Origin of the sequence: Glycomyces artemisiae (assembly GCF_003002955.1) — a bacterium.
Classification (GTDB): domain Bacteria; phylum Actinomycetota; class Actinomycetes; order Mycobacteriales; family Micromonosporaceae; genus Glycomyces; species Glycomyces artemisiae.
This window is the reverse complement of sequence record NZ_PVTJ01000001.1, coordinates 56,353-169,907: the sequence shown is the minus strand read 5'-3', so window position 1 is coordinate 169,907 and position 113,555 is coordinate 56,353. Positions and strand designations below refer to the sequence as shown.

Here is a 113,555-nt window from a genome sequence, read left to right as displayed (position 1 = left end):
AGGCCCCGCCGGGGCTGCCGAGGTCGTCGAAGAAGTCGACGTTGGCCTTGGTGTACGGCGCCCACTCGTCGGGGACGTCGTCCTCGTAGAAGATCGCCTCGACCGGGCACACCGGCTCGCATGCACCGCAGTCGACGCACTCGTCCGGGTGGATGTAGAGCATCCGGTTGCCTTCGTAGATGCAGTCGACCGGGCACTCTTCGATGCACGCCTTGTCGAGGACATCCACACACGGCTCGGCGATAACGTAAGTCACGAGTCGTCCTTCCTACGGGGCGCTGTCGGGCGGACTGCGCTGTGATGAGCCTAAAGCTTATTTCGGCATGCGGCTCGCAAGGATAGGGGTGCCCCCAGATGTTGGGACCGGAACACGTCGGCCGCCGGGTGGTGGTCCGGGTCGGCCTCGCCGACCCCGCGCCGGGGCGCCGCTACAGGGACGTGACCGGGGAACTCGTCGCCGCTGGGGACGTCTGGCGGGTGCGCACGAGGACCGGCGACGTCGATGTGTCCCCGGGCACGGTGGTGGCCGCGCGGGTCGTGCCGCCGAAGCCCGTCCCGTTCTCGGAGATCGTCGCCACTGAGCGGCTCCTGGCCCAGACGTGGCCCGCGACCGAGACCGCCGCGCTCGGCGGCTGGCTGCTGCGGGCCGCCAGCGGGTTCACCAACCGCGCGAACTCGGTCCTGGCGCTCACCGCGCCCGAAGGCGGCGTCGACGCGGCCGTCGCGGCGGTCGTCGACTGGTACGAAGCGCGCGGCCTGGTCCCGAAGTTCTCCATGGCCGGGCCCGTGACGCGGCGCCTCGACGACGAGCTGGCCGCGCGCGGCTGGACGTACGAGATGGAGACCGTCGTGATGGTCAAGGCGCTCAAGGACACCCGCTACGACGGCGAAGCGGTGGTCACCGACGCGCCGAGCGCGGCGTTCCTCGCGCAGACCGACCGCGGCGCGGCCTCGACGGCGCCGCGGGTCTTCGGGTCGGGGCTCGGCCGCGCCTACGCCGAGATCTGGAGGGACGGCGCGCTCGCGGCCCGCGGGCGCGGGGCCGTCGCCGGGGACCTCCTCGCGGTGACGAGCATCGGCACGGTCCCGGAGTACCGCCGCCGGGGCCTCGGCACCGAGATCCTCGCCGCCCTCGAAGCGTGGGGCGCGGAGGCGGACGCGGCGCGCGCCGCCCTCCAGGTGGAGGCTGACAACGCGCCGGCGATCGCGATGTACGAGCGGCTCGGGTACGCCGAGCGCTACCGGTACGGGTATCGCGTTATGCCTTAGCTGCGGCGGCCTTCTTCGAGGGGCTCGCCTTGCGCTCGAACGCGATCTTCGTGGCCTTCAGCTCGCGGCCGTAGCGGTCGACGCCGAGGGCCATCACGATGAGGAACCCCACCCAGCCCGACAGGGCCAGCAGTGCGAAGTAGATCGGGATCTGCGAGAACACGCCCTGGAGGTTCGGGTAGTCCACGCGCGCGATCAGCGGGTTGACGAGGACGGCGAACAGGGTCGCGACCAGGAAGATCACGAGCAGCTCACCGGTGATCTCCTGGCGGCGGCGCCGCACGCCCCACCAGATCCCCGCCGCGATCGCGACGGCGGACATCGCGCCGAACGTGTACAGGCCCACGAGGTCGCCGATCGCCGTGCCCTCGCCCCACACGTTCGAGGCGATCCGGCCCGCGAGGTTCGCGGCGATCAGGCCCAGCGCGAAGCCGTAGATCGACGGCCAGTGCGGCATCAGGAGGCGGCTGAGGAGGGTCACGGTCGGGACTCCTTCGGGGCAGAGGGGGCTTTGCTCGGTCTGGGACGAAAATACCGCCACAGCGCGACGGCGATCCCGGCGGTACCGGCCAGGAGCAGCGCGTAGCCGTTGAAGCCGCTGGTGATGACGAGCGACCCCGCCGACGTCGGCATCGAGGCGGTCAGGACCACTGCGAACCACGCGAGCGCCGTGAGCAGCGCGCCCCACCGCGTCCCCGTCCACCACACCGCCAGCGCGGCGAGCGCCCAGTTCCCGGCGAACGCGAGCGCCCCGGCGAGCGGGACGGCGATCCCGTCCCAGTAGGTCGGGACGAGGAACGATTCGATCAGGGCGGCGAGGGCCGCCGCGGCCGCTGCGACGACCGCGCCGCCGACCCGCACCGCGGTCTCCAGACCTCTCTCACGCACGGTCGCGATCCTACGGCAGCAAGCGAAGCGGGCGCCGCCCCGGCGCGTTGGAGGCGTCCTCCCGTACCACCGGACGGGACAATACGCTCATGACCACGATACGAGAGACAACTGCCACGAAACGCCGACGATTCCGACAGCTGTTTCCCGAACGGTCCGACTTCCAGCACCTCGGCCGCCACTGGCACACCGACCTCCTCGCCGGGCTCACCGTCGCGGTCGTCGCCCTGCCGCTCGCGCTGGGGTTCGGGATCGCCTCGGGTCTGGGGGCCTTCGCGGGCCTCATCACCTCCATCATCGCCGGGGTCGTCGCCGCGCTCCTCGGCGGCTCGAACCTCCAGGTCACCGGCCCGACTGGGACGATGGCGGTCGTGCTCGTGCCGCTCGCGGCCACCCACTCGCACACCGGCGTCATGCTCGTGGGGGTCATGGCCGGGCTCATGCTCGTGGCGCTCGCGCTGACCGGCGCGGGCCGGTACGCGCGGTACGTGCCCGTCCCCGTGGTCGAGGGCTTCACCGCCGGGGTCGCGATCGTCATCGCCGTCCAGCAGTTGCCTTCAGCGCTGGGGATGCCGCCGCAGAACGAGCACATGCTCACGGGCGCATGGGATTCGCTCCACGCGTTCGCGGTGCGCCCGGACTGGGCGCCGGTCGGCGTCGCCGCCGGGGTGGTCGCCGCGATCCTCCTCGGCTCGCGCCTGCACTCGCAGATCCCCACGCCGCTGCTCGCGGTCGTCGCCGCGACCGCCGCGGTCTGGTTCGCGGACCTGGACGTGGCCGTCATCGGCTCGCTGCCGCGCACGATCCCGGCCCCGGAGGCCGGGTTCCTCGCGTTCGCCGCGGAGGCGCCGCAGCTCGTGGCCGCCGCGGTCGCGATCTGCGCCCTGTGCGCGCTCGAATCGCTCCTGTCTGCCACGGTCGCCGACAACATGACCGTCGGCAGGCACCACAATCCGGACCGGGAGCTCCTCGGGCAGGGCGTGGCGAACCTGGTGACGCCGTTCTTCGGCGGCATGCCGTCCTCGGGGGCGCTCGCGCGGACCGCGGTGAACGTCAGGTCCGGCGCGGCCGGGCGCCTCGCGTCGCTCTCGCACGCGCTGGTGCTGGCGGTCATGATGCTGGCGCTGGCGCCGCTGGTCGCGCACATCCCGCTCGCGGCGCTCGCGGGCGTGCTCATCGCGACGTCGATCCGGATGATCGAGGTCGGGTCGATGCTGGCGCTGGCGCGGTCGACGCGCGCCGACGCGGCGGTCATGTGGCTCACCCTCGGCGCGACGGTGGTGCTCAACCTGGTGTGGGCGGTGGCGATAGGGATCGCGCTGGCGGGGCTGCTGGCGCTGGGCCGGATCTCGCGGTCGGTGTCGGTGGAGGAGGAGCCGATCGACCACGGCGACCACCACGACGAGGAGGCGGCGCTGCTCCACGAGCACATCGTGGCGTACCGGCTCGAAGGGCCGCTGTTCTTCGCGGCGGCGCACCGGTTCCTGCTCCAGCTGCTGGACGTGGCGGACGTGCGGGTGGTCGTGCTCCGCATGAGCCGTGTGTCCACGATGGACGCGTCGGGGGCGACGGTGCTCGCCGACGCGATCAAGCGCCTGGAGCACCGCGGCATCGCCGTGTACCTCTCGGGGCTGGAGCCGGTCCATGCGAAACCTCTTGCGGCCCTGGGGGTCCTGGAGCCGCTGTGGCAGCAGGGGCGGCTGTTCGAGCACACGAAGGAGGCGATCGCGGCCGCGCGCCGGCGCCTCAAGGCCGACGGGCTCCTAGAGCAGCTCGAAGCGGAGGCGCGAGGGCTCGGCGGGGAGGCCGAAGCGGAGCGCCCATAGGCGGTCGGCGACACCGCGGTGGTCGGCGGTGTCGACCGAGTCGACCACCGCGTCCTCGGGGTTGACGCCGTGGAGGATGAGGGTGCCGCGCTCGCCGGTCCAGACGGCGCGGTCGCCTTCGAGCTCGGGCCTGATGCGGCTGACGAACGTCTCCGTGAGCTCGGGTCCGAAGTCGCGCAGCGAGATCCCGTCGTCGGTCCAGGAGAACTTGCGGATGAGCGCGCCGTCGCCGTACGCGTCGACGTACACCTCCAGGCCCTCGGGCCCGTCGACGAGCTCGGCGCGCGAGTCCTCGCCGGGCTGCTGCGCGGCGCCCTCGACGGTGGGCACGGAGTGCCACGCGGCCGAGGGGTGGACCTGCTCGTAGCGCTCGTCGCCGAAGTACGCGGCGGTGTACTCCCCGGCCCCGGCGTCGCACAGGAGCTGCTCGCCGTCGACGGCGATGATGAACGAGCCGAGGTCGAGGTGGTTGTGGGGCTCCTCGTTGTAGCCGCCCTTGACGGCGAGGGCCCACATGCGGCGCCCGAGCCGGCGGCGCTCGACGAACCAGCCGACCTCGGGCAGGAGGGTGCGGGCGGGCGCGATCTCCTCGGGGAGCGGGCGGCCCCATTCGAGGGTGCGGGTGAGCGGGGCCCAGCGCGCGCACTCGTCTTCGGCGAAGGTCTGGGGCCGGTCGGCGGCGGGCAGGTCGGCGCCGAGCCGGTCGTGGAGGCGGGTGAGCAGGCCCGCGGGCAGGAGCGGGTCGGCGTCGGTGTCGCCGAACGTGGCGAACGACCCGGGGTAGAGCTGGGCGCGGGCCGGGAACGCGGCGATGGCCTCGTTGCCTTCGAGGAGGTCCTCGCCGGTGGCCTCGCGCCAGGCCTCCGCGAAGTACGTGAAGTACCCGAAGCCGTAGATCCAGTAGTAGACGCCCTCGACGCAGCCGCCGTCGGGCCCGAAGGAGAACAGGTAGCTCTGGAGCGCGGGCAGGACCCGGCCGCGGATGACGTCGGTGTCGTACCCGAGCGCGAGGGCCGCGAGCCCGGCGGCTCCCGCGCACACGGCGGTCCAGTTGGAGATGCGCAGCTCCCACCAGAACGGGAACTCCGACTCGAAGAACGGGTCGAGCACGCGCTCGCGGATCTCGGCCTCGACCTGCTCGGCGCCCTCGACGTCCTCGCGCAGCCGCAGGATCTCGGCGAGGGTCTGCGCGGTCTCGCACGCGAACAGGTCGACGCAGGTGCGCGGGTCGAAGTCCTCGCCCCAGTGCGCGGGCAGGGCCCAGGACCGCTCCTGGCAGACGTCCTTGACCAGGGAGGAGAGGGCGGCCCCGTCCCCGGTGATGGCGAGCGCGGCGAGGTGGCGGCGGCGCGCGAAGTACTGCACCTCGTAGGGCAGGCGGCGGCCGGTCGCGGCGAAGTCGTCGGCGAGCGCCGGGTCGAACGCGGGCACCGGCCCCGCCGCGATCTCGCGGAGCTCTTCGAGGAGGGCCGTCCGAAGGTCGCTCATGGGACCAACGCCTTTCCGGTGGGGTGGATTCGGGCAGGGGATCCGGCCGCGGCTCAACGGTAACGCGGGCGCGCTTTCCGTCATAGACTCCCTCGTATGCGCATCGGCGAGCTGGCGGAGCGGACGGGCGTCCCGGCCGCGACGATCAAGTACTACCTGCGGGAGCACCTCCTCCAGGCGGGCGCGCACGGCGAGGGCAACACCGTCGAGTACGGGCCCGAGCACGTGCACCGGCTGACGCTGATCCGGGCCCTCTCGGAGACCGCGGGCCTCTCGGTGGCGCAGATCGGCGAGGTGCTCACTGTGCTTGCGCGCCATCCCGAGTCGGCCTTCCAGGCCCTCGGCGCGACGCTTGCGGCGACCCACCGCGACCCGACGTTCTCCCTCGCCAGCGAAGGGACGACGGAGGCCGCGGAGCGCACGGTCGACCAGCTGCTGAACGAGTACGGCTGGGCCGAGGTGGCGCCGCCCATGTACCGCGACGCGTTGGTCACGGCCCTGACCGCGTTCTACCGCTTGGGGAATCCCGACCCGCAGGAGGTGCTGGGGCACTACGCGGACGCGGCGGCGGCCCTCGCCTCGGCCGACATGGAGGCGATCGCGGAGGCCACGAAGATCGAGGGCGTCGACGTCGAGCAGGCGGTCACCGCGACGGTCCTCGGCGAGACGGTGTTCGCGGCCCTGCGGCGGATCGCGCACATCGCCGCGTCGGCGCGCACGCAGGCGAGCCAGGGCCCTTCGGGCACAATCTAGGACGTGCTCCCCGAACCCGAACGGCCCCGCCATGCCTGACGCCCTCCGCTTCGACCGCGACCCCGGCCGCCCGAACCTGCTCCACCTCGTCTACGACGAGGTCGTCCAGGCGACGGTCGACCTCGACGACCCGTCCTACCTGGACGCGGAGTACATGCAGCGCATCGCGTACCTCGTCGACGCCGCCGCCGAGCCGAAGCGGCCGCTGCGGGTCCTCCACCTGGGCGCGGGCGGCCTCGCGATGGCGCGCTACGTGGCCGCGACCCGGCCCGGCTCGTACCAGCAGGCGGTCGAGACGAACGAGGAACTCATCGAACTCGTCCGCGCCGAGGCCCCGCTCCCCCGCGGCGTCAAGGTGAAGATCCGCCGCACCGACGCGCGCGAGGCGATCGAGTCGGCGCCCGACGCGAGCTACGAGCTCATCATCACCGACGTGTACGACGGCGCGCGGGTGCCCGCGCACGTCACGAGCACCGAGTTCCTCCACGGCGCGAACCGGGTCCTGCGCCCGGGCGGGCATTACGCGGTGAACCTCTGCGACGGCGGCCAGATGAAGTTCCTGAAGCCCGCGCTCGCGGCGATGCAGGAGGTGTGGCCGCAGGTGGCGGTCATGGCCGAGCCCGCGGTGCTGCGCGGCCGCCGCTTCGGCAATGTGGTGGCCGCGGCCTCGGGCGCGGAACTCCCGATCGCCCAGCTGCGCCGCCGCTGCGCGGGCGCCGCCTTCCCCTGCCGCGTCGTGGAAGGCACCGAACTGCGGGAGTACATCGCGGGCGCGCCCCCGGCCACCGACGCCACCGCGATCAAATCCCCGCCCCCGCCGAAGTCCCTCCGGAGCTTCTGAACCGTCCGGGCGGACGGTCCAGCCCGAGGTCGGCCGTTCGGACAATAAAGCCGCAGGATAGTGGCCCTGTCTCCCGTCGCGTCACGACTGTCCGGTCTCGATCGGTGAAGACGCTCACACAGGACTTGGCGATGCGGGTCACCCTGGACTAGCGTCGGCGGCTGTTCCGGTCGGGTCCTCAGGGCTCCCCCAGAGACCCACCCGTCCGGACCGCCGAGCCGCGCAGCGCATGACGCCCGTTCCTCCCGGTGCAGGGCGATACACCGCAGCGCGGGCCGGGGACCCAGCCGCGCCGTTCCCCCCGCTGCTCGAACGAGCACAGCGACGGCGCAGGGGTGAATCCCGCCGAGACCCTACGGCGGGTAGGGCACCTTCCCTGCCCGAACCCGACAGCTAACCCGGTAGGCGGCCGAGGAAGAAAGGCCACCCGGTGGCTCAGACCTGCACAGACATCGACCATCGTTCGCGCGCGAGCGCGATCCTCCGCCGCGTCGCCGCCTACACCGGCGTCACCGTCGCCACCGTCGGGCTCGTGACAGCCTTCGCGGGCAGCCGCGCCCACGCGGCCGACGACATCGACTACGACGCCGCGTCCGCCTCCGAGATCCAGGACCACCTGGAGGACCTCGAAACCGAGCGCGACACCACCGCCGCCACCATCACCGGACTCCAGACCGACCTCGCCGCCGCACAAGCCGTCATCGACGCCGCGGCCGCCGACTACGGCTCCTCCGACGTCCAGCTCACCTACGTCACCGCCGCGGTCGAGTCCGCCGACGACGAGCTCGGCGCGAAGGTCTCCTCGCTCGTCGAGTACGCGCAGGAGCAGAGCGACAAGTACGCCGAGGCCCAGGAGGCCACCGAGACCAGCGAGACCCTCACTGCGCAGATCGCCGACCTCACGACCGAGGTCGACGGGCTCGACGCGCAGATCGAGGAGGCCCAGGCCGCCTACGACGAGGCCGCCGCGGCCGAGGCCGAGGCCGCCGCCGCGGAGGCCGAGAGCGAGTCCTCCTCGTCCTCGTCGTCCTCCTCCTCTTCCTCGTCCGGTTCGACGGCCGAGTACAGCGCCGACGCCGCGACCGCCGCCCCCCAGTTCGCGAAGGACCAGCTCGGCGAGTCGTACGTGTTCGGCGCGGCCGGCCCCGACACCTGGGACTGCTCGGGCCTGGTCACGGGCGCCTACGGCGTCTCGGGGATCTCCCTGACCCACTCGACGTGGGCGATCTGGGACGAGACCTCCGCGATCGGCCGCGACGACCTGAAGCCGGGCGACCTGGTCTTCTACAACGGCCAGAACCACATGGCGATCTACATCGGCGACGGCCAGGTCATCCACGCGCCCAAGCCGGGCGACGTCGTGAAGATCTCCGACCTCGACATGGGCATGTCGATCGACGGCTACCGCCGGGTCTGACCCGCCGCGCGAGTGACGCTCGCGTTCGCAGCCGCCCCCGCTTGCAAGCGTGCCGGGCGGGTGCGACACCCGCCGATCGTTCGCGGCGGCGCCGCAGGGCAAGACGGAGGGCCGGGGCTTTCGCCCCGGCCCTCCGCCGTCGTCTCAGCGCTTACGCCTTCAAGCCGCCTCGGCCATGACCTGGTCGTTGGCGAGCTCCTTGAGGCGCGCGAGCGCCTGGATCTCCAGTTGGCGGATGCGTTCGCGCGATAGGTGGAACCGGTGCGCGACCTCGGTGAGCGAGTGCTCGCGGCCGTCTTCGAGGCCGTAGCGGGCCTTGACGATGCCGGCCGAGCGCTCGTCGAGGTGGTTGAGCATCATCTCGATCCGCTGCCGCTCCATCCCGGCGAGGACGACGTCCTCGGGGCTGGGCTCGTCGGAGTCGGCGACCAGGTCGCCGAGGTTGGTGTCGCCGTCGTCGCCGATCGGCGTGTCGAGCGAGACGGTGTCCTGGCTCCAGCGGATGAGCTCGTTGACCCGCTCGACCGTGACGCCGAGCGCGGCGGCCACCTGGTCGGGTTCGGGGTCGCCGCCGAGCTCGCGGGTGAGCTGGCGGGTGACGTTGCGCATCCGGTTGACGTCCTCGACCAGGTGCACGGGCAGGCGCACGGTGCGCTCCTGCTGGGCGATCGCCCGGCTGATGGCCTGGCGGATCCACCACGTGGCGTAGGTCGAGAACTTGAAGCCGCGCGCGTAGTCGAACTTCTCGACCGCGCGGACCAGGCCGGTGTTGCCCTCCTGGATCAGGTCGAGCATGGGCATCCCGGAGCGGACGTACCGGCGGGCGATCGACACGACCAGCCGCAGGTTCGCCTTGATGAACTGCTCCTTCGCGCGCGCGCCGTCCTCGATCAGGCGGCCGAGCTCCTTCTCGGAGGCGCCGCCGAAGGTCTCCCCTTCACCGAGCAGGTGCTTCGCGAACAGACCCGCTTCGACCGCCTTCGCCAAGTCCACCTCGGCGGCGGCGTCGAGCAGTGGCGTCTTCGAGATCTCGTGCAGGTAAACGCCTACAAGGTCTCGTTCCTCAGCGACCTCTTGGGTGGTGAGGGTGGGTGTGTCAGTAGTATCCACGCTCAAGGTCTCCTCCAGCTTCCTCGTCCCCCGACACCGCGTGAACGGTGTACCAGTTACAACGACCGCTTCGTTGCGTGGAATTCCGTGCCCCGGTGTTCGATGCGCCACGGTTACGAAACTGATGCGAACGGGTGCCCTTGCGGGCGTTCGCGCAATCCCGTCGTCCGGTCTCGCGGGCTATGCTCGGTTCACGGCTCCTGTCACTGGGACGGGGGCGGGGATCGTTCATGATGCCTCTGAGACGGAGATCACCTCACCGGCGTCGCGGTGGGGCGATCCGATTCCTGGTCACGGTATCGTCTCCGGCCTGCTTCATCGCAAACCTTCAATCTCTAGGGGTACACGCGCCTTACCTTGAAAAAGTTGAGAGATCATCTCTTTGCGGCCCGAATCACTCGGTTTCCGGCCGGGAAGGCGGCGACGCTCTGATATCCGCACCATAGCGGACGGTAGCGGTGACAAGCAACACCATTCTCAGCTGTTGATGTCGGATTCCAAGCACCCCTCGTTCCTCTCAGTCTGCGCCTCCCCGGGCCGCTGCGGGCCGCTTCCGGGCCCGTGACTCGAAGATCACGCCCGTGACCGGCGGCGCGTAGAGTTGGCCGGGTGACAGAAGAACGCCTTGTGTGGGTCGACTGCGAGATGACCGGTCTCGACCCGGACGCCGAAGCCCTCATCGAAATCGCCGTGCTCGTCACCGGACCGGACCTGACCCCCCTGGACGACGGCATCGACATCGTGATCGCGTGCGACGAGGCCGTGCTGGGGAACATGGGCGCGTTCGTGGCCGACATGCACGCCAAGTCCGGCCTCACCGACGAGGTGCGGGCCTCGCGGATCAGCCTCGCCGAGGCCGAGGACCAGGTCCTGGAGTACGTCAAGCGCTTCGTCCCCGAGGCGCGCACCGCCCCCCTGTGCGGCAACTCCATCGCCACCGACCGCACGTTCATCACCAAGTACATGCCCAAGCTCGACGCGCACCTGCACTACCGCATGATCGACGTGTCCTCCATCAAGGAGCTCTCGCGGCGCTGGTACCCGCGCGTGTACTACAACCAGCCGCCGAAGGGCCTGGCCCACCGCGCGCTCGCCGACATCAAGGAGAGCGTGCAGGAGCTGGAGTACTACCGCCGCACCGTGTTCGTGCCGCTGCCCGGGCCCACGAGCGAGGAGGCGAAGGCCGCCGCCGCGGCCCTGGTCGAGTCGCCCGGTGAGACCGCGGACACCCAACCCCGTTGACATCACGCGCATGCGGGTGGCTATTATTGTCCCCGGCTTCCTTGTTGAAGCCCGATGGTGGTCGTAGTTCAGCTGGTAGAACGCTTGGTTGTGGTCCAGGAGGTCGCGGGTTCAAGTCCCGTCGATCACCCCATCTGAAAAAGCCCCGCGGCTTGCGCTGCGGGGCTTTTCGCTTGCCTGGTCAGCGGTTCCGCTTGCGGCGCAGGCGTTCTTTGCGCTTGCGCTCCTCGGCGGGCCGGATGATGAGGCGCTCGGCGAACGTCAGGGCCGTGCCGATGACGGCCATCGGGACGATGACCCAGATGGGCCAGAAGTAGATCGGGCCGTCCGTGAGGGCCTCCACGACCGCCCACACGCCGACGTTGATGCCGATCGGGATCGAGAACCCGAACCATAGCCACTTGATCCAGTCGGGCGTGCCGAGCTTCTCGGGCTCCTGGGAGTCGAGGATCCGCTGGTACGCGGGCAGGTCCGCGAGGACCGCCTCGGCGTCGCCCACGGTCTGGGCCGCGAGGAGCACGTCGACGCGCTTCTCGTACTCGTCGAGGTCGATGTACCCCTGGTCGACCGCCGCGCGGAGGATCTCCGTCAGGGCGCCGCGCTCGGGGTTGCCGATCCGCATCGTGCGGTCGCCGTACCGTTCGAGGGAGGACATGTGGGGGCTCCTTGGGATGGGTGCTCGCAGGGGCTGCCGGGGGCGTCAGTGGGAGGTGCGGCCGTGGTGGCCGCCGTGGTGGCCGTGGCGGTGGCCCCGGTCGCGGCGGTCCTCGCCGTCGTCCCCGTCTTCGTCGTCGTCGCCGAACCCGAGGTTGACCACCTGGACGACCGTGGCGATGCCGAGGCCCAGGATGGGCCAGATCGGCCAGAAGTAGCCCGGCTCCCCCGAGCCGATCCAGGTCGCGGCCCAGACGGCGGTGCAGATCGCGCCCACGGTGACCAGGCCGCGCAGCGCGGGCACGCGCCTGATCCAGTGCTCGCGGCGCTCGGGCCGGGCCGCGGGCGCGGCGGCGGGCGCCTCGGCGGCCGGGACCACCTCGCCGACCTTCGGGCGGCCGCCGGGGAGGTCCTCGAAGATGAGGTCGAGCTCGGCGTTGGTCTTGGCGCTGTAGGCGGCCAGGGACCGCTCGTCGAACTCCCCGAGGTCGATGCGCCCTTCGTCCAGGGCCGCGCGGAGCTGCGCGATCGCCTCGTCGCGGTCGGCGTTCGAGATGCGCAGCTTGCCGTGGTCTTCGGTCACGAGGCCATTATGGCATCGGAGTCCTATTCACCGCGAGCCGCGCTCGCAGCGAGTTCGCCCAGTTGTTCGACGCCGCCGTCGGGGGCCGTCAGGACCCACACGCCGTCCTCGCACAGCGCGATGGTGTGCTCGGTGTGGGCGGCGACGGAGCCGTCGTCGGTGACGATGGTCCAGCCGTCCTCCAGCTCCGCGGTGTCGGGCGAGCCGAGGGTGACCATCGGCTCGATCGCCAGGGCCATGCCCGGGCGGAGCTTCGGGCCCTCGTTCGGGCGGCCGTAGTTGAGGATGTGCGGGTCCTGGTGCATCTCGGTGCCGATGCCGTGCCCGCCGAAGCCGGTGACGATCCCGTACTCGCCCGAGTGCTCCACGGAGTGCTCGATCGCGTGCGAGATCCCGCCGAGGCGCTTCGACGTCGCCGCGGCCCGGATCCCGGCCCACATGGACGCCTCGCACGCCTCGCGCAGCGCCCGCAGCTCGGGGGCGACCTCGCCGACCTCGATGGTGATCGCCGCGTCCCCGTGCCAGCCGTCGACGATCGCGCCGACGTCGACCGACAGCAGGTCCCCGGCCTTGAGGACGGCGTCCTCGGACGGGATGGCGTGGACGACCTGCTCGTTCACCGACGAGCAGATCGAGGCGGGGTAGGGCCCGAAGCCGATGTCGTAGCCCTTGAACGAGGGGACCGCCCCGGAGGAGCGGATGACCTGCTCGGCGATGCGGTCGAGTTCCGCCGTCGAGACGCCGGGGCCCGCGGACTCGCGCATGGCCTGGTGGACCTCGGCGACGACGAGGCCGGCGGTCCGCATCTTGCGGATCTGCTCCGGGGTCTTGTACTGGATCCGGTCGCGACGGCGGAACACGCGGCTACTCCGCGGCGCCGATGGCGGCGAGGGCCCGCTCGGTCACCTCGGCGACCTCGCCGATCGCGTCGATCCGCACGAGCTTGCCCTGCTCCTCGTAGTAGCCCACGAGCGGCGCGGTCTGCTCCGCGTAGACCTTGAGGCGGTTCTTGATGGTCTCCGGCCGGTCGTCGGACCGCTGGTAGAGGTCGTCGGAGTCCGGGTCCGCGGGCGGGTCGAACTCCAGGTGGTAGACCTTGCCGGTGGACTTGGAGACGCGGCGGCCCGACAGGCGGCGCACGACCTCGTCGTCGCTGGCGACCAGTTCGAGCGCGGTGTCGAGGACGGTCCCGGCGGCCTTGAGGATGCCGTCGAGGACCTTCGCCTGCTCGGTGTTGCGGGGGTAGCCGTCGAGGAGGAAGCCGTCGGCGGCGTCGTCCTGCGCGAGGCGGTCGGCCACCATCTCGTTGGTGACCTCGTCGGGGACGAGGTCCCCTGCGTCCATGTACTCCTTGGCCTTGAGGCCCAGCGGGGTGCCGCCGGAGACGTTGGCGCGGAAGATGTCGCCGGTGGAGATCTTGGGGATGCCGAGGCGTTCGGCGATGATCTCCGCCTGGGTGCCCTTGCCGGCCCCGGGCGGGCCTACGAGTACCAGTCGCAAAGAAGTTCCTCCCGTGTCGTGCTGCCGATCCTCGGCGACCTGGCGTTCGCCGAGCGTGCCGATAGCGCGGCCTGGGCGGCCGCGCTGTGGCACCGAGGTCAGTCCTGCGTCAGCGCAGGAAGCCCTCGTAGTGGCGCTGCATCAGCTGGGACTCGATCTGCTTGACCGACTCCAGGCCGACGCCCACCATGATCAGCACCGAGGTGCCGCCGAACGCGAACTGAGCGAACAGCTGCTGGTTACCGAACGCGATGATGGCCAGATTGGGAAGGATAGCGATCGCGGCCAGATAGAGCGAGCCCGGGAAGGTCAGGCGTGACAGGACTCGCTGCAAGTAGGTCGCGGTCGGGTTGCCGGGCCGCACGCCCGGGATGAACCCGCCGGCCTTCTTCATGTTCTCGGCGACGTCGTCGACCTTGAAGGTGATCGACACGTAGAAGTACGTGAAGAAGATGATGAGGAACGCGTACAGCGTGATGTAGACCCACGAGCCCTGGTTGAGCAGGTACCGGTCGATGAACTGGACCCACGAGGCGTCGCTGTTCTGGTTGAGCTGGCGGAACAGCGTCGGGATGTACAGCAGCGACGAGCCGAAGATGACGGGGACGACGCCGGCCTGGTTGACCTTGAGCGGGATGTACGTGGAGGTGCCGCCGTACATGCGGCGCCCGACCATCTTCTTGGCGTACTGCACCGGGATGCGCCGCTGCGACTGCTCGATGAAGATGACCGCCACCATGATCGCGATGCACAGGCCCACGATGACCGCGAACATGAACCAGCCCTCGGACTCCTGGAGGGACCAGAACTGGCCGGGCATCTGGGCGGCGATCGACGCGAAGATCAGCAGGCTCATGCCGTTGCCGACGCCGCGCTCGGTGATCTGCTCGCCGAACCACATGATCATCGCGGAGCCCGCGACCATGACCGCGACGACGACGATGACGGACATCCAGTAGGGGATGTTCGCGTCGGTGGCCGACAGGTCCGGCAGGATCGGGCTCGGGCACTCGGTCTGGAACAGGATGCCCGAACGCGCCAATGCGATGTACCCGGAGGCCTGGAGCAGGGCGAGGCCGAGCGTCAGGTACCGGGTGTACTGGGTGATCTTGACCTGGCCGGGCTGGCCCTCCTTGCGGAGCTGCTCCAGCCTGGGGATCACGACCGTCAAGAGCTGCATGATGATCGACGCGGTGATGTACGGCATCACGCCGAGTGCGAAGACCGAGAGCTGGAGGAGCGCTCCACCGGTGAACAGGTTCAGGAGGCCGAAGACGCCGGCTTCATCGGTCGGCTGGATGTTCAGGCAGGACTGCACCGCGGCATAGTCGATGCCGGGGCTCGGCATCTGCGCACCCAGTCGGTACAGACCGATGATCATCAGGGTGAACAGGATCTTCTTGCGCAGATCCGGGGTCCGAAACGCGCTGATGAAGGCGGAGAGCAATGCGGTTCCTCCTGAACAAGACCCCCTGGCGGGGCCCATGGTGTTGCGGTGCAACACCTTTCGTTACCAGTGGGCGTGTGAAGTTCGTAGTGGGGAGGGTCACGCGCCCGAGGAAGACGGTGGACCTCGCCAAGGGAGCCTAGCAGGCGCATTCGGACGCAGAGTATTCGGCACTCAGCATGACGAAACGGGCCGGAGTTCCCTCCGGCCCGTTTGCGCAGATCAGTTGTACGTCCGCCCTACTCGGCGAGCGCCTCGCCGGTCTTCTTGTCCACCACGGTGGTCGAGCCGCCGGCGGCGGCGACCTTGGTGGTGGCGGAAGCGGAGAAGGCGTGCGCCGACAGGTCGAACTTGACGCCTTCGAGCTCGCCGGAGCCGAGGACCTTGATGAGCTCCTTCTTGTTGAGGACGCCCACCTCGATCAGCTGCTCGGGGCCGACCTGGCCGCCCTCAGGGAAGAGCTCCACGAGGCGGTCGAGGTTGACGACCTGGTAGACGAGCTTGTTGTGCGGCTTGAAGCCCTTGAGCTTCGGCAGGCGCTTCTGGAGCGGCAGCTGGCCGCCCTCGAACGCGGCCGGCACGGTCTTGCGGGCCTTGGTGCCCTTGGTGCCGCGGCCGGCGGTCTTGCCCTTGGAGCCCTCACCGCGACCCACGCGGGTCTTGGCCTTCTTGGCGCCGGGGGCGGGCTGAAGGTCATGAATGCGGATAGCCATGACTACTCGACCTCCTCGACGTCGACCAGGTGACGGACGCGGTGGACCATGCCGCGGTACTGCGGGAGGTCCTCCTTGTAGACGGTCTGGCCGATCTTGCGAAGGCCGAGCGTCTGGATGGTCGCGCGGGCCTTCGGCTTCTCGCCGATGACCGACTTGTGCTGGGTGATCTTCAAACGTGCCATGTCAGATCCCCTAAGCCTGCGCAGCCTGGGCGGCTTCGGCGCGGGCGCGCAGCAGGCCCTGGGGAGCGATGTCCTCCAGGGGCATGCCGCGGCGGGCCGCGACGGCCTCCGGGGCTTCGAGCTGCTTGAGCGCCTTCACCGTCGCGTGGACGATGTTGATCGCGTTCGAGGAGCCCAGGGACTTCGACAGGACGTCGTGGACGCCGGCGCATTCGAGCACGGCGCGCACGGGGCCGCCTGCGATGACGCCGGTACCGGCGGAGGCGGGCTTCAGGAGCACCTTGCCGGCCGCGTCCTCGCCGAACGTCTCGTGCGGGATGGTGCCGCCGATGCGGGGGACCTCGAAGAAGTTCTTCTTGGCCTCCTCCACACCCTTGGCGATCGCCGCGGGGACTTCCTTGGCCTTGCCGTAGCCGACACCGACGTTGCCCGCGCCGTCGCCGACCACCACGAGGGCGGTGAAGGCGAAGCGCCGGCCGCCCTTGACGACCTTGGCGACGCGGTTGATGGTGACGACGCGCTCGATGTGCGGGGACTTCTCGGCGCGGTCGCGTCCGCGACCGCCCTCGCGTCCTCCGCGGCCGCCGCGACCGCCGCGGCGGTCGCCGCCGCCGTCCCGGCCACCGGCCGCTTGCTGTTGATCAGCCACGAGACTGATTCCTTTCGTTCGCTAAAACGCCAGCCCAGAATTGGACTGACTCGCATAGGTTGTCCGGATTCGGGACCCGGAGACGTCGCACTGAGAGCACAACTTCTCGATTATGCCTGGTCACGGGTCATGCGGCGAACGGCGGGGTGGGGATGAGGCAGGCGACACAGGTCGCCGCGGGACCCCCGGCCCCGCGGCGACCTTATATATGTGGCGCGCGCTAGCGGACGGTGACCGTCCAGCGCTGGTTGGCGGCACCGGTGCAGGTGCTCTGCACGATGGCGGCGCCGTCGGCGGCGGAGGAGCCGGAGACCGAGACGCACAGCCCGGAGTGCTGGGCGACGATCAGGTAGCCGCCTCCGGCGGCGGCGCGGAGCGAGAAGCGCTGGTTGCCCCCGGCCCAGCAGCCCCACTGGCCGACGGGGGCGCCGGAGGCGGTGGACTGGTCGAGGACGTCCCAGCACTTGCCGGTGGCGGTGTTGGCGATGGAGCCGACCTTGGAGCCGGGGTAGACCGGGTCGAAGGTGAAGGCCTGCGGGGCGCCGTTCCAGCAGCCGTACTGGATGAGGGTCGTGCCGTCGGCGCTGGAGCCGGAGGGCACGTCGATGCACTTGCCGGAGCCCGCGTTGACGAACTTGGTGGAGTAGGGGCTCCCGTCGTCGTTGCCGACGACGCCTTGGACCGTGCCCGCGGCGGCGTCGATGTTGAGGGTCGAGTACCAGGTCAGCGACATGCTGGTGCTGCTGGGGAAGCTGATGGGGAGCCACACGTACTCGCTGTCCATGGGCTTGCCGCCCCATTGGGGTCCCCAGCGGTCGCCCATGTAGAGGTAGCTGGTCCCGGCGGTGCCCTGGACCGTGGTGACGAAGGTCGGCTGGGAGCCGTAGGTGGTGGAGTTCCCGGCGTTGGACCAGCCGGACCAGGCGCCTTCGGGGAAGTTCGTGGTGGTGGCGTACTGGGTCTGGTTGGCGTTCCAGCCGGTGGCGCCGGAGGTCACGAGGAAGTAGACGCCGCCCCGCTGGAACACGGCCGGGGCCTCGCGGTGGTAGCCGTCGAAGACGTAGACGAGCTCGTCGATGGCGAGGTAGTCGTCGGTGAGGCGGTAGACGTTGAGGTCGTAGTTGACGTCGGCGGCGGAGATGAGGTAGCCGGTGCCGTCGGTGTCGACGAAGAGGGTCATGTCGCGGGAGTCGTACCCGGCGGGCCGGAACGAGCCCTGGTACTCGTAGTCGCCGTCGACGGTGTCGGAGACCGCCACGGCCACTTCGGCGTCGCCGTAGTCGACGCCGTTCTCCTTGTGGGCCCACAGGACGTACTTGTCCGTGGCCGCGTTGTAGATGACCTTGGGGCGCTCGATGTTCGCGGGCGAGAGGTCGGGGTCGGATTCGGCGCTGAGGATGTCGTTCTCGAACGTCCAGTGCACGAGGTCGGTCGAGCTGTACATGCTGACCTGGTCGAAGAGGTAGTCGTTGCGCTGCTCGCCCACGAGGTAGTAGGTGCTCCCGACCTTGAGCATGCCGCCGCCGTGGGCGTGCATGAGGTTCCCGGAGGTGTCGGTGATGGTCTGCCCGTTGTCGAACGCCACGGCGGCGGCTTCGGCCGGGGCGGGGGCGCCGAGGCCGAGCACTGCGGTCGCGAGGGCCGTCGCCGCCGCGAGCGCGCCCAGTCGTGAGGACATCGTCGTCTCCTTCGCTTGGGCCCCTGAAGAAGGGCCGGATCGAACGATTTCGATATTTCCACAAATTCCCGAGCTTGTAAAGACCCTTCGTCTAACGGGTTTAGTAACATATTCGTTCGCATTCACGGGAACCCGATAAAGCTACTCGCGGGTCATCCCCCATTCGGGCAATTCTTAAAAGTCAACTACACGACAGTCACCGGGGAAATGTAATCGCGACTTGTCCGAATCAATCGGATACGCGTGAGACGTGTGTAATCACGTAATCACTCAAACTGGACATTTGCCAACCCCCAAGTGACGCACCGTGGTCGCGGTCCGGCCACGACGGACCACATGGCCAGCTCAACCGCCTGTAATGTGGTCTGTACAACCCGAATCGCCGAACGCACGACACTCCATTGAAGAAGAGTCGATGCGCTTATCCGTCGTGCCTTCAGGAGGCTTATCGAATGCGTCGGCTCCGGCCGCAATTGATGCGACTCGCCCGATTTTCAGGTGTCGGACTCACCTGTTTCGCAATTCAAGCCGGGATACTCCTGGCGCTGAAGGGCTCCGGTGCGCCCGGCCCGCTCGCCAACGCGGTCGGGTTCCTCGCCTCGGCCCAAGTCAACTTCCTCTTGTCCACCTACGTCACCTGGGCCGACCGCCGGACGCCGCGCGCCCCCTGGGCCCGGCGCTGGCTCTCGTTCCAGGCCACCGTCGCAGTGAGCCTGGCCTGCAACACGGGCGTGTACGCCCTCGTCGCGGCGTTCCTGCCGCCGGTGGCCGCCGCGGCCGCCGGGGTCAGCGCCGGGGCCCTGCTCACCTACCTCGCCAGCGACCACCTCGTGTTCCGCCGCAAGGCTTCCACCACCGACCACTATGGAGATTCCCTTGACGATCATCGCCGACCAGCCGCAGCACTCCCCGGTCCGAACGGCGGCGCCGCCGCCGACTGACGGCGTGGCCGTGGTCATGCCCGCCTTCCGAGAGGAGGCGAACGTGGCCTCGACCGTGCAGGACTTCCTGTCGACCCTTGTCCGCGAAGGCGTTCCGCACGCGGTCGTCGTCGTGGACGACGGCAGCGACGACCGCACCGGCGCGATCATCGACCGGCTCGCCGCCGCCCACCCCGGACGCGTCATCGCCGTCCACCACGAGCGCAACCAGGGCTACGGCGCGGCCGTGCGCACCGGACTGGAGACCGCCCTGCGGCGCACCGGGTTCCGCGAGATCCTGCTGACCGACGCCGACTGCCAGTTCCGCGCCGAGGACCTGGTCCGCCTGCGCGAGCGCAAGAAGGAGGAGCGCGCCGACGCCGTCATCGGCTACCGCCGCAGGCGCGCCGACCCGTGGCGCCGCCGCCTCAACGCCAAGGTGTGGACCCTCCTGTGCAAGACCCTGCTGCGGGTCCCCGGGCGCGACGTCGACTGCGCGTACAAGCTCATCGACCGCTCGCTCCTCCAGGACCTGCGCCTGTCCGGCGAGGCCGCCGCCATCTCCCCCGAGCTGCTGTGCCGCATCTCCGGCGACGGCGCCCGCATCGTCGAGCACCCCGTCGAGCACTACCCGAGGGAGCACGGCGAGCAGACCGGGGCGCGCCTGTCGGTCGTCGTCAAGTCCCTCGTGAGCCTCGCGGTCGTCTACGGCCACATGGTGCGCGACGCCCGCCGCCTCGGCTGGGCCCGGCGCCTGGCGGCCCCGAAGGACCCCGGCGCGGCCCTGGTCGCCCTGGCGGCCGTCGCCGTCGCGGTCGCCGCGTACCTCTACTTCGCCGACCACGGGTACCTGCTGGCGTACAAGGACGCCAACTCGCACCTGCTCATCGCCAGGCGCGTCGTCGACAGCCCCACCGCCGGGCTCGCCCAGCTCGGCGGCGTCTGGCTCCCGCTCCCGCACCTCCTCGCAGCGCCGCTGTCGCTGTGGGAGGGGCTGTACCTCAACGGGTTCGCCGGGGCCGCCGTCTCGATGGCGTCCTATGTGGTCTCAGTGCGGTTCCTGTTCGCCCACGCCCGGTCGCTCTCGGGCCACTGGGCCGGGGGCCTCACCGCCGCGGGGCTCTTCGCGCTCAACCCGAACGTGCTGTACCTCCAGGCCACGGCCATGACCGAGCTGCTGCTGTTCGCGTGCGCGATCACCGCCCTCCACTACCTCCACGAGTGGTGCACCGGAGGGCGCATCCGCGACCTGTCGCTGGCCTCCGGCGCGGTCCTCGCCGCGACCCTGACCCGCTACGAGGGCTGGATCCTCTTCGCCGTCACCGCCGCGATCGTCGCGTTCACCGCGCTGCGCCGCCACCGCAGGTACGCGCACACCGAGGGCTCGCTCGTCGTGTTCGGGTTCGTCGCCGGAGCCGGGGTCCTCGGCTGGCTGGCGTGGAACCTCGCGATCTTCGGCGACGCCATGAACTGGAAGTCCGGCGAGTACGCCGACTCGTCCCTGTGGGTCGCCGACGGCGAGGCCAACGTCGGGTCGCTGCCGACCGCGATGGAGACCTACGGCTTCGCCTCGCTCCACAATCTCGGGATCGCCACGGCCGCACTGGGAGTCGCGGGGCTCGTCCTCTACGCGGTGCAGCAGCGGCTCGGATCGAGGCGGCTCGTGCCCTACGCGATGCTCGTCTTCATCCCGTTCTTCGTGTGGGCCCTGTACACCGGCGAGCGGCCCCTCCACGTCAGGGAGGTCATGGGCGCGCTCTACAACGTCCGCTTCGGACTCATCATGCTCATCCCCGCCGCGGTCTTCGCCGGGTACCTCGTGGGGCGGCTCGTGCCGCTCCTGCCGGGCCGGCGCATCGCCGCCGGGGCCCTCGCCGGGGCCGCGGTCGCCGGGGCGACCCTCGCCGTCGGCGGCGCCGTCACGCTCGACGAGGCCGTCGAGTACCGCGCCAGCGGCTGGGAGGCCGACAACGCCGCCGTCTCCGCGTGGCTGCGCGAGCACCACGACGGCGGCACCACGCTCATGATGTCGTTCGAGAACGAGTCGGTGACGTTCGAGTCCCAGGTGCCCACCGGCTCGCTCATCTACGAAGGCTCGTACCGGATCTGGGAGGAGGCCCTCGCGGACCCGCACGCCGCGGGGGTCGAGTGGATCTACATGCGGGCGACGCCCGGCTCCGAGGACGACGTCTGGGAGGCCCTGTGGGGCACCGAGACCCTCGAAGACGACTACGACCTCGTCTACGACGAGGGCGACCGGCTCGTCTACCGCGCCGAGGACGGTGCCGCGTGAACCCCGACGCCCCGCCCGCGGGCCTCAGCGCCCAGCGGCTCCTCTCCACCGGCCAGACCGCCCTCGCGCTCGCCCTCGTCGGGTTCGTCGCCGCGGCGATCGCCGTCGACCTGCTCACCGGGTTCGGGCCGAGCCCGCTGCAATGGGCGCAGGGCGGCATGTTCGCCCTCATCGTCCTGTACCTGGCCGTGATCGGGTTCAAGCTCGCGATGGTGCTCGGCTCCGGCCGCTCCACCGCCATGCGGTTCGAACCCGGTGCGCTGGAGACGTTCCCCGACGCCGAGCTGCCGCGGTACACGGTCCTCGTGCCGCTGTACCGGGAGGCCGCGGTCGTCCCCGGGCTCGTCCGCCGCCTGTCCGCAATGGACTACCCGCCCGAGAAGCTGGAGATCCTCCTGCTCGTGGAGGCCGACGACGGCGAGACCCGGGCCGCCATCGCGCAGCAGCGGCCCGGGCGGACCTTCCGCACGGTCGTCGTCCCCGACTCGGCGCCGAAGACGAAGCCCAAGGCGTGCAACGTGGGCCTGGCCCAGGCCACCGGCGAGCTGTGCGTCATCTTCGACGCCGAGGACCGGCCCGACCCCGACCAGCTCCGCAAGGCGGCCCTGGCGTTCCGGGTGCTCCCCGACCGGGTCGTGTGCGTGCAGGCCGAGCTCCAGTACTGGAACCCGTGGACGAACTGGCTGACCACGTGCTTCTCGGCCGAGTACGCCACGAACTTCAGCCTCACCCTCCACGGCATGGACCGGCACCGGCTCGCGATCCCCTTGGGCGGCACGTCGAACCACTTCCGGATCGACGCGCTGCGCGACCTCGGCGGCTGGGACCCGTTCAACGTCACCGAGGACGCCGACCTCGGCATCCGCATCGCCCGGCGCGGCTGGGACGTGCGGATGATCGTCTCGGTCACCGAGGAGGAGGCGAACTCCCGCCTGGGCAACTGGATCCGCCAGCGCAGCAGGTGGATCAAGGGGTACCTCCAGACGTGGCTGGTGCACTCGCGGGAGCCGCTGAAGCTGTGGCGGGAGCTGGGGACGAGGAAGACCCTGGCGATCCACCTGACGCTGGGGTTCTCGACGGTGACGACGCTCGTCAACCCGCTGATGTGGGCGATGACGCTGTCGTACTTCGTGTTCGGGCCGCAGTGGATGGAGCCGCTGTTCCCGCCGGCGGTGCTCTACGGCGGCATGTTCGCGATGATCGCGGGCAATGCGCTCATGTGCTACGCGCTCATGCTCGGCTGCCTCAAGCGCGGCCTGTACGCGGCGGTGCGGGCGATGCTCACCGTCCCCTTGTACTGGGGCCTCATGAGCGTGGCGGCGTACAAGGCGTTCGGGCAGCTGCTGCGGCCCAGCAAGCGCCATTTCTGGGAGCTGACGGTCCACGGGCTGGACCAGTCCGACGAGGTCGACGAGGGAGTCGTACATGCTCGGTAAGAGGTTGGGCCGCTTGGCCGCCGGCGCCGTCGTGGGCGCCGCGCTGCTGGTGGTGCCGGGGGCGGCGACGGCGGCGCCCCCGGAGGAGTTCGAGAAGCTGCTCGTGGTGGGCGGCCTGGAGGAGCCGACGTCGTTCCGGTTCACGCCCGACGGGGACATCCTGGTGGCGGAGAAGAACGGCGACATCGAGCTGGTGCACGGCGGGGAGCTGCACGAGCACCCGCTGATCGAGCTGGCGACGGCCGGGTCGGACGAGCGGGGGCTGCTGGGTTTCGAACTGGACCCGGACTTCGCGTCGAACGGCTACGTGTACGTGGGATACACGGCGGCGGACAACCTGGACCGGTTGAGCCGCTTCACGATGAGCGGGCACGAGATCGACTCGGCTTCGGAGCTGGTGCTCATCCAGTCGCACCAGGACGCGAACGTGTTCCACCACTCGGGGAGCGTCAAGTTCGGCCCGGACGGGAAGCTGTACTGGACGCTCGGGATGAACACGAACAACCAGAACCCGCCGAACCTGGGGAACGTGCACGGGAAGATGCACCGGATCAACCCGGACGGCTCGATCCCGGCGGACAACCCGTTCGTGGACACGCCGGGGGCGGAGCCGTCGGTGTGGGCGTACGGGCTGCGGAACTCGTTCCGGTGGGATTTCGTCCCCGATGGACCGAACGCGGGGAAGATCCTCGCGGGGGACGTGGGCGGCTCGGAGTGGGAGGAGCTGAACCTCATCGAGCGCGGCGCGAACTACGGGTGGCCGCACGTGGAGGGGGTGTGCGAGGACTGCCCGTACGCGCAGCCGGTGTACGCCTACCAGCACACGGCGCCGCCCGCGAGCGCGGGCTCGATCTCCTCGGTCGAGGTCTACGAGGGCGGGCTGCTCGGCGAGCAGTACGAGGGCGCGGTGTTCTTCGCGGACTACACGCTGGGGTTCGTGAAGTACCTGGAGATGGACGCGGCGTTCGAGACCGTGGTCGGGGTGCACGACTTCGACCTGGACGCGGGCACGCCGGTCGAGCTCCGGACCGGGCCGGACGGGGCGCTGTACCAGTTGAACATCTACCCCGGCGAGCTGTACCGGATCGCGCCTTCGGGCGGGAACCGGACGCCGGTGGCGAAGGCGTCGGCGTCGCCCGACTCCGGTTACGGGCCCTTGGAGGTGGCGTTCTCGTCGGCGGGGTCGAACGACCCGGACGGGGACGGCCTGGCCTATTCGTGGGACTTCGGCGACGGGGAGGCCGCGACGGAGGCCGACCCGGTGCACACGTACACCGAGGACGGGGTCTACCAGGCGGTGCTGACGGTCTCGGACGGGGACAAGACGGCGCACGCCCAGGTCGAGGTCCAGGTGGGCAATACGCGGCCCGAGGCGGTGGTGCTGACGCCCGAAGCGGGCCTGACGTACGACGGCGGGGACGTGATCGCGTTCTCGGGTGCGGCGACCGACCCCGAGGACGGGGAGCTGGGGGCGGCGTCGCTGTCGTGGACCGTGCAGTTCCACCACGCCGACCACGTGCACCCGTTCTACGGCCCGGCCGAAGGCGGTTCGGGCGAGATCGAGATCCCGCGGGCGCCGCACGGCGGTGACAACACGTTCTACCGGATCACGGTGACGGCCACCGATTCCGGCGGCCTGACCGATACGGCCTATGTGGACGTGCATCCGAACACGGTGGAGGTGTCGATCGGGACGGACCCGCCGGGCCTGGAGTTCACGCTCGACGGGCGGCCGTACGGGACGGCGGTGAAGCGGATGGTCGTGGGCACCGAGTACGTGCTCGGCGCGGAGTCGCCGCAGTACGCGGGCGGGTCGCGGTTCGCGTTCGCGGGCTGGTCGACGGGCGCGGAGCAGCAGCACGTGTTCACCGTGCCGGACGAGGACGTGTCGGTGACGGCGGCGTTCGACGAGCTGCCGTACCCGCCCGCGCCGTGGGAGTCGACGGACATCGGGGAGCGGACCCAGTTGGGGCTCAGCAGCTTCGAGGACGGCGAGTTCACGGTGACGGGCGCGGGCTGGGACATCTGGGACCAGACCGACGAGTTCCATTTCGTGCACCGGCCGCTGATCGGGGACGGGTCGATCACGGCCCGGCTGACGGCGCAGGAGGCGACGAACCCGTGGGCGAAGGCCGGGATCATGGTGAAGGAGTCGGCCGAGGAGGGCGCGGCGTACGCCGCGGTCGCGGTGACGCCTGAGCACGGCGCGCACTTCCAGGCGGACTTCGGGACCGACGGCGGCGGCTTCGCGTACACCGAGGGCGCGGCGTGGCTGCGGCTGACGCGCGCGGGCGACGAGTTCACCGCCGAGCTGTCGGACGACGGCGAGACGTGGACCGCGATCGGGTCGGCGACGGTGCCGATGTCGGCGAACGCGCAGGTGGGGCTGTTCTCGACGGCGCACGACAACACGCAGTTCTCCACGGCCTTCTTCGACTCGGTCGAGGTCGCGGCGGCGGACCCGGGGCTGACGTGCGAGGACGTGGGCGCTCCGGCGATCGCGGGCTCGGCGGCGTTCGATCCGGACGGGACCGCGGCGCTCACGGGCGCCGGGGACGACATCTGGGGCGACGCGGACCAGTTCCACTACTGCCACAGGGCGCTCGACGGCGACGGCGAGATCATCGCGAGGGTCGCGTCGCTGGAGGACACGAACGACTGGGCGAAGGCCGGAGTGATGATCAAATCCACGGCCGAGGAGGGCTCCCCGTACGCGGCGGCCATGGCCACGGCCGCCGAAGGCGTGCACTTCCAGACCGGGTTCGACACCGATGTGGACGGTCCTGACACCGCGGCGCCCGTGTGGCTGCGGCTGGTCCGGGACGGGTCGCAGGTCACCGCGTACCACTCCCCCGACGGCCTGGCGTGGGAGCCGTTCGCGGCCGCCACGCTCGCGGGCCCGGCGACCGTGGGGCTGTTCGTGACCTCCCACGACGGGAGCGAGTCGAACACGGCCGTGTTCGACTCGATCGCGATATCCGATGCCGCACCGGAGGTCCCGGAGCCGTGGACGTGCGAGGACGTCGGCGCGCCGCGGATGCCCGGCGACGCAGTGGTCTCGGGCGGCACGTGGACGATCGTCGGCGCCGGGGACGACATCTGGGGCGACGCGGACCAGTTCCACTACTGCCACCAGCCGCTCGACGGCGACGGGCAGATCACCGCGCGCGTGCTCTCGCAGGAGGACACCGACGACTGGGCGAAGGCCGGGGTCATGGTCAAGTCCTCGCCCGAAGCGGGCGCCGACTACGCGCTGCTGGCGGTGACGCCCGGCAACGGCGTGCACCTCCAGTCCGGGTTCGGCACCGACACCGCCGGGACCGGCGACGGCGCCCCGATGTGGCTGCGGCTCAGCCGGACCGGCGACACCGTGACGGCCTCGTGGTCGCCCGACGGCGAGGTCTGGTCGGCGTTCGGCACCGTCGAGCTGGCAGGCGGGGCCGTGATCGGCCTGTTCGTCACCTCGCACGACGGGTCCGATCCCGGTGCGGCCGTGTTCGACTCGGTGGCGGTGTCATAGACCGGCGCCGGGGGTCTGCGGAAGCCCCCGGCGCCGACCGCCGCTCGGGACGCGAAGGGGGCGTTCCGGGCGGCGGATCATGTCAAGGGACTTCGGCTGACGGGTGGTTTGGGGTTGGGGTTAGAGCGGGCAGCGACGAAGAGGTCCCATTGCGCTTGGGTTGGGTTGGCGGCCTTGGGGTCCGGGGGCGGGCGGGAAGGAGAGTAGTGGTACGGGTGGGACTTGGTGAAACTTCCTCACCAAAGATCACCCTTCTGGGTGTTGACGCACTTTAGCACACAGCGTCACAATTGAAACACACCAGCGAACACGCAAAGCACAACAACACAACAGGGGGGTGATCCCGATGGCCACCAACACGATCCAAGCCCGCACCAGCGCAAGCGACCAGGCCCAAGCCATCCGGACCGCCCTCGACACTGCGGCCGCCGCCATCAACACCCACCATGCGCAGGTGCTCGCCTCGGTGATCGCGATGAAGGAGCAGAACCTCCACCGCACCGCCTTCGGCTACTCCGCCCTGCGGGACCTGCTCTTGTCGCAGTTCGACTTCACCCACCGGACTGCTTCGGACATCGCGGCCATCGCCCGCCTCTCCACGAAGTTCCGGGCCTTGGTCGAAGCGGCTGTGTCGGGGCAGGCCAGGATCGACCAGGTCGCCTACGCAGTCAGGCAGCTGGACCGCACCCCTGCGATGCGCCTGTTCGCCCTCACCCCCTTCCGCACCCCCGTGGCCTCCCCCTTCGACGCCGACACCCTCTGCGCGACACCCGAACACCTCATCGCCCAGTACTGCACCCACGCCCCCTTCAAAGACCTCCAGCGCCACCTTGACGAACTGGCCGCCCACCTCGCCGAAGAGTCCGAACTCCTTGACAGCCTGGGTGAGCAGTCGCTTCAGTGGATCGAGCTGGCCGAGACCGACAACGGCATGTGGGCCCTCTCCGGGGAACTCTCCGGCGACACCGGCAGGCTCCTGGACAAGTACCTGAAGACCGCCTGCCCCCCACCCCGCCAAGACGAGGCTGACCCCGAGGGCGTGCTCCCGGCCCAGCCGAACCGGCACGCCGAAGCCCTCCACCAACTCCTCGCCGGATACGGCACCAGCCCCGACGCGGTGAAGCGGCACGGCCACACCGCCACCCTCGACCTCACCGTCGACATCGACACCTTGCAGGGCAAGGACACCGGCCGCACCCCGCTCCTCGAAGGCCAGCCCGTCTCGGTCGCCAAAGCCCGCCTGATGGCGTGCGAAGCCCAGGTCATCCCCGGCGTCTTCAACTACGACACCGGCGAAGCGATCGAACTCGGCCGCGCCGCCCGCCTCCCCAACCCCGCCCTCCGCCGCAAACTCGAACTGGAGCAGCGCGAAGGGTGCGCCTGGCACGGGTGCGACCGGCCGGTCGCCTGGACCGAAGCCCACCACATCACCCACTGGGCCGACGGCGGCGACACCAGTGCCGACAACCTGATCCTCCTGTGCCGGTTCCACCACGGCCGCATCCACACCACCGGCTGGACGATCGAAAAGACCGGCCCCGGCCAGGCGACCATCACCCACCACGACCACCCCGCCACCGGTGATGACACCGGGGCCGGGCAGGCCGGGGAATGCGGATGCTCCGACTGGCGCACCGATGCCGACATGGACACCGAACACCAGGACACGGACTGGGACGTGTTCCCGACCGGCCTCTACCGCACCGAATGGTCCCCCACCCTCAAACTCGAACTGGACTCGCGAGCCGAAGAGGCCGAACGGCAACGAGCCCTCGCCTCGATCCGGGCAGCCAGAGCCAAATGCCGAACACGCTTCACACCCCACGCCAAAGAACCCGCACCCGCAGCGGCCGGACCAGGCGAAGCGACCGCACCGCCACCCGAGACACCCCGCAAACCCACACCCACACCCACACCCCAGCCGACACCCGTCCCGGTCGGCAGCCCAGGAGACCCGCCCTTCTGACCCCGCCCGCCCCGGGCCAGCCAACCAGGGCGGGAGGAGGAACGCAAGGCACACACCCAGCCCCAGGCCCGGCATTCAAGCTGGACCGCCTCCCACATCTCCCCGTCGCCGCCAAACAACCCGCACCCCAACACACCCCAAAGCCGCAAAACCCAACCCCGCCCCACCACACACCCCGCTGTCGCCGCCGAGAAAGACCCGCGCCCCAACACACCCCGAAAGCCACAGCACCCAGCCCCACCCCACCACACACCACCCACCCCTTGCCCCAATGCAAGTGCTGCGGCGGCAGGGGCTACGGCGGCCCGGGTCCAGAAAGGCAAAGACCCGCTCCCTGAAAAATGCAGACCCGGCAGCACCGTCATTGGTGCCACCGGGTCTGATCTGGAACCATGCGAGCGATCCATGAATGCACTCGCGGCTGCGAGAAGGGACTCCTACTTGATGGCCCCGGCCGTCAGGCCCTCCTGGATCTGGCGCTGGAACAGCACGTACGCGATGAAGATCGGGATCATCGCGAGCACGGTCCCGGCGAACAGCGCGCCCGAGTCGCCCTCGTACCCTTGGCGCATCGCGAGGTTCGCCAGGCCCTGCGAGATGACCGCGTCGTCGGGATTGCGGCCCATGAGGACCAGCGGCAGCAGGAACTGGTTCCACTGCCCGATGATGTTGAAGATCGTGATCGCGATCAGGCCCGGCTTCGCCATCGGCAGCATCACCTGGAAGAACAACCGGTAGTGTCCGGCGCCGTCCACGATCGCCGCTTCCGCCACTCCAGTTGGGAGCGTGCGGAAGAACGCGGTCAGGAAGAACACCGTGAACGGCAGCGAATAGGCGATGTAGACGATGATGAGCCCGGTGTAGGTGTTCAGCAGGCCCACGTTCCCCAGGGTCTTGAACAGCGGGAACAGGGCCAGGAACACCGGGAACATCATCCCCGCGGCGAACCCGAAGTAGATGATCCGGTTCCCGAAGAACTGGTAGCGGGCCAGCACGTACGCGGCCATGGCGCCCAGGAGCATCGTCCCGGTGACGCTGAAGACCATGACCTGCAACGTGTTCAGGAAGAACGCGCCGATGTGCCCGTTCGTCCACGCGTTCGCGAAGTTCTGCCAGTGGAACGACTCCGGCAGCGCCAGCGGCGCCGACGCGATCTCCCGCGTGGTCTTGAACGAGGACATCACGATCCACACCACGGGCACGATGACCATGAGCGACCACAGCCACAGGAAGCCCTGGGAGAAGAAGTTGAGCACGGCGCCCTCGCGCGGGGCGCCGGAGGCGCGCGTCTTCGCGGGGGCCTCGGCCGGGGGCTTGACGGGGGTCTCGGTTGCCATGTCGAACCTCAGTACTCGATCTGCTCGCGGCGGCCGAACCGCAGCGACACCACGGCCAGGGACAGCGCGGCGAAGAACAGGACCACGCCGATCGCCGACGCGAACGCCTGCTCGCCGTGCTTGAACGCGTACTTCCAGATGACGCCGCCGACGACCTCGCTCGCCGTGTCGGGGCCGCCCTGCTCCGGCGTCATCAGGTACACCAGCACGAACACGTCCAGCGCCACGATCGACAGGTAGATCCACGCGGTCTGGACCGAGTCCCACAGCAGCGGCAGCGTGATCTTGAAGAACATCTGGAACCGCCCGGCCCCGTCGATGATCGCCGCCTCGTAGATGTCGCGCGGGATCGACGCCATCGCCGAGGAGAAGAACACCAGGTAGAACCCGACCGCGCTCCACACCAGGACCCCGATGACGGCCGCCAGCACGAACCGCTTGTCCGCGAGGAACCCGTTCACCGGCGACGGCAGCCCGATCGCCGAGAGCGTTCCGGTGATGAGCCCGCCGAAGTTCTCCGGCGCGTACACCTGCTTCCACAGGATGCCGACGATCGCGACCGACAGCACCTGCGGGAAGAAGTACACGACCTTGTGGAACCGCGAGCCCGCCACGCCCTCGATGCGGCCCTGGCGGCTGCGCCCGCCCAGGTTCAGCATGAACGCGAAGAACAGGCCCAGCGCGATCGTCGCCACCGGCAGCACCACCAGGATGATCCCGGTGTGCCGCAGCGCGGGCAGGACGAACCGCTCGTCCTTGAACAGGTTCACGTAGTTGTCGAACCCGATGTAGTCGAAGGAGTTGCTCGACCCCGACCAGTCGGTCAGGGAGATCTGGAAGGCCTGGGCGAACGGCAGGATCACCAGCCAGGCGTAGAGTCCCACCGGCAGCGCCAGGAAACTCAGGATGAACGGGTACCTGCCGTGCTTCACGACCCAGGCCCTCCTCTCGCTGCGGACCTAGTCCTCGTGGTGGAACTTCTCGATGGTGTCGTCGGCGGCCGTCTCGTCGGCCACGGTCTGCATCCGGTCGATGAACTCCGCCGCGGTGGACTCGCCCGACAGCAGCGATCCGAGCGCGGGCCGGACCTCCTCGTTCATCTTCGTGTACCAGAACCGGAACTGCGGCTGGAACAGGTCGTCCGGATTGGACACGAGCGCGTCGGTCGCCTTGGCGGCCGGGTTGTCCAGCTCCACGCCCTTGACGATCGTCGCCGCCTGCACGGTGTCGCCGAAGATCTGCGCGCCCTCCTTGGAGAGCATGATCCGCAGGTACTCGTACGCGCCCGCGAGGTTCGTGGCGTTCTTCGGCACCACGAACGGCTCGTCGCCGCCCGCGCTGATCAGGCCCGGCTGCACCGAGCCCTCGAACGGCGGCACGCCCATCGGCATGTACTCGAAGTCCGCGGGCGCGATCGACGCCTGCTCGTTCGGCAGCCACGACCCGCACGGGATGAACGCGGCCTTGCGCTCGTTGAACGCCGTCTGCGACTGGATGTGGTCGATGCCCGGCGTGCCTTCGAGGATGTAGCCCTCGGTGTAGAGCGCCGCGAGCGCCTCGGCGGCCTTGACCACCGACTCGTTGCGCCACGCGTCGGGTTCGAGCTCGTCGATCGCCTTGATGACCTCGACGCCGCCGTGGCGGCCCGCGAGGATGAGCAGCAGGTCGTACAGGTACACCGGGTGCTGTCCGGCGTACGTCCACGGCGCGATCCCCGCCTCCTTGATCACGGGGCAGAGCGCGAGCATCTCCTCCCACGTCGTCGGCGGCGTCCAGCCCTGGTCGCGGAACAGCTTGGCGTCGTACCAGACCGTCCACGCCGAGAACACGTAGTTCAGCGCGTACACCTCGCCGTTGAACGTGCCCGAGGTGAGCACGCCGTCCCGCAGGGTGTCCCGCACGGTCACCGACGGGTCGTCGTAGGAGGGCGCGTCGAGCAGCGGCGTCAGCTCCGCCAGCTCCCCGTCCGAGACGAGGGAGTCCATCGGGATCTGCTGCGCGCCCGAGTTGTCGAGCACGTCGGCGGGCTTGCCCTCGGCGAAGCGCGGCTGCTGGGTCTCGGCGATCGCCTGCGTCGCCAGGTGCGTGATCTCCGCGTCCGGGAACGCCTCGTTGTAGATCGCCTGGTGCGCGACGGCGTACTCGTTGCCGAAGCCGCCGTCGAAGATGACGACGTCCAGGGGCGCGGCCGGGTCGACGCCGAACGGGTTCTCGGCGTCGTCGCCGACCGTCACCTCCTCGGCGTCGTCGTCGCTGCCGCTGGTCGCGCACGCGCCCAGGGAGGAGGCCGCCAGTCCGGCGGCGGTGGCCCCGAGCAGGTTGCGGCGGTTGAATATCGGGCGGGTTGTCCTCATGGGTTTCGCTCCTGAGTTGGGGGTAGAGGGTGTTGGTGCAGATCGGTCGGGCGGTCAGCCGGCGCCGTTCCGGGGCCGCGGCGTCGGTCGGTGGCCGACCACGGCTCGCGCACGCGATTCCAGGGCCTCGCTGGCCTCCGGGAAGCGCCGCTGCGCGACGGCTATGTGGACGAGGTCGGCCACCAGCAGCTGGGAGTGCCTGGCGGCCAGCAGGTCTGCGCGGTGCCCGGTCTGGCGGGACGCGGACACGAGCACGACGTCGGCGATCTCGGCGATCGGCGAGTCCGGGAACGCCGTGAGCGCCACCGTGAGCGCGCCGCGGCTCCCCGCCTCCGAGAGCATCTCCACGATCTCCACCGTGGTGCCCGACATGGAGGCGGCGATGGCCACGTCTCCGGGGCCGAGGATCGCGGCGCTGGCGAGCGCGTCGTGGACCTCGGTCCAGGCCCAGGCGGCGACGCCGGTGCGGTAGAAGCCCATCTGGAGCTCGCGGGCGACGATGGCGCTGGAGCCGACGCCGTAGACGTCGACGCGGCGGGCGTCCGCGACGCTGGCGGCGACGCGCTCGACGGCGGCGAGGTCGAGGAGGTCCATGGTGCCGCGGAGCATCGCGGCGTCGATCGTGATGAGCTGCTTGAGGACTCGGTCGAGCGGGTCCTCGGGGCCGATCTCGCGGCCGATGTTGACGTCCCAGCCGGTCTCGTGCCTGGCCGAGGCCCTGCCGGTCTCGGTGGCGATGGCGACCCGGAGGGCCGCGTAACCGTCGTATCCGAGGTGACGGCAGAATCGTGTGATGGTTCCTGGGGAGGTGCCCGACAGCTCGGCGAGATCCATGATCGTCGCCCGGGCCGCGGCTTCGGGGTCGGCCAAGACCTGGTCGGCCACTTTGGACATTGCCTCGGACAGGTCGTTCGCGCCCAAGCGGATCCGTTCGAGGACGCCCGCATCCGCTGGGGCGGGCGGGGCTTCTGTCCGGGTTCGGTCCATGGGTGACCCTTTCGGGAGGTGGATTCAAGAAAAACTATTACCTATGCCACACTCGTGTCAAGTTCGTGAGAATTTTTTTTACTGGTTTGCACCTAGAGCGGATACTGCTGGTAGCGCGAGAAGCGAGGACCCTCATACATGCATGCAAGACTCGCCGTCGGCCTTGACGCCGGCGGGACCAGCAGCCGCGCCGTCCTCATCGATGAGAGCGGCGCGCAGCTCGGCACCGGCGCGTCCGGACCGGCCAATCCGGTGGGCGGCGACCGGGAGATCGCCCTGTCCAACATGGCCCTGGCGTTCCAGCGGGCCCTCGGCGGCATCGACCCGGCCGAGGTCGGCTCGGTGTGCGTCGGCACCGCGGGCGCGCTGTCGCTGACCGAGGAGGTGCGGGAACTCTCCGCGGACCTCAAGCGGCGCTTCGCGACCGCCTGCGAGGTCGAGGTGGTCTCGGACGCGGTCATCGCGTTCGCGGCCGGGTCCTCGGCCGCCGACGGGACCGTGATCGTCTCCGGGACGGGCGCGGTGGCGTTCGCGATCCGCGACCGCACCCCGGCCTTGCGCTCCGACGGCTACGGCTGGCTGTTCGGCGACGCGGGCTCGGGGTTCTGGCTCGGCCGCGAGGCCGTGCGCGCGGCCCTGCGCCACATCGACGGCAACGGCCCCGGCGGACGCCTTGTCGAGGCCATCATCGCCGCCATCGCCCCCGACAAGCGCCGCTCCGGCGCGCTCGTCGCCAAGTGCATGGCGGACCCGCCCGTCCGCCTGTCGCGCTTCGCGGCCCTGGTCTGCGAGGCCGCCGACGGCGGCGACGCGGTCGCCGAGTCGATCGTCGCGCGGGCCGTGGGCCACCTGGCCGAATCGGTCTCCTACGTCGTCGACCGCGAACTGCCGATCGTCATGGCCGGCAGCCTCCTGACCCGACCCACCCCCATCGCCGCGCTCCTCCAGGAGCGCTTCCGGCTGGTCTACCCCAAGGCCGGCATCAGCAAGGCCACCGATCCCGCCATCGGCGCCGCCTGGATGGCCGCCAGCGCATTCGTCACCGACCCGGCCGAACGCGTCCGCCTCCACCGCCAGCTCGCCTGGCGCTAGACACGCACGACTCCCACCGCGAAACCGCCGCCCCCGCCGCGACTGTCACACCCATCAGTCACAGTCGAACCGGGGGCGGCGCCGTGCACCCGCCGACGCGGCGTACCCGAATGCCGCCGCGGCCGGCGGATGTCGTACCCCGCAGGCACAGTTGAACCGGGGGCGGCCGAAGGCCGCGCCCGAGCCGGCGTGCCCTCAGGCCGCCAGCGCCCCCGAGAGCCTCCCGTCCGCCAGCTCCAGCTTCGCCTCCGCGTCCGCGGCGCCGATGCCGAGTTCGAGCATCACCACCGCGGTCTTCACGCGGTTGCCCGCGGCCGCCAGGGCGGCCTCGGCCTCCTCGGAGCCGGCGCCGGTGATCTCGCGGATCATGCGCACCGCGCGCGCGGCGAGCTTCTGGTTCGCGACCTTCATGTCCACCATGTAGTTCCGGTAGACCTTCCCGAGCCGCACCATGCTGATCGTCGACACCATGTTGAGCACGAACTTCTGCGCCGTCCCCGACTTCAGCCGCGTCGACCCGGCCACGACCTCCGGCCCCACCTCGACCTCGATCCGGTGCTCGGCCGCCTCCGACAGCACCGTGCCCGTGTTGCACGACAGCCCCACCGTCAACGCACCGCGCCGCCTGGCCTCGCGGACCGCTGCGACGACGAAGGGGGTGCGGCCGCTCGCGGCCAGGCCCACGACCGCGTCGGCCGGGCCGATGCCGTCGGCGACCATCGCGGCCTCGCCCGCGGCCGCGTCGTCCTCGGTGCCCTCGACCGCGCCGCCCTCGGCGGCCTTGCCGCCCGCGATGATCGCCTTGATCAGCTCCGGGTCGGTCGAGAACGTCGGGGGGCACTCGGCGGCGTCCATGACGGCCATCCGCCCGGCCGTCCCGGCGCCGACGTACCGCAGCCGCCCGCCCTTGGCGAGCCGGTCGGCCACGGCGTCGATCGCGGCGGCCACGTCGGGGAGCACCGCGGCGACGGCGGCGGAGACGCTCGCGTCGGCCTCGTTCATGGTGCGCGCCAGGTCGAGGGTCGACAGGCCCTCGATCCCCGCGTACCGCGGGTCGGCGCGCTCGGTCGCCAGCATTGCCAACAGGGTTCGCGCTTCGAGGCGCTCGGTCGGTTCACTCACAGTTGCGAGCGTAGCGCAATGAAGTAAAATTTCACCCATCGAGGCTCAAATGAAGAATCGCACCGCACCGTGACGAATCGCCCGCGGGTGTACCGTGACGTCATGCCAGCAAGCCGCACCGACGCGCCCAACCTCCTGGTGCTCATCAAGTCGGTCCTGCCTTCCCTCTCGAAGGCCGAGACCAAGGTCGCCCAAGAGATCATCCGCGAGCCCGAGGCCGCCTCCACGCGGACCATCACCGAACTCGCCCGCGCCGCGGGCACCTCCGAGGCGACCGTGGTGCGCTTCTGCCGCTCCCTCGGCCTCGCCGGCCACCGCGAGCTGCGCATGCGCGCCGCGCAGGCCGTCATCGGCACCGGCGACGGACCCGACCGCGAGATCGCGGGCGGCGACATCCCCACCGGCGCCGACATGTCCCGCATCATCGCCACCATCTCGTACGCCGACGTCGGCGCGATCACCGACACCGCGAACGCCCTCGACACCGCCGCCTGCGAGGCCGCCGTCAACGCGCTCGCGGCGGCCGGGCGCATCGACGTGTTCGGCGTCGAGGCCTCGGGGATCGTCGCCGCCGACCTCGTGAAGAAGCTGCACCGCATCGGGTCCGTGGCCTTCAGCTGGCCCGACGTCCACTCCGCGCTCGTCGCCAGCGCCCTCGCCGGGCCCAAGGACGTCGCCGTCGCGATCTCCCACTCCGGCGCGACCACCGAGACCGTGGAGTTCCTGGAGGCCGCCCGCGACCGGGAGGCCGCCACCATCGCGATCACCAACCACGCCAGGTCGCCGCTGGCGCAGACCGCGGACCTGGTGCTCACGACCGCCGCGCGCGAGACGACGTTCCGCTCCGGCGCCACCGTCTCCCGCATCGCGCAGCTCATGGTCGTCGACTGCCTGTTCGTGGGGGTCGCGGCCAAGCAGCGCAAGCGCACCGCGAAGGCCCTCGCGGCCACGGCCGCGGCGGTGTCGCACCGCAGGACGTGAACGATCGCGCGCGGCGGTCACCGTCGCCGCGCGCGATCAGCTTGCGCGCCTTACAGGTTCACTACCAGCTGCGGGCGGCGTCCACTTCGTCCCGCAGCTGCGGGAGCCGGTCGTGGAAGACGCCGGGGCACTGGGTCGAGTTGAAGTCCATGTGCCCGTAGATCTCGCTCGACGGGATGCCGTACTGCTCGCACGCGTACGCGCAGAGCGTCACCAGCGACTCCCATTGGGCCGCGGGCGGTTCGGCGCCGTCGTGGTAGGCGCCCTCGTTCGAGATGCCGAGGGCCGTCGTGTTCTGGCCCGAGGTGTGGATGCCCTGGATGAAGCGCTGCCCGGAGCTCAGGGCCGCGAGGCTCCCGGTGGTGCCCTCGGTGATCCAGCCGCCGCGGCTGACCACGAAGTTGTAGCCGGAGTCGCGCCAGCCGTTGCCGTCCATGTGCAGGTCCTGCACCCACTTCGCGTGGGCGTGGGCCTGCGCGCGGGAGAAGTCGTCCGTGTTCGCGGCGACCGTGTGGTGCACGATCAGCTTCGCGGGGCTCCCCTGGATGACGGGGTTGGTGCCGTTCGGGAGCCGCGCGCCCCAGACGGTCGTCGCGTCGATGTCGGGTTCGACTGCGCTGCTTGAGTAACCGTCGCTGTTCACGGAGTCGTCGGGTTCGGCCTGCGCGGCCGTTGCGCCGTACGCGGTCGCGCCGGCGGCGATCAGGGCGCCGGTCCCGAACAGGACCCGGCGGCGGATGCGGTGGTCGTCCATGGTCTGCCTCCCGGGACGCCGCGGGCCGGGCCTCGTGGGCCCGGCCCGCGCGTCGCACTAGGTGTTGTTCGCCAGCGCGAGGAGCCGCGCGGTCGAGCCGTTGAAGTAGTTCCGGTCGACGTTCCCGGCGATGCCGGAGACCGACCCGGTGGACGTGTACTGCCAGAACGTCCACGTGGTGTTGTTCCATCCGGCGGGCAGCGACGGGGTCGAGGCGCCCCAGTGCGCGACCCACAGGGGGCTCTTGGAGGCCATGCCGGTCCAGGAGCCGGTGCAGGTGTTCCACCACGAGGCGGTCGTGTAGATGACGATGTCGCGTCCGGTCCGGGCCTTGTACGTGTTGTAGAAGTCCGTGATCCAGTTGCGCATCGAGGTGGTGCTCAGGCCGTAGCAGGCCGCGCCCGAGGGCGGGGCCTCCAGGTCGAGCGCGCCGGGGAGGGTGAGGTTGTCGGCCGACCAGGCGCCGCCGTTCGAGGCGAAGTAGGTCGCCTGCGCCGCGCCGGTGGAGGAGTTGGGCCGCGCGAAGTGGTAGGCGCCGCGGATGACGCCCGCGGCGTGCGCGGCCGGGTAGTTGGTGTTGAACCGGGCGTCCTTGAAGGTGGTGCCCTCGGTCGCCTTGATGTAGGCGAACTGGATGCCCGCGTTCTTGACCGAGGTCCAGTTGATGGAGCCCTGGTAGTTGGAGACGTCGATGCCCGCCAGGCCCTGGGCCTGCGCCGGGCTCGCGACGGCGAGTCCGGTCGCGGTCATGACCGCGGAGAGGAGGACCACGACCGCTGCGCGCAGTCCGTGGCGTCTTCTGAGGGTGCGGAGGGTTGCGAAGAGGTTCACACGATGCTCCCTGCTTGTCAGGAGATCTCACAAATGGGGGGAGTGCCTGGTTTGGCACTTGGACCCCAGTATGGAGATAAGTTCCACGAACAGTCAAGCCTGTGAAAATAACTTTCCGTTGCGTGGCGGTGAACGTGCTAGCGGTAGCCGAGGCCGTGGCCGAAGTGGTAGAGGACGTCGCCTGAGGCGGCGGGGACGTCGACCGGGAGCGTCCCGGTCGGCTCGACCGCGCCCGCGATGACCTTGGCAAGGGCCGCAAGGGAGGGCGCGGCGTAGGAGTACGCGGCGAGGCTCGCGTTCGCGCCGGGCAGGTGCGCGGCGTCGTAGGGCGTGCCGACCGCGGCGGTGACGACCGGGGCCGCACCGTCGAGGAGCGCCGCGACGAGGTCGGCCTGCGGGGACCCGGCGCGGACGTTGCGGGTGGCGACGACGACGAGGTCGCGGCCCGCGGCGGCGGCCGTGGCGGACGCGATGGCGTCGGCGTCGGGCTCGTCGCCGGTGACGTGGGCTTCGGCCTGGAAGCCGCTGGCGCTCAGGGCCGATGCGAGCATCCGGGTGGTGTTCTCGCCCCAGCCGGTGACCAGGACCGAGCCGGACGCGAGCGGCAGCGTGCCGTCGTTGGCGAGGAGCGTGATCGAGCGGTCGGCGATGTCCTGGGCCGCGGCGCGGTTCGCGTCGGTGCCGACCGAGTCGGCCGCGGCGCCCTCATCCACCTCGGGAGTGTCCACAATGCCGCATGAATGCTTCAGCGTGAGAATGCGCCGCACCGATTCGTCAATGCGCTCCTCGGTGAGCTCCCCAGATCCGACGGCGTCGAGGACCGCCTGGTGCGCAAGGGGGAAGTCCGGGGGCATGAGCAGGAGATCGGCCCCGGCCAGGAGCGCGAGCACCGGCACGCGGTCGTCGCCGAACTCGGTCCGCACGCCCTGCATGTCGAGCGCGTCGGTGACGACCACGCCGGTGAACCCGAGCCGCTCGCGCAGCAGCCCGGTGAGGATCGGCGGCGACAGCGTCGCGGGCTTGAGCGAGTCGTCGAGCGCGGGGAATTGCAGGTGGGCGGACATGACCATGTCGGTTCCGGCCGCGATGGCGGCCTTGAACGGCGGCGCGTCGACCGCCTCCCACTCCTCGGCGGTGTGCGTGATGACCGGCAGGCCCACGTGGCTGTCGGTCGAGGTGTCGCCGTGGCCCGGGAAGTGCTTGGCCGAGACCGCGACGCCCCCGGCCTGGTATCCGCGCACCTGCGCAGCGGCGAAATCGGCCACGAGGTCCGGGTCCGACCCGAACGAGCGGACGCCGATCACCGGGTTCTCGGGGTCCACATTGACATCCGCATCGGGCGCGAAATTGTGGTTCAGCCCCATCGCGCGCAATTCCGCCCCGGCGATCCGCGCGGCCTCCTCGGCTGCACCCGTGTCCCGGGTCGCCCCCAGCGGCATCGCGCCGGGGAACTGCGTCGCGGGCTCGCCGATGCGCACCACCGAGCCGTACTCCTGATCGGTGGCGATGAGCAGCGGCACCGCCGAGGCGTCCTGGAGGCCGTTCGAGAGCCGCGCGATCTGCTCGGGGTCGGCCAGGCCGTTCGCCCAGTCGAAGTAGATGACGCCGCCGGGCCGGTACGCCGCCACGAACGCGGCCCCGTTGTCGGCGCCGAGCCGCTCCCGGTTCGACGCGACCGCGTCGGGGTCGTCCGTGTCGGCCGACTCGCCGTGCACGTACACCATGAACAGCTGGCCGACCTTGTCCTCCAAGGACATCGACGCGAGCAGCTCCCCCACCGGGTCCGCGGTCGTCTCCTCCACCGGCTCGTCCCCCTCGGGCTCGACCTCGCGGTCCGCGGTGGCCTCGGCGATCACCGCTCCCCCGCCGACGACCGCGAACGCGGCCGTGACGCTGGACAGGAGCACGGTCTTTCGGGAGAGCTTCACCGGACGCACCCGCCCATGGTCGCTCAGGCCGTCCCGGCCCCCGCGCCCGCCCCCTCCCCGGGGCCGCCCAAATCACCCCAGACACCACAAAAGCCGGGCCGGAGCGAATGCTCCGGCCCGGCTTGCAGGTCCTAGCGGACTAGAACTTCAGACCGGCCTCACGGGCGGCGTCGGCCAGGGCCGCGACGCGGCCGTGGTACTTGACGCCGCCGCGGTCGAAGACCACGGCCTCGACGCCGGCGGCCTTGGCGCGCTCGGCGACCAGCTTGCCGACCTCCTTGGCCTTCGCGGTCTTGTCGCCCTCGAAGGCGCGCAGACCGGGCTCCACCGTCGACGCGGCGGCCAGCGTGTGGCCCTGCACGTCGTCGATGACCTGGGCCACGATGTGCTTCGAGGAACGGAAGACCGCGAGGCGCGGCTGGGCGGCCGTGCCGTTGATCTTCTTGCGACCGCGGAAGTGGCGGCGGTTCTTGCCGATCCGGCGGCGCTCGGAGATCGAGCCGGACGGGCGGCGGTTTTCGAGTTTGCTCGCCATTACTTGCCTGCCTTCCCGGCCTTGCGGCGGATGCGCTCGTCGACGTACTTGACGCCCTTGCCCTTGTAGGGCTCCGGCGGGCGCAGACGACGGATGTTCGACGCGACCTGGCCGACGAGCTGCTTGTCGATGCCCTCGACGTGCAGCAGGGTCGGCTTCTCGACGGTGAACGAGATGCCCTCCGGGGCGTCGACCTGGATGGTGTGGGAGAAGCCGAGGCTCATCTCCACGCCCTTGCCCTTGGCCTGCGCCCGGTAACCGGTGCCGTTGATCTCCAGGGACTTCTTGTACCCCTCGGAGACGCCGACGACCATGTTGTTGACGAGGCTCCGCGCCAGGCCGTGGAGGGCCCGGGACTTGCGCTCGTCGTTCGGGCGGGTGACCGAGACGGTCCCGTCCTCGTTCTTCTCGATGCCGATCGGCTCGGGCAGCTCACGGCTGAGCTGGCCCTTGGGGCCCTTCACGGTCACCGTCGCGCCATCGATCTTGACGTCGACGCCGGAGGGCACCAGAATCGGCTGCTTCCCAATGCGGGACATGCTTAATACCCTCCTGCTACCAGACGTAGGCGATGACTTCGCCGCCCACGCCGCGCTTGCGAGCCTGGCGGTCCGTCAGCAGGCCCTGGGACGTGGACACGATGGCCACACCCAGGCCGCCGAGGACGCGCGGCAGCTCAGTGGACTTGGCGTAGACCCGCAGGCCCGGCTTCGAGACGCGGCGCAGGCCCGCAAGGGACCGCTCGCGGCGCTCGCCGAACTTCAGGTCGATGACCAGGGTCTTGCCGACTTTGCCCTCTTCAGGCTCCTCGGCGCGCCAGTCGGCGATGTAGCCCTCCTGCTTGAGGACCTCCGCGATGGAGGCCTTCATCTTGGAGTGCGGCATCGACAGCGTGTCGTGGTAGGCCTGGTTGGCGTTCCGCAGACGGGTCAGCATGTCTGCGATCGGGTCGGTCATTGTCATTAGCGTTGTTTACCTTTCTCACCCCGGTTCCCCGCCTTGTGGAGCGCGGCGGGGCCTGTGGCGATCGGAGCTATGGGCCTGGAGTTACCAGGAAGCCTTGTGGACGCCCGGGAGTTCACCCGCGTGGGCCATGTCGCGCACGCAGACGCGGCACAGGCCGAACTTGCGGTAGACGGCCTTCGGCCGACCGCACTTCTGGCAGCGGGTGTAGGCGCGCACGGCGAACTTCGGCTTCCGCTTGGCCTTCGCGATGAGGGCTTTCTTCGCCATTAGTCGTTCTCCTTGAACGGGAAGCCGAGCAGCTTCAGGAACGCCCGGCCTTCGTCGTCGGTCTTCGCGGTGGTCACCAGGGTGATGTCCATGCCGCGAACCCGGTCGATCTTGTCCTGGTCGATCTCGGGGAACACGGACTGCTCCGTGAGACCGAAGGTGTAGTTCCCGTTGCCGTCGAACTGCTGGTCCGAGAGCCCGCGGAAGTCGCGGATGCGCGGCAGCGCGATCGCCAGCAGGCGGTCGAGGAACTCCCACATGCGGTCGCCGCGGAGGGTCACCTTCGCGCCGATCGCCTGGCCCTCGCGCAGCTTGAACTGCGCGATCGACTTCTTGGCCAGCCGCACGAGCGGCTTCTGGCCGGTGATCGTGGCCAGGTCGGCCAGGGCGCCGTTGATGAGCTTCGAGTCGCGCGCGGCCTCGCCGACACCCATGTTCACCACGATCTTGGTCAGACCGGGGATCTGGTGGATGTTCGCGTACTTGAACTGGTCCTGGAGCGCCGGGCGGATGTCGGAGCGGTAGGTCTCCTTCAGCCGGGGCTCGATCTTCTCTGCAACGTCAGTCATTACAGGTCCTTACCCGTCCGCTTCGAAATGCGGACCTTGCGGCCGTCGTCGCCGAACCGGTAGCCGACGCGGGTCGGCTGGTTGTCGGCGTCGAGCACCTGCACGTTCGACACGTGGATCGCGGCTTCCTGGGTGACGATGCCACCCGTCCGCGAACCGCGCGCCGTCTGGCCGGCCTTGGTGTGCTTGGTGATGCGGTTGACACCCTCGACGAGCACGCGCTCGCGGTCGGGGTACGCCTCCAGCACCAGGCCCTCGGCGCCCTTGTCCTTGCCCGCGATGACGCGGACTCGGTCGCCCTTCTTGATCTTCATCTCTTACAGCACCTCCGGTGCGAGGGAGATGATCTTCATGAACTGCTTGTCGCGCAGTTCGCGGGCGACCGGCCCGAAGATGCGGGTCCCTCGCGGTTCGCCGTCCTTGACGAGGACGGCGGCGTTCTCGTCGAACTTGATGTACGTGCCGTCGGGACGGCGCGTCTCCTTGACCGTGCGGACGATGACGGCCTTGACGACGTCGCCCTTCTTCACCCCGGCACCCGGGGTGGCGTCCTTGACGGAGGCCACGATCGTGTCACCGATACCGGCGTAGCGTCGGCCGGAGCCGCCGAGCACCCGGATGCACAGGATCTCCCGCGCACCGGTGTTGTCGGCGACCTTGAGCCGCGACTCTTGCTGAATCACGTCCCGATCCCCCTACTTCGCCTTCTCAAGGATCTCGACGATGCGGAACCGCTTGGTCTTCGACAGCGGGCGCGTCTCCATGATGGTGACGCGGTCGCCGATGCCGGCCTCGTTGTTCTCGTCGTGAGCCTTGTACTTCTTGTTGGACTTGATGACCTTGCCGTACAGCGAGTGCTTCTTGCGGTCCTCGACCTCGACGACAGCGGTCTTGTCCATCTTGTCGCCGACGACCAGGCCCTCAAGCACCTTGCGCCGACCGCGAGTCTGAGTTTCCTCGCTCACTTCTCAACCTCCTCCGGCGCGGCGCTCAGGCCCAGCCGGCGCTCGTTCATGACGGTGTAGATCCGCGCGATCTCCTTGCGGACCAGACCGAGCTCGTGGTTGTTCTCCAGCTGGCCGGTGGCGTTCCGGACCCGCAGGTTGAACAGCTCTTCCTTCTTCTCCACGAGCTTCGCCTGGAGTTCCTTCTCGTTGAGCTCGCGCAGCTCACCGGTGTCGATACCAGTAGCCATCACTACTCACCTGCCCCTTCACGAGAGACGATGCGGCACTTCATCGGGAGCTTGTGGATCGCCCGCTGAAGGGCCTCGTGGGCCGTCTCCTCGCTCGGGTACGAGAGCTCGAACATGACGCGGCCCGGCTTGACGTTCGCCACCCAGAACTCGGGCGAGCCCTTACCGGAGCCCTGACGGGTCTCCGCGGGCTTCTTGGTGATCGCACGGTCCGGGAAGATCGTGATCCACACCTTGCCGCCGCGCTTGATGTGGCGGGTCATGGCGATACGAGCGGACTCGATCTGGCGGTTGGTCACGTAGCTGTGCTCCAGCGCCTGGATGCCGTACTCGCCGAAGGAGACCTTCGTGCCGCGAGTGGCCTTGCCCTTGCGCTTCGGAGCGTGAGGCTTCCGGTAACCGCGCGGCGGTTTCCGTGGCATGAGCATGTCGCTTAGCCCTCCTGCTTCTCAGTGGCGGGCGCGGCGGCAGCGGCCTCCGCAGGCTGAGCGGCGGCCCCGCGGCCACCACGGCCGCGTCCGCCACGGGCACCCCCGCCGGCACCGCCGCGGCCGCCGCGTCCACCGCGGTCGCCTCCGGCGTCGCGACGACGCTGCACCTGCTCGGCCTGCTCCTTGAGCGTGGCCTCACCCTTGTAGATCCACACCTTCACGCCGATGCGGCCGAAGGTCGTGGCGGCCTCGAACAGGCCGTAGTCGATGTTCGCGCGCAGCGTGTGCAGCGGGACCTGGCCCTCGCGGTACTGCTCGGAACGGGACATCTCGGCGCCGCCGAGGCGGCCCGAGCACTGCACCTTGATGCCCTTCACGGTCGGGTTGCGCATGGCCGACTGGATGGCCTTGCGCATCGCGCGACGGAAGTTCACACGGCTGGACAGCTGCTCCGCGACGCCCTGGGCGACGAGCTGCGCATCGATGTCGGGGTTCTTGACCTCGATGATGTTCAGCTGCACCTGCTTGCCGGTCAGCTTCTCCAGGTTGCCGCGCAGACGATCGGCCTCGGCGCCCTTGCGGCCGATGACGATGCCCGGGCGGGCGGTGTGGATGTCGACGCGGACCCGCTCGCGGGTGCGCTCGATGTCGACCTTGCTGATCCCGGCGCGCTCCAGACCCTGGGTCATGAGCTTGCGGATCTTGACGTCCTCGCCGACGTACTCGGCGTACTCCTTGTCGGCGTACCAACGCGAGGTCCAGTCGGCGCTGATGCCGAGGCGGTACCCGTGCGGGTGGATTTTCTGACCCATTAGGCGGTCTCCTCCTTCTCAGCGTTCTCGGTGGACTCCGCGTCGGCCTCGACCGGCTTCGGAGCGGCGGCGGCCTTGGGGCGGCGCACCGACGGAGCGGCGCTGGAGCCCTTGGCCTGGACGGACTCGACCACCACGGTGATGTGGCTGGTGCGCTTGTTGATCCGGTAGGCGCGACCGTGGGCGCGCGGACGGTACCGGCGCATGGTCGGGCCCTCGTCGACCTTGATCTCGGACACCAGGAGCGATTCCGGGTCCAGACCGAGGTTGTTCTCGGCGTTCGCCTGAGCCGAAGCGATGACCTTGTAGACGACCTCGGCCGCGCTGAACGGCGCGAACTCCAGGGTCGTCAGGGCCTCGTCCACGGGCAGACCACGCACGAGGTCGACGACGCGGCGCGCCTTGCGGGGTGCTACGCGGACGTACCGCGCCACCGCGCGCGCCTTCGGAGCCTCCTGCTCCACTGTTGCCATCGTTCTAATCCTTCGTTCGTTTCTCAAACCCGTGGCCTAGCGGCGACGGCTCTTCCGGTCGTCCTTCTCGTGCCCGCGGAACGTGCGGGTCGGGGCGAACTCGCCGAGCTTGTGCCCGACCATGTTCTCCGTGACGTAGACCGGAACGTGCTTGCGACCGTCGTGGACGCCGAAGGTCAGCCCGATGAAGTCCGGGGTGATCGTCGAACGGCGCGACCAGGTCTTGATGACGTTCTTGCTCTTGGTCTCGACGGCGACGTCCACCTTCTTCTGCAGGTGGTCGTCGACGAACGGGCCCTTCTTGAGGCTGCGAGCCATGGCTTACTTACCCCGCTTCCGGTTGGCGTGGCGACGGCGCACGATGAGCCGGTCGGTCGGGTGGTTCTTCTTCCGGGTGCGACCCTCGGGCTTGCCCTGCGGGTTCACCGGGTGGCGGCCACCGGACGTGCGGCCCTCGCCACCACCGTGCGGGTGGTCGACCGGGTTCATGACGACACCGCGGACGGTCGGGCGCCAGCCCTTCCAGCGCATGCGGCCGGCCTTGCCCCAGTTGATGTTGCCCTGCTCGGCGTTGCCGACCTCGCCGACGGAGGCGCGGCAGGTGACCTGGACCAGGCGGATCTCGCCGGACGGCATGCGCAGGTGCGCGTACTTGCCTTCACGGGCGAGGAGCTGGATCGAGGCGCCCGCGGAGCGGCCCAGAGCGGCGCCGCCGCCGGGCTTGAGCTCCACCGCGTGGACCGTCGTACCGACCGGGATGTGGCGCAGCTCCAGCGAGTTGCCGGGCTTGATGTCCGCGCCCGGGCCGTTCTCGATGGTGTCACCCTGCTTGATCCCCTTGGGGGCCAGGATGTAGCGCTTCTCGCCGTCCGCGTAGTGCAGCAGCGCGATGTTCGCGGTCCGGTTCGGGTCGTACTCGATGTGCGCGACCTTCGCGGGGATGCCGTCCTTGTCGTGGCGGCGGAAGTCGATCACCCGGTAGCGGCGCTTGTGCCCGCCGCCGCGGTGACGCGTCGAGATCTTGCCCGAGTTGTTGCGGCCGCCGGTCTTGGAGATCGGGCGCAGCAGCGACTTCTCGGGGGTCGAACGGGTGATCTCGGCGAAATCGGAGACGCTGGAGCCACGACGCCCGGGCGTCGTCGGCTTGTACTTGCGAATAGCCATATCGGTTAACTCCCTGCGTCTCTTAGGCGATCTGTCCGCCGAAGATCTCACCCAGGCGACCGGGGTCGCCCTCGACGGTGACGATCGCGTGCTTGACGCTCTTGCGCTGGCCCCAACCGGTCCGGGTGCGCTTGCGCTTGCCCGAGCGGTTCAGGGTGTTGACGCTCTTGACGTCCACGTCGAAGATCTCCTTGATGGCGATCTTGATGTGGCTCTTGTTGGCGCGCGGGTCGACCTCGAAGGTGTACTTGCCCTCGCCGAGGAGGGTGTAGGTCTTCTCCGAGATGACCGGCTTGATGATGATGTCGCGCGGGTCGGCGACGGTCACTTCGCTGCTCACGCCGCGACCTCCTCGTCGGTCCGGTCCGCGATGAACGCCTCGATGGCGGCCTCGCTGAACACGATGTCCTCGTTGTTGAGCACGTCGTAGGTGTTGACCTGGCCGGCGTCGAGCAGGTGCACCTCGGGGAGGTTGCGCAGGCTCTGGGCCGCGGTCTCCTCGTCGCGCGAGAGGACCACGAGGACCTTCGACGCGCCGGTGATCGCCGCGAGGGCGGCCTTGGCCGTCTTGGTCTTCGGGGTCTCGTCCGCGATGAACGAGTCGATGACGTGCACGTTCTCGCCGCGCACCCGGTCGGTGAGGGCGCCCGCCAGAGCGGCCGCCTTCATCTTCTTCGGGGTCCGCTCGGCGTACGAGCGCGGCTGCGGGCCGTGGACGACGCCGCCGCCCGCGAACTGCGGGGCGCGGGTCGAGCCCTGGCGCGCGCGGCCGGTGCCCTTCTGGCGGTACGGCTTCTTGCCGCCGCCGCGGACCTCGCCGCGGGTCTTGGTCTTCGCCGAGCCCGAGCGGGCGGCCGCGAGCTGGGCCGTCACGACCTGGTGCATGAGCGGGATGTTCGGCTCGACGTCGAAGATCGACGCCGGAAGCGCGATGGTCTTCCCGGTCTCCTCACCAGAGGCGTTCTTGACGTTGATTTCAAGGCTCATGCTTATGCCACCTGCTTCACTGCGGAGCGGACGAGCACCAGGCCGTTCTTCGGGCCGGGCACGGCACCCACGATGAGCAGGAGCCCGCGCTCGGCGTCGACCGCCTGGACGCGCAGGTTCTGCGTGGTGTGGCGCGAGCCGCCGTGGCGGCCGGCCATGCGCATGCCCTTGAACACGCGGCCCGGGGTCGCGCAGCCGCCGATGGAACCGGGGGCGCGGTGGACCTTGTGCGCACCGTGCGAGGCGCCGAGGCCCTTGAAGCCGTGGCGCTTCATGACGCCGGCGAAGCCCTTGCCCTTGGTGGTGCCCGTGACGTCGACGATCTGGCCGGCCTCGAAGGCCGTGGCCTCGACGGTCTGGCCGAGCTCGTAGTCGGCGGCGTCCGAGGTGCGCAGCTCGACGAGGTGGCGACGCGGAGCGACGCCGGCCTTCTCGAAGTGGCCCTGGAGCGGCTTGGTGACGTTCTTGAGTTTGATGTCGCCGAAGCCCAGCTGGACGGCCGAGTAGCCGTCGACGTCGGGCTTGCGGACCTGGGTGACCACGTTCGGGCCGGCCTGCACCACAGTGACGGGAACGGCGCGGCCGTTCTCGTCCCAAACCTGGGTCATGCCGAGCTTGGTGCCCAGGATTCCCTTGATCTGCCTGTCCATTGGTCCCCTACAGCTTGATCTCGATGTCGACGCCGGCCGGGAGGTCAAGGCGCATCAACGAGTCGACCGTCTTCGGGGTCGGGTCGAGGATGTCGATGAGGCGCTTGTGCGTGCGCATCTCGAAGTGCTCGCGCGAGTCCTTGTACTTGTGCGGCGACCGGATCACGCAGAAGCGGTTGATCTCGGTCGGCAGCGGCACCGGCCCGGAGATAGCGGCACCCGTACGGGTGACCGTCTCCACGATCTTGCGGGCCGAGGAGTCCACGACCTCGTGGTCGTAGGCCTTCAGCCTGATGCGGATCTTCTGTCCCGCCATGTGTCCTAACCTAACGTAAATTGGCTGTTCAGACCGCTCCACGCGGTCGGGCGTGTCGCGAGTTTGAGACTGGCTCGGGCACGCGAATGCCCTCTGCTGGTCTTTCTGGCTCGCCCGCCTGCCCGTCGTGAACGGTCCCTCTCAGCACAGCAACAGCGCCTACTAGGGCCCGCGGGCCGGGCGTGAGCACCGCGCACGTCAAAAGCGCGCTGGTGCGAACGCAACCTGAATATTATGCCTGCTCCCCCGAATGCCCAGCAAGCTGGGGTCGGGGAACAGTGGGGCAGGTTACGCGGATGCAGCTATATCGGCGTCCGGACCGTCAGAACCCGACAGGCCCCGGACGCGAATGAACCGGGGCGGCCCTCTCGGACCGCCCCGGAACTTGTCTTACTTGAGGACCTTGGTGACGCGGCCGGAGCCGACCGTGCGGCCGCCCTCGCGGATCGCGAAGAGCAGACCCTCGTCCATGGCGATGGGCTGGATGAGCTCCACCTTCATGTCGGTGTTGTCGCCCGGCATGACCATCTCGGTGCCCTCGGGGAGGGTCACGACGCCGGTCACGTCGGTGGTCCGGAAGTAGAACTGCGGACGGTAGTTGTTGAAGAACGGGGTGTGGCGACCGCCCTCGTCCTTCGACAGGATGTACACCGCGGCCTCGAAGTCGGTGTGCGGGGTGGTCGTGCCAGGCTTGACGACGACCATGCCGCGCTCGACCTCTTCGCGCTTGGTGCCGCGGAGCAGCAGGCCCACGTTCTCACCGGCGCGCGCGTCGTCGAGGGTCTTGCGGAACATCTCGATGGCGGTCACCTTGGTGGTGATGGCGCCCTCGCGGATGCCGACGATCTCGACCTCCTCGTTGGGGAGGAGCACACCGCGCTCGACACGACCGGTGACCACGGTGCCGCGGCCGGTGATCGTGAAGACGTCCTCGATGGGCATGAGGAACGGCTGGTCGGTGGCGCGCTCCGGCTCCGGGACCGAGTCGTCGACGGCCTGCATGAGCTCGGCGACGGCGTCGACCCACTTCTGCTCGCCTTCGAGGGCGCCCAGGGCCGAGACCTGCACGACCGGGGCGTCGTCGCCCGGGAAGTTCTGGTCGGACAGCAGCTCGCGGACCTCCATCTCGACGAGTTCGAGGATCTCCTCGTCGTCGACCATGTCGGCCTTGTTGAGCGCCACGACGACGTAAGGCACGCCGACCTGGCGGGCGAGCAGGACGTGCTCGCGGGTCTGCGGCATGGGGCCGTCAGCGGCGGACACGACCAGGATCGCGCCGTCCATCTGGGCCGCGCCGGTGATCATGTTCTTGATGTAGTCGGCGTGACCGGGGCAGTCGACGTGCGCGTAGTGACGCGCCTCGGTCTGGTACTCGACGTGGGAGATCGAGATCGTGATACCGCGCTGGCGCTCCTCGGGAGCGTTGTCGATCTCGTCGAACGGCGTGTACGGGTTGAGGTCCGGGAACTTGTCGTGCAGGACCTTGGTGATCGCGGCCGTGAGCGTGGTCTTGCCGTGGTCGACGTGACCGAGCGTGCCGATGTTCACGTGCGGCTTGGTCCGCTCGAACTTTTCCTTAGCCACTTCGTCCTCCTGTGGACTGGGTAAATCTGGTTTGACTTATCTGACCTATTGCGTCGCTTCGGAAGTCAGCGCCTCTGCTGGCAACAGGTGGTCAGCGGTCCCGCCCAGGCTCGGGCGGGGAGCCGCTTACTCGCCTGTCGCCTTGGCGATGATCTCCTTGGCGACGTTCGCCGGGACTTCGGCGTAGGTGTCGAACTGCATCGAGTAGTTCGCACGCCCGGCCGTCTTCGACCGCAGGTCGCCGACGTAGCCGAACATCTCCGAGAGCGGCACCTTGGCCACGACCGTGCGGTCGTTGCCGCGCTCGCCCATCTCCTGGACCATGCCGCGACGGGAGTTGATGTCGCCGATGACATCGCCCATGTTCTCTTCGGGGCAGATGACCTCGACGGCCATGACCGGCTCCAGCAGCACCGGACGAGCCCGCTTCGCGGCCTCCTTCAGCACCATGCGGCCGGCGATCTTGAAGGCCATCTCCGAGGAGTCGACCTCGTGGTACTGCCCGTCGATGAGCTCCATCTTGACGCCCACCAGCGGGAAGCCCGCCAGCACGCCGTCGGGCAGCGCGTCCTCCGCGCCGGCCTTGACCGACGGGATGTACTCGCGCGGGATGCGCCCGCCGGAGATCTGGTCGTCGAACTCGAAGACGGTGTCCTCGTTCGACTTCATCTCCAGCGGTTCGAGGTTGACGAGCACGCGCGCGAACTGGCCGGAACCGCCGGTCTGCTTCTTGTGCAGGTACTCGACCTTCTCGACCCGCTGCGTGATCGTCTCGCGGTAGGCCACCTGGGGCTTGCCGATGTTCGCCTCGACGTTGAACTCCCGCTTGATGCGGTCGACCATGATGTCGAGGTGCAGCTCGCCCATGCCCGAGAGCACGGTCTGCCCGGTCTCCTCGTCGGTCTTGACGCGGAAGGTCGGGTCCTCCTCGGCCAGGCGCTGGATCGCGGTGCCCAGCTTGTCCTGGTCGGCCTTCGACTTCGGCTCGATGGCCACGTCGATCACCGGCTCCGGGAAGATCATCGACTCCAGGATGACCTGCTTGTTCGAGTCCGACAGCGTGTCGCCGGTGGTGGTGCCCTTGAGCCCCTGCACCGCGATGATGTCGCCGGCCTGCGCCTCCGAGCGCTCCTCGCGCTTGTTGGCGTGCATCTGGTAGATCTTGCCGATGCGCTCCTTGCGGCTCTTGGTCGAGTTGATGACCTGAGTGCCCGACTCCACGGTGCCGGAGTAGATCCGGACGTAGGTGAGGCGGCCGAGGTGCTTGTCGGTCTGGATCTTGAACGCCAGCCCCGCGAAGGGCTCCTCGACGTCCGCGTGGCGCTCGGCCGGGGTCTCGTTGTCGGTGAGGGTCCCCTGGATCGCCGGGATGTCGAGCGGGCTCGGCAGGTAGTCGATGACCGCGTCGAGCAGGGGCTGGACGCCCTTGTTCTTGAACGCGGTGCCGCAGATGACCGGGTTGATCTGGTTCGCGATCGTGGCCTTGCGGATGGCGGCCTTGACCTCGGCGACCGAGATCTCCTCGCCCTCCAGGAACTTCTCGGCGAACTCGTCGTCGACGTCCGAGAGGGTCTCCATGAGCTTCTCGCGGTACTCCTCGGCCTGGTCGGCCAGGTCCGCCGGGATCTCCTCGATCTCGTAGTGCTCACCGAGGCCGGTCTCGCCGCGCCACACCTTGGCGTGCATCTCGACCAGGTCGACGACGCCGATGAAGTCGGCCTCGTTCCCGATCGGGAGCTGGATCACCGCGGTGTTCGAGTTGAGGCGGTCCTGCATCATCTCGACGCAGCGGAAGAAGTTCGCACCCGTGCGGTCGAGCTTGTTGACGAAGCACATGCGCGGGACGTTGTACTTGTTCGCCTGGCGCCACACGTTCTCGGTCTGCGGCTCCACGCCGGCCACGCCGTCGTAGACGGCGATCGCGGAGTCGAGCACGCGCAGCGAACGCTCCACCTCGACGGTGAAGTCGACGTGGCCGGGCGTGTCGATGATCTGGATGACGTGGTCGTCCCACTCGCACTTGGTAGCGGCGGAGGTGATGGTGATACCACGCTCCTGCTCCTGCTCCATCCAGTCCATCGTGGCGGCGCCGTCGTGGACCTCACCGATCTTGTGCGAGACGCCCGTGTAGTACAGGATCCGCTCGGTGGTGGTGGTCTTACCGGCATCGATGTGGGCCATGATGCCGATGTTCCGGAGCTTGGCGAGCTCCGCGTTGGCCTTGTTAGCCACGATGTCTCCTTCTCACTACCAGCGGTAGTGCGCGAACGCCTTGTTGGAATCGGCCATCTTGTGCGTGTCCTCGCGCTTCTTGACCGCGGCGCCGAGGCCGTTCGAAGCGTCGAGGATCTCGTTCGTCAGCCGCTCCACCATGCTCTTCTCGCGGCGGTCGCGGGCGTAGCCCACGAGCCAGCGGAGGCCCAGGGTGGTGGCGCGCTGCGGACGGACGTCGACCGGGACCTGGTAGGTCGCGCCGCCGACGCGGCGGGAGCGGACCTCAAGGGTCGGCTTCACGTTGTCGAGGGCGCGCTTGAGGATGACCACGGGGTCCGAGTCGGCCTTCTGGCGGCAGTTCTCCAGGGCCTCGTAGACGATGCGCTCGGCGAGGCGGCGCTTGCCGTCCTTGAGGACCTTGTTGATGAGCTGGGTGACGAGCACCGAGTTGTAGACCGGGTCGGCGGTAAGCGGCCGGCGCGGCGCGGGACCTTTACGCGGCATGGCTTACTTCTCCTTCTTCGCGCCGTAGCGGCTGCGGGCCTGCTTGCGGTCGCGGACGCCCTGGGTGTCCAGCGCACCGCGGATGATCTTGTAGCGCACACCCGGGAGGTCGCGGACGCGGCCGCCGCGGACCAGCACGATGGAGTGCTCCTGGAGGTTGTGGCCGACGCCCGGGATGTAGGCGGTGACCTCGGTGCCGTTCATGAGGCGCACGCGGGCGACCTTGCGCATGGCCGAGTTCGGCTTCTTGGGCGTGGTCGTGTACACGCGCGTGCAGACGCCGCGGGCCTGCGGCGAGCCCTTCAGCGCGGGCGTCTTGTTCTTGCTGGTCTTGGCCTGGCGGCCTTTGCGGACCAGCTGCTGGATAGTCGGCACTAGGCGGACCCCTCTCAACAGTTGACGGTTGCGTATTCGTGTTCCGACGCCATCTGTCCCCCGTGCCGGAGCAGGCGAAAGTGCTGCTCAGCGGCGTGGGTTCCCGTCCCCCGCGTTCGGGCGTGTCGCGTCTCTCCGGACCCATACCCGCCGCCCGGCAGACCGAAGCCTGCCGCGATGCGAGTTCAGACGCGTTCGTGAAGCGATCTCCTCGGAGACCGGCTAACGAGCCGTGTTCACGAAGCCCCCAGTGCGAGGGATGCGTGCCGATGGCGCCGGCCCGCGAGACCGGAGTCCCGAGTGCCTTGCAGACACGCAACCTGGCCTGGCTCTCACGGGGACCGAGCTGCCGGAGTTGACAGGGCCACCATGCCGCTCAAAGCGGTGTCCAGGCGCAAGGGAGAAGCCTACCTAGCCTAACGAACAAGGTCAAAGCCGATTTCGCCCTGAGCGGCATCCGTGTCCAGTGTCACGGGGCCGGGGAGAAGGGCATCGTCTCGTCCATGCGGCGCGGTAAGCACACCGAAGCCATCTTATCTCGCGGGACCCGCGCGCCCCGCGCGGGGAGCCCGCAGGGAGTGCTTGTTCACCTGGGCTTCCCCGGGAGGTCAGGCGACCCCGCCCCCGTACGGGTCGGACCCCGCCGAACGCGCCATCGCGACCACCCAGACCAGCAGCGCCGCAACGACGACGGCCCCCGCGATCCCCAGTGCGGTCCACGCGGTCCGCCTGATCCCGGGTAGCCGCGAGGCCCCCAGCAGAAACCCCTCGGAGGCCCGGATGTCCGCCTCGGCCTGCCGGGCCAGCATGAGCGCGATCACCGCCGGGACCGCCCCGCCCACGAACACCGACAGCGCCGCCCCGACCCCGGCCAGCATCCTGGCCGCCACCACCTTCGTCGACTCCACCGGCTCCGGATCATCCGGATGCCGCACCCCAGGCTCCATCGGCCCATCCTATGGGCCGACGGCGCGCGTGATGCGACACACCCTCGACACGCCCTTGAAGTTCCCTCCCGTGAGTTACACCCTGGGGTAGGAATCTTAGGTATGGTCATAGGTATGAAAGTAAGTCTGAGCATTCCAGACGACGACATCCGGTTCCTCGACAACTTCGCACGCGAGCACGGCATCCCCTCACGCTCGGCCGCAATGCAGCACAGCATCGCGCTGCTGCGTGAAGCGGAGCTCGGCAACCAGTACGAGGCCGCTTGGGATGAGTGGTACGCAAGCGAGGACGCGGAGCTGTGGGACTCGGTCACCGGCGACGGGATGACCGATGAGGAGAGGTGACATCTACCTTGTCGATTTCGAGCCTGTCCGCGGCTCCGAAGTCGACAAGGCTCGCCCCGCGGTGCTTGTCACCAACGACGGGGCCAACCGCCGAGCGGAGCAGATCGGCCGCGGTGTCCTGGCGGTCGTGCCGATGACCACGAACACCAAGCGGATCTACCCGTTCCAGGTAGTAGTACCCGCAGCTTCGACCGGTCTTGAGCACGACTCGAAAGTCCAAGCGGAACAGGTCAAGGCGGTCGATCTCGAACGGTTCTACAACCGCCTCGGATCGGTCAGCGCCGAATACATGGCCCAGATAGACGACGCGCTTCGCGTCCATCTCAACCTGTGACGGCGACTCCCCCGTAGCCGCCGTCGGCCGCTGCCTCTTCGAGCAGAGACAGCAGATATTCCTGTAGCGTCAGCCCGCGGGCAGCCGCGCCTGCCACGAGCAGGTCATATGTGTCCTGAGGGACATCGCGAATCTCGATCGTCACCATGCTCATGTTCTACATGCTCGCGACGATCGTTCCGCCCGAGAAACGCCGGTGGGCCGGTGGCGCTTCGCGCCACCGGCCCACCGGTTTCTTGCATGCCGTCGGGAATCGGCGGGTGTTGCTAGAAGGTCCCCAGGTCGTACGAGTCTTCGAGGCTCACGGCCGGGCCGCCGCCGTAGGCGAAGGCCGCCGCCGTGGTGTCCTCGTAGCCGCCGAGGGAGTAGACCGCGGCCTTGGCTTCCTCGGTGGGCTCGACGGAGACGTTGCGGTACTTGGCGATGCCGGTACCGGCCGGGATGAGCTTGCCGAGGATCACGTTCTCCTTCAGGCCGACCAGCGAGTCGGACTTGCCGGAGATCGCGGCCTCGGTGAGCACCCGGGTGGTCTCCTGGAACGAGGCCGCGGACAGCCACGACTCCGTCGCCAGGGAGGCCTTGGTGATGCCCATCAGCTGCGGGCGGCCGGAGGCCGGCTCGCCGCCGTTGGCGATGATCTTGCGGTTCTCCTCCTCGAAGGAGAGCCGGTCGACCAGGGAGCCCGGCAGGAACTCCGAGGTGCCCGAGTCGATGATCGTGATCCGCTTGAGCATCTGGCGCACGATGATCTCGATGTGCTTGTCGTGGATCATCACGCCCTGCGAGCGGTACACGTCCTGGACCTGTTCCACCAGGTGGCGCTGGACCTTCCGCGGACCGAGCACGCGCAGCAGCTCGTGCGGGTCGATCGTGCCCTCGACGAGCTTCTCGCCGACCTCGACGTGCTCGCCCTCGCCCACGCGCAGGCGCAGACGGCGCGGCACCTTGTCGACCACGATCTCCTCGGAGCCGTCGTCCGGCGTGATGATGATCTTCCGCGACTTCTCCGCGTCCTCGATGCGCACGGTGCCGCTCGCCTCGGCGATCGGCGCCTTGCCCTTCGGGATGCGCGCCTCGAAGACCTCCTGCACACGCGGCAGGCCCTGCGTGATGTCCTGCGACGTCGCCGCACCACCGGTGTGGAACGTACGCATGGTGAGCTGGGTGCCCGGCTCGCCGATGGACTGCGCCGCGATGATGCCGACGGCCTCGCCCAGGTCGACCTTCTCGCCCGTGGGCATCGACCGGCCGTAGCAGGCCGCGCAGACGCCCTGGCGGGACTCGCAGGTCAGGACCGAGCGGACCTTGACGTTCTGCACGCCCGCGGCGAGCAGCGTCGCGATGTGGTCCGAGTTCAGCGCGGTGTTCCGCTCCAGGACCACCTTGCCGTCGACCTCGACGTCCTCGGCGAGGTTGCGCGCGTCGATCGAGGAGTCGACGATGTCGGACTCGATCAGGCGCCCGTCGACCTCGGTCGCGAACTGGAAGTCCAGCGCCCGGTCGGTCCCGCAGTCGTCCTCGCGGATGATGACGTCCTGCGACACGTCCACCAGACGGCGGGTCAGGTAACCCGAGTCGGCGGTCCGCAGCGCGGTGTCGGCGAGGCCCTTGCGGGAGCCGTGGGTCGAGATGAAGTACTCCAGCACCGTCAGGCCCTCGCGCAGCGAGGACTTGATGGGACGCGGGATGATCTCGCCCTTCGGGTTCGCCACCAGGCCGCGCATGCCGGCGATCTGGCGGAGCTGGAGCATGTTGCCGCGCGCGCCCGAGTTGATCATCTGCCACAGCGGGTTCTCCGGCTGGAGCGTCTCGTTGAGGTCTTCGAGCACCTCGGCCGTGGCCTTGGTCCAGATCTCGGTGAGCTCGCCGCGCCGCTCCTCGGCCGTCATGAGGCCGCGGACATACTGCTTGTCGATCTTCGCCGAGTCCGCCTCGTACTTCTCCAGGATCTCGGCCTTGTGCGCCGGCTCCACGACGTCCTCGATGCCGATGGTCACGCCGGACCAGCCGGCCCAGCGGAAGCCCGCGGACTTCAGCGCGTCCAGGCAGGCGCCCAGCTGCACCTTCGAGTAGTGCTCGGACAGGTCGTGGATGATGTTCGACAGCTGGCCCTTGCGCACTTCGTAGTTGACGTACTCGAAGTCCGGCGGCAGGCACTCGTTGAAGAACACCCGGCCCAGCGTGGTCTCCACCAGCAGCGGCTCGCCCGGGGTCCAGCCCTCGGGGGCCGTCCACGGCTCGGCGCCGCCGCCGTTGTTGATGTGCTGGATGCCGTCCAGGCGGATGCGGATCGGCGACTGGAGGTCGAGCTCCCCGCGGTCCTTCGCCATCTGCGCCTCGCCGACGTCGGCGAACGCCCGGCCCTCGCCCACGCGCCCTTCGGACTTGTGGGTCAGGTAGTACAGGCCGATGATCTGGTCCTGCGTGGGCAGGGCCACCGGCTTGCCGTCGGAGGGCTTCAGGATGTTGTTCGACGCCAGCATCAGGATGCGGGCCTCGGCCTGGGCCTCGGCGGACAGCGGCACGTGCACGGCCATCTGGTCGCCGTCGAAGTCCGCGTTGAACGCGGTGCACACCAGCGGGTGCAGCTGGATGGCCTTGCCCTCGACGAGCTGCGGCTCGAAGGCCTGGATGCCGAGGCGGTGCAGCGTGGGCGCGCGGTTGAGCAGGACCGGGTGCTCGGAGATGACCTCTTCGAGCACGTCCCACACGACCGGGCGCGCGCGCTCGACCATGCGCTTGGCCGACTTGATGTTCTGCGCGTGGTTCAGGTCCACCAGGCGCTTCATCACGAACGGCTTGAACAGCTCCAGCGCCATCTGCTTCGGCAGGCCGCACTGGTGCAGCTTCAGGCGCGGCCCGACCACGATGACCGAGCGGCCCGAGTAGTCGACGCGCTTGCCGAGCAGGTTCTGGCGGAACCGGCCCTGCTTGCCCTTGAGCATGTCGGACAGCGACTTGAGCGGACGGTTGCCAGGGCCCGTCACCGGACGCCCGCGGCGGCCGTTGTCGAACAGCGCGTCCACCGACTCCTGGAGCATGCGCTTCTCGTTCGCCACGATGATCTCGGGGGCCCCGAGGTCCATCAGGCGCTTGAGCCGGTTGTTGCGGTTGATGACGCGGCGGTACAGGTCGTTCAGGTCCGAGGTCGCGAACCGGCCGCCGTCGAGCTGCACCATCGGGCGCAGCTCCGGCGGGATCACCGGCACGCAGTCGAGGACCATGCCCAGCGGCGAGTTGCCGGTGGCCTGGAACGCGGCCACGACCTTCAGGCGCTTGAGCGCGCGGAGCTTCTTCTGCCCCTTGCCCGTCGCGATGGTCTCGCGCAGGTTCACGGTCTCGGCGTCCAGGTCGAGGTTCTCGAGCAGGTTCTTGATGGACTCGGCGCCCATCCCGCCCGTGTAGTACTCGCCGAAGCGCTGCTGGAGCTCGCGATAGAGCATCTCGTCGCCGATGAGCTGGCGCACGTCGAGCTTGCGGAACGTGTCCATGACCTCGTCGAGGCGGTCGATCTCCCGCTGGGCCTTGTCGCGGATCTGGCGCATCTCGCGCTCGCCGCCGTCCTTGACCTTGCGGCGGACGTCGGCGCGGGCGCCCTCGGCCTCCAGCTCGGCCAGGTCGGCCTCAAGCTTCGAGGCGCGCTCCTCGATCGCGGCGTCGCGCTGCTGCTCCAGGTGGCGCTTCTCGGCGACGATCTCGTTCTCCAGCGTCGGCAGGTCGCGCTGGCGCGCCTCGTCGTCGACGGCGGTGATCACGTAGGCCGCGAAGTAGATGACCTTCTCAAGGTCCTTCGGCGCCAGGTCGAGCAGGTAGCCCAGTCGCGAGGGGACGCCCTTGAAGTACCAGATGTGCGTCACGGGCGCGGCGAGCTCGATGTGGCCCATGCGCTCGCGGCGCACCTTCGAGCGCGTCACCTCGACGCCGCAGCGCTCGCAGATGATGCCCTTGAAGCGGATGCGCTTGTACTTGCCGCAGTAGCACTCCCAGTCCCGGGTCGGACCGAAGATCTTCTCGCAGAAGAGACCGTCCTTCTCGGGCTTGAGGGTCCGGTAGTTGATGGTCTCGGGCTTCTTCACCTCGCCGTGAGACCACTGCCGGATGTCCTCCGCGGTGGCGAGGCCGATCTTCAACTTGTCGAAGAAGTTGACGTCGAGCACTGAACTCTTCTTCCCCTTGTGCTGCTTTGTTAAGGATGGGATGAGACGTAAGGCGGGGGCGGTGCGGCTGCGCGCCGCCCCCGGCTCGACGTCAGGCGCTCTCGAAGTCCACGCTTGAGGGCTCTTCATGGGACAGGTCGATCCCGAGCTCCTCTGCCGCGCGGAAGACCTCGTCGTCGCTCTCGGTCATCTGGATGGCCTGCCCGTCGGCGGACAGCACCTCCACGTTGAGGCAGAGCGACTGGAGCTCCTTGAGCAGCACCTTGAACGATTCGGGAATGCCCGGTTCGGGGACGTTCTCGCCCTTGACGATCGCCTCGTAGACCTTCACGCGGCCCACGACGTCGTCGGACTTGATCGTCAGCAGCTCCTGGAGCGCGTACGCCGCGCCGTAGGCCTGCATGGCCCAGCACTCCATCTCACCGAAGCGCTGGCCGCCGAACTGGGCCTTGCCGCCGAGCGGCTGCTGGGTGATCATCGAGTACGGACCGGTCGAACGCGCGTGGATCTTGTCGTCGACCATGTGGTTCAGCTTCAGGATGTACATGTAGCCGACCGAGATCGGGTCCGGGAACGGCTCGCCGGAGCGGCCGTCGAACAGCTGCGCCTTGCCGGTCGGGGCGACCATGCGCATCCCGTCGCGGTTGGGCAGCGTGTTCGCCAGGACGCCCTGGACCTCCTCGGGGTGGGCGCCGTCGAACACCGGCGTCCCGACCTTGGAGTCCGCCGGGGCCTCGTCGGCGCCGATGGCCTTCAGGGCCTGCTGCCAGGCCTCGTCGAAGCCCTCCAGCTTCCAGCCGGTCTTGGCCGCCCAGCCCAGGTGGACTTCGAGTACCTGGCCGATGTTCATTCGGCCGGGCACGCCCAGCGGGTTGAGCAGGATGTCGATCGGGGTCCCGTCGGGGAGGAACGGCATGTCCTCCTGCGGCACGACCTTCGAGATGACGCCCTTGTTGCCGTGGCGGCCGGCGAGCTTGTCGCCCACGCCGATCTTGCGCTTCTGCGCGATGTACACGCGGACCAGCTCGTTCACGCCCGGGGACAGCTCGTCGCCGTCCTCGCGGCTGAAGGTGCGCACCCCGATGACCGTGCCGGCCTCGCCGTGCGGGACCTTCAGGGACGTGTCGCGGACCTCGCGGGCCTTCTCGCCGAAGATGGCGCGGAGCAGGCGCTCCTCCGGGGTCAGCTCGGTCTCGCCCTTGGGCGTGACCTTGCCGACCAGGATGTCGCCGTCCTCGACCTCGGCGCCGATGCGGATGATGCCGCGGTCGTCCAGGTCGGAGAGCATCTCCTCGCCGACGTTCGGGATGTCCCGGGTGATCTCCTCCGGACCGAGCTTCGTGTCGCGGGCGTCGACCTCGTGCTCGTCGATGTGGATCGAGGTGAGCACGTCCTCTTCGACCAGGCGCGAGGAGAGCACGATGGCGTCCTCGAAGTTCTGGCCCTCCCAGGTGGTGAACGCGACCAGCAGGTTCTTGCCGAGCGCCATCTCGCCCTTGTCGGTCGAGGGACCGTCGGCGATCGGCTGGCCGGCCTCGACGCGCTCGCCCTCGGTGACGAGGGGCACCTGGTTGATGCACGAGCCCGCGTTGGAGCGGCGGAACTTGTGCAGCAGGTAGGTGCGGCGCATGCCGTTGTCCTGCGCGATGGTGATGTAGTCGGCGCTGGAGTCCTCGACGGTGCCGTCGGCCTCGGCGACGACGACGTCGCCGGCGTCGACCGCGGCGCGGTACTCCATGCCGGTGCCCACCAGCGGCGAGTCGGTCTTGATGAGCGGCACGGCCTGGCGCTGCATGTTCGCGCCCATGAGGGCGCGGTTCGCGTCGTCGTGCTCCAGGAACGGCACCAGCGCGGTCGCGACCGAGGTCATCTGGCGCGGCGAGACGTCCATGTAGTCGATCTCGTCGGCGGTGAGCAGCTCGGCCTCGCCGCCGCGGCCGCGGGCCAGGACCTGGGTGTCGACGAACGAGCCGTCGTCGTTCAGGAGCTGGTTCGCCTGCGCGATGGTGAAGCGGTCCTCCTCATCGGCCGTGAGGTAGTCGATGTCGTCGGTGACCTTGCCGTCCACGACCTTCCGGTACGGCGTCTCGATGAAGCCGAACGGGTTGACGCGGGCGAACGTCGACATGGCGCCGATGAGGCCGATGTTCGGGCCTTCCGGCGTCTCGATCGGGCACATGCGGCCGTAGTGCGACGGGTGCACGTCGCGCACGTCCATGGCGGCGCGGTCGCGGGACAGACCGCCCGGGCCGAGCGCCGAGAGGCGGCGGCGGTGGGTCAGGCCCGTGATCGGGTTGACCTGGTCCATGAACTGCGACAGCTGCGAGGTCCCGAAGAACTCCTTGATCGCGGCCACGACGGGGCGGATGTTGATCAGGGTCTGCGGCGTGATCGCCTCGACGTCCTGGGTCGTCATCCGCTCGCGCACGACGCGCTCCATGCGGGAGAGGCCCACCCGGATCTGGTTCTGGATGAGCTCGCCGACGGTGCGCAGGCGGCGGTTGCCGAAGTGGTCGATGTCGTCGGGCGCGTAGCCCGGCTCGGCCGAGTGCAGGCGCAGCATGAACTCGATCGTCGACGCGAGGTCGTCCTCGGTGAGCACGCCGGTCGAGATCGGGTGGTCGAGGCCGAACTTCTTGTTGACCTTGTACCGGCCGACCTTGGCGAGGTCGTAGCGCTTCTTGTTGAAGAACAGGTTCTCCAGCAGCGACTGCGCGTTGTCCTTCGTCGGCGGCTCGCCGGGGCGGAGCTTGCGGTAGATGTCGAGCAGGGCCTCGTCCTGCGAGTTGATGGTGTCCTTCTCCAGGGTCGCCATCATGAGCTCGGACCAGCCGAAGCGCTCGCGGATGCGGTCGTTGTCCCAGCCGATCGCCTTGAGCAGCACGGTCACGGCCTGGCGGCGCTTGCGGTCGACGCGCACGCCGACGGTCTCGCGCTTGTCGACGTCGAATTCGAGCCACGCGCCGCGGCCGGGAATGACCTTCGCGCTGGTCAGGTCGCGGTCCGAGGTCTTGTCGGGCTGCTTGTCGAAGTACACGCCGGGCGAGCGGACGAGCTGCGAGACGACCACGCGCTCGGTGCCGTTGACGATGAACGTGCCCTTCGGGGTCATCATGGGGAAGTCGCCCATGAAGACCGTCTGGCTCTTGATCTCGCCGGTGGTGTGGTTGATGAACTCCGCCGTGACGAACAGCGGCGCGCAGTAGGTGAGGTCCTTCTCGCGGCACTCCTCGATGGGGGCCTTGACCTCGTCGAAGCGAGGGTTGGAGAAGGACAGGCTCATGGTGCCCGAGAAGTCCTCGATCGGGCTGATCTCCTCAAGGATCTCGTCGAGGCCGCTGACTGCGTCTTCGCCCACGCGGGCGCGGTAGGTCTCGTTGCCGACGAGCCAGTCGAACGAGTCGGTCTGGAGCGCCAGAAGGTTCGGGACTTCGAGTTTCTCTTCGATCCTGCCGAACGAGATACGGCGGGGAGCGTGCTTGCTCTTGCTGGAGCTGGTCTTGCCAGTGCGGGAAGCTGCCAAGATTCGTCCTTCCGAGGACCTGAGTGTTACGACGGCCGGCGCATGCCACAGTCACCGCATCGATGCGGGATCGACGAGGACAGCCGGATACGGGCATCGAAACGAGCGGTCATGCTGGGCATGACGTCAAACGTGAGTCGAAAGCCTGGAATCCCCACCGTCCGCGACCCTCACCGCGTCAAGAAGGCGTGAAGGAGGCAGCGCAAATTATTACCCTAGCGTACACTCCGGCAGACTGTCAACTGCCCCACCGTGCGGCGGGGTGAGTGGTGACGACCATCTCTCTTGCTGCCGAAGTTCCTCCCGGTCCGGGCCGGTCCCCGCTGGGACCGTCGTGCTGTCCTGCCTCTGCGCCGCATAGTGGCGCTTGAGGAACTAGTTTGCAGGATCAAGTCACACTTCGTCAAGTCAGGCGTCCAATTCGCCCGGATGCGCCGCTTGGGCCCGGTCGCGAGGAGCGGGCCGGAAGCAGGCACGATGCGTCCCTCGGGGCGGCGGGGCGCGCCGCGCGGAGGGCCCGGTCCGGGCGTGTCGCGGAAGGTGCGGGCGCGGGGCGCCTGCGCGTCGCCCGCGGCCGGGTCCGGCACAGGCCGTGGCCCCGCCGAGAAGCGGCGTCTCGCGCCCGGGCACCTGCGGCGATGCCGCCGCACTTGTACAACGAGCCCACGCCGACAAGGTGACGCGGGCTCGGCCGCTGTTCAGGAGTCGGAGACGGGGCGGCCCGGGCCGCGCCCCATCTGCGCAGCCCGGGCCTTTTCTTCCCCGATAGAGAAGTGGTCTTGTGTTGCAGAGGGCGCTAGGCGTCCAGGAGCTCCTGGGCCTTGCTGATCGCGTCCCTCATGTCCTCCTGCCAGGCGTAGACGTCCTGCTCGATCGCCGCGTAGGCGGTGACGTGGGCGTCCTCGTAGGCCTTCTCGGAGGCGTCGGCGTAACCGGACTCCTCGCCGCAGGCGGCGAAGTCGACGGCCGTCTGGATCTCGTAGGCCTTCCAGTCCTCGTAGGAGTCCCCGGCCTCGTCGGGGAGCGGCGGGACGACGGCCTCGGTGTCCCCGAGCATCATGTCCTGCTCCTCTTCGGAGGCGTTCTGGTAGTAGAGGGTGTTGAAGAACTCGTAGACCGGGAGCGAGTTGTACTGGTCGAACTCCCAGCCCTCGTAGCCCTTGCCGGTGATGCAGTCGATGAGCTCGTCCTGGAGGTCGGCCATCTGCGCGGCGTAGTCGGCCTCGATGTCCTCCCACAGGGCCTCGTCGGCCCAGGCGGGGTTCTCGGGGCGGTAGGTCCAGTAGGAGTAGGACTCCTCGGCGCCGCCCTCGCCCTCGTAGGTCTCCTCGACGAGCTCGGGCTCGCCGTAGAGGGCCTCGATCATCTCCAGCTGGCAGCCGCCGGGCTTGGGCTCGGGGCCCATGTCGTCCTCTTCGAAGTCGATCGAGCCCTCCTCCTCGACGGCCTCGTCGGAGGTGTCCTCCTCCTCAGTGGAGTCCGAGCTGGGCTCCTCGACGGCGTCCTCGGCCCACTCGCCCTCGCCGCTCATCATGTCGGCGTAGTCCTGGGCGGTGCCGTACTGCCACTCGGCGTACTCCTGGCCCTGGTAGGCCACGTACCAGCCGTACTGGTCCTCCGGGGAGAGGGCGTCCCACTCGGTGGAGTCGGGCTCCTCCCAGGTGCCCTCGTCCTCGTACTCCTCCTCTTCGGCGGCGTAGTAGTCCTCGGCGGCCGGGTCCTCCCAGCCGTCGGGGCTGTTCGCCCACTGGCCGAAGCCGTACTCGGCGGCCTCCTCGGGGTCGATGAGGAAGGTCTCGTGGGGGTAGTAGTCGGTGAGCGACTCCTGCTCCTCGGGCTCGTAGGACTGCATCATCCACGGCTCGTGGACGGTGTACCCCTCGGCCTCCAGGCACTGCTCGACGATCCGGAACTCGGCGGCCGAGAGCTCGGCGTCGACCCGGTTGCTCTCGTTGAGCATCTCGACCAGGCGGTCCGCATCGGACTCCTCGGCGTCCTCGCCGAGGCCGAGCATGCCGCAGCCGGCGGTCAGCGCCAGTACGGCGGCCGCCGCTGCTGCGGCCGCGGCCCCTCTTGTCCCGGGCATCGTCGTTCTCCTCGCATGTCAGGTGTGTCTACCCGCAAGACGAGGCGGTGCCCGGATTTCGTTGCAAGCCTTCGGGGAATCTTCTGAAAATCTCTCAGGTGGCACGAAACCGGGGCCGCACTGCGGAATGCAGTGCGGCCCCGGTCTCCGTACCCAGGGCTGGGAGGCCCCTGGCGTCTAGCCGAAGTGCGTGTTACTTGAGCGACACGGTGGCGCCGGCGCCCTCAAGGGCCTCCTTGGCCTTGTCCGCGTCGTCCTTCTTGGCGCCTTCGAGGACGGCCTTGGGGGCGCTCTCGACGAGCTCCTTGGCCTCCTTGAGGCCGAGGCCGGTCAGGCCGCGGACTTCCTTGATGACCTTGATCTTGGACTCGCCCGCGGATTCGAGGACGACGTCGAAGGTGTCCTTCTCGACGGCGGCTTCCTCGCCACCCGCAGCGCCGGCGACGGCGGCGACGGCGACGGGGGCGGCGGCGGTGACGTCGAACTTCTCCTCGAACGCCTTCACGAAGTCGGAAACCTCGAGAAGGGTCATGCCCTCGAACTGCTCCAGCAGCTCGTCGGTGGACAGCTTAGCCATGGTGTGTTCCTTTCTGTAAAGTCTCGGACCTGCTGGGGATTACTCCCCGGCGGCCGCTTTCTTGTCCTGGAGCGCAGCGCCAAGTCGCGCCACCTGCCCTGCGGGGGCGGCGAGCACGGAGGCGGTCTTCTGCGCGGTGGCCTTGAGCGCGCCGGCGAGCTTCGCCAGCAGCACCTCGCGGGATTCGAGGTCGGCGAGTTTGTTGATCTCGTCGACGGAGAGGGGCTTGCCCTCCATGTACCCGCCCTTGATCACCAAGGCCTCGTGCGACTTCGCGAACGCGCGGAGCCCCTTCGCGGCCTCGACCGGGTCACCCTGGATGAAGGTGATCGCGGTGGGGCCGACGAACAGGTCGTCCAGGCCGGTGACACCGACCTGGTTGGCGGCGCGCTTGGCGAGGGTGTTCTTGGCGACGCGGTACTGCGTCCCCTCGCCGAGGGAACGCCGGAGCTCGCGCAGTTCGGCAACGGTCAGCCCGCGGTACTCGGTGAGCACCGTGGCGGTCGCGCTGGAGAACTCGTCGGCGAGTTCGGCGATGGCGGTCGTCTTGCCCGCCGGATATTCCCTGTCAGCCATGTTTCCCTCCTTTCTCGGCTGGTCAATCCACAACCGTGCGGAGGCGACAAAAAAGGCGCCCTCGCGGACGCCTCATCACTGGGACCTTCGGGCCGGAGCCCGCACCATGGTCGCTTCGAGTAGTCGCCCTGCGTCGGTCCCCGGAGGGTTTACAACCGCACGAGGCGGTGACCGAACGGTCTATGGGTTGTTCTCCGCCACGGTACACCCCTGACGTGCGAAACCCCGGCGCAGGAGGCCTGCACCGGGGCTACGTCACACTGGGTGGCGCTACTTGATCTTGACCGCCTGCGGGTCGACCGGGATGCCCGGGCCCATGGTGGTGGAGATCGTGGACTTCTTGATGTAGACGCCCTTGGAGCTGGCGGGCTTCAGCCGCTGGACCTCTTCGAGGGCCGCGTTGTAGTTCTCCGCGAGCTGCTCGGCGGTGAAGCTGGTCTTGCCGATCGGCAGGTGCAGGTTCGCGTGCTTGTCGACGCGGAACGCGATCTTGCCGGCCTTGATCTCGGAGACGGCCTTGGCGACGTCCGGCGTGACGGTGCCGGTCTTCGGGTTCGGCATGAGGCCGCGCGGGCCCAGGATCCGCGCGATCCGGCCGATCTTGGCCATCTGGTCGGGAGTGGCGACGGCGGCGTCGAATTCGAGCCAGCCCTCGGAGATCCGCTTGACGAGCTCGTCGGAGCCGACCTCGTCGGCGCCCGCGGCGACGGCGGCCTCGGCCTTGTCGCCCTCGGCGAAGACGATGACGCGGACGGTCTTGCCGGTGCCGTGCGGCAGGGAGACGGTGCCGCGGACGAGCTGGTCGGCCTGGCGCGGGTCGACGCCCAGGCGCAGGGCGACTTCGACCGTGGCGTCGAACTTCGTCGGCGAGGTCTCCTTGGCGAGGCCGGTGGCCTCGACCGGGGCGTAGAACTGCGTCCGGTCGACCTTCTTGAGGAGGTCTTGGTACTTCTTGCTGCGCTTCATGTTCCATCCTTCGGATGTCGTGGTGGGGGCTGGCGCGAGCCCTTCCACTGGGTTCGCCGCCGGCGGTGCCGGCGGGGTGGCGTTCAGCCGGTGCTAGCCCTCGACGGTGATGCCCATGGAGCGGGCGGTGCCGGCGACGATGAGCGAGGCGGCGTCGAGGTCGTTGGCGTTGAGGTCGGGGAGCTTCTTCTCCGCGATCTCGCGCACCTGGGCCGAGGTCACCTTGCCGACCTTGACGCGGTGCGGCTCGCCCGAGCCCTTGGGGACGCCTGCGGCCTTGAGCAGGAGCTTGGCGGCCGGCGGGGTCTTGAGGACGAACGTGAACGAACGGTCCTCGTACACCGTGATCTCAGCGGGGAGGACTTCGCCGCGCTGGGATTCGGTGGCCGCGTTGTAGGCCTTGCAGAACTCCATGATGTTGACGCCGTGCTGACCGAGGGCGGGGCCCACCGGCGGAGCCGGAGTGGCCTGACCACCCTGGAGCTCCAGCTTGAACGTCACAACGGCCTTCTTGTTGGGAGCCATCGTGTCCTTCTCTTCCTGGGATGACGCGGGGCCGTTCCCCCGCGCCGCTTGCGTGCGCACGGCAGCGCTCGGCTGCCGCGCAACCGTTCCAGGGTACCTGCCGGAAGGCGGGGCCCCGGAGCGGAGGTGTGTGAGCTGTAGCTCGTGCTACAGCTTCGAGACCTGGTTGAAGTTGAGCTCGACCGGGGTCTCGCGGCCGAAGATCGACACGAGGACCTTGAGCTTCTGCTGCTCGGCGTTGATCTCGGCGATCGTGGCGGGCATCGAGGCGAACGCGCCGTCGACGACGGTGACGGACTCGCCCTCGGCGAAGTCGACCTTGATGTCCGGGTCGGTCGAGGCGGACTCGGCGGCGGACTCGTCCTTCGGCTTCTGCTCGGGCGGGAGCAGCCACTGGATGACCTCGTCGAGCGGCAGCGGGCTGGGCCGGTCGGTGCGGTCGACGACGCCCACGAAGCCGGTCACACCGGGCGTGTTGCGCACGACGGAGTAGGACTCGGGGGTCATCTCCATGCGGACGAGCACGTACGAGGGGAAGACCTTGGCCTCCACCTTGGAGCGCTTGCCGTTCTTGATCTCCACCTCGGTGTGGGTGGGGACCTCGATCTGGTAGATGTAGTCCTCCATGTCGAAGGACTGGATGCGGTTCTCCAGGTTCGAGCGCACGCGGTTCTCGAAGCCGGCGTAGGAGTGCAGCACGTACCACTCGCCGGGGGCGAAGCGCAGCTTCGCGCGCAGCGCCTCGGCCGGGTCGACCTCGGGCTCGGCGGGCTCGGCGCCCTCGTCCAGGTCGGTCTCCGGCTCGTCGTCGACGTCCGCGACCTGCGCAGCAGCGGCCTGCGCCGCGGCTTCTTCCTTCAAGGCCTCGTCGAACTCAGACACGCTTGACTCTCATTCCGGCTGGGTGCCCCGCGGACGGCGGGACACTGCGACTGTGCTTCGGTTTCTCGGATGCGGCGGCGCCGCGCCATGCTGCGGCCCGGCCGTTTGGGCCGCCTGTGAAGTCGCGCGCCGGCGGAACCGGCGCGCGTCATACCCACTAGGGTAGCCGCTCCGCGGCGCGGCGCGACTCAGGCACCGTCGAAACGGCGCAGGTCACGCGAACCGGTCGCCCCGGACGGGGCGGGCGAAGCTAGGAGTCGGCGCCGAAGGCCCGGCGGACGAGGTCGCCGAAGAGCAGGTCGAGGCCGCCGATGTAGGCCATCATGATGCCGACGAAGACGAGCACCACGATCGAGTAGGTGATGAGCTGGCGGCGGGTCGGGTAGACGACCTTGCGGAGCTGCTCGACCACCTCGCGCAGGAACCGGCCGAGCTTCTTGAAGGGGTTGCGCTCGGCGGTCTTCTCGCCCTGCTTGCGGGTGGGACGACCCTTGTCGGCGGTCGCATCGGAGCGGCTGGTGTCGTCGGCCACGTCGGCTTCCTCCAGGGTTCGTCTCTGATCGGGGCGGTCAGGCTTGCAGCATACCGGACTAACTGGAAGGGTCTACGCCGCGGCGTCGCGCTTCGTAAGCGGCGCTGATCTCCAGCTTGCGCTCGCGCCAGTGCTCGTGCATGAGCCGCATCTCCTCCTTGATGAACTCCATGAACGCGGCCGTCTGGACGAGGCGTTCACGGCCGGGCCCCGCGGGGAGGGTCTCGATGCCGATGACCGCGGTGTCGCGGTAGCGGTCGAGGAAGCCGGAGCGGTCGAGCATGATGCCGCCCCAGATGTCGTCGTCGTTGAGGCGGTAGACGTCGGCGCGGGTGGAGGGGCGCCGGGTCTTGAAGACGAGGCCGGCGGCCAGGAGCTCGCGCACGGCGCCGGAGACGGCGGCGAGGCTGATGCTCAGGCCCTCGGCGATCTCGGCGGCGGTGTAGGTCTCCTCGTCGTCGACGAGGATGTACGTGAAGACGCGGGCGGCCATGCGCTGCATCCCGCTGCTGATCAGGATCGCGGAGAACTGCTCAACGTAGTCGAGCATGGCCTTGCGCTCATCGCTGTGCTCTTCCATGACTCTCCTTCGCCGCGTCCTGATGCGTGTTGATGATATCTTGACGCTCTATATGTTTCACAAATTTGTGAAAACTATGATAGCTTGAGCGCATGAACGCAGTGATCCGCACTGAGAACCTGGTCAAGCGCTTCGGTCACGTGACCGCGCTCGACCATCTCAACCTCGAAGTCGCCCAAGGCGAGACCCACGGATTCCTGGGCCCCAACGGTGCCGGCAAGTCCACCACCATCCGCGTCCTGCTCGGGATGCTCCGCTCCGACGAGGGGCGCGCCGAACTGTTCGGCGCCGACCCCTGGAAGGACGCCGCCGAGCTCCACCGGCGCCTCGCCTACGTGCCCGGCGACGTCGCCCTGTGGCCCGGCCTCACCGGCGGGGAGACCATCGACCTGCTCGGGCGCCTGCGCGGCGGGGTCGACAAGGGCAAGCGCGACGAGCTGCTGGAGCGCTTCGACCTCGACCCGCGCAAGAAGGGCCGCTCCTACTCCAAGGGCAACCGGCAGAAGGTCGCCCTCGTCGCCGCGTTCGCCGCCGACGTCGACCTGCTCCTGCTCGACGAGCCCACCTCCGGCCTCGACCCGCTCATGGGCGCGGTCTTCAACGAGTGCGTCAAGGAGGCCGCCGCCCAGGGCCGCACCGTGCTCCTCTCCAGCCACATCATGAGCGAGGTCGAGGCGCTGTGCGAGCGGGTGAGCATCATCCGCAAGGGCGTCATCGTCGAGACCGGCTCGCTCGCCGAGATGCGGCACCTGTCGCGCTCGCGGCTGCGCGCCACCCTGAAGAACCCCGTGCGGGGCCTGGAGGACCACGAGGGCGTCCACGACCTGGTCGCCGACGGCCTCGACATCGACTGCACCGTCGACGCGTCCGCCCTGGACGACGTGCTCGCGCAGCTCGCCGTCGCGGGCGTCGCCGGGCTCACCTGCGAGCCGCCGTCGCTGGAGCAGATCTTCATGCGCTTCTACGGCGACGAGCTCGCCGCGTCGGGCGTCCACGAGGGGAACGGGAAATGACCGCCGCAGCAGCGGAGATCGAGAACGGCCTCGGCACGCTCGCCGGGACCGGCAAGATCCTCCGGTTCCAGCTCCGCCGGTCCCGCCTCTTCCTGTTCTGGTGGATCGCGGGCATCGCCGGGTTCACCTGGATGGTCGTGCCCGTCATCACCGAGCAGTACCAGACCGAGGCCGAGCGGGCGGGCTTCGCGGCCACGATGAGCTCCCCCGCGATGCTCTCGATGAGCGGGCCCGTGGAGTACGTCCACGCGTACGCCGAGAGCGTCGGCGCGCTGTTCTCCCACCGGATGCTCCTGTGGACCTGCGCGATGACCGCCGTCATGTTCGTCCTCCTCGTCACCCGCCTCACCCGCGCCGACGAGGAGACCTCCCGGTCGGAGGTCATCAGGTCGCTGCCGATCGGCCGCCGGGCCGACCTCGCCTCCGCGCTGCTCGTCAGCGTCGGCGCGGCGGTCGTCCTCGGCGGGCTGCTGGCGCTCGCCGCCACGGGCCTCGACGGCGGCGACGGGGCCAGCCCGCTCCTGTTCGGCGCCGCGCACACCGCGGTCGGGATCGTCTTCGCGGGGCTCACGGCCATCGCGGCGCAGCTCAGCGAGAACGCCTCCACGTCGACCGGGTACGGGCTCGCCGCGCTCGGCGCGTCGGTCCTGTTCGCGGGCGCCGGGAACGCCGAGGGGAACTGGGCGACCTGGCTCTCCCCGGTCGGCTGGTCGCAGCTCACCTACGTGTACACGCCCCAGGAGCGGTGGTGGCCGCTGCTGGTGTCGCTGGCCGTCGCGGTCGGCTCGGTGCTGGTGGCGTTCGCGATGGTCTCGCGCCGCGACTTCGGGCAGGGCATGATGGCGGCCCGCCGCGGCCGCGCCACGGCGAAGCCGGGGCTCAAGAGCGCCACCGCGCTGACGTTCCGGCTCACCCGCGGCCTCATCTGGACCGGCGTCATCACGCTGGTGCTGCTCGGCATGGCGTACGGCTCGGTCCTCGGCGGCGCCGACGACTTCGCCGACGGGCTCTCGGCGGCGCAGAAGGAGATCCTCGACCGGGGCGGCTCGGACCTCAAGGCCAGCTTCGCCACGACGTTCATCTCCATCAACGCGATCGTCGCGGCCCTGTTCGGCGTGCTCGTCGTGGGGCGCGGCCGCAAGGAGGAGACCGTCGGCCGCGGCGAGCTCGTCGCCGCCGCACCGGTGACCCGCGGCGGCTGGCCCGGCTCGTACCTCCCGGCCGCGCTGTTCACCGCGACGGCCACGAACCTCGTGGGCGGCCTCGGGCTCGCCGCGAGCGGCGCCTCCGGCGACGGCGACCTGTTCGGGAAGATCGCGATCGGCACGCTCGTGCAGCTCCCGGCGATCTGGGTGCTCATCGCGTTCGTGTTCGCGGCCTTCGCATGGCTGCCCCGCGCGGGCTGGCTGCGGTGGCTCGCGTGGACGTGGACGCTCCTGGTCGTCTACTTCGGCGCGCTGCTCGACCTCCCCGAGTGGGCGATGGCGATCTCGCCCTTCGACCACCTGGGGAACTACCCGGCCGAGGACTTCTCGGCGGCGGCCCTGGTGGTGCTCACCGTGATCGCCGCGGCACTGGCGGCCTTCGGGCATCTGGGGCTGCGCCGCCGGAACCTCAGCTTCAACTAGCCCGAGAACCGGTTCAAGGAAACCAGGCGCCGCCGGTCCGAAACACCCCGGACCGGCGGCGCCGCCTTGCGCGCCCCTCCGGGACCGGGATTGTCGTACCCCCGTGCTTCGCTGTGGTTCCATGGGCAGCGTGCTGGACCTCCGCTATGAGTTGACCGATCCGCCCGCCGAGGAGGAGTCCCGACTCGACCCGGCGCAGCAGGCGGCGGTCGACCACGCCGCCGGGCCGCTCCTGGTCCGCGGCGGGCCGCAGACCGGGAAGACCGAGGCGCTGCTGCGGGCCGCCGCGGCGAAAGTGGAAGCCGGAGTCGACCCGGCGTCGATCCTGTTCTTCGGGCTGCGGCGCCAGGACACCGCGTACCTGCGGGCCCGGCTGAACGCCGCCACCGCCCACCGCTCCGCCGCCGAGGTCGGCGTGTACACGTTCCCCGCGTTCGCGTTCGCGCTCTTGAGGTCCGCCGCCGCGATGGACGGCCGGGAGGAGCCGCGCCTGCTCACCGGCCCCGAGGCCGACGCGCTCATCCGCTCCATGCTCGAAGGCGAGGACTTCGGGTGGCCCGAGGGGTTCGACGAGGCCGTGCGCACCTACGCGTTCGCGCAGCAGCTGCGCGACCTGGTGCTGCGCAGCGGCGAGCGCGGGCTCTCGGCGCCCGAGCTGACCCGCCTCGCGATCGATCACGACCGGCCCGAGTGGGCCGCGGCCGCGCGCTTCTACGACCGGTACGTCACCACCCTTGCGCTCCAGTCGATGTCGAGCGCCCTGTACGACTCCGCGGAGATCGTGCGGGCCGCCGCGTCCGCGCTGCGGGCGCGCCCCGAGCTGCTCCCGCGGCCCTCGTGGGTGTTCGTCGACGACCTCCAGGACGCGACCCCCGCGCACCTGGGGCTGCTGCGCCTCCTCGCGGGCGAGGGCGGGAACCTCGTCGCCGCGGGCTCCCCCGACGCGGCCGTCTTCGGCTACCAGGGCGGCGACCCGGAGTCGGTGCGGGAGTTCCCCGACCGGTTCCCCACGGGCGGCGGCGAAGAGGCCCCGGTGATCCAGTTGAACGACGTCCACGACACGGCGCTCGCGCCGCTCGCGGCGACGACGGTCCTGTCGCGGCGGCTGCGCGGCCCCGACCGCGACCGGCGCCGCGGCACGACGTCGGAGGAGCCGGGCCGCGCCGAGGTCGTGTACCTGCCCTCGCCGACGCGGGAGGCCGTGTACATCGCCGACACCGCGCGCCGCGCCCACCTGCTCGACGGAATCCCCTACGGCGACATGGCGGTCGTCGTCAAGTCCGCCTCGGCGATCCCGCACCTGCGCCGGGCCATGCAGCACGCCGGGGTGCCGACCCGCCAGGCCGCCGACGACGTGCCGCTCCCGGCCCACCCCACCGTCCGCGACCTGCTGCGGGTCGTCCTCGTCGGCCGCCACCCCGAGCGGCTCGACGAGGCCGTCGCGGCCGGGCTGCTGCACTCCCAGTTCGGCGGCGCCGACCCGTTCGCGGAGCGGCGGCTGCGCCAGGAGCTGCGGCGCCTCGCCGTCGCCGCCGACGACTTCTCCCCCGGCGCCGACCTGCTCGTGGAGGCCCTCGCCGACCCCGCGCGCATCGCGGCGCTCCCCGACGAGGAGTGGGCCGAGCCCGCGCGGCGCCTCGACGCGCTGTTCACCGCCGCCCGCGAAGGGACCGGCATCACCGGGACCTTGTGGACGGTGTGGGAGGCCTCGGAGCTGAGCGAGCGGCTGCGGCGCCGGGCCCTGTCCTCGGACCGGCGGGCGCAGCGCGCCGACGCCGAGCTGGACGCGGTCATCGCCATGTTCGACCTGGCCGCCGACTACGAGAAGAAGCAGCCGGGCGCGGGCGCCGAGGTCTTCTGCGAGCACGTGCTCACCCAGCAGCTCCCCGGCGACTTCCTCTCGGCGCGTGCGGAACTGGGCGACGCGGTGACCCTCGCGACCGCGCACGCCGCGCACGGGCGGCGCTGGGACTTCGTGGTCGTCGCGGGCGCGCAGGAGGGCATGTGGCCGAACCTGCGCCCGCGCGGGTCGCTCCTGGGTGCGGAGGCGCTCGTCGACGTCCTCGACGGGCGCGCCGACGTCGACCAGGTCGCGCAGCTCCTCGACGAGGAGCGGCGGCTGTTCTACAACGCGTGCACCCGGGCGCGGGTGCGGCTGCTGGTGACCGCGGTCGACTCGGACGACGTGCAGCCGAGCCGGTTCTGCACCGAGCTCGGCGTCGAGCCCGCGGCCGCGCCGCGGCGCGGGCGGCCGCTGAGCCTCGCGTCGCTCGCCGCGCGGCTGCGGGAGGCCGTGGTCGACTCCGGGCACGCCGAGCGCGACGCGGCCGCCGCGGCGCTGCGGCGCCTCGCCGCCACGGGCGTGCCGGGCGCGGACCCCGCGAAGTGGTGGGGGCTCGCGCAGATCTCCGACGAACGCGCGCTCGCGCTCGCCGGGGAGACGATCCGGATCTCGCCGTCCCAGGTGGAGACCACGCAGCAGTGCGGGCTGCGGTGGGTCCTCGAATCGCACGGCGCCGACGACGGCGACCTGCTGCCGCGCCATCTCGGGACGCTCCTGCACGCCGCCGCGGAGGCGGTCACCGTCGACCCGGCCGCCGACCCGAGGGCGGTCATGGAGCAGGTCGTGGGCGAGCACTTCGACCGGCTGCCGTTCGAGGCGCCCTGGCACGCCGAGCAGCAGCGCCGCCGCGTCTCGGGCGCGGTCGAGCGGTTCGCGGCCTGGCTGAGCGCCAACCGGAGGGAGCTGGTCGGCGCGGAGCGGTCGTTCCGGGTGAAGCTCGAACTCGGGCCGCCCGGTGTGGAGGTCGTCATGTCCGGGCAGATCGACCGGCTCGAACGCGACGGCGACGGGCGCCTGTACGTGGTGGACCTGAAGACCGGGAAGACGCCGCCGACGTACGACGAGGCGAAGTCCCATGCACAGCTGGGCGTGTACCAGCTCGCGGTCGCGGAGGGGGCGTTCGAGGAGGGCGCCGAGCCGGGCGGCGCGGAGCTGGTCTACCCGAACGCGAAGGGCGACAAGGCGGCCTCGCGGCCGCAGGGCCCGCTCGGGGAGGCCGAGAACCCGGACTGGGCGCGGGACCTGGTGGCGGACACGGCGAACCGCATGGCCGGGTCGGTGTTCGAGGCCCGCTCCACCAGCAAGTGCGAGACCTGCTCGGTCAAGCACTGCTGCCCGATCGCTGACGAGGGACGGCAGGTCACCGATGAATGAGGCGCGGGTGAGTGAACGTGTTGCGGGGCACCGGAGCTTCGGGGCGGTGGGGCTCGCGAACCGGCTCGGGCAGCCCTCCCCCACCGACGAGCAGCGCGCGGTCATCGAGGCGGGGCGGGACCCGCTGCTGGTCATCGCGGGCGCGGGCTCGGGGAAGACCACGACGATGGCCGACCGGGTGGTGTGGCTCATCGCGAACCGGGTGGTGCGGCCCGAGCACATCCTGGGCCTGACGTTCACGCGCAAGGCCGCCGCGGAGCTGGCCGCGCGCGTCCGCGACAAGCTGCGGCGGCTCACCGAGTCGCTGCCCGAGCTGGCCGAGCTGCACGGCGAGCCGACGGTCTCGACGTACAACGCGTACGCGGGCGGCCTGGTCGGCGAGCACGGGCTGCGCATCGGCATCGAGCCGGGCACGCGCGTGGTCACCGACACGGGCCGGTGGCAGCTCGCGCGGGACCTGGTGTGCGCGTGGGACGGCGAGATGAGCGAGTTCGACGTCAGCGTCGACCGCGTCACCGAGCTGGTGCTCCAGCTCGCGGAGCAGCTCGCCGAGCATCTGCGGGACGGCGCCGACCTGCGCCGCTTCGACCGGGACCTGTTCGAGCACCTCGAAGAGCGGTCCTCGGCGCGCCTGAACGACGAGTTCCGCAACCTGATGTCTCTGCGGCGCAAGCGGGACCAGCTGCTGCCGCTGGTCGAGGCGTGGGACCGGCGCAAGCGCGAGCTGGGCGTCATGGACTTCGCCGACCAGCTGTCGCTGGCGGCGCAGCTCGTCGCGGGCGCGCCCGAGATCATCCGCACCGAGCGCGACCGGTGGCGGGTGGTGCTCCTCGACGAGTACCAGGACACGTCGTTCTCGCAGGTGTCGCTGCTGCGGGACCTGTTCGGCGGCGGGCACCCGGTGACGGCCGTGGGCGACCCGAACCAGTCGATCTACTCGTGGCGCGGCGCCTCGGCGGGCACGCTCCAGCGGTTCCCGCAGGACTTCCCGGCCGCGGGCGGCACCCCCGCCGCGGTCGCGTACCTGACGAAGTCGTGGCGCAACCGCGAAGCGGTCCTGGAGACCGCGAACGCCGTGTCCGAGCCGCTGCGCGCGGGCGCGGTCCCGCCGCTCACCGTGGGCGCCAAGTTCGACGACGAGCACGGCATCGGCTCGGTCGAGGCCGCCATGCACCTGACGGCCGCCGACGAGGCCGAGTGGATCGCCGCGCGCCTCGCCGCCGTGTGGCAGCCGGGCGCCGACGAGACCGCCGCGGTCCTCATTCGCAAGCGCCGCCAGATCCCGGCCCTGCACCGGGCGCTCACCAATGCCGGGCTCCCCGTGCAGGTCGTGGGCTCGCTCGGGCTGCTGTACTACCCGGAGGTCGCCGAGGCGGTGGCGATGCTGCGCGCCGCGGCCGATCCCGTGAACGGGCCCGCGCTCATGCGGCTGCTCGCGGGGAACCGGTGGCGGATCGGGCCGCGCGACATCGCGGCGCTGTGGGCGCGGGCCCGGGAGCTGGCCCCCGACTCGCGCGGGTTCGAGCCGGACGCGGGCGTCGAGGCGGAGGCGTCGCTCGCCGACGCGCTCGCCGATCCCGGTGCGGCCGAACGGTACTCGACGCTCGGGTACCTGCGGTTCGCGCAGCTCCACGAGGAGCTGTCGTGGATCCGCGGGCGGCTCGGGCAGAGCCTCCCCGACGTCGTCGGCGACGTGATCGCGCACTCGGGGCTCGACGTGGAGGTCATGCTCCACCACGGGGATCTGTCCAATCTGGACGAGTTCACCGACATCGCGGCGTCCTACGAGAACGACACGCTCGGGGCGAGCGTCCCGGGGTTCCTGTCGTACCTGGAGTCGGCGGCGAAGCGCGAGCGCGGGCTGGTCGTGGAGGGCGCGAACCCGGCGGGCGGGGTGGTGCAGCTGATGACGGTGCACGCCGCGAAGGGCCTGGAGTGGGACGTGGTGTCGGTGCCGGGGCTGTGCGAGGGCATCCTGCCGACGTCGGTGAAGCGCGATTCGACGTGGGTGTCGGACGCCGCGCGCCTGCCGTACGGGCTGCGCGGCGACGCCGCGAACCTGCCGGTGCTGTACCTCGACGAGGCGCACACCCCTGCCGATGTGAAGAAGGCGGTGCAGGACTTCAAGACCGACGACCGGGAGGCGCGGCTCGACGAGGAGCGGCGGCTCGCGTACGTGGCGCTCACGCGGGCGCGGCGCTCGCTCCTGGCGTCGGGGTACTGGTGGGACGCGGAGGCGCGGACGGCCCGCAAGCCCGCGCCGTTCCTCCAGGAGGCGCGGAACGCGGGCGCGGAGGTACCGGTGTGGACCGATCCGGGGCCGTCGAATCCGCTGGAGGACCAGGCGCGGACGGCCGAGTGGCCCGCCAAGGCGCCCTTGGGTTCCCGGCAGGCGGTGTTCGCGGAGGCCGCGGAGCTGGTGCTGTCGGCGCCGGAGCCGGAGCGGGAGGGACCGCTGGCGCGGCAGTGGCGCGAGGAGGCGGAGCTGCTGATCGCCGAGCGCGACGAGCGCGAGTCGGGGGTGGTGCGGCTGCCGCGGCCCGCGCGGCTGTCGACCTCGCAGCTCATGGCGATGCGCGCCGACGAGGAGGGCTTCGCGGCCGAGCGGCGCCGCCCGATGCCGCAGCCGCCGCGGCCGGCGACGCAGCGGGGCACCGAGTTCCACGCGTGGGTCGAGGAGTTCTTCGGCGGCGGCGCCCTGTTCGACCCGGCGGACCTGCCGGGCGCGGCCGACGAGGCCGTCGACCAGAGGGAGCTCGAACGGCTCAAGGCCGCGTTCCGTGCCTCGGCGTGGGCGGGGCGGCGGATCGCCGCGCAGGAGGTGCCGTTCGTGGTCGAGTACGAGGGGACCGTGGTGCGCGGCCGGATCGACGCGGTGTTCTACGGCGAGGACGGCGGCTACGACATCGTGGACTGGAAGACGGGCCGCCCGCCGCAGGGCGAGGCCGCGGAGCACGCGGCGCTCCAGCTGCGCGTGTACCGCAAGGCGTGGGCGCGGCTCAAGGGGATCGACGAGTCGCAGGTGCGCACGGCGTTCCACTACATCGCGGCCGACCACACGTGGTGGCCGGACGCTTAGCGCGCTGTTCAGCCCGGGATCGCCCCGGGTTTGCACGGCCCCGTTAACGTGACGTGCGGATTACGACGGCTCTACCCGGGGCCGTGCCCGACCCCCCGATCTGATTGGACCCAATGGACATCAACGTCAAGCTCCGCCGCGCCACCGCCCTGACCGGCGGCGCCTTCGCCCTCGTCCTCGCCCTGGCCGCCTGCGGCGCCGGGAACGACACGCCCGAGGGCGCGGTCGAGGGCTTCCTCAAGGACGGCGCCGAGGACATGGTCAACGCCATGCTCGACGGCGACGGCGACAAGGCCGCCGACATCGCGGGCGACTACTTCTGCGCCGACGACGTCACGGGCGTCAAGGACGCCGCGGCCCAGTTCGAGGGCATGACCGACGAAGAGAAGCAGCAGATGGAGGAGATGGCCGGCGACACCTTCTCCATGTTCGAGGACATGTCGTACGAGATCGGCGAGACCACCGAGGACGGCGACACCGCCACCGTCGAGGTCTCGATCACCGCCAACGACGAGACCACGGACGAGACGTTCGACCTCGTCAAGGAGGACGACGCCTGGAAGATCTGCGGCTACATGGCCTAACGGCCGCAAGCAGAAAAGGGGCCCGGCGAGCTGCGCTCGCCGGGCCCCTTCGCGTTTCCAGTTCAGCGGATCGGGCTCGTCCAGAGCACGAACGTCTTCGCGATCTCGTCGACTTCGAGATCGCCCTGGGCCACGGCGCGGAAGAACACATCGCCCTCGTCCGGGCCCGGCGGTTCGAGGTCGTAGCCGTTCACGGCGTACATCGTGTACGCGGCCATGAACGCCAGCCGCTTGTTGCCGTCGATCAGCGCATGGTTTCGGGCGAGCGAGTGGACCAGCGCCGCGACCTTCTCATGGAGGGTCGGATACGCGTCGGCGCCGAACACGCTCGCCCGCGGCCGCGCAGCGGCCGATTCGAGCAGGCCCCAGTCACGCACGGGGGGATCGTCGCTGCCGGTCACGCGGCAGGCGATCCGGATCAGGTCCTGCATCGTCAGGAACTCGGTCACTTGGCGAGCCGATCGAGGAGCTCCTTGTGCCGCTCCATCCCGCGTTCCAGGGCCTGGTTGAACCGGCGGTCCCGCTCGGTCAGGAAGCTGTGCACGGCTTCGACGACGAGTTCGTGCTTCGACCGACGTTCCTTCTCCGCCCGCTCGGTGAGCAGCCGGTCGTCTTCTTCTGAGAGTCGCAAGGTCATGGCCATACGGTAATGCTACCTCGTGATACCACACGGTATTACGAGGTTTTCCCTGATCGTGAGCGTGTCGTCGCGCGACTGACCCGTCCGCGCAGGACGACGCATGGGGCCCGGCGAGCTTCGCTCGCCGGGCCCCATGCGTCGTCTCCTACTGCTTCACCACGGCGGCCTTGACCGACTCGCCCTCGCCCGCGTCGCCGGTGGTGGCGGTGTCGGGGAGGGGGGCGAAGTCCAGGGCCAGCGCGAGGGTCTCGGCCTTGACGAAGTCCAGGTGGGCTTCGACGGCGGCGCGGACCGCGGGCGCGGCGTCGACGGTGACGGCGACGCGGTCGGTGACGTCGAGGCCGGCGTCCTTGCGGGCCTGCTGGATGACGCGGACCAGGTCGCGGGCGAGGCCCTCGGCGGCGAGCTCCGGGGTGACCTCCGTGTCGAGGACGAGCACGCCGCCTTCGTTCGGGAGGGCCTCGGTGTGCTCGGCGTCGACGGCGACCATCGTCAGCTCGAACTCGCCGTCCTCCAGGACGACGCCCCCGGCGGTGACGGTGCCGTTCTCGGCGGTCCAGTCGCCGGACTTGACGGCCTTGATGACGCGCTGCACGTCCTTGCCCAGGCGCGGTCCGAGGACGCGCGGCACGAGCTTCAGGTCGGACCTGGAGTAGGCCTCGACGTTCGCGTCGAACTCGACGGCCTTGACGTTCAGCTCGTCTTTGAGCAGGTCGGCGAAGGGCGCGAGGCGCTCGGCGTGCGGGGTGGCGACGGTGACCTTCGCGAGCGGGAGGCGCACGCGGAGCTTGCGGGCCTTGCGCATGAACAGGCCCACGGAGGCGATGTCGCGCACGGCGTCCATGGCCTCCACGAGGGCGTGGTCGGCGGGCAGGTCGCGGGGGTCCGGCCAGTCGGCGAGGTGGACGGAGCGGCCGCCGGTGAGGCCCTTCCAGATGTCCTCGGCGACCATCGGCAGCAGCGGCGCGGCGACTTCGGTCGCGGTCTTGAGTGCGGTTGCGAGCGTGGCGAATCCGGTCTCGTCGCCCTCCCAGAAGCGGTCGCGCGAGCGGCGCACGTACCAGTTCGTGAGGCTTTCGAGGTAGGCGCGGAACGCGGCGGTGGCGGCGACGAGGTCGTAGCCGTCCATCGCCTCGGTCATGGCCTCGACGAGTTCGCGGGTCTTCGCGAGCAGGTACTTGTCGAGCCGGTGCTCGGAGGCGAGCGCGGTCGCGCGCGCCTCTGCGGGCTCGGCCTCGTACCCGGCGGCTCCCGCGTAGAGCGTGTAGAAGTACCACACGTTCCACAGGGGCAGGACGATCTGGCGCACGGCGTCGCGGAAGCCGGTCTCGGTGACGGGCATGTCGCCGCCGCGCAGGACCGGGGACGAGACGAGGAACCAGCGGACGGCGTCGGAGCCGTACTGCTCGAAGGACTCGCGGACGTCGGGGTAGTTCTTCAGCGACTTGGACATCTTCTGGCCGTCGGCGCCCAGGAGGGTGCCGTGGACGACTGCGGTGCGGAAGGCGGGCCGGTCGAACAGGGCCGTCGAGAGGACGTGCAGCAGGTAGAACCAGCCGCGGGTCTGCGCCGTGTACTCGACGATGAAGTCGCCGGGGAAGTGGTGCTCGAACCAGTCGGCGTTCTCGAACGGGTAGTGGACCTGCGCGAACGGCATCGAGCCGGACTCGAACCAGCAGTCGAGGACCTCGGGGACGCGGCGCATGACGGACTTGCCCGTGGGGTCGTCCGGGTTGGGGCGCACGAGGTCGTCGATGTGGGGCCGGTGCAGGTCGGTGACGTGCACGCCGAAGTCGCGTTCGAGCTCGGCGAGGGAGCCGTAGACGTCGGTGCGCGGGTAGGCGGGGTCGTCGCTGACCCACACGGGGATCGGGGAGCCCCAGAAGCGGTTGCGGCTGATGTTCCAGTCGCGCGCGTTGGCGAGCCACTTCCCGAACTGGCCGTCCTTGATGTGGCCGGGGGTCCAGTCGATCTCCTGGTTGAGCTCGACCATGCGGTCGCGGAACTGCGAGACGGCCACGAACCACGCGGAGAGGGCGCGCTGGATCAGCGGGGAGCCGCAGCGCCAGCAGTGCGGGTAGTTGTGGTTGTAGGTGTCGTGGCGCAGGAGGCGCTGGGTGGCCTTGAGGTCGTTGATGATGAGCTTGTTCGCGTCGAAGACGTGCACGCCCGCGTAGGGGGGCACCTCGTCGGTGAACTTGCCGGAGTCGTCGACGGGGACGACCGGCTCGATGCCGGCGGCGTCGGTGACGACCTTGTCCTCTTCGCCGAAGGCGGGGGCGATGTGGACGACGCCGGTGCCGTCCTCGGTGGTGACGTAGTCGGCGGCGAGGACCTGGTGGGCGTTCTCGCGGCCGGTGAAGAAGTCGAACGGCGGGTTGTAGCGCAGGCCGACGAGGTCGGCGCCCTTGTGGCGGGAGACGACCTCGGGGGCCTCGCCGAGTTCGCGGGCGTAGGCGGCGAGGCGGGCCTCGGCGAGGAGGTAGCGGCCGTCCTCGGTGCTCACGACGACGTAGTCGACGGCGGGGTGGACGGCGGCGGCGAGGTTGGACGGGAGCGTCCAGGGCGTGGTGGTCCACACCAGGAGCTTGACGCCGTTCAGGGGGCCGTCGTCGACGACGTCGAGGCCGACAGTGACGGCCGGGTCCTGGCGGTCCTTGTAGGTGTCGTCCATCTTCGTCTCGGTGGCGGCCAGCGGCGTCTCGCAGCGCCAGCAGTACCAGAGCACGCGGTAGCCCTCGTAGACCAGGCCCTTGTCGTACAGGGTCTTGAAGGCCCACATGACGCTCTCCATGTAGGTGAGGTCGAGGGTCTTGTAGTCGTTCTCGAAGTCGACCCAGCGGGCCTGGCGGGTGACGTAGTCGTGCCACTCGCCGGTGAACTGGAGGACGGAGGCCTTCGCGGCGGCGTTGAACCGGTCGATGCCGTACGCCTCGATGTCGGCCTTGGACTTGAGGCCGAGCTCCTTCTCGGTGGTGACCTCGGCGGGCATGCCGTGGGTGTCCCAGCCGAAGCGACGCTCGACGCGGCGCCCGCGCATGGTCTGGTAGCGGGGGACGATGTCCTTGACGTAGCCGGTGAGGAGGTGCCCGTAGTGGGGCAGGCCGTTGGCGAAGGGCGGGCCGTCGTAGAAGACGAACTCGTTGGCGCCGTTCTCGCCGGCGTCGCGGGCCTCGATGGAGGACTGGAAGGTGTCGTCCTTGGTCCAGAAGTCGAGGACGCGGCGCTCGACCTCCGGGAGGTTCGGGCTCGCGGGGACGCCCCGCTTGGGGTCGTCGAGTGGATAGGCCATGGGACCCGGGTCTCCTCACACACGCCATTGGTTTCCGTGTGCGAGGACGAGACGCGCCCTCGTGTCGGTGAGGGCGGCCCGCGGTACCACCTCGCTTGGCGCACTGGTGCGCCCGCTCGTTCGGCGGCGGTGACGGGCCGCGTCCGTCCGGTTCTAGTGAGGCCGTTGCCGGCCGGTTCTTCCGGAAGCTCGCCGGTGATGGCCGGGTCGACGCTGTTGCACGCAAGTGTAGCGCTGCCGTCCGCGGCGGTCGCGCGCGTTTCGCCCCGGCGCGCGGGCGCGGTCACCGGTCGGCGTCCCACCGTGCGGGCATGTAGTATTCGGCCTGTGAGATTCCACGCGATCAACTGGTGGTGGCGTCGCTGAGGCGGCGTCCTGCTTTCGCGTGCGAGTGAAGCGAGCGACCGTCTGGTAGGCGGTCGCTTCGTCGTATCCGGGGTCGGCCGCCTCAGGACGGGACTAGTGACCCAGTTTCTTTCGAGGAAGAGGCCCTGATGACTTTGTTCGAGACCCCGTCGGGCGTGACGGTCGAGCGGACCGTGTCCGAGCTCGACTCCCCCGACCTCTCCGCGGTGGTGGCGCAGGTCGAGACCCGCCGCGGCGGCGTCCTCTCCAGCGGCATGGAGTACCCCGGGCGCTATTCGCGCTACCACCTCGCGTACGTCGACCCGTCCCTGGAGGTGGTGGCGCAGGGCAGATCGGTGACGGTGCGGCGGTTGAACGCCCGCGGCTACCTGCTCGTGGACGTGCTCGCCGACGCGCTGGCCGCCGCCGGGGTCGGGGAGGTGGTGCGCGAGGACGGCGAGGTGCGCGTGGAGGTCCCGGTCCCCACCGGGCGGGTGCCCGAGGAGCTGCGGTCGAAGCTGCCGACGGCGTTCTCGGCGCTGCGGGTGGTGCTCGACGCGCTCCGCTGCGACGACCCGTACCTGGGCCTGTGGGGGGCGTTCGGGTACGACCTGGCCTACCAGTTCGAGCCGATCCCGTACGCGAAGGACCGGCCCGCCGACCAGCGGGACCTGGTGCTGCACCTGGCCGACGAGCTGTACGTGGTGGACCGCAAGCGGGAGACCGCGCAGGTGCGCCGGTACGAGTTCACGTTCGGGGACCGCACGACGAAGGGCCTGGCGCGGGAGACCGAGTCGCTCGACTACGTGCGGGCCGCGTCGGTGCCGGACGGGCCGGTGCCGGGCGTGTACGCCGACACGGTGCGGCGTGCGAAGCGGGAGTTCAAGGCGGGCAACCTGTTCGAGGTCGTCCCGGGCCACGAGATGTACGCGGCGTGCGATTCGCCGACGGCGTTCTACGAGCGGCTGCGCACGGCGAACCCGGCGCCGTACGAGTTCCTGTTCAACCTGGGCGAGCGCGAGTACCTGGTGGGGGCGTCGCCGGAGATGTTCGTGCGGGTCACCGGGGACCGGGTGGAGACGTGCCCGATCTCGGGGACGATCGCGCGCGGCGCCGACCCGCTGCACGACGCGACGCAGATCGCGGCGCTCATCGGCTCCGCGAAGGAGGAGTCGGAGCTGACGATGTGCACCGACGTGGACCGCAACGACAAGGCCCGCGTGTGCGTGCCGGGCTCGGTGAAGGTGCTGGGGCGCAGGCAGATCGAGATGTACTCGCGGCTGATCCACACCGTGGACCACGTGGAGGGGCGGCTGCGGGAGGGCATGGACGCGCTGGACGCGTTCCTGACGCACATGTGGTCGGTGACGGTGACCGGAGCGCCGAAGACGTGGGCGATGCGGTTCATCGAGGAGCAGGAGACGACGCCGCGGCGCTGGTACGGCGGGGCGGTCGGGTTCGTGGGCTTCGACGGGACGATGAACACGGGGCTGACGCTGCGGACCGCGCAGATCCGCGAGGGCGTGGCGCGGGTGCGCGCGGGCGCGACCCTGCTGTACGACTCCGACCCGGCCGCGGAGGAGGCGGAGACGCACCTGAAGGCGCGGGCGCTGCTGGAGACGGCGGCGGGCGGCCTCGGCGCGGCGGCCCCGGTGCCCGAGCCGATCGAGGTCGCGGGCGGACCAATGGGGACCGGGCGGAAGGTCCTGCTGGTCGACCACGAGGACTCGTTCGTGAACACGCTCGGCGACTACTTCCGGCAGCACGGCTGCGAGGTGACGACGCTGCGGTTCGGCTTCGACGTGCCCGCCGTCCTCGACGAGCTCGCGCCCGACCTGGTGGTGCTCTCGCCGGGGCCGGGACGCCCGGAGGACTTCGGGACCGCGGCGCTGCTCGACGAGATCGAGCGGCGCGGGCTGCCCGCGTTCGGGGTGTGCCTGGGCCTCCAGGCGATGATCGAGCACGCGGGCGGGCGGCTGTCGCTCCTGGACGAGCCGAGCCATGGCAAGCCCGGGAACGTGAAGGTCAACGGCGGCGGCCTGTTCGACGGCCTGCCCGACGAGGTCACGGCGGCGCGCTACCACTCGCTGTACGCGACGGCGGACCAGGTCAAGGGCGATTTCGCGCCCACCGCGGCGATCGGCGGGGTGGTCATGGCGATCGAGGCTCCCGCGAAGCGCTGGTTCGCGGTGCAGTTCCACCCCGAGTCGATCCTGACGGCGGCGGGCGCGCACGGGCACCGGATCGTCGGGAACGCGCTGCGCCTGACGGCATGAGCGGATGAGGACGGGGCCGGGAAGCGATGCTTCCCGGCCCCGTCTTCCGTTGTCCCGCTTCAGTGTCCGTCTAAGAGGTGAACTCCCAGTCCTTGACGCAGCCCCACGCGCTGTGGCCCCAGTTGCCGTTCCAGTAGACCTCCATCCAGAAGTCGCTGGAGACGCCGCACGCGGTGTATTCACCGCCGGCGACGCGGGTGCAGGACGTCTGCACCCAGGTCCCGGCCGGGATGGACCCGATGATCGCCGACTCGGCCTCGGCGCGGAGGCGGTGGTTGACCCCTTCCGCGAAGCGGGCCCGGCAGGTGCGCTGCTCGACGGCGGCGTCGGGCGCCGCCGCGTTCTCGATGCGCGACTTCACGGGCGTCGGCGCTTCGACGGGAGCCGCCGCGGCCGGGGAGGAGGCGGACAGCGAGAGTGCGAGCGCTGCGGCCGCGACACCGATGGCAGTGAAGATCCTCTTCATTACCATGATCACCCCTTTGGTGAAACTTGTTCTGACTGCGCCTTGTGACGCACCCCTTACCTAAGTACGCCCGAGGGTCTAATCCGGTGCAAAACGGTCAATGTCGGGAACCCGACAGAAATGATCCGGCGCGTCGGATCGCACGAACGGGGGCGCGGGGCTCGGGTGTTCGAAAACGGCCGTCGGCGGATCGCCGACGGGATGTCGGTGGCCCGTGATCGGATGGCGGGATGGCGAAAACCGTGTACAACACCGCGACCACCGTCGACGGGTTCATTGCCGATCCCGACAACTCCCTGGAGTGGCTCTTCACCGTCCCGGGCGGGCACCCCGACGAGGAGCCCGGGCCCGACGGCGGGGCCGCCGAGACGCCGCTCGACGAGATGGCCGAGTTCTTCGAGGGCATCGGCGCGGTCTGCATGGGCTCCACCACCTACGAGTGGATCGTCCGGCACGAGCGGCTCCTCGACCAACCGGACAAGTGGGCCTACCCGCAGCCCTCCTGGGTCCTCACCAGCCGCGACCTCCCGGCCGTCCCCGGCGCCGACATCACCTTCGCCTCGGGCGACGTCAGGGAGGTCCACGCCGCGATGGTGGAGGCCGCGGGCGACAAGGACCGCTGGATCGTCGGCGGCGGCGACCTCGTCGGCCAGTTCTTCGACGCGGGCCTCCTCGACGAGATCCGCGTCAGCCTCGCGCCGGTCTTCCTCGGCGCGGGCGCGCAGCTCCTCCCCCGCCGCATCCTCTCGGACCGCCTCGAACTCATCGAGGCCAAGCCCATCGGCCAGTTCGCCAACCTCGCTTACCGGGTGAAGAACTAAGGGCTGCAAGGGGTTCCGGCGGGCCGCCTACCGTCCCGCCGGAACCCCCGGACAACCCGGGCCGTCCCGGCGGCCGGAGACTCGCCCGGCCGCCCCGGTCCCGACCCGGCCCGTAGGGGCGAGGTCGGGACCGGACCTGTGTCCGGAGCGCTTAGTCGTCGTCGCCCCAGTCGTCGTCATCGTCGTCGTAGCGGTCGTCGTCGTGGTCGTCATCGTCGTCGGAGTCGTCGTCCTGCTGGGAGCCGAGGATCGAGCCGTCGAGGGCGTTGACCGCGACGTCCCACTCGATGCCGTCGGCGTCGGTGATGTCGATGACCCACACCGGGAGGTCGGCGCTGCCTTCGAGGTCGACCTCGCGGACCGTGCCGTCGACCTCGGCCAGCGCGGCCTCCACGGCCGCGTCCTCGCCGATCGCGTTGTCGGGGAGGACGAAGTCGTCGTCGCCGTGGTCGTCCCACGCGTCGTCCCAGTCGCCGCCGCGGTCGTCGTCATCGTCCCGGTCGTCGCCGGGAGTCGGCTCCTCGCCGGGGGTCGGCTCCTCGGTCGAGCCGGTCTGCGCGCCGCCGGAGTTCGCCGGGTCGAACGTGTCGTCGTCGGCCGCGAATGCGGCGGCGGTGCCGCCGCCGAGGAGGATCGCGCCGGCGGCGCCGGCGATCACGAGGGTGCGGTGGCGGCCGGTGAAGCGGCGGGCCTTCGCGAACTTCGAGAGGTCCTGGGTCGGGGTCTGGTCGTTCATGGCGGGTCCTTTCGGTCCGTTCGGATCGGATGCAGGCAACCATGCGCCACCGAACCTGAAGCTGAGCTGAAGTCGCCTGAAGACGGCTTCAGGTTGGGGCCGTAGGACAGAAGGCATGCGGCGTTTGCGCTGGCAGATCGCGAGACCGCGGGCCGCGCGGCGACTTCAGCTCAGCTTCAGGTTCCTTGTGCCAAGCTTCGTGACATGCGTTTGCTGATGGTGGAAGACGAGCAGCGGCTGGCCGAGGTGGTCGCCGCCGGGCTGGCGGCCGAGGGGTACGCCGTCGACCTGGCCCATGACGGCCGCACCGGCCTGGCGATGGCGAGGGGCGGCGAGTACGACGCGATCATCCTCGACATCATGCTGCCCGGACTGAACGGCTACCAGGTGTGCGCGGCCCTGCGGGACGAGGGCGTCGAGACGCCGATCCTCATGCTCACCGCCAAGGACGGCGAGTACGACGAGGCCGAGGGCCTCGACACGGGCGCCGACGACTACCTCACCAAGCCGTTCTCCTTCGTGGTCCTCCAGGCCCGCATCCGGGCGATGCTGCGCCGCGGCAGGGCTTCGCGGCCCGCCGTGTGGCGCTTCGGCGACCTCGCCGTCGACCCGGCCACCCGCACCTGCCGCCGCGGCGACGCCGCGCTCGACTTGACCGCCAAGGAGTTCGCCGTCCTCGAATACCTCGCCTCCCGCGCCGGGGAGGTCGTGTCCAAGTCGGAGATCCTGGAGCACGTGTGGGACTTCGCCTACGACGGCGACGTCAACATCGTCGAGGTCTACATCTCCAACCTGCGCCGCAAGATCGACGCGCCCTTCGGCAAGGCGGCCATCACCACCGTCCGCGGGGCGGGCTACCGGCTGGCGGCCGACGGTGGATGAGCGGGTGAGGAGGCAGGCGCTCAAGGAGTCCCGGCGGCACTCCCGCGGCGGGAGGCTGCTGTGGCGGCCCGAGTCGGTGCGCGCCCGCACCACGGTGGGCGCCACGGTGGTCGTCGCCATCGCGCTCGTCGTCGCGGGGTTCCTCGTCGTGACGCTCCTGCGCGACAACCTCTACGGCCGCGCCGAGCTCACCGCCGAGGTGAGCGCCCGCTCGATCGCGGGCCAGCTCGCCTCCGGCACCGCGCCCGCCGCGATCGAGCTGCCCGACGACGACGAGGCCGCGCAGATCCTCACCTCAGACGGCACGGTCGTCGCCGCGAGCGAGGACCTCGAAGGGCTCGGCCCGATCGGCGGCTTCGCCCCGGCGCCGGACCCCGTCGCGGCGGAGTCGCCGACCGAGGACGGGACCCCCACGCCCGGCGGCGACGACTCGGACGACGATGACGACGACCGCGATGAGGACGACGACCACGGCGGCGGCGATGACGACGAGACGCCGTCCGACGAGGTGGAGGACTCCGGCGGCGCGGTCGGGTCGTCGATCGAGTACGCCACGGTGGCGCTCCCCGACGAGGACGCGTCGTACCGGTTCGCGGCCATGAGCGCCACCGCGCCGGACGGCACGGTGTACGACGTCTACTCGGGGTCGTCGCTGGAGACGCAGGAGGAGGCCGTCGGCAGCGTCACCGCGATCATGTGGTGGACGCTGCCCGCGCTGCTCCTGGTCGTCGCGGTCGTGACCTGGCTGGTGACCCGGCGGGCGCTGCGCCCGGTCGGCGCGATCCAGCAGGAGCTCATGTCGATCACCGGCGGCGACCTGTCCCGGCGGGTGCCGGTGCCCGCGAGCCGCGACGAGATCCACAGCCTCGCGGTCACCACGAACATGACCCTGACCGCGCTCGACCACGCGGTGTCGCAGCAGCGGCGCTTCGTCGCCGACGCCTCGCACGAGCTGCGCAGCCCGCTCGCGATCCTCCGCAGCCAGATCGAGATCGCAAGGGAGCACCCGGAACTGCTCGACCTCGAAGCCACGCTCGCCGACGTCGTCCGGCTTCAGGACCTGTCGGCGGACCTGCTGCTGCTCGCGCGGCTCGACGCCGGGGAGCGGCCGCCGCACGCCGAGGTGCCGTTCACCGAGCTCGTGCGCGAAGAGGTGGCGCGGCGCGCGGCGACGGACCGGGTGCCGGTGCGGCTCGACGTCGAGGAGGACCTGTCGGTGTTCGGCGTGCGCGGGCACCTGGCGCGCGCCGTCGGGAACCTGCTCAACAACGCGCAGCGGCACGCCGCGACGGCGGTGACCGTGACCCTCGCCGCGGAGGACGCCGAGTGGCTGCGCCTCGACGTCGGCGACGACGGCAACGGCGTCCCGCCGGAGGAGCGCAGGCGGATCTTCGACCGGTTCGTGCGGCTCGACGAGTCGCGCAGCCGCGACGACGGCGGCGCCGGACTGGGCCTGGCGATCGTGCAGGACGTGGTGCTCGCGCACCGCGGCACGGTGCAGGTCCTCGAATCCCCGGAGGGAGGTGCGATGTTCAGACTCGCGCTGCGCAGGGCCGACCCGCGGCCCCCGCACGAGCGTGCGGGGGCGACCGGACCGGACGTCTAGCGGCCGTTCAGCGGAGGGACCGACCGCGACCGGCCCGATTCCCAGACAGTCCTTAGGCGGGGTCCGCGGGCGGCTTGCGGCGGCGCGCGACGATGAAGAGCACGATGCCGAGGACCAGCGCGCCCGCGGCGACGGCCACGAACACGATCGTGGACGAGCCGGTGTTCGGCAGCGAGCGGCCGTCGACCGTGAGCGCCGCCGAGTTGTCCGACGGGTCGCCGTCGAGGTTCACGCCGTCGACGCCCCGGAAGAAGGCGTCGACCTCGACCCGGCCGGGCGCGCCGGTGGCGTCCGAGACGTCGACGGTGATGGTCACGTCGACCGACTCGCCGGGGCTGAGTCCCGAGAAGGCGCAGGCGAAGTCGATGCGGTCGAGTTCGGTGTCGACTTCGAGCGCTTCGCGGCGGTCGTCGAGTTCGGCGTCGTCGAAGCAGCGCCAGCCGCTGCCGTCGGGGTTGTCGACCGAGACGACCTCCGCGCCCGCGGGGAGCTGTCCGCGCACGAAGTAGGACGGCTCGCCTTCGAACGCGGGGCGGTTGAGGGCCCGTGCGGGGCCGTCGTTGCCGATCGGGATGGTCAGCTCGACCTCGCCGCCGCGGAGGTCGGCGCCTTCGACCGCGAGGTCGTAGGGGCGGTCGGAGGTCTCGATGACGAGGTCGCCGTCGTTGTCGTCGTCGATCGCGTCCTGGTCGGCGGCGGCTTCGAGGGTCATGAGGTCCGGCGAGTCCGGGTCCCACCAGGGTTCGCCGAAATCGCGGTCGAAGACGGCCTGGTTCACGGCGAACAGGCTGTAGCCGCAGGCGCAGACGGCGAGGGGGCCGGGCGCGTCGGCGTCGATCGCGTACTCGATCGGCCCGGCGAGCTGGAAGGTCGTGCCGGGGGCGTCCTCGTAGTCGAGGAAGAAGCAGAACTGCGTGGCAAACATGGGCTCCCAGATGTTCGGGGAGCAGTTGTCCCACGGCGCGTCGTGGTCGACGCCTTCGGCGCCCATGTTGGCCATGCCCGCGCCGAACGCGGCCACGACGGCGTACGTGTCGTCGGGGAGGGCGCTGTGCTGCGTGAAGCGCGGCTGCACGTCGACGGTCGATCCGGCCGCGATGTCGGTGAAGGTCAGGTCCTCGGCGCCGTAGTCGCTGAAGACGCCGTCGTAGCGGTCCTCGACGACGTCGACCGTGCCGGTCTCGGTGTGGACCTCGGCGCCGTCGAGGAGGACGGTGAGCGTGTAGTCGTGCTCGCCGAGCGGGGTGCCCGTGGCGGCGGCGATCGTGAAGGAGAACAGGTTCGACGTGCCGGGGTCGGCGATCTCGCATTCGATGTTAGGGACGTTGTCGGGCGTCTCGCAGCCCGGCCCCGCGCCGAAGTAGATGGTGGCGTCGGCGGTGTCCACGTCGAGCTGCATGGCGAGGACCCCGGTCGGATCCTCCGCGAAGAGGACTTCGAGGTTGGCGGCGCGGGGCGGGTTGCCGGGGACCTGCGGGTTGTCGAGGTCCAGGAAGACGCTGGTCGGCGCCGGGCTTTGCGCGAACGCGGGCGGGGCGGACAGGCCCGCGGCGGCGGCGGCCGCCAGCGCGGCGGCGACCGCCGCCGCGAGGCGTCGGGTTCGGTCGGTTGCGGTCATCGCGGTCTCCCTGAGGGGTCGCCGGGCAGTCGGGGCCCGGTTGCGTCATGCCTGTACAGGGAGAACGCTGCCGCAGGGTTGGGGGTTGCGGGTCCAAAGGGGAAATGCGGGTGAACCGGGTTCAGGAGATGCGGGCGCCGATGGGCACGTCGGCGTCGGGGGCGAGGAGGACGACTTCGTCGGTGCCGTCCACGGGCACGCCGAGGACGAGGACTTCGGACATGAAGTCGGCGATCTGGCGGGGCGGGAAGTTGGTGACGGCGACGACGGTGCGCCCGACGAGCTCCTCGGGCGTGTAGCGGGCGGTGATCTGGGCGCTGGAGCGCTTGACGCCGAGGTCGCCGAAGTCGATCCAGAGCTTGTAGGCGGGCTTGCGGGCCTTGGCGAAGACTTCGGCGCGTTCGATGCGGCCGGTGCGGATCTCGGTGCGGAAGAAGTCGTCGGCGCTGCTGTGCCCGTCCGCGGGTGACTGGTGTGCCATGCGGGGAGGATATCGCCGGGAGTTCAGGAGCGGAACCGGGTTTCGAGGTCGCGGAGGGCTTCAGGGGTGAGGCGGCCGTAGAGGCGGAGGCGGGCCATGCCGCCGTCGGGGAAGATGTTGAGCCGCACGGCGGTCGCGGGCCGGTCGCCGGGGAGGACGAACCGGTGGGGCGTGTCGGGCTGGAGGGCGGTGCGTTCGAGGAGCGGGAACGTGTCGGCGCCGTCGCGGGCGTCGATCGAGGCCCAGCCGGGCGCGTTGTGCTTGAGGTGGGTGGTGTCGAGTTCGGCGATGCGCACGATACCGCGCCCGGCGAGGCGCACGTCGAGCCATTCGTGTCCGGGGGTGCGGCGGCGGGCGGTCTCCCAGCCGTCGGCCTGGCTGGCGGCGAGTCCGGGCATGATCGCGCCGGTCGGGTTGGAGTAGAAGGCGTTCGACGCTCCCGTGACGGCGGCGCCGTTGGCGAGCGCGGCGAGGTCCAAGGGGAGGTCGGCGAAGCCGGCGGGGTCGGGCACGGGCGTGCCGTGGACGCGCAGGCGCGCGACGCCGCCGTCGGGGTGCAGGTTGAGGCGCACGTGCGTGTAGCGGGCGGGGTCGGCGACCTCGTATTCGTTCCGGCTGTCGCCCTTGGCGTCCGAGACCGGGACGATGGTCCGCCAGTCGGCCTTGAGGAGGTCGGCGACGGCGGGGTGGCCGTCGGCGCGGCAGGCGTCGACGGAGACGCGGGGCGGGTAGTTGCCGGTGAAGTAGGCGGTGTCGACGGCGACGGCGCTGATGACGCCGGGGACGCCGAGCCGGATGAGGGCCCAGTCGTGGCCGTCGTCGCGGCGGCGGCGCGTCTCCCAGCCGTCGTAGACCTGGCCCTTGGCGCCGAAGGTGTGCGCGGCGTGGACGACGGGGTAGGGGCGGATGAGGTTCTCCTTCTCGGCGAAGGACTCGTCGTTGGCGGCGAGGACGGCGCCGCCGAGGGCGCGGGCGGCGAGGTCGGGGAGGCTCCAGGCGGCGCGGGGTCCGGGCGCGGGCGCGGTGTCGGTCATCGCGGGCTCCTTCGCAGTAGGCGGCCGCGCGGGGCGGCCGCGGTGTCGATGCGCTTGCCGCGCAGCCAGGTGGCGGTGACGCTGCCGGTGAGGCGGCGGCCGTCGTAGGGGGTGACGGGGTGGCGGTGGTGGAGGTCTGCGGCGCGGACGGTCCATTCGCGCTCGGGGTCGAAGGCGACGAGGTCGGCGTCCGCTCCAGCGGCGATGCGGCCTTTGCGGTGCAGGCGCGCGAAGTCGGCGGGGCCGCGGGAGGTCCAGGCGGCGAGGTCGGCGAGGCCGTGCCCGCGGGTGCGGGCCTCGGTCCAGAGGACGGGGAGTCCGAGCTGGAGGGAGGCGATGCCGCCCCAGGAGGTGGCGAAGTCGCCGGTCTTCATGGCCTGGGGGCTGGGCGAGTGGTCGGAGACGACGAAGTCGATGCCGCCGCGGGCGAGGCCGTCCCAGAGGGCGTCGCGGTTGGCGGCGCCGCGGATGGGCGGGCAGCATTTGAAGGCGGTGGCGCCGTCGGGGATCTGCTCGGCGGTGAGGGCCAGGTAGTGGGGGCAGGTCTCGGCGGTGATGTCGACGCCGTCGCTTCGGGCGCGGCGGATGGGTTCGAGGGCTTCCGCGGCGGAGAGGTGGAGGATGTGGACGCGCGCGCCGGTGGCCTTCGCGGCGTCGATGACGTCGCGGATCGCGTCGGTCTCGGCTTCGGGCGGGCGGGTGGCGAGGAAGTCCGCGAAGGCGGTGGCAGTAGCGGTGTCGTGGAGGCAGGCGGGGTTCTCGGCGTGGACGATGAGGACGGTGCCGAGGGCGGCGACCGCGGCGCAGGCGCGGCGCAGGCCCTCCCGGTCGAGCGGCGGGAACTCGTCGACTCCTGAAGGGGCCGTGAAGCATTTGAAGCCGAAGACGCCCGCGTCGTGGAGCGCTTTGCGCTCGGTCTCGTTGCCGGGGACGGCGCCGCCCCAGAAGCCGACGTCGACCCAGGTGCGGCCCTTGGCGGCGGCGCGCTTGGCGGTGAGCGCGGCGGTGTCGACGACGGGCGGGAGGCTGTTGAGCGGCATGTCGACGAGGGTGGTGACGCCGCCCGCGGCGGCGGCGCGGGTGGCGGTCGCGAAGCCCTCCCATTCGGTGCGGCCGGGTTCGTTGACGTGGACGTGGGTGTCGACGAGCCCGGGGAGGAGCGCGAGGTCGCGGAGGTCTTCGGTGCGGCGCGCGGGGATCGGTTCCGCGTAGTCGCCGACGACGGCGATCCGCTCGCCCGCGACGGCGACGGCGGCGGGCCGCTCGCCGTCGGGGAGGACGGTCCGCAGGGAGCGGAGCACCAGGTCGTAGACGACGGGCCCGGAAATGTCGGAGGGGTCGGCCATCATGGTGACTCCAGGTGCAGGAGTGGTGACGAGGAGGAGGTGGGGCGGGGGCGGCCGCGGTTGTCGGGGCCCTCGGGAGTGTCGAAGGGGCTCATCGGGATTCGGCTTTCGTCGCCTTGTAGGCGCGCCAGGAGCCGTGGGCGGTGATGTCGGTCAGGCCGGGGAGGCCGGCGCAGTCGTCGCGCAGGCGCATGCCGAGGGCTTCGGCGCCGTCGGCGAGGCCCACGATGCCGAGTTCGAGGTCCGGCGGTTCGGCCGGGAGCAGGGAGGTGCGGAGGACGAGCAGGTCGATGTCGTAGAGCTCGCCGGTGATGGCGGCGCCGGTTCCGGGGGGTGCCGCCTGGAGGGCGGGGTGGTCGTCGGCGACGCCGTCGAGGGGGACCGAGTGGAGCCGGTAGATCGGCAGGGTCGTGGCCGGCCCGAGGAACGGCGCGCCGCCGATGAGGTGGTGGAGGTTGCCGCCTTTCATGCCGCCTCCGTTGAGGAACATGTGGACCATCGTCGGCTCCTTCGGTTCGCGCGGGGCTCGGTGGCCGGTCCGCTCGGGCTGTCGGTGGGTCCGCGGCGCCGCGGGCTCGCGGGTGCAGCGGGTCAGTGGTGGATGGGGCCCTGGGCTTCGGTGAGGTAGCCCGCGGCGGCGCCGTTCCTGACGGCGGTGATCTCGGCGAGGATCGAGAGTGCGGTCTCCTCGGTGGTGCGGCCGTTGAGGTCGAGGCCGATCGGGGATCTGAGGCGGGCGAGCGCCGTCTCGGGGACGCCGGTGTCGCGCAGGCGCGCGAGGCGGTCGCGGTGGGTGGCGCGCGAGCCCATGGCGCCGATGTACCCGGCGTCGGAGACGAGGGCGCGTTCGAGGAGGGGGGTGTCGAACTTCTCGTCGTGGGTGAGGACGCACACCGCGGTGTCGGCGTCGGCGGCCGCCTTGTCGAAGTGGCGGTGCGGCCAGTCGACCACGACGTCGTCGGCTTCGGGGAAGCGGATCGCGGTGGCGAAGACGGGGCGGGCGTCGCAGACGGTGACGCGGTAGCCGAGCAGCTTGGCGATCCTGACGAGCGGACCGGCGAAGTCGACGGCGCCGTAGACGAGCAGCCGCGGCGGCGGCGTGTGGACTTCGACGGCGAACTCGCCGGTGCGCCCGGAGGCGGCGGGCAGGTCGGGGCCGCCGAGTTCGAGCGGTCCGCTGAAGCCGTCCGCGGTGATGGCGACGGCCTGGCCGAGGCGGGGCCCTTCGGCGGCGCGGACCAGGGTGACCGGTTCGCCGCCGAGGATCGCGTCGAGCGCGGCGCCGATGGCGGTGTCGTCGGGTGCGACGCGGACGATGAGGACGTCCATGGTGCCGCCGCAGGTGAGGCCCACGGCGACGGCGTCGTCGTCGCTGTACCCGAAGGACTCGACCGCGGGCGTGCCGGTGTCGAGGACCTCCTGGCAGCGGAGGTACACGGCGGCTTCGACGCAGCCGCCGGAGACGCCGCCGACGGCCGCTCCCTGGCCGTCGACGGCGAGCGCGGTGCCGAGCGGGCGCGGCGAGGATCCGGTGGTCCCGATGAGGGACGCGAGCGCGAAGGGGCGGCCTTCGCGCATCCAGGCGCGCAGCACGGCGGCGATGGTGTTCATGACGGCCTCCGGACGGTGAGGTGCTCGGGTCTGACGGGGACGCGGGTGAGCGGCAGGCCGGTGGCGTCCCTGATGGCGGCGACGATCGCGGGCGTGGAGGACAGCGTCGGGGGCTCTCCGGCGCCGCGGAGCCCGTAGGGCGCTTCGGGGTCGGCGTTCTCGACGATGCGCAGGCGCATCGGGGGCGTGTCGAGGATCGTGGGGATGAGGTAGTCGGTGAAGGACGCGTTCCTGACGCGGCCGCCGTCGGTGACGATCTCCTCCATGACGGCGAGGCCGAGCCCCTGCGCGCTGCCGCCGTGGATCTGCCCTTCGAGGGCGACGGGGTTGAGGGCCTTGCCGACGTCCTGGACGCAGGTGAGGTCGACGACCTTGACGAGCCCCAGCTCCACGTCGACGTCCACTGTGGCGCGATGGACGCAGAGGGCGAGCTGCACGTGGCTGTCGCCCTGCCCGGTGACGGGGTCCATCGGCTTGGTGGCGCGGTGGCGGAACACGCGGGTCGCCTCGATGGGGCCGTCGTCGAGGTCGCGGCCCTGCCACAGGTCGCGCACGGCCTCGCACGCGGCCTTGACGGCGCCGCCGGTCATGTACGACTGGCGCGACGCGGAGGAGGACCCGGCCGATCCGGCCTTGGTGTCGTTGGGCAGCAGGACGACCCGTTCGACGCCGAGCTCGGTGCGGGCGATCTGGGTCTGGAGGTTCCAGTGGCCCTGCCCGACTTCGGCCGCGGCGGTGTGGATGTAGGCGACGGGCTCCCCGGTCGCGCCGTCGAGTTCGAGGCGGACGCGCGCGGTCGAGTAGTCGTCGAAGCCTTCGGAGTAGCAGATGTTCTTGAGGCCCACGCCGTAGCCGACGCCGCGGCGCACGCCTTCGCCGTGGGTGGTGTTGCCGGTGCCGCCGGGGAGCTCGACGATGTCGCGCCCGGCGGGGATCGGCGGCACGGGGATGTCGGCGAACCGGTCGAGGAGGTCGCGCAGCGGCGAGAACGGCTGTCCGTCAACGGCCCTGGTCGGGTCGTAGGCGTCGACGACCTGGCCGTTGACGAGCTTGTCGCCTTGGGCGAGGGCGTTGCGGCGGCGCACTTCGAGGGGGTCGAGGCCGAGCGCGTCGGCGATGGCGTCCATTTGGGACTCGTAGGCGAAGCAGGTCTGCACGCCGCCGAATCCGCGCATCGCCCCGCACGGCGGGTTGTTGGTGCGCGCGCCCCAGGCGTCGATGCTGACGTGCCCGACCTTGTAGGGGCCCACCGCGAGCGACGCGGCGTTGCCGACGACCGCTTCGGTGGTGGAGGCGTACGCGCCGCCGTCGAGGACGATGTGCGCCTTGACGTAGACGAGGCGCCCGTCCTGGTCGGCGCCGTGCTCGTAGCGCATCCGCGCGGGGTGGCGGTGGACGTGGCCGAGGAACGACTCGGCCCGGTCGTACATCATCTTCACGGGCCTGCCGGTGCGCAGGGCGAGCATCGCCATGTGCACCTGCACGGACAGGTCCTCGCGGGCGCCGAACGCGCCGCCGATCCCGGCCATGGCGAGGTGGATCCGCTCGGGCGCGAGGCCGAGGCACGGCGCGATCTGCTCCAGGTCGGAGTGGAGCCACTGGGTCGCGACGTGCAGCACCAGGCCGCCGTCGCCGGTGGGGACGGCCACGCCGGACTCGGGGCCGAGCGGCGCCTGGTCCTGCATGCCGACCTCGTACTCGCGGGCGATGACGACGGCCGCGTCGGCGGTCACGGGCTCGCCGAGCCGCACCGGCTGGTACCGGAAGTACTCCCCCGCCTCGACCGCTTCGCCTGCGTCGCAGCGCGGTTCGAGGACCTCGTACGCGACGTCGACGAGCTCGGCGGCGCGGCGGGCGAGGTCGAGGGTCTCGGCGGCGACGACCGCGACCGGCTCGCCCTGGTAGTTGACCTCGCCTGGCGCGAGCACGGGCTGGTCGGCCTCGATGAGCCCGTAGTGGAGCTTCCCGGGGACGTCGGCGGCGGTGAGCACCGCGGCGACGCCGGGGAGCGCCAGCGCGGCGGCGGTGTCGATCGACCGGATCAGCGCCCGCGGGTGGGGGCTGCGGAGCGTGTGGCCCCACAGCATCCCCTCGAACGCGAGGTCGGAGGCGTAGTCGAAGGCCCCGTTGACCTTCGACTCGGCTTCGGGGCGGATCGGCGAGTCCCCGACGCCTCCGCCGGGCACGCGCCCGGTCGGGACGCCGCGGGTGGGCGGCTGCCCGCCGGGGGCGGCGACCGGGACTCGTTCCGCGGCTTCACCGTCGGGTGCTCGCCCGACCCCGCCGGCTGCCCAGGGCGGCGGGGTCGGAGTCTTGGCGGGTTCAGGCATCGGGTGCCTCCCTGAGGTCGGCGCTGGCGGCGGCGAGGTCCTTCGCGAGCGTCTCGGTGTCGGCGGTGCGCAGTTCGCCGTCGGCGACGACGGCCCGTCCGGCGACGGCGAGGAGCCGCAGGGGCGCGGCGGGGCCGAGGACGAGGGCCGTGACGGGGTCGGCGATCCCGGCGTGGCCGAGGCCGGTGAGGTCCCACAGGGCGACGTCGCCCTGCTTGCCGGGTTCGAGGGACCCGATCTCGGTCTCACGGCCCAGCACCTGTGCGCCGCCGATGGTGGCGAGGCGCAGGGCGGTGCGGGCGTCCATCGCGTGCGGGCCGTGGTGCTGCCTCGCGGTGTAGACGGCCTGCCGCAGCTCCTCCCCGAGGTGCCCGGCCTCCTGGCTCGCGGCGCCGTCGACGCCGAGGCCGACGGGGATGCCCGCGGCGAGCATCCCGGGGACGTCGGCGAGGCCGGTCCCCAAGCGGGCGTTGGAGGACGGGCAGTGCGCGACCCCGGTCCCGGCCGCGCCGAGGCGGGCGCGGGCGCGGTCGTCGAGGTGCACGGCGTGCGCCAGCCAGGCGTCGCCGGCGATCCAGCCGACCCGGTCCATGTACTCGACGGGGTCGCAGCCGTGGACTTCCGCGCAGAACTCGGCCTCGTCGACCGTCTCGCACAGGTGCGTGTGGAGGCGCACGCCCTTGTCGCGGGCGAGCGCCGCGGATTCGCGGAGCAGCTCGGTGGAGACCGAGAACGGCGAGCACGGCGCGACGCTGATGCGCAGCATGGACTCCGGGGCGGGGTCGTGGTGGCGGTCGACGGCTTCGGCGGTGGCCGCGAGCGCGGCGTCGAGGTCCTCGACGATGCGGTCGGGCGGCAGGCCGCCGTCGGAGACGCCGCGGTCCATCGAGCCGCGGGCGAGCTGGAGTCTGACGCCGATGCGGGCGGCGGCCGCGACCTGCACGTCGACGAGCTCGGCGGCCTGGCCGCCGGGGTAGACGTAGTGGTGGTCGGCGGCGGTGGTGCACCCCGAGAGCGCGAGCCACGCGAGTCCGGCGGTGTTCGCGGCGGCCACGTGGTCGGGGCGCAGCCGCCCCCACACCGGGTAGAGGTCGACGAGCCATTCGAAGAGCGTGTGGTCGGTGGCGTATCCCCTGGTGGCCCACTGGTACAGGTGGTGATGGGTGTTGACGAGGCCGGGGGTGGCGAGGCAGCCGGTGCCGTCGATGCGCTGCGCGCCTTCGATGTGCCGGGCCGGGCCGGGCCCGACCTCGGTGATGCGCCCGTCTTCGATGACGACGTGCCCGGCGGGGTACTCGGTGCCCGCGGCGTCGACGGCGGCCACAAAGGAGTTCTCGATCACGATCGCGCTCATCGGACACGCTCCGGGGTCGGATTGTCACACCCGCCGGGGAGGCTTGCGGTCCCCCGAGCGGATGCGGAAGGAGGTGGGGAGATGGCGTGATTCACGGGCGCTCACCGGCCAGCGTCGCGGCGGCGGTGTGGACGGCGTCGATGATCTTCTCGTAGCCGGTGCACCGGCACAGGTTCCCGGCGAGGGCTTCGCGGATGGCCGCGTCGCCCGGGTCGGGGTCCCGTTCGAGGAGGTCGGCGACCGACACGAGCAGCCCCGGGGTGCAGAAGCCGCACTGCACGGCCCCGCACTGCACGAACGCGTCGCGCACCGGCCGCGGCACGGCGCCGACCACGGTCTTCACTTCGCGCCCTTCGCATTGGGCGGTCGCCACGAGGCACGCGCACACCGGCGCGCCGTCGAGCAGCACGGTGCACGATCCGCACTCGCCCTGTTCGCAGGCGTTCTTGGACCCGGTGAGTCCGAGCCGGTCGCGGAGCGTGGACAGCAGGCTCTCGCCGGGCCGGTCGATCTCGGCGGCGAGCTCGGCGCCGTCGACGTGCAAGGTCACGCGCATCGAGGCCTCCGCACACGGGTGAGCCGGACGCTGTCGCGGCGAACGGCGCTTGGGGCGCCGCCGACGGGCGGCGCCGTCGGGGACGGGCGGTCCGGGTGCCGGGGCCGTTCACGGCCGGGCGCGATGTCGGCGGTGGTCGTGCTGATGGTCATCGGGGGCTCCTGTCGTGGGCGGTCGTCCATACGCGGCGGAGGGCGCGGGCGGCGCAGACGGCGAGGGCGTGGCGGCGGTAGTCGGCGGTGCCGCGGACGTCGTCGATGGGGCGGGCGGCCGCGGCGACGCGGCGGCCGAACTCGGCGGCGAGGGCGTCGTCGAAGCGGCCCGGGCTGCTCCAGGGCAGGTCGAGGGCCTCGGCGTCGGGCGCGGTGAGCGGGACGGGTCCGGCCGAGCCGATGCCGGTGCCGAGGCGGCGCGCGTCGGGGTCGAGCGCGAGGGCGAAGGAGCAGACCGCGATGACCATGGCGTTGCGGGTGCCCACTTTGAGGAACTGCTGCGGCCCTGCGGCCTTCGGGACCGTGACCGCGGTGATGAGCTCGCCCGGGCCGAGCGCGGAGCGCTTGGGGCCCAGGTAGAACTCGCCGATCGGGACGGTCCGGGTGCCGCTGGTGGAGGCGATCTCCACGGTCGCGCCCGTGGCGAGGAGCGGCGGGTGGCCGTCGCCCGCGGGCGAGGCGGTGGCGAGGTTCCCGCCGAGGGTGCCGCGGTTGCGGATCTGCGGGGAGCCGACGGTGCGGGCGGCGGCGGCCAGGGCCGGGAGGACCGTCGCGAGCTCGGCGGTGATGCGCGCGTACGGGACGCCCGAGCCGATGCGCACGGCGTCCCCTTCGTCGGTCCAGTCGCGCAGTTCCGCGAGGCCGGTGAGGTCGAGCATCGCCTCGGGCCGGGCGTGCCGGTAGTTGACGGCGACCATGAGGTCGGTGCCCCCGGCGACCGGGACGGCCTCGGGGTGCTCGGCGAGGAGGCGCACGGCCTCGCCCACCGCCGCCGGGCGGTGGAAGTCGGCGCGGGTCGCGACGCTCATGCCGCCTCCCTTCGGACCGTGCCCTCGATGAGCCCGTAGGGCAGGTCGCCCGCTTGGAAGACCGCGCCGGGGTTGTCGAGGCCGAACGGCGCGAGGTCGACGAGGTAGTGGTGCCGGTTCGGCAGGGACAACCGCACGTCGCGGGCCTCGGGGACCGCCTTCAGTATGCGCTCGCCGACGGCGTAGAGGGTCTGTTGCAGCGAGAGCGAGTAGGTGTCGGCGAACGCCGCGGCGAGGGCGGTCCGGGCGGCGTCGAAGGCGGTGTCGTACGCCGCGGGTACGGTCGCGTAAGCCCAGGTCGCGGTGACCGCGGTCGCGAGGATGCGGTCGTCGGTCTCGGGGAGGGTCGTGTACTCGTCGGCCAGGAAGCCGCTGAATTCGGAGTCGGTGGTGTTGAGGAGCAGGAGGTCCCTGACGCCGGCGGTGACCGCGGCGGTTCCGCCGTCGTAGGCGGCCTCGGCGGTGCGGATCTCGCCGCCGTCGCCGCGCGCGAAGGAGTGGTCGCCGATGCGGGTCCACGGGTGCTCCTCGACGCGGACGCGGGCGTGCGTGATGGAGGGGGTGGTGTCGACGAAGTGCCGGGCCAGGCGCTCGGCGAACGCCTCGGGGGCTCCGACGCCGTCCCGCGCGAAGGCGTACACGGTGTTCTTCTGCGTGTCGGTGGGGAGGACGCCGGCGTTGTCGCCGGTGTAGTGGGTCGCGTCGAGGTCCCCGGCGAGCGCGGTGTGCACGGTGAGGTCGCGGATCGCGTGGCGCGCGGTGGCGCGGTCGACGTGGACGAGCCGGATGCCGGACTTGCCGTAGCTGTTGGGGCCCAAGGTGAAGCCTGGTTCGGGTGCGTTCATCTAACTGCCTCGGTACGTGGAGTAGGCGAATGGGCTCAGCAGGAGCGGGACGTGGTGGTGGCCGTCGCCGACGGTGAAGGCGACCTCGACTTCGGGGTAGAACGTGTCGGTCCCGCGGGCGGCGAACCAGGCGCCGGTCTCGAAGCGGAGCCGGTGCGCGCCGGGCTCGGTGCGCCAGGCGGCGACGCGGCCGTCGTCGTCGGTGCTGCCGGTGCGGACCTCGGTGTAGGCGCCGTCCCCGTCGCGGCGCAGGAGGGTGAGCCGGACGCCCGCGGCGGGGCGGCCGGTGGCGGCGTCGAGCACGTGGGAGGAGACGGTCGCGGTCGGCGGTTCGACCTCGGGGGCCGCGCCCGCGGCATCGGCGCCGACGAACTCGGGGCTCGCGGACGCCGCGCCGGTGCGGTCGGCGTTCGCCGGTGTCGCGCTCATCGGTCCTCCCCGAAGGCCTTGCCGAGCCGGAGCGCGACGATCTTGCGGAGTTCGGCGCGGGTCTCGGCGCGTTCGGTCGCGTCGTCGTTGCCGAGGCGGCGGCGGGCCGCGGCGAGGATGTCCTCCGCGGCGAGGCCGGTGGCGCAGATGAGGAACACGCGGTCGAAGCGGCGCTCGTAGGCGGCGTTGGCGTCGGCGAGGTCGGCCTTGACGGCGGCGTCGGCGGTCATCGCGCGGGCCTGCTCGCCGCGGGACCACTCGGCCTCGGGGCCCGAGAGCGGGGCCGTTCGGCGATCGGCGGCGGCTCCCGGCGCCGGTCCGGCCTCGGCGGCGATCGCGCTTCCGGCCGAACCGCCCACGCGTTCCGCCGCAGTGCCGGAACCGGCTGGAGCGGTGGCGGGCTGCACACGCTCAGCGGATCCGTCGGTGCCGTCCGCCGTCGCGCCGAACCCGGCCGGGACCGCGATCGGCCGCGCAGGTCGAGCCGCGCCGCCGATCCTCGGGTGGGCGTCCACCGCCCGCTCGATCTCAGCGTCGTCCAGCGCGTCGAAGGCCGCGAGGGCCGCGTCGGCGAGGGCGGCCAGCGAGTCGTAGGGGCGGCCTGTGGCGAGTCCCTCTGCCCAGACCGGCGAGGCGCAGCACGCCGCGAGCACGCGGGTCGCGGACTCGGCGTCGGCCGCGTTGAACCCGGCGATCGTCCACATCGGCGCCTCCCGTTCGCGTCCGGTCTCCCGAGGTGTCCCCTCAGCGTGGCAGGTTTGCCGCCGCGTCGGGCAATTGAAGCCGAAACGCGAGGCAGAAGGCATTGTCAACGCCTATGAAACCTTGGTTTCCCGGCCGTTAAATGCTGGAGGATCGTCCAAAGTCGGTCCGTCGGCGGGGCTATGGTGGCTGTATCCACCGCGTCCCGAACCCGCCTGAGAAGGCCGGACCCCCTGGGGGCCACCATGCGACTGCGTACCCTGCTTCAGATGCCGGAACTGGGCCTGACCCTCGTGTCGGGCCGCCACCACCTGGACCGCGAGGTCCGGTGGGTCGTGCCGACCGACCTGCGCGACCCGCGCCGGTACCTGTCCGGCGGCGAGCTGGTGCTCACCGGGATGATGTGGCGCCGGGCCGAGCGGGACTCGGACGCGTTCGTGCGCAACCTGATCGCCGCCGGGGTTACCGCGCTCGGCGCGGGCGACCACCCGGACTTCCACTCGGTGCCCTCCGACCTGGTCGACGCGTGCGCCGAGCACGACCTGCCGCTGTTCACCGTGGACGCCGAGGTCGCGTTCGCCGAGATCACCGAGCGGATCGTGCAGCGCCTCTCCGCGGGCCGCTCCGGGGACCTCGCGTCGCTGCTCGACCGGCACCGGCGGCTCATCGCCGCCGACGGCATCGGGCAGATCCTCGAACTCATCGACCGCGAGCTGGGCATGGAGTGCCTGGTCCTGTCCCCCGCGGGACGGGCGCTGCGCGGGAGCCTGGAGCTCGGCGAGTCGGAGCGGGCCGCGGTCGTCGCCCGCGCGCACGCCGCGGACCGGCTGCCGCAGAAGGTGACCCTGGACCGGCACCGCTGCTACTCGGTCTTCGGGATCGGCTCCACGATCCACACCGGACGGTTCCTGGTCGTCGGCGACGACCACACCCGCTGGTCCCCGGAGCGCCGCCTCGTCGCCGAGCAGCTGTCGGCCCTGCTCATGCTCGAACTCGACGACCCGTCGCAGCGCCCCGCCCCGCACGTCGAGCTCGTCACCGCCCTGCGCGAGGGCCGCGCCGACGAGCACCTGCTGCGCTCCGCGGGCCTGCCCGCCGACGGCCCCGCCACGGTCATCGCCGCGACCGGCGAGTCCGAGGCCCTGCGCGAGACCGTCATCGCCGAGGTCCTCCACTACGCCACGGCGGCGACGATGGAGGACCCGCTCGATCCGCCCGCGGCGGCGTGGGCGAGCCGCGGCGGCGAGACCGTCGCCGTCCTCGCCGGCAAGGCCGCGCTCCCCGAGGAGCGCGCCCGCCTCGTCGCATGGGCGAGGCGCAGCGCCAAGGTCCTGCAAGCGGCCCATCCGGGCGGGACCGGCGCCATCGGCGTCGGCATCGCCGACCCCGTCGCCTCCCCCGGCGGGCTCCGCGGCGCGCTCGAACAGGCCCGCCACACCGCCGCCCTCGCGCAGCCGCGGCCCGGCCGCATCGAGGTCGCCGAACCCGACCACCTCGTGTCGCACCGGATGCTCCTGGCGGCCGTCCCCCCTGACGTCTCCCGCGCGTTCCGCACCCGCGTCCTCGACCCGCTCCTCGAATACGACGCGCGCCACCGCTCCGACCTGCTGCCGACCCTGCGGCGGTTCCTCGAATGCGACGGCTCGTGGCGCCAGTGCGCCGTGAGCCTCCACGTCCACGTGAACACCGTCCGGTACCGCATGCGCCGCGTGGAGGAGCTCACCGGCCGCGACCTGCGCAACCCCCTCGACCGGATGGACCTCGCACTGGCGGTCAGCCTGGACTGACCGCCCCGCAGACGGGCGGCGCAGGGGGCGCCGCCGCATATTCCGCCGGGAGGCGGGACCATCACAAGGGGGATCGACCATGGGGAACACCGCGGGGCTCGTGCTCGCCGCAGGCGCCGGAAGGCGCTTCGGCCAGCCGAAGGCCCTCGTCGAATACGACGGCCGGAGCCTGCTCGACCGAGCCGTCGCCACATTGCGCGACGGCGGCTGCCGCCAGGTCCTGGCCGTGCTCGGCGCCGGGGCCGAGCAGGCGCTCGCCGCGGCCACCGAGGCGTTCACGCCGGTCATGAACCGGCGCTGGGGGCAGGGATTGTCGACGTCGCTGAAGGCCGGGCTCGCGGCCGTGCCGTCGCGGTACGACGGGGTCGTCGTGACCCTCGTCGACCAGCCGCGCATCGAAGCGGAAGCGGTGCGGCGGATCATCGCGGCCGCCGCCGAGGGGGCCACGGTCGCGGTCGCGACGTACGCGGGCCGCCGCGGCCACCCGATGTACTTCGCGCGCGAGCACCTCGACGGCATCGCCGCCGGGGCCGTCGGGGACCGGGGGGCCCGCGACTTCATCGCCGCGAACGGGGACCTGGTGCGCGAGGTCGCGTGCCCGGGCGACCCGCTCGACGTCGACACCCCGGCCGACCTGGAGGCGCTCCAGCACCCGAGCCCCGCCTAGCGGGGCACCGGGCGCACTGCTGCCAGCGTCGTCAGCGGTGCACCCTAAGCGGCGAACCAGAGGTCGATCTCGCGCTTCGCGGACTCCTCCGAGTCCGAGGCATGGATGAGGTTCTGCTGGTTCGACAGCGAGAAGTCCCCGCGGATCGTCCCCGGCTCGGCCTTGCGGCCGTCGGTGGCGCCGGCGAGCAGCCGCACCACCGGGATCGCCTCGTCCCCGGCGACGACCAGGCTCACCAGCGGACCCGACGTCATGAACGACTTCAGGCCCTCGTAGTACGGCCGCCCCACGTGCTCGGCGTAGTGCGCGTCCGACAGCGCCGCGTCCATGGTCCGCAGCCGCAGCTCCTCGATGCGCAGGCCCTTGCGCTCCAAGCGGGACAGGACTTCGCCGACGAGCCCGCGCCGGACGGCGTCGGGTTTGATCAACACGAGCGTGCGCTGCTCGGCCACGTGGAACTCCTTGGAAGCGTCTGTCGGATCGGTGGCTGCCATCGTAAGCGATGTTGTGCCGGTTGCCTCACCCACGTACGATTCACGTTGAAACCCGGTTTCCCAGTTGCGGATGAGGTGTCCCAGATGCCCCCAAGACAGCCACCCCGTCCCGCCCCGCGGCCTTCCAAGGCCCCCAGCCGGGGCGGCGCGAAGGGCGGGACCGCCCGCGGCGGGGCGAAAGGCGCGGCCAAAGGCGGCGCCGCCAAGGCCGGGGCCCGCAAGGTCGCGCCCGCGAAGGCCCAGCCGCGCGGGACGCGCCAGCAGCAGGCCCGGGGCATGACCGCGGAGCAGCTGCGGCAGCAGCGGCTCCTGCAGGACCAGCAGCGGCGCCAGAACCAGGCGCGCTGGTGGGCGATCAACCAGCACGCGATGAAGGACCTGCACTCGCGCCAGCACCATGCGGCGGGCGGCGAGGCGATCGGCACGGTCCTCAACGCGGACAGGCGGATGCGGTGGCGCACCTCGCGGGCGATCGGCGCCATCACTTTACTGATCCTGGCGTTCTTCTTCACGTCCATGGCGATCGGCGCGCAGAGCGTCGGCATCGCCGTGCTCGCGTTCCTCTGCCTCGCAGGGTGCATCGCGTTCTTCACGGTCGAGCACTCGGCCCGGCGCTTCCCGCAGCCGGTCCCGGCGCCGCCGCTCATCGGCCAGCACCGGCTCGAAGACCTCATCGTCGAGGACGACCCGCCGCGCGGCGCCCCGGTGAAGCAGCAGCCCGAGCGCGGATCGCTCGACGACCTGTTCGAGCCGGACCGGCCCGAGACGGCGCCTATCCCGGAGCCGCCCAGGGCGACCGAGGCTCCCGCCGCACCTGCGGCGGCGGCTGCGACCGCTCCTGCGCCCGAACCCGCCGCGGCCCCTGCGCCTCCCGCCGCGCCCGCGAACAAGCTCGCTGAACCTCCGGCCGCGGAGCCCGAACCGCCTGCGGCCGAACCGGAACCGCCGAAGCCCGCGGTCGCGGCGGCCGAGGCCCGCCCGGTGACACTCGTCGTCCCGGTCGAGCCGCAGGAGCCCGACGCGCTCGACACGGTGCTGGCCTCCGTCCAGGAGGTCATCGACGAGACGAAGGCGCGCGAGGAGCCGGAACCCGCTGCGGCCGACGGACTTCCGCAGCGCGAGCCGACGATGCCCGCCGGGGACGCGGCAGCGCCCGGCCCGCCGTTGTACGTGGTGTCCGAAGCGCTGAAGGCCGCGTCCGAGCCGTCCCGGGAGCAGCAGGCCGAACCGATCGAGGCCCCGCCGGCCGACGAGGAACCGGCGGCCGAGCCCGAATCCGCTGCGGCGGAGGCCGAAGCGCCCCCGGCCAGTGAGGCGCCCGTGGACTCGGCGTCCTCGGAGTCGGCCCCGCTGCCCGCCGACCCGCCCGCGGCGTTCACGCTGCCGAGCGAGCAGATCGGCGGCGGCCCCGTCATCGAGGACGCCACCGGATCGGTTGCGGCGCAAGTCGAGACCGACCAGGCCCAGGCGCCTTCGGAGGCGCCGCCCAAGGGCCCCATCGCGGAAGCCGCCACGAAGCTGCGCTCGCCGTCCCCGCCGAAGCCCCGGACCTCCGAGGAGGGCAGCAGCCTCGCGCGCGACCTCGCCGAACTGCTCCTTTCCGAGGAGCGCCTCGGGGGCACCGACGTCACCGACGTGGCGGCGACGCTCGTGGTCGCCGACCTCCAGCGGTCCGTCGAGTTCTACACGGACGCTCTGGGCCTGGCGATCTCCGACCGGACCGCCGAAGCGGCCGTCCTCGACGCGGGCTTCGGGAAGATCCTGCTGTGGGAGCGCCCCGACGCGCCGCCCGGCGAGACCGGGATCATGCACCTCACGTTCGAGGTCGGCGACATCGACGCCGCGTTCACGCAGATGAACGAGGCCGGCGTCCAGTTCCTGCACCTGCCGCGGACCGCGCTGCTGGGGCAGAACTACGAGATGCGGGCGGCCGCGTTCCGGGACCCGGACGGGCACGGCCTGGCGATCACCGAGCACCGGGAGCGCGACTAGTCCCCTGACCGATACCGTTCCCGCCCTTGCGAACCGGAGTGTGCCCATGCTCATCGTCGGCGAGATCCACACCGCGCTGCTGCCGCACTCGCGGCCGCTGACGCCCGAGGAGGCCCGCGCGGCCCTGTCGCTCGCCGTCGGCGAGACCGTCGTCCAGTGGGCGCGGCCCGTCCCGCACACGGCGTCGCCGGTGCTCCTGCACGGCGTGGACTGCAAGCTGCCGCTCGCACCGAAGCAGGACAACCAGCACGCCGACGACAAGTCCGCGAACGGCACCACGGTCCGCGCGGTCGGCACGGTCTGCTCCCGGGCGGTCCTCACCGGCGGGCACCTGCTCCAGGGCTCGGCGTGGACCGCCGTGGCGCCGCCGCAGCAGCCGCGGCGGATGCCCTGGTCGTACTACCTGGCGCGGCCCGGCACGCTGGAGACGATCGGGAACTTCGAGGCCGAGCGGCTCGCGCGGGCGTTCCTCGTGGCCGAGAACCGGCGCGACCGCTCCGAACTGCTCGACACCGCCGCCATCGCCCGCCACTCGATCCACGACGTGCTCTCGCGCCCCGTGCTCGACCAGCGCCCGCCCGTCAAGACCGGGTCGACCCGGCTGCGGTGGGCGGCCATCGCCGACCCCGGCACCCGCAAGGCCGTGGCGTTCCGACTCGTCGGGAACGACCGGCGGCGCATGAGCATGGTCACCGGCCTGGTCGACCCTGAGCACATCGCCGCCGCCGCAGAGGATCTCGCGATCCACGACTGGCTCCTGACGGCCGTCGCGGCGCGGATCGCGCTCGCGAAGATCGGCGAGGACCCGCGGCACACGCTGCGCACGCTCCGGCCCGTCGTGGACCACCTGCTGCACCTGTGGTCGGCGGGCGCGCGGACCTCCCGGGACCTGGAGTTCATGTGGGACTCCCTGGAGCGGCGCCCGGGCCTGTCGCGGCAGTGGGCCACGATGACCGAGCGCGTGCGCTCCCAGATCGACTACGGCGCAGCGGATCTGGCCGCGAAGATGCTCGACATGATGGAGCAGAACCAGCGCCAGGGCGGCTCCGCCGACAGGTTCCCGCGCTAAAGCGGCCCCTGGAAGACGTACGAGAGCCGGTCCACGAGCTCCTCGGGCAGCGACATGCCCTCCCGCTCGGCGGACTTGCGGATCTGGTCGAGCGCGCCCGCGTCGGGCCGGACGCTCCCGCAGATGACGCGCACCGCGTGCTCGACCTCCAGGAAGTCCGTCGACAGGACCGACACGGTCCGGTACGCGGGGAACGGGAACGCCTTCTTGTCGAGCTGGAGGATCGGCGGCATCTCCGACCACCGGTCGGGGAAGCGGTTCCCGAGGCGCTGCCCGGGGACGTGCCCGTGCTCGGCGGGCACGAGCGACTCGACCGGCTCGGGCACGCCGATGCGCTTGCCCTGGTCGCGCAGCACGCCCAGGCGGATCAGCTGCCACACCGCGGCGAGCATCGGGCACGACCAGCGGCGGCCCTTCGGGGTGTCGTTCCACAGCTCCACGTCGAGGAACACCGAGTGCTCGCGGCGCGAGTTCTGGCTCGGCGGGATCCACCGCAGCGGCGCGCCCATCGCGATGCCGCGCGGCTTCGGCGTGGGCACGCCGTTGGGGAGCCAGCCGAGGTCCGAGACGGGCGGGCGCGAGCCGTTCGTGCCCGGCGGCGGCTCGAAGACGATCCGGTCGGCCACGAGCGCCGCGAGCTGCAAGGGCCCCATGCGGTCGCACGCGGACTCGCGCGCCAGGTAGTCGATGCGCAGGCCCGCGGCCGCGGCGGCCTCCGAGACCTGCGCGATGAGGTGCTCGGGGTCGGGCAGATCCTGGTGGAAGTAGTCGTCCACGAGGTAGCAGGTGCTCACGCGCGGCGTGCGGCCGCCGAGGCGCTTCGAGAGCGCCTCGGTGGTGCCGTGGACCCACGCGGCCGCCGACGCCATCTGCTCCTTGAGCGCGTCGGTCCGGGCGAGGTCGTCGGCGTACAGGTGCCCGACCTCGATCGACAGGTGGGACATGCCGAACCGCTCGGTGCGCTGCTTGGCGCTGGTCTCCTCGTACGTCACTCGATCCCCCGCACGCTCGCTTCGAGTCCGGCCGCGAACTGCTCCTCCGTGGAGCGTGACGCCAGGTCGGAGAAGGCCCGGACGGTCGCCTGGTTGGCGATCCGCAGCGTCACCGCGTCGGCGTCGGTGATGATCTGCTCGCGCCACTGGAGGACCGGGTCGAGCGGCACCGAGCCGAGGAGGTTCATGCGGCCCAGCTTCAGGCGCACGGCCATCTGGTGCAGGTCGGCGTCGATCCTGCGCAGCCACCGGATCTGCGTGGCCTCCAGGCCCTTCAGGTCGGCCCCGTCGGGGTCGACGACCGCGGTGCGCACGTAGCGGATCGAGTCGAGCAGCTTGCGCTGGTACTCCTCGCCGTAGGAGCGCGCGGTCTCCACGAGGCCGCGCTCGCCGTAGACGAGGGAATGCGCGGCGATGACGTGCTGCTTCGTCCAGCGGTGGTAGACGATCCACCGCCACGGGAGGTTCGCGAGCTCGGGGCGGGCGGTCGCGGCCATGACCATCTCGGTGGCGTGCGAGCGGCCCGCGGACAGGTCGACGATGACGAGGTCGAACTCCCTTGAGAGTTCTTGCAGGAGCTTGACGCAGCGGTCGACGGTGTTCTCGTCGCCGGGGAACTCCGAGCCGTCGGCGTCGCCGGGGCACAGGACGAGCTCCCCGGCGCCGTCGGGGCGGGCCTGGAGCTCGGCGCGGTCGCTGGCCTCCCACACCGAGTACCGCTCGGATTCGGAGGCGTGGTCCTGGAGGTACTCGTGGATGCCGCTGCCGTACGTGCCGTGCTCCAGGTCGTCGATCCCGAAGACCGCACCGGCCGTGGGCGAGCCGAAGTCGAAGTCCACATAGCACACGTTCATGCCCTGGACGGCGCGCCGGTACGCGAGGTTGCACGAGGAGACCGACCGGCCCGTGCCGCCCTTGTCCGAGGTCGCGAACAGCAGCATCGTCACACTCCGGTCTCGGCGTCGCGGCCGGCCGAGATGAGCCGGTCGAGGTCGATGAGGGCCTGGACGCCCAGGGCGAACGCGGTGCCGGGGCGCTCGTCCACGACTTCCTTCGCGTGGCGGATCGTCAGCCCCACCGACCGGATCTCCTGCGCCAGCGCGGGCCCGGCGTTCCCGGAGCCGCGCAGCAGCTCCTGGTCGTAGATGTGCTCGGCCTCCACGAGGAGTTCGTGGGCGAGGCTCTCCAGGTCGCGGGAGCGGGCCGGCTCGGAGCCCGCGAACTGGGCGGCGACGACCATGGCCTCGACGACGCGGATCGTGAAGTGCCACGACGGGTCCTCGAACCAGTTCGGCAGCTCGTTGTAGACCTGCTGGGGCTGGTCCCACAGGCGGGCGGCGCGGCCCTCGCGGATGCGCCTGCGCGCCAGGTGCTCCCATATGAGGTCGGCGACTTCGAGGAGCTCGGCGCGGTTGGCGATGGTGACCAGGAGCCCGGCGGCGTCGTAGATGCGCTTGAGGAGCAGGGGCGCGAAGTCGACCATGTTCCAGATCATGGCCGGGCCGTCGAGCTTCTCGATGCCGAGGAGTTCGGCCTTCACGCCGGGGAAGTGCATCTCGATGGCGCGGTCGCCGACGAGGGGGCGGCGGGTGATGCGGCCGCGGTTGGCGAGCTCGACGAGGACGTCGGCGAGGCGGATGAGGTCGTCGTCGCCGCCGCGGCTGGAGCCGAAGGTCTCGGTGGCGACGGCGCAGACCAGGAGCGTGTAGTAGTCGTACTCCAGGCCGTCGGTGGTGCGCCAGGGGACGTCCTCCAGGGGCCACTTGGAGCCGCCGCCGAAGGACGCGACCATGGCCCAGTAGCGGCGGGTGACGTCGAGGCGGATCTGGAGCGACTGGGCGAGGCGGCGCTCCTCCTCGGTGAGGAGGTTGCGGCGCATGACGCGGTCGGAGAAGAGGGTCGCGATCGCTTCGAGGGCGACCACGGTGAAGTACAGGTAGGGGGCGTCCTCGGCGCGGCCGACGCGCTGGGTCGAGGTGTCGGAGACGTCGGGGATGTCGGGGGCCTTCTCGACGACGGACCAGGACCAGCCGATCTCGAAGAGCTTGGTGGGCGCCTCGACGCCCGCGGTGCCGCCGGAGCCGACGGTGATGGTGCGGAGGGTCGCGATGATCTCCTCGGCCTCTTCCCTGAAGCGGCGCACGATCTTCCGGTCGGGCTGGCCGTCCACGTTGATGAGGGCGATGAGCTGGCGGCCGAAGTCGTCGTCGGCGTCGAAGGTGGAGACGGCGAAGGACCGCAGGAGGCCGGTGATGGCGCCGAGGAGGCGCCGGTGGACGGTCTCCTCGACCGTTCGGAGCTCGTGGACGAGGTCGCCGCGGCCCATGCGGTCGACGGTGGGCGCGAAGTCGGCGAGGAAGGAGAGGGCGGTGAGGCTCAGCGGGATCGCGAGCGCGAAGCCCTCGGTGACGTCGATGGCGCGCTGCTCGGCGGTGGCCTTCTGGGTGCGGTCGACGCGGTGCATGTTGGAGCCGCCGGAGTAGACGGGGACGCCCTCCTCGTCGACGTGCTTCTCCATGTAGTCCTTGATGAGCCGCATGACGCGGATGGGGATCTCCACGGCGTCGCCGAGGCCCGAGAGCGCTTCGAGGACGGCGTCGCTGGTGGCGTCGGGGTCGGCGTAGCGCAGGTCGACGAGTTCCTGGGCGGGGTAGAGCAGGCACAGGAGCTGCTGGGCGTCGCCGACGGCGTCGGAGTCGTTGCGCCCGCCCCAGTGCCACTCCTTGCGCCGGGAGCCGTCGTCGGCGGGCCGCCAGCTGTAGGCCACCTGGGCCTTCCAGATGTCGAGGAGCTGTTGCCGAGGCTGCATCTTCACAGGGACCACCGCCGTGCGCTCTGGGCCGAAACGGACAGCTTCACTATTGCATGTCGATGCGACCCAAACAGACTCGCAGAACGCGTGTTGTCGGCTACCCGACAGTTCGCAATTCGTAGACGCTGCACGGCACGTCGTAGACGGGGACGGTGGTCTCGCGTTCGAGGGCCATGCCGAGCTTCTCGGCGACGCGGATCGAGGCGGCGTTCTCGGAGTGGATGCAGGAGACGACCCGGTCGAGGCCGAGTTCGGTGAAGGCGAAGCCGATGACGGCGCGGGCGGCCTCGGGGGCGTAGCCTCGGCCCCAGCGGTCGCGGGCGATGCGCCAGCCGACCTCGGTGGCGGGGAGGATCTCCGGCAGGAACGACGGGGTCGCGAGGAGGGCGAGGCCGACGAAGGCCCCGCCGTCCTGCTCGGTCACCGCGAAGGCGCCCCAGCCGTGGTCGTCCCAGTGGGCGGCGACCTTCGCGCACAGCGCCTCGGTCTGCTCCAGGGTGCGCGGCGCGCCTTCCCCGATGTAGCGCATGACCTCCGGGTCGGCGTTGATCGGGGCGAGGGCCTGCGCGTCGGCGGCCGCGAGGGGCCGCAGGGAGAGCCGCCCGGTCTTCAGTTCCACGTCGGCGCCTTCGTCATCGTTTGGGGGGCAGGGCCAGTTGGCGCTTGACGTGCCAGCAGTAGAGCCACACGCAGGCGAAGATGAGGCCCGCGACGCCGAGGGACCAGTGGATCGGCCAGCAGGCGATCACCGCGAGCTGGAGGACGGCCCCGGCGGGCCAGACCCAGGGGCGTTTCGCCATGCCCGCCAAGGCGACCGCGGCGATCACGAGAACGATGACCGCGACGGTCGCGGGCGTCGGCTCGTCGAGGATCATGCGCATCGGGACGATCGCCATGAGCAGCGCCAGCGCCTCGAACGCGAGCGCGACGGCCGCGAGGCTGCGGGCCGCGCGGGCGGGGTCGCGCAGGCCCGAGCGGTTCGGGTCGGGCTCCG

107 protein-coding genes, 1 tRNA gene, 1 pseudogene and 1 riboswitch (2 of these 110 only partly in view) are annotated in these 113,555 nt (G+C 70.7%); of the genes and pseudogenes, 29 read left to right on the top strand and 80 right to left on the bottom strand.

Going from position 1 to position 113,555, the window contains the following annotated elements; genetic code table 11:
* On the bottom strand, window positions 1-256 hold the 5' portion of the coding sequence (gene fdxA, locus B0I28_RS00795) for a ferredoxin (protein WP_106361921.1). The gene continues 65 nt to the left of window position 1, outside the view; the window shows 256 of its 321 coding nt (coding positions 1-256); its start codon is at window positions 254-256; its stop codon lies beyond the left edge, outside the window.
* A 98-nt stretch (window positions 257-354) separates the two neighbouring features.
* Here fdxA and B0I28_RS00790 point away from each other — a divergent pair, with 98 nt between their 5' ends.
* Window positions 355-1,269 (top strand): GNAT family N-acetyltransferase, encoded by a 915-nt coding sequence (locus B0I28_RS00790; protein ID WP_106361920.1) that lies wholly within the window; start codon window positions 355-357, stop codon window positions 1,267-1,269.
* Here the strand turns inward: B0I28_RS00790 and B0I28_RS00785 are convergent.
* Both B0I28_RS00785 and B0I28_RS00780 read right to left on the bottom strand, forming a co-directional pair.
* Complete coding sequence (locus tag B0I28_RS00785) at window positions 1,259-1,750, bottom strand: hypothetical protein (RefSeq protein WP_106361919.1); 492 nt, start codon at window positions 1,748-1,750, stop codon at window positions 1,259-1,261. The two genes, B0I28_RS00790 and B0I28_RS00785, sit on opposite strands and share 11 nt — an antisense overlap.
* On the bottom strand, window positions 1,747-2,157 hold the full coding sequence (locus B0I28_RS00780; protein WP_146147924.1) for a hypothetical protein: 411 nt from the start codon (window positions 2,155-2,157) through the stop codon (window positions 1,747-1,749). Before B0I28_RS00780 ends, B0I28_RS00785 begins: the two co-directional genes overlap by 4 nt.
* Before the next feature lie 89 nt (window positions 2,158-2,246).
* On the opposite strand from B0I28_RS00780, the gene B0I28_RS00775 reads away from it, so the two are divergent.
* Window positions 2,247-3,983 carry a SulP family inorganic anion transporter gene (locus B0I28_RS00775; protein ID WP_106361917.1) on the top strand — a complete coding sequence of 579 codons (1,737 nt, stop codon included), beginning with the start codon at window positions 2,247-2,249 and terminating at the stop codon, window positions 3,981-3,983.
* On the opposite strand, the gene B0I28_RS00770 is transcribed toward B0I28_RS00775, so the two are convergent.
* The gene (locus B0I28_RS00770) at window positions 3,921-5,471 is read right to left on the bottom strand and encodes a heparinase II/III domain-containing protein (protein ID WP_181245584.1); all 1,551 of its coding nucleotides are present in this window, start codon (window positions 5,469-5,471) and stop codon (window positions 3,921-3,923) included. The genes B0I28_RS00775 and B0I28_RS00770 overlap by 63 nt on opposite strands.
* A gap of 96 nt (window positions 5,472-5,567) precedes the next feature.
* Between B0I28_RS00770 and B0I28_RS00765 the strand changes: the two genes are divergently transcribed.
* From B0I28_RS00765 to B0I28_RS00755, 3 genes are all read left to right on the top strand, one after another.
* Complete coding sequence (locus B0I28_RS00765) at window positions 5,568-6,224, top strand: MerR family transcriptional regulator (protein ID WP_106361915.1); 657 nt, start codon at window positions 5,568-5,570, stop codon at window positions 6,222-6,224.
* 31 nt (window positions 6,225-6,255) lie between these two features.
* Complete coding sequence (locus B0I28_RS00760) at window positions 6,256-7,065, top strand: spermidine synthase (RefSeq protein ID WP_106361914.1); 810 nt, start codon at window positions 6,256-6,258, stop codon at window positions 7,063-7,065.
* 251 nt (window positions 7,066-7,316) lie between these two features.
* A riboswitch (cyclic di-AMP (ydaO/yuaA leader) is annotated at window positions 7,317-7,488 on the top strand.
* A gap of 7 nt (window positions 7,489-7,495) precedes the next feature.
* A complete protein-coding gene (locus B0I28_RS00755; protein ID WP_106361913.1) occupies window positions 7,496-8,482 on the top strand; it encodes a C40 family peptidase in 987 nt (328 codons plus the stop codon).
* Window positions 8,483-8,641: 159 nt separating this feature from the next.
* On the opposite strand, the gene B0I28_RS00750 is transcribed toward B0I28_RS00755, so the two are convergent.
* The gene (locus B0I28_RS00750; protein ID WP_245888836.1) at window positions 8,642-9,592 is read right to left on the bottom strand and encodes a sigma-70 family RNA polymerase sigma factor; all 951 of its coding nucleotides are present in this window, start codon (window positions 9,590-9,592) and stop codon (window positions 8,642-8,644) included.
* Between the two features lie 609 nt (window positions 9,593-10,201).
* Between B0I28_RS00750 and orn the strand changes: the two genes are divergently transcribed.
* Window positions 10,202-10,834: an oligoribonuclease gene (orn, locus tag B0I28_RS00745; RefSeq protein WP_245888835.1), complete on the top strand. Its 633-nt coding sequence runs from the start codon at window positions 10,202-10,204 to the stop codon at window positions 10,832-10,834.
* 57 nt (window positions 10,835-10,891) lie between these two features.
* Window positions 10,892-10,967: transfer RNA gene (locus B0I28_RS00740), tRNA-His, on the top strand.
* A gap of 48 nt (window positions 10,968-11,015) precedes the next feature.
* On the opposite strand, the gene B0I28_RS00735 is transcribed toward B0I28_RS00740, so the two are convergent.
* The 9 genes from B0I28_RS00735 to B0I28_RS00695 all read right to left on the bottom strand — a co-directional run bounded on the left by B0I28_RS00735 (window position 11,016) and on the right by B0I28_RS00695 (window position 18,243).
* Window positions 11,016-11,489, bottom strand: coding sequence for a DUF1707 SHOCT-like domain-containing protein (locus B0I28_RS00735; protein WP_106361912.1), 474 nt, complete (start codon window positions 11,487-11,489; stop codon window positions 11,016-11,018).
* A gap of 45 nt (window positions 11,490-11,534) precedes the next feature.
* The gene (locus B0I28_RS00730; RefSeq protein WP_106361911.1) at window positions 11,535-12,071 is read right to left on the bottom strand and encodes a DUF1707 SHOCT-like domain-containing protein; all 537 of its coding nucleotides are present in this window, start codon (window positions 12,069-12,071) and stop codon (window positions 11,535-11,537) included.
* Window positions 12,072-12,094: 23 nt separating this feature from the next.
* Window positions 12,095-12,931 (bottom strand): type I methionyl aminopeptidase, encoded by an 837-nt coding sequence (map, locus tag B0I28_RS00725; RefSeq protein ID WP_106361910.1) that lies wholly within the window; start codon window positions 12,929-12,931, stop codon window positions 12,095-12,097.
* A 4-nt stretch (window positions 12,932-12,935) separates the two neighbouring features.
* Window positions 12,936-13,571, bottom strand: coding sequence for an adenylate kinase (locus B0I28_RS00720; protein WP_106361909.1), 636 nt, complete (start codon window positions 13,569-13,571; stop codon window positions 12,936-12,938).
* Window positions 13,572-13,680: 109 nt separating this feature from the next.
* Window positions 13,681-15,018, bottom strand: a complete 1,338-nt coding sequence (gene secY, locus B0I28_RS00715) for a preprotein translocase subunit SecY (protein ID WP_106361908.1) — start codon at window positions 15,016-15,018, stop codon at window positions 13,681-13,683.
* A gap of 239 nt (window positions 15,019-15,257) precedes the next feature.
* A complete protein-coding gene (gene rplO / locus B0I28_RS00710) occupies window positions 15,258-15,731 on the bottom strand; it encodes a 50S ribosomal protein L15 (RefSeq protein ID WP_106361907.1) in 474 nt (157 codons plus the stop codon).
* 2 nt (window positions 15,732-15,733) lie between these two features.
* Window positions 15,734-15,916 (bottom strand): 50S ribosomal protein L30, encoded by a 183-nt coding sequence (gene rpmD / locus B0I28_RS00705; RefSeq protein ID WP_106361906.1) that lies wholly within the window; start codon window positions 15,914-15,916, stop codon window positions 15,734-15,736.
* Between the two features lie 10 nt (window positions 15,917-15,926).
* Window positions 15,927-16,565, bottom strand: a complete 639-nt coding sequence (rpsE, locus tag B0I28_RS00700; RefSeq protein WP_106361905.1) for a 30S ribosomal protein S5 — start codon at window positions 16,563-16,565, stop codon at window positions 15,927-15,929.
* A gap of 220 nt (window positions 16,566-16,785) precedes the next feature.
* Window positions 16,786-18,243, bottom strand: a complete 1,458-nt coding sequence (locus B0I28_RS00695) for an RICIN domain-containing protein (RefSeq protein WP_106361904.1) — start codon at window positions 18,241-18,243, stop codon at window positions 16,786-16,788.
* Between the two features lie 476 nt (window positions 18,244-18,719).
* Here B0I28_RS00695 and B0I28_RS00690 point away from each other — a divergent pair, with 476 nt between their 5' ends.
* The 5 genes from B0I28_RS00690 (at window position 18,720) to B0I28_RS00670 (ending at window position 28,378) form a co-directional block, all read left to right on the top strand.
* Entirely contained in the window at window positions 18,720-19,184 is a 465-nt protein-coding gene (locus B0I28_RS00690) for a GtrA family protein (protein ID WP_181245582.1), read from the top strand.
* A complete protein-coding gene (locus B0I28_RS00685) occupies window positions 19,120-21,456 on the top strand; it encodes a glycosyltransferase (protein ID WP_245888834.1) in 2,337 nt (778 codons plus the stop codon). Before B0I28_RS00690 ends, B0I28_RS00685 begins: the two co-directional genes overlap by 65 nt.
* Entirely contained in the window at window positions 21,453-22,892 is a 1,440-nt protein-coding gene (locus tag B0I28_RS00680; protein ID WP_245888833.1) for a glycosyltransferase, read from the top strand. Before B0I28_RS00685 ends, B0I28_RS00680 begins: the two co-directional genes overlap by 4 nt.
* Window positions 22,882-26,412, top strand: a complete 3,531-nt coding sequence (locus B0I28_RS00675) for a PQQ-dependent sugar dehydrogenase (RefSeq protein WP_106361901.1) — start codon at window positions 22,882-22,884, stop codon at window positions 26,410-26,412. The genes B0I28_RS00680 and B0I28_RS00675 overlap by 11 nt, the downstream gene beginning before the upstream one ends.
* A gap of 346 nt (window positions 26,413-26,758) precedes the next feature.
* The gene (locus B0I28_RS00670; protein WP_146147922.1) at window positions 26,759-28,378 is read left to right on the top strand and encodes an HNH endonuclease signature motif containing protein; all 1,620 of its coding nucleotides are present in this window, start codon (window positions 26,759-26,761) and stop codon (window positions 28,376-28,378) included.
* Window positions 28,379-28,815: 437 nt separating this feature from the next.
* Here the strand turns inward: B0I28_RS00670 and B0I28_RS00665 are convergent, their stop codons facing one another.
* Genes B0I28_RS00665 through B0I28_RS00650 form a run of 4 tightly spaced genes read right to left on the bottom strand, consistent with a single transcriptional unit; the run spans window position 28,816 to window position 33,056 of the window.
* Entirely contained in the window at window positions 28,816-29,715 is a 900-nt protein-coding gene (locus B0I28_RS00665) for a carbohydrate ABC transporter permease (protein ID WP_106361899.1), read from the bottom strand.
* A gap of 8 nt (window positions 29,716-29,723) precedes the next feature.
* Complete coding sequence (locus B0I28_RS00660) at window positions 29,724-30,647, bottom strand: carbohydrate ABC transporter permease (protein ID WP_106361898.1); 924 nt, start codon at window positions 30,645-30,647, stop codon at window positions 29,724-29,726.
* 27 nt (window positions 30,648-30,674) lie between these two features.
* The gene (gene ngcE, locus B0I28_RS00655; RefSeq protein WP_106361897.1) at window positions 30,675-32,069 is read right to left on the bottom strand and encodes an N-acetylglucosamine/diacetylchitobiose ABC transporter substrate-binding protein; all 1,395 of its coding nucleotides are present in this window, start codon (window positions 32,067-32,069) and stop codon (window positions 30,675-30,677) included.
* Window positions 32,070-32,123: 54 nt separating this feature from the next.
* On the bottom strand, window positions 32,124-33,056 hold the full coding sequence (locus B0I28_RS00650; RefSeq protein ID WP_106361896.1) for a MurR/RpiR family transcriptional regulator: 933 nt from the start codon (window positions 33,054-33,056) through the stop codon (window positions 32,124-32,126).
* A gap of 138 nt (window positions 33,057-33,194) precedes the next feature.
* On the opposite strand from B0I28_RS00650, the gene B0I28_RS00645 reads away from it, so the two are divergent.
* The gene (locus B0I28_RS00645) at window positions 33,195-34,148 is read left to right on the top strand and encodes an N-acetylglucosamine kinase (protein WP_106361895.1); all 954 of its coding nucleotides are present in this window, start codon (window positions 33,195-33,197) and stop codon (window positions 34,146-34,148) included.
* A 195-nt stretch (window positions 34,149-34,343) separates the two neighbouring features.
* On the opposite strand, the gene murQ is transcribed toward B0I28_RS00645, so the two are convergent.
* Complete coding sequence (murQ, locus tag B0I28_RS00640; protein ID WP_245888832.1) at window positions 34,344-35,270, bottom strand: N-acetylmuramic acid 6-phosphate etherase; 927 nt, start codon at window positions 35,268-35,270, stop codon at window positions 34,344-34,346.
* 69 nt (window positions 35,271-35,339) lie between these two features.
* Between murQ and B0I28_RS00635 the strand changes: the two genes are divergently transcribed.
* Window positions 35,340-36,251: a MurR/RpiR family transcriptional regulator gene (locus B0I28_RS00635; protein WP_425433419.1), complete on the top strand. Its 912-nt coding sequence runs from the start codon at window positions 35,340-35,342 to the stop codon at window positions 36,249-36,251.
* Window positions 36,252-36,312: 61 nt separating this feature from the next.
* Here the strand turns inward: B0I28_RS00635 and B0I28_RS00630 are convergent, their stop codons facing one another.
* From B0I28_RS00630 to B0I28_RS00505, 26 genes are all read right to left on the bottom strand, one after another.
* On the bottom strand, window positions 36,313-37,005 hold the full coding sequence (locus tag B0I28_RS00630; RefSeq protein ID WP_106361893.1) for a peptidoglycan recognition protein family protein: 693 nt from the start codon (window positions 37,003-37,005) through the stop codon (window positions 36,313-36,315).
* Window positions 37,006-37,062: 57 nt separating this feature from the next.
* Complete coding sequence (locus B0I28_RS00625; protein ID WP_106362577.1) at window positions 37,063-37,755, bottom strand: GH25 family lysozyme; 693 nt, start codon at window positions 37,753-37,755, stop codon at window positions 37,063-37,065.
* A 218-nt stretch (window positions 37,756-37,973) separates the two neighbouring features.
* On the bottom strand, window positions 37,974-39,764 hold the full coding sequence (locus B0I28_RS00620; RefSeq protein ID WP_219926479.1) for a glycoside hydrolase family 3 protein: 1,791 nt from the start codon (window positions 39,762-39,764) through the stop codon (window positions 37,974-37,976).
* 139 nt (window positions 39,765-39,903) lie between these two features.
* A complete protein-coding gene (rplR, locus tag B0I28_RS00615) occupies window positions 39,904-40,299 on the bottom strand; it encodes a 50S ribosomal protein L18 (protein WP_106361891.1) in 396 nt (131 codons plus the stop codon).
* Window positions 40,299-40,838 (bottom strand): 50S ribosomal protein L6, encoded by a 540-nt coding sequence (rplF, locus tag B0I28_RS00610; RefSeq protein WP_106361890.1) that lies wholly within the window; start codon window positions 40,836-40,838, stop codon window positions 40,299-40,301. Before rplF ends, rplR begins: the two co-directional genes overlap by 1 nt.
* A 16-nt stretch (window positions 40,839-40,854) precedes the next feature.
* Complete coding sequence (gene rpsH / locus B0I28_RS00605; RefSeq protein WP_106361889.1) at window positions 40,855-41,262, bottom strand: 30S ribosomal protein S8; 408 nt, start codon at window positions 41,260-41,262, stop codon at window positions 40,855-40,857.
* An 84-nt stretch (window positions 41,263-41,346) separates the two neighbouring features.
* Window positions 41,347-41,532, bottom strand: coding sequence for a type Z 30S ribosomal protein S14 (locus tag B0I28_RS00600; protein ID WP_030155111.1), 186 nt, complete (start codon window positions 41,530-41,532; stop codon window positions 41,347-41,349).
* Window positions 41,532-42,101, bottom strand: a complete 570-nt coding sequence (gene rplE, locus B0I28_RS00595; protein ID WP_106361888.1) for a 50S ribosomal protein L5 — start codon at window positions 42,099-42,101, stop codon at window positions 41,532-41,534. The genes B0I28_RS00600 and rplE overlap by 1 nt, the downstream gene beginning before the upstream one ends.
* A complete protein-coding gene (gene rplX, locus B0I28_RS00590; protein ID WP_106361887.1) occupies window positions 42,101-42,415 on the bottom strand; it encodes a 50S ribosomal protein L24 in 315 nt (104 codons plus the stop codon). Before rplX ends, rplE begins: the two co-directional genes overlap by 1 nt.
* Window positions 42,416-42,418: 3 nt before the next feature.
* Window positions 42,419-42,784, bottom strand: coding sequence for a 50S ribosomal protein L14 (rplN, locus tag B0I28_RS00585; RefSeq protein WP_091039823.1), 366 nt, complete (start codon window positions 42,782-42,784; stop codon window positions 42,419-42,421).
* Between the two features lie 12 nt (window positions 42,785-42,796).
* The gene (gene rpsQ, locus B0I28_RS00580) at window positions 42,797-43,066 is read right to left on the bottom strand and encodes a 30S ribosomal protein S17 (protein ID WP_091053649.1); all 270 of its coding nucleotides are present in this window, start codon (window positions 43,064-43,066) and stop codon (window positions 42,797-42,799) included.
* The gene (gene rpmC / locus B0I28_RS00575; RefSeq protein WP_106361886.1) at window positions 43,063-43,296 is read right to left on the bottom strand and encodes a 50S ribosomal protein L29; all 234 of its coding nucleotides are present in this window, start codon (window positions 43,294-43,296) and stop codon (window positions 43,063-43,065) included. Before rpmC ends, rpsQ begins: the two co-directional genes overlap by 4 nt.
* Window positions 43,297-43,298: 2 nt before the next feature.
* Window positions 43,299-43,724, bottom strand: coding sequence for a 50S ribosomal protein L16 (rplP, locus tag B0I28_RS00570; protein WP_106361885.1), 426 nt, complete (start codon window positions 43,722-43,724; stop codon window positions 43,299-43,301).
* A 5-nt stretch (window positions 43,725-43,729) separates the two neighbouring features.
* Entirely contained in the window at window positions 43,730-44,539 is an 810-nt protein-coding gene (rpsC, locus tag B0I28_RS00565) for a 30S ribosomal protein S3 (protein ID WP_106361884.1), read from the bottom strand.
* Window positions 44,539-45,012: a 50S ribosomal protein L22 gene (gene rplV, locus B0I28_RS00560; protein ID WP_106361883.1), complete on the bottom strand. Its 474-nt coding sequence runs from the start codon at window positions 45,010-45,012 to the stop codon at window positions 44,539-44,541. The genes rpsC and rplV overlap by 1 nt, the downstream gene beginning before the upstream one ends.
* A gap of 36 nt (window positions 45,013-45,048) precedes the next feature.
* Window positions 45,049-45,330 carry a 30S ribosomal protein S19 gene (gene rpsS, locus B0I28_RS00555; protein ID WP_091053653.1) on the bottom strand — a complete coding sequence of 94 codons (282 nt, stop codon included), beginning with the start codon at window positions 45,328-45,330 and terminating at the stop codon, window positions 45,049-45,051.
* Between the two features lie 3 nt (window positions 45,331-45,333).
* Window positions 45,334-46,176, bottom strand: coding sequence for a 50S ribosomal protein L2 (gene rplB / locus B0I28_RS00550; protein ID WP_106361882.1), 843 nt, complete (start codon window positions 46,174-46,176; stop codon window positions 45,334-45,336).
* A gap of 22 nt (window positions 46,177-46,198) precedes the next feature.
* Window positions 46,199-46,516 (bottom strand): 50S ribosomal protein L23, encoded by a 318-nt coding sequence (gene rplW, locus B0I28_RS00545; protein WP_245888830.1) that lies wholly within the window; start codon window positions 46,514-46,516, stop codon window positions 46,199-46,201.
* Window positions 46,513-47,163 (bottom strand): 50S ribosomal protein L4, encoded by a 651-nt coding sequence (rplD, locus tag B0I28_RS00540; protein ID WP_106361881.1) that lies wholly within the window; start codon window positions 47,161-47,163, stop codon window positions 46,513-46,515. Before rplD ends, rplW begins: the two co-directional genes overlap by 4 nt.
* Before the next feature lie 2 nt (window positions 47,164-47,165).
* On the bottom strand, window positions 47,166-47,813 hold the full coding sequence (gene rplC, locus B0I28_RS00535; RefSeq protein ID WP_106361880.1) for a 50S ribosomal protein L3: 648 nt from the start codon (window positions 47,811-47,813) through the stop codon (window positions 47,166-47,168).
* 7 nt (window positions 47,814-47,820) lie between these two features.
* Window positions 47,821-48,129 carry a 30S ribosomal protein S10 gene (gene rpsJ, locus B0I28_RS00530; RefSeq protein ID WP_026922761.1) on the bottom strand — a complete coding sequence of 103 codons (309 nt, stop codon included), beginning with the start codon at window positions 48,127-48,129 and terminating at the stop codon, window positions 47,821-47,823.
* 390 nt (window positions 48,130-48,519) lie between these two features.
* On the bottom strand, window positions 48,520-49,713 hold the full coding sequence (gene tuf / locus B0I28_RS00525; protein WP_106361879.1) for an elongation factor Tu: 1,194 nt from the start codon (window positions 49,711-49,713) through the stop codon (window positions 48,520-48,522).
* A gap of 126 nt (window positions 49,714-49,839) precedes the next feature.
* Window positions 49,840-51,945, bottom strand: coding sequence for an elongation factor G (fusA, locus tag B0I28_RS00520; protein ID WP_281260893.1), 2,106 nt, complete (start codon window positions 51,943-51,945; stop codon window positions 49,840-49,842).
* A gap of 15 nt (window positions 51,946-51,960) precedes the next feature.
* Window positions 51,961-52,431 (bottom strand): 30S ribosomal protein S7, encoded by a 471-nt coding sequence (rpsG, locus tag B0I28_RS00515; protein WP_106361877.1) that lies wholly within the window; start codon window positions 52,429-52,431, stop codon window positions 51,961-51,963.
* Between the two features lie 3 nt (window positions 52,432-52,434).
* On the bottom strand, window positions 52,435-52,806 hold the full coding sequence (gene rpsL / locus B0I28_RS00510) for a 30S ribosomal protein S12 (RefSeq protein WP_091053661.1): 372 nt from the start codon (window positions 52,804-52,806) through the stop codon (window positions 52,435-52,437).
* Between the two features lie 608 nt (window positions 52,807-53,414).
* A complete protein-coding gene (locus B0I28_RS00505) occupies window positions 53,415-53,753 on the bottom strand; it encodes a hypothetical protein (protein ID WP_106361876.1) in 339 nt (112 codons plus the stop codon).
* Between the two features lie 114 nt (window positions 53,754-53,867).
* Here B0I28_RS00505 and B0I28_RS00500 point away from each other — a divergent pair, with 114 nt between their 5' ends.
* Window positions 53,868-54,098: a ribbon-helix-helix domain-containing protein gene (locus B0I28_RS00500; RefSeq protein ID WP_106362575.1), complete on the top strand. Its 231-nt coding sequence runs from the start codon at window positions 53,868-53,870 to the stop codon at window positions 54,096-54,098.
* Window positions 54,085-54,432, top strand: coding sequence for a type II toxin-antitoxin system PemK/MazF family toxin (locus B0I28_RS00495; RefSeq protein ID WP_106361875.1), 348 nt, complete (start codon window positions 54,085-54,087; stop codon window positions 54,430-54,432). The genes B0I28_RS00500 and B0I28_RS00495 overlap by 14 nt, the downstream gene beginning before the upstream one ends.
* On the opposite strand, the gene B0I28_RS27025 is transcribed toward B0I28_RS00495, so the two are convergent.
* The 11 genes from B0I28_RS27025 to B0I28_RS00445 all read right to left on the bottom strand — a co-directional run bounded on the left by B0I28_RS27025 (window position 54,422) and on the right by B0I28_RS00445 (window position 68,836).
* Window positions 54,422-54,586, bottom strand: a complete 165-nt coding sequence (locus B0I28_RS27025; protein WP_181245581.1) for a hypothetical protein — start codon at window positions 54,584-54,586, stop codon at window positions 54,422-54,424. The genes B0I28_RS00495 and B0I28_RS27025 overlap by 11 nt on opposite strands.
* A 112-nt stretch (window positions 54,587-54,698) precedes the next feature.
* A complete protein-coding gene (locus B0I28_RS00490; protein ID WP_106361874.1) occupies window positions 54,699-58,589 on the bottom strand; it encodes a DNA-directed RNA polymerase subunit beta' in 3,891 nt (1,296 codons plus the stop codon).
* A gap of 91 nt (window positions 58,590-58,680) precedes the next feature.
* Window positions 58,681-62,112: a DNA-directed RNA polymerase subunit beta gene (rpoB, locus tag B0I28_RS00485; RefSeq protein ID WP_106361873.1), complete on the bottom strand. Its 3,432-nt coding sequence runs from the start codon at window positions 62,110-62,112 to the stop codon at window positions 58,681-58,683.
* A 796-nt stretch (window positions 62,113-62,908) separates the two neighbouring features.
* Window positions 62,909-64,198 (bottom strand): hypothetical protein, encoded by a 1,290-nt coding sequence (locus B0I28_RS00480; RefSeq protein ID WP_146147921.1) that lies wholly within the window; start codon window positions 64,196-64,198, stop codon window positions 62,909-62,911.
* Between the two features lie 193 nt (window positions 64,199-64,391).
* Complete coding sequence (rplL, locus tag B0I28_RS00475; protein WP_106361871.1) at window positions 64,392-64,775, bottom strand: 50S ribosomal protein L7/L12; 384 nt, start codon at window positions 64,773-64,775, stop codon at window positions 64,392-64,394.
* Between the two features lie 39 nt (window positions 64,776-64,814).
* On the bottom strand, window positions 64,815-65,351 hold the full coding sequence (gene rplJ / locus B0I28_RS00470; RefSeq protein ID WP_106361870.1) for a 50S ribosomal protein L10: 537 nt from the start codon (window positions 65,349-65,351) through the stop codon (window positions 64,815-64,817).
* A gap of 270 nt (window positions 65,352-65,621) precedes the next feature.
* Entirely contained in the window at window positions 65,622-66,317 is a 696-nt protein-coding gene (rplA, locus tag B0I28_RS00465) for a 50S ribosomal protein L1 (protein WP_106361869.1), read from the bottom strand.
* A 93-nt stretch (window positions 66,318-66,410) separates the two neighbouring features.
* Window positions 66,411-66,842, bottom strand: a complete 432-nt coding sequence (rplK, locus tag B0I28_RS00460; protein WP_106361868.1) for a 50S ribosomal protein L11 — start codon at window positions 66,840-66,842, stop codon at window positions 66,411-66,413.
* A gap of 147 nt (window positions 66,843-66,989) precedes the next feature.
* On the bottom strand, window positions 66,990-67,724 hold the full coding sequence (gene nusG / locus B0I28_RS00455; protein WP_106361867.1) for a transcription termination/antitermination protein NusG: 735 nt from the start codon (window positions 67,722-67,724) through the stop codon (window positions 66,990-66,992).
* A 250-nt stretch (window positions 67,725-67,974) separates the two neighbouring features.
* A complete protein-coding gene (gene secE / locus B0I28_RS00450; protein ID WP_198667517.1) occupies window positions 67,975-68,256 on the bottom strand; it encodes a preprotein translocase subunit SecE in 282 nt (93 codons plus the stop codon).
* A 58-nt stretch (window positions 68,257-68,314) separates the two neighbouring features.
* A complete protein-coding gene (locus B0I28_RS00445) occupies window positions 68,315-68,836 on the bottom strand; it encodes a GbsR/MarR family transcriptional regulator (protein WP_106361865.1) in 522 nt (173 codons plus the stop codon).
* A 92-nt stretch (window positions 68,837-68,928) separates the two neighbouring features.
* Between B0I28_RS00445 and B0I28_RS00440 the strand changes: the two genes are divergently transcribed.
* From B0I28_RS00440 to B0I28_RS00420, 5 genes are all read left to right on the top strand, one after another.
* A complete protein-coding gene (locus tag B0I28_RS00440; RefSeq protein WP_106361864.1) occupies window positions 68,929-69,849 on the top strand; it encodes an ABC transporter ATP-binding protein in 921 nt (306 codons plus the stop codon).
* Entirely contained in the window at window positions 69,846-71,477 is a 1,632-nt protein-coding gene (locus tag B0I28_RS00435) for an ABC transporter permease (protein ID WP_106361863.1), read from the top strand. The genes B0I28_RS00440 and B0I28_RS00435 overlap by 4 nt, the downstream gene beginning before the upstream one ends.
* Window positions 71,478-71,598: 121 nt before the next feature.
* Window positions 71,599-74,694 carry an ATP-dependent helicase gene (locus tag B0I28_RS00430; protein ID WP_106361862.1) on the top strand — a complete coding sequence of 1,032 codons (3,096 nt, stop codon included), beginning with the start codon at window positions 71,599-71,601 and terminating at the stop codon, window positions 74,692-74,694.
* Between the two features lie 7 nt (window positions 74,695-74,701).
* Window positions 74,702-77,773, top strand: coding sequence for an ATP-dependent helicase (locus B0I28_RS00425; protein WP_181245580.1), 3,072 nt, complete (start codon window positions 74,702-74,704; stop codon window positions 77,771-77,773).
* A gap of 113 nt (window positions 77,774-77,886) precedes the next feature.
* Window positions 77,887-78,357 (top strand): Rv0361 family membrane protein, encoded by a 471-nt coding sequence (locus B0I28_RS00420; RefSeq protein ID WP_106361860.1) that lies wholly within the window; start codon window positions 77,887-77,889, stop codon window positions 78,355-78,357.
* 62 nt (window positions 78,358-78,419) lie between these two features.
* Here the strand turns inward: B0I28_RS00420 and B0I28_RS00415 are convergent, their stop codons facing one another.
* The 3 genes from B0I28_RS00415 to ileS form a co-directional block, all read right to left on the bottom strand.
* Entirely contained in the window at window positions 78,420-78,806 is a 387-nt protein-coding gene (locus tag B0I28_RS00415) for a type II toxin-antitoxin system death-on-curing family toxin (protein ID WP_106361859.1), read from the bottom strand.
* On the bottom strand, window positions 78,803-78,994 hold the full coding sequence (locus B0I28_RS00410; protein WP_219926478.1) for a ribbon-helix-helix protein, CopG family: 192 nt from the start codon (window positions 78,992-78,994) through the stop codon (window positions 78,803-78,805). Before B0I28_RS00410 ends, B0I28_RS00415 begins: the two co-directional genes overlap by 4 nt.
* Before the next feature lie 148 nt (window positions 78,995-79,142).
* Window positions 79,143-82,289, bottom strand: coding sequence for an isoleucine--tRNA ligase (ileS, locus tag B0I28_RS00405; protein ID WP_106361857.1), 3,147 nt, complete (start codon window positions 82,287-82,289; stop codon window positions 79,143-79,145).
* A 494-nt stretch (window positions 82,290-82,783) separates the two neighbouring features.
* On the opposite strand from ileS, the gene B0I28_RS00400 reads away from it, so the two are divergent.
* The gene (locus B0I28_RS00400; protein ID WP_106361856.1) at window positions 82,784-84,910 is read left to right on the top strand and encodes an anthranilate synthase component I; all 2,127 of its coding nucleotides are present in this window, start codon (window positions 82,784-82,786) and stop codon (window positions 84,908-84,910) included.
* Between the two features lie 70 nt (window positions 84,911-84,980).
* Here B0I28_RS00400 and B0I28_RS00395 read toward each other — a convergent pair whose 3' ends face one another.
* Entirely contained in the window at window positions 84,981-85,376 is a 396-nt protein-coding gene (locus B0I28_RS00395; protein ID WP_106361855.1) for a hypothetical protein, read from the bottom strand.
* A 230-nt stretch (window positions 85,377-85,606) separates the two neighbouring features.
* On the opposite strand from B0I28_RS00395, the gene B0I28_RS00390 reads away from it, so the two are divergent.
* Window positions 85,607-86,197: a dihydrofolate reductase family protein gene (locus B0I28_RS00390; protein WP_106361854.1), complete on the top strand. Its 591-nt coding sequence runs from the start codon at window positions 85,607-85,609 to the stop codon at window positions 86,195-86,197.
* Window positions 86,198-86,348: 151 nt separating this feature from the next.
* On the opposite strand, the gene B0I28_RS00385 is transcribed toward B0I28_RS00390, so the two are convergent.
* Entirely contained in the window at window positions 86,349-86,933 is a 585-nt protein-coding gene (locus B0I28_RS00385; protein ID WP_106361853.1) for a PepSY domain-containing protein, read from the bottom strand.
* A gap of 204 nt (window positions 86,934-87,137) precedes the next feature.
* On the opposite strand from B0I28_RS00385, the gene B0I28_RS00380 reads away from it, so the two are divergent.
* Both B0I28_RS00380 and B0I28_RS00375 read left to right on the top strand, forming a co-directional pair.
* Window positions 87,138-87,815 (top strand): response regulator transcription factor, encoded by a 678-nt coding sequence (locus B0I28_RS00380; RefSeq protein WP_106361852.1) that lies wholly within the window; start codon window positions 87,138-87,140, stop codon window positions 87,813-87,815.
* Window positions 87,816-87,891: 76 nt separating this feature from the next.
* Complete coding sequence (locus tag B0I28_RS00375; protein WP_106362574.1) at window positions 87,892-89,421, top strand: ATP-binding protein; 1,530 nt, start codon at window positions 87,892-87,894, stop codon at window positions 89,419-89,421.
* A 52-nt stretch (window positions 89,422-89,473) separates the two neighbouring features.
* Here B0I28_RS00375 and B0I28_RS00370 read toward each other — a convergent pair whose 3' ends face one another.
* From B0I28_RS00370 to B0I28_RS00310, 13 genes and pseudogenes are all read right to left on the bottom strand, one after another.
* Complete coding sequence (locus tag B0I28_RS00370) at window positions 89,474-91,039, bottom strand: LPXTG cell wall anchor domain-containing protein (protein WP_106361851.1); 1,566 nt, start codon at window positions 91,037-91,039, stop codon at window positions 89,474-89,476.
* A 121-nt stretch (window positions 91,040-91,160) separates the two neighbouring features.
* Window positions 91,161-91,520 carry a tRNA-binding protein gene (locus B0I28_RS00365; protein WP_106361850.1) on the bottom strand — a complete coding sequence of 120 codons (360 nt, stop codon included), beginning with the start codon at window positions 91,518-91,520 and terminating at the stop codon, window positions 91,161-91,163.
* A gap of 23 nt (window positions 91,521-91,543) precedes the next feature.
* Window positions 91,544-92,554 (bottom strand): allantoicase, encoded by a 1,011-nt coding sequence (gene alc, locus B0I28_RS00360; protein ID WP_106361849.1) that lies wholly within the window; start codon window positions 92,552-92,554, stop codon window positions 91,544-91,546.
* The gene (gene allB / locus B0I28_RS00355; RefSeq protein WP_245888828.1) at window positions 92,551-93,903 is read right to left on the bottom strand and encodes an allantoinase AllB; all 1,353 of its coding nucleotides are present in this window, start codon (window positions 93,901-93,903) and stop codon (window positions 92,551-92,553) included. The genes alc and allB overlap by 4 nt, the downstream gene beginning before the upstream one ends.
* Window positions 93,904-93,991: 88 nt before the next feature.
* A complete protein-coding gene (locus B0I28_RS00350; protein ID WP_106361848.1) occupies window positions 93,992-94,399 on the bottom strand; it encodes an allophanate hydrolase-related protein in 408 nt (135 codons plus the stop codon).
* A 92-nt stretch (window positions 94,400-94,491) separates the two neighbouring features.
* Window positions 94,492-95,511: an XdhC family protein gene (locus tag B0I28_RS00345; RefSeq protein WP_106361847.1), complete on the bottom strand. Its 1,020-nt coding sequence runs from the start codon at window positions 95,509-95,511 to the stop codon at window positions 94,492-94,494.
* The gene (locus B0I28_RS00340; RefSeq protein WP_181245579.1) at window positions 95,508-97,841 is read right to left on the bottom strand and encodes a molybdopterin cofactor-binding domain-containing protein; all 2,334 of its coding nucleotides are present in this window, start codon (window positions 97,839-97,841) and stop codon (window positions 95,508-95,510) included. Before B0I28_RS00340 ends, B0I28_RS00345 begins: the two co-directional genes overlap by 4 nt.
* The gene (locus B0I28_RS00335; protein WP_106361846.1) at window positions 97,834-99,195 is read right to left on the bottom strand and encodes an 8-oxoguanine deaminase; all 1,362 of its coding nucleotides are present in this window, start codon (window positions 99,193-99,195) and stop codon (window positions 97,834-97,836) included. Before B0I28_RS00335 ends, B0I28_RS00340 begins: the two co-directional genes overlap by 8 nt.
* Before the next feature lie 91 nt (window positions 99,196-99,286).
* A complete protein-coding gene (locus B0I28_RS00330; RefSeq protein WP_106361845.1) occupies window positions 99,287-99,751 on the bottom strand; it encodes a (2Fe-2S)-binding protein in 465 nt (154 codons plus the stop codon).
* A gap of 148 nt (window positions 99,752-99,899) precedes the next feature.
* A complete protein-coding gene (locus tag B0I28_RS00325; RefSeq protein ID WP_106361844.1) occupies window positions 99,900-100,772 on the bottom strand; it encodes an FAD binding domain-containing protein in 873 nt (290 codons plus the stop codon).
* Window positions 100,769-101,617 carry a factor-independent urate hydroxylase gene (gene pucL / locus B0I28_RS00320; protein ID WP_106361843.1) on the bottom strand — a complete coding sequence of 283 codons (849 nt, stop codon included), beginning with the start codon at window positions 101,615-101,617 and terminating at the stop codon, window positions 100,769-100,771. Before pucL ends, B0I28_RS00325 begins: the two co-directional genes overlap by 4 nt.
* Window positions 101,618-101,932: pseudogene (uraH, locus tag B0I28_RS00315) on the bottom strand (hydroxyisourate hydrolase); the annotation flags it as partial.
* A gap of 110 nt (window positions 101,933-102,042) precedes the next feature.
* Complete coding sequence (locus B0I28_RS00310; RefSeq protein WP_181245578.1) at window positions 102,043-102,750, bottom strand: 2-oxo-4-hydroxy-4-carboxy-5-ureidoimidazoline decarboxylase; 708 nt, start codon at window positions 102,748-102,750, stop codon at window positions 102,043-102,045.
* A 267-nt stretch (window positions 102,751-103,017) separates the two neighbouring features.
* Here B0I28_RS00310 and B0I28_RS00305 point away from each other — a divergent pair, with 267 nt between their 5' ends.
* Together B0I28_RS00305 and B0I28_RS00300 are read left to right on the top strand one after the other, a co-directional pair.
* On the top strand, window positions 103,018-104,535 hold the full coding sequence (locus B0I28_RS00305) for a PucR family transcriptional regulator (RefSeq protein WP_181245577.1): 1,518 nt from the start codon (window positions 103,018-103,020) through the stop codon (window positions 104,533-104,535).
* A 79-nt stretch (window positions 104,536-104,614) separates the two neighbouring features.
* Window positions 104,615-105,202, top strand: a complete 588-nt coding sequence (locus B0I28_RS00300) for a nucleotidyltransferase family protein (protein ID WP_106361839.1) — start codon at window positions 104,615-104,617, stop codon at window positions 105,200-105,202.
* A gap of 44 nt (window positions 105,203-105,246) precedes the next feature.
* On the opposite strand, the gene ndk is transcribed toward B0I28_RS00300, so the two are convergent.
* On the bottom strand, window positions 105,247-105,654 hold the full coding sequence (ndk, locus tag B0I28_RS00295; protein ID WP_245888827.1) for a nucleoside-diphosphate kinase: 408 nt from the start codon (window positions 105,652-105,654) through the stop codon (window positions 105,247-105,249).
* 126 nt (window positions 105,655-105,780) lie between these two features.
* On the opposite strand from ndk, the gene B0I28_RS00290 reads away from it, so the two are divergent.
* Both B0I28_RS00290 and B0I28_RS00285 read left to right on the top strand, forming a co-directional pair.
* Window positions 105,781-107,688: a VOC family protein gene (locus B0I28_RS00290; RefSeq protein WP_146147919.1), complete on the top strand. Its 1,908-nt coding sequence runs from the start codon at window positions 105,781-105,783 to the stop codon at window positions 107,686-107,688.
* A gap of 46 nt (window positions 107,689-107,734) precedes the next feature.
* A complete protein-coding gene (locus tag B0I28_RS00285; protein ID WP_106361836.1) occupies window positions 107,735-108,757 on the top strand; it encodes an SCO2521 family protein in 1,023 nt (340 codons plus the stop codon).
* Here B0I28_RS00285 and B0I28_RS00280 read toward each other — a convergent pair.
* The 5 genes from B0I28_RS00280 to B0I28_RS00260 all read right to left on the bottom strand — a co-directional run.
* Window positions 108,754-109,749 (bottom strand): SCO2522 family protein, encoded by a 996-nt coding sequence (locus B0I28_RS00280; RefSeq protein ID WP_106361835.1) that lies wholly within the window; start codon window positions 109,747-109,749, stop codon window positions 108,754-108,756. The two genes, B0I28_RS00285 and B0I28_RS00280, sit on opposite strands and share 4 nt — an antisense overlap.
* Window positions 109,746-110,690: an SCO2523 family variant P-loop protein gene (locus B0I28_RS00275; RefSeq protein WP_106361834.1), complete on the bottom strand. Its 945-nt coding sequence runs from the start codon at window positions 110,688-110,690 to the stop codon at window positions 109,746-109,748. Before B0I28_RS00275 ends, B0I28_RS00280 begins: the two co-directional genes overlap by 4 nt.
* A 2-nt stretch (window positions 110,691-110,692) precedes the next feature.
* Entirely contained in the window at window positions 110,693-112,558 is a 1,866-nt protein-coding gene (locus B0I28_RS00270; RefSeq protein ID WP_146147918.1) for an SCO2524 family protein, read from the bottom strand.
* 100 nt (window positions 112,559-112,658) lie between these two features.
* The gene (locus B0I28_RS00265) at window positions 112,659-113,180 is read right to left on the bottom strand and encodes a GNAT family N-acetyltransferase (RefSeq protein WP_219926477.1); all 522 of its coding nucleotides are present in this window, start codon (window positions 113,178-113,180) and stop codon (window positions 112,659-112,661) included.
* A 13-nt stretch (window positions 113,181-113,193) separates the two neighbouring features.
* Window positions 113,194-113,555, bottom strand: partial view of a DUF4233 domain-containing protein gene (locus B0I28_RS00260; RefSeq protein WP_106361832.1) — the 3' portion only. Its footprint extends 58 nt past the window's final position; the window shows 362 of its 420 coding nt (coding positions 59-420); its start codon lies beyond the right edge, outside the window; the stop codon is at window positions 113,194-113,196.

Coding starts and splice junctions, on each gene's coding strand:
- B0I28_RS00790 (WP_106361920.1), top strand. CDS start 355: ATGTTGGGACCGGAACACGTCGGCCGCCGGGTGGTGGTCCGGGTCGGC.
- B0I28_RS00775 (WP_106361917.1), top strand. CDS start 2,247: ATGACCACGATACGAGAGACAACTGCCACGAAACGCCGACGATTCCGA.
- B0I28_RS00770 (WP_181245584.1), bottom strand. CDS start 5,471: ATGAGCGACCTTCGGACGGCCCTCCTCGAAGAGCTCCGCGAGATCGCG.
- B0I28_RS00765 (WP_106361915.1), top strand. CDS start 5,568: ATGCGCATCGGCGAGCTGGCGGAGCGGACGGGCGTCCCGGCCGCGACG.
- B0I28_RS00760 (WP_106361914.1), top strand. CDS start 6,256: ATGCCTGACGCCCTCCGCTTCGACCGCGACCCCGGCCGCCCGAACCTG.
- B0I28_RS00735 (WP_106361912.1), bottom strand. CDS start 11,489: ATGTCCTCCCTCGAACGGTACGGCGACCGCACGATGCGGATCGGCAAC.
- rplO (WP_106361907.1), bottom strand. CDS start 15,731: ATGGCTATCCGCATTCATGACCTTCAGCCCGCCCCCGGCGCCAAGAAG.
- rpmD (WP_106361906.1), bottom strand. CDS start 15,916: ATGGCACGTTTGAAGATCACCCAGCACAAGTCGGTCATCGGCGAGAAG.
- B0I28_RS00695 (WP_106361904.1), bottom strand. CDS start 18,243: ATGTCCTCACGACTGGGCGCGCTCGCGGCGGCGACGGCCCTCGCGACC.
- B0I28_RS00690 (WP_181245582.1), top strand. CDS start 18,720: ATGCGACTCGCCCGATTTTCAGGTGTCGGACTCACCTGTTTCGCAATT.
- B0I28_RS00675 (WP_106361901.1), top strand. CDS start 22,882: ATGCTCGGTAAGAGGTTGGGCCGCTTGGCCGCCGGCGCCGTCGTGGGC.
- B0I28_RS00670 (WP_146147922.1), top strand. CDS start 26,759: ATGGCCACCAACACGATCCAAGCCCGCACCAGCGCAAGCGACCAGGCC.
- B0I28_RS00665 (WP_106361899.1), bottom strand. CDS start 29,715: ATGGCAACCGAGACCCCCGTCAAGCCCCCGGCCGAGGCCCCCGCGAAG.
- ngcE (WP_106361897.1), bottom strand. CDS start 32,069: ATGAGGACAACCCGCCCGATATTCAACCGCCGCAACCTGCTCGGGGCC.
- B0I28_RS00650 (WP_106361896.1), bottom strand. CDS start 33,056: ATGGACCGAACCCGGACAGAAGCCCCGCCCGCCCCAGCGGATGCGGGC.
- B0I28_RS00645 (WP_106361895.1), top strand. CDS start 33,195: ATGCATGCAAGACTCGCCGTCGGCCTTGACGCCGGCGGGACCAGCAGC.
- B0I28_RS00630 (WP_106361893.1), bottom strand. CDS start 37,005: ATGGACGACCACCGCATCCGCCGCCGGGTCCTGTTCGGGACCGGCGCC.
- B0I28_RS00625 (WP_106362577.1), bottom strand. CDS start 37,755: ATGACCGCGACCGGACTCGCCGTCGCGAGCCCGGCGCAGGCCCAGGGC.
- rplR (WP_106361891.1), bottom strand. CDS start 40,299: ATGGCGAGCAAACTCGAAAACCGCCGCCCGTCCGGCTCGATCTCCGAG.
- rplF (WP_106361890.1), bottom strand. CDS start 40,838: ATGTCCCGCATTGGGAAGCAGCCGATTCTGGTGCCCTCCGGCGTCGAC.
- rpsH (WP_106361889.1), bottom strand. CDS start 41,262: ATGACAATGACCGACCCGATCGCAGACATGCTGACCCGTCTGCGGAAC.
- B0I28_RS00600 (WP_030155111.1), bottom strand. CDS start 41,532: ATGGCGAAGAAAGCCCTCATCGCGAAGGCCAAGCGGAAGCCGAAGTTC.
- rplE (WP_106361888.1), bottom strand. CDS start 42,101: ATGACTGACGTTGCAGAGAAGATCGAGCCCCGGCTGAAGGAGACCTAC.
- rplX (WP_106361887.1), bottom strand. CDS start 42,415: ATGAAGATCAAGAAGGGCGACCGAGTCCGCGTCATCGCGGGCAAGGAC.
- rpmC (WP_106361886.1), bottom strand. CDS start 43,296: ATGGCTACTGGTATCGACACCGGTGAGCTGCGCGAGCTCAACGAGAAG.
- rplP (WP_106361885.1), bottom strand. CDS start 43,724: ATGCTCATGCCACGGAAACCGCCGCGCGGTTACCGGAAGCCTCACGCT.
- rpsC (WP_106361884.1), bottom strand. CDS start 44,539: ATGGGTCAGAAAATCCACCCGCACGGGTACCGCCTCGGCATCAGCGCC.
- rplV (WP_106361883.1), bottom strand. CDS start 45,012: ATGGCAACAGTGGAGCAGGAGGCTCCGAAGGCGCGCGCGGTGGCGCGG.
- rpsS (WP_091053653.1), bottom strand. CDS start 45,330: ATGGCTCGCAGCCTCAAGAAGGGCCCGTTCGTCGACGACCACCTGCAG.
- rplB (WP_106361882.1), bottom strand. CDS start 46,176: ATGGCTATTCGCAAGTACAAGCCGACGACGCCCGGGCGTCGTGGCTCC.
- rplD (WP_106361881.1), bottom strand. CDS start 47,163: ATGAGCCTTGAAATCAACGTCAAGAACGCCTCTGGTGAGGAGACCGGG.
- rplC (WP_106361880.1), bottom strand. CDS start 47,813: ATGGACAGGCAGATCAAGGGAATCCTGGGCACCAAGCTCGGCATGACC.
- rpsJ (WP_026922761.1), bottom strand. CDS start 48,129: ATGGCGGGACAGAAGATCCGCATCAGGCTGAAGGCCTACGACCACGAG.
- rpsG (WP_106361877.1), bottom strand. CDS start 52,431: ATGCCGCGTAAAGGTCCCGCGCCGCGCCGGCCGCTTACCGCCGACCCG.
- B0I28_RS00505 (WP_106361876.1), bottom strand. CDS start 53,753: ATGGAGCCTGGGGTGCGGCATCCGGATGATCCGGAGCCGGTGGAGTCG.
- B0I28_RS00500 (WP_106362575.1), top strand. CDS start 53,868: ATGAAAGTAAGTCTGAGCATTCCAGACGACGACATCCGGTTCCTCGAC.
- B0I28_RS00495 (WP_106361875.1), top strand. CDS start 54,085: ATGAGGAGAGGTGACATCTACCTTGTCGATTTCGAGCCTGTCCGCGGC.
- B0I28_RS27025 (WP_181245581.1), bottom strand. CDS start 54,586: ATGAGCATGGTGACGATCGAGATTCGCGATGTCCCTCAGGACACATAT.
- B0I28_RS00480 (WP_146147921.1), bottom strand. CDS start 64,198: ATGCCCGGGACAAGAGGGGCCGCGGCCGCAGCAGCGGCGGCCGCCGTA.
- rplL (WP_106361871.1), bottom strand. CDS start 64,775: ATGGCTAAGCTGTCCACCGACGAGCTGCTGGAGCAGTTCGAGGGCATG.
- rplJ (WP_106361870.1), bottom strand. CDS start 65,351: ATGGCTGACAGGGAATATCCGGCGGGCAAGACGACCGCCATCGCCGAA.
- rplA (WP_106361869.1), bottom strand. CDS start 66,317: ATGAAGCGCAGCAAGAAGTACCAAGACCTCCTCAAGAAGGTCGACCGG.
- rplK (WP_106361868.1), bottom strand. CDS start 66,842: ATGGCTCCCAACAAGAAGGCCGTTGTGACGTTCAAGCTGGAGCTCCAG.
- B0I28_RS00445 (WP_106361865.1), bottom strand. CDS start 68,836: ATGGAAGAGCACAGCGATGAGCGCAAGGCCATGCTCGACTACGTTGAG.
- B0I28_RS00440 (WP_106361864.1), top strand. CDS start 68,929: ATGAACGCAGTGATCCGCACTGAGAACCTGGTCAAGCGCTTCGGTCAC.
- B0I28_RS00435 (WP_106361863.1), top strand. CDS start 69,846: ATGACCGCCGCAGCAGCGGAGATCGAGAACGGCCTCGGCACGCTCGCC.
- B0I28_RS00430 (WP_106361862.1), top strand. CDS start 71,599: ATGGGCAGCGTGCTGGACCTCCGCTATGAGTTGACCGATCCGCCCGCC.
- B0I28_RS00420 (WP_106361860.1), top strand. CDS start 77,887: ATGGACATCAACGTCAAGCTCCGCCGCGCCACCGCCCTGACCGGCGGC.
- B0I28_RS00410 (WP_219926478.1), bottom strand. CDS start 78,994: ATGACCTTGCGACTCTCAGAAGAAGACGACCGGCTGCTCACCGAGCGG.
- ileS (WP_106361857.1), bottom strand. CDS start 82,289: ATGGCCTATCCACTCGACGACCCCAAGCGGGGCGTCCCCGCGAGCCCG.
- B0I28_RS00400 (WP_106361856.1), top strand. CDS start 82,784: ATGACTTTGTTCGAGACCCCGTCGGGCGTGACGGTCGAGCGGACCGTG.
- B0I28_RS00395 (WP_106361855.1), bottom strand. CDS start 85,376: ATGAAGAGGATCTTCACTGCCATCGGTGTCGCGGCCGCAGCGCTCGCA.
- B0I28_RS00390 (WP_106361854.1), top strand. CDS start 85,607: ATGGCGAAAACCGTGTACAACACCGCGACCACCGTCGACGGGTTCATT.
- B0I28_RS00385 (WP_106361853.1), bottom strand. CDS start 86,933: ATGAACGACCAGACCCCGACCCAGGACCTCTCGAAGTTCGCGAAGGCC.
- B0I28_RS00380 (WP_106361852.1), top strand. CDS start 87,138: ATGCGTTTGCTGATGGTGGAAGACGAGCAGCGGCTGGCCGAGGTGGTC.
- B0I28_RS00370 (WP_106361851.1), bottom strand. CDS start 91,039: ATGACCGCAACCGACCGAACCCGACGCCTCGCGGCGGCGGTCGCCGCC.
- B0I28_RS00365 (WP_106361850.1), bottom strand. CDS start 91,520: ATGGCACACCAGTCACCCGCGGACGGGCACAGCAGCGCCGACGACTTC.
- alc (WP_106361849.1), bottom strand. CDS start 92,554: ATGACCGACACCGCGCCCGCGCCCGGACCCCGCGCCGCCTGGAGCCTC.
- allB (WP_245888828.1), bottom strand. CDS start 93,903: ATGATGGCCGACCCCTCCGACATTTCCGGGCCCGTCGTCTACGACCTG.
- B0I28_RS00350 (WP_106361848.1), bottom strand. CDS start 94,399: ATGGTCCACATGTTCCTCAACGGAGGCGGCATGAAAGGCGGCAACCTC.
- B0I28_RS00345 (WP_106361847.1), bottom strand. CDS start 95,511: ATGAACACCATCGCCGCCGTGCTGCGCGCCTGGATGCGCGAAGGCCGC.
- B0I28_RS00340 (WP_181245579.1), bottom strand. CDS start 97,841: ATGCCTGAACCCGCCAAGACTCCGACCCCGCCGCCCTGGGCAGCCGGC.
- B0I28_RS00335 (WP_106361846.1), bottom strand. CDS start 99,195: ATGAGCGCGATCGTGATCGAGAACTCCTTTGTGGCCGCCGTCGACGCC.
- B0I28_RS00330 (WP_106361845.1), bottom strand. CDS start 99,751: ATGCGCGTGACCTTGCACGTCGACGGCGCCGAGCTCGCCGCCGAGATC.
- B0I28_RS00325 (WP_106361844.1), bottom strand. CDS start 100,772: ATGAGCGTCGCGACCCGCGCCGACTTCCACCGCCCGGCGGCGGTGGGC.
- pucL (WP_106361843.1), bottom strand. CDS start 101,617: ATGAACGCACCCGAACCAGGCTTCACCTTGGGCCCCAACAGCTACGGC.
- B0I28_RS00310 (WP_181245578.1), bottom strand. CDS start 102,750: ATGTGGACGATCGCCGGGTTCAACGCGGCCGACGCCGAGTCCGCGACC.
- B0I28_RS00305 (WP_181245577.1), top strand. CDS start 103,018: ATGCCGGAACTGGGCCTGACCCTCGTGTCGGGCCGCCACCACCTGGAC.
- B0I28_RS00300 (WP_106361839.1), top strand. CDS start 104,615: ATGGGGAACACCGCGGGGCTCGTGCTCGCCGCAGGCGCCGGAAGGCGC.
- B0I28_RS00290 (WP_146147919.1), top strand. CDS start 105,781: ATGCCCCCAAGACAGCCACCCCGTCCCGCCCCGCGGCCTTCCAAGGCC.
- B0I28_RS00285 (WP_106361836.1), top strand. CDS start 107,735: ATGCTCATCGTCGGCGAGATCCACACCGCGCTGCTGCCGCACTCGCGG.
- B0I28_RS00275 (WP_106361834.1), bottom strand. CDS start 110,690: ATGCTGCTGTTCGCGACCTCGGACAAGGGCGGCACGGGCCGGTCGGTC.
- B0I28_RS00270 (WP_146147918.1), bottom strand. CDS start 112,558: ATGCAGCCTCGGCAACAGCTCCTCGACATCTGGAAGGCCCAGGTGGCC.